Here is a 114,353-nt window from a genome sequence, read left to right as displayed (position 1 = left end):
TTCTCAAAGGGCGGCGTCGAGCTCGCCGCCTGCGGCAACACGATGAAGGCGCAGAACGTGACGCTGAGCGAGCTGCTGCCAGGCTTCGTCAACGCCGAGAACGGCGGCGTGGTGCGGCTCGCCGAGCTGCAGTCGCAGGGGTATCTGTATTTGCGGCCGTAGCGTTTCGCGGGGCGCCTCCACATTCTCCGTCATTGCGAGGAGCCCTTGCGACGAAGCAATCCAAACTGTCTCCGAGGAGGGATTCTGGATTGCTTCGCTGCGCTCGCAATGACGGCGGAGGACGTTGCGCGAGCGACAGCCATTTCCCTCCAAGTCCACTTGACTCACCCATAACTCCACAGTTATGAGTCTATCCATAACCTCCCGGTTATGGATTTTTCATGACTCCCACCCCCGACCTTCTGTTCAGGACGCTCGCCGATCCGACCCGGCGGGCGATCTTCGAGCGGCTGTGCCGTGAGGGGGAGCAGACGGTCGGGGCGCTCACGGCGCGATCCGGCGTATCGCAGCCGGCGGTGTCGAAGCATCTCGGCGCCCTGAAGCAGGCTGGGCTCGTGCGCGACCGGCACGAAGGACGGCAGACCCATTACAGCGCGCAGCCCGGTGCGCTCAATCCGCTGATCGACTGGACCGGCCAGATGGCCGGGTTCTGGCAGAAAAGGCTAGATGCCCTCGACGATCTCCTGAAGAGGATGGACCAATGAACGCCCCCGCCGAGACGCGCTCCGTCGTGATCGAGCGCGAATTTGCCTATCCCGCCGAGCGGCTCTGGCGCGCGCTGACGCAGCCGCATCTGATCGAGGAATGGCTGATGAAGAACGACTTCAAGCCGGTCGTCGGCCATCGCTTCAACCTGCGCGGCGAATGGGGCGGCGTGCTGGACTGCGAGGTGCTCACCATCGAGCCGCAGAGGACGCTGGCCTACACCTGGAATTTCTCGCATGAGGACGCCGCCTTCGACCTCAAGAGCATCGTCACCTTCACGCTGACGCCGACGAGCGCGGGCACCCATCTGCGCGTCGAGCAGGCGGGCTTCCGGCCGACGCAGAAACAGGCGTTCGGCGGCGCGCATGCCGGCTGGAAGCAATTCCTGGCCAAGCTGGACGATTTGCTGGCGCGGGCGAGCTAGCTCCACCACCCATTCCGATCATTCTCAAAGGAGGTCCCAATGAGCACGCCTATGTGGATTCGGCAGATTCATCGCTGGCTGTCGATGGCTTTCACGCTTGCCGTCATCGCCAACATCGTGGCGATGACGATGCAAGTCGAGGCCGTGTGGATCGGCTTCCTGGCGCTGGTGCCGCTGATTCCGCTGCTCGCGACCGGGCTCTATCTGTTCGCGCTGCCTTATCGCGGCCGCAGCAACGCGTGAACGAGGCCATGATGAAGAAGCCCGTGGCGGCGAAGACGAGCAGCGCGAAGCAAGCAGGTACCGCCTCGCCATCCAAGCTGATCGACGGCCGGATCAAGGAGCTCGGCGACTGGCGCGGCGAGATGCTGGGGCGGGTTCGCGCGCTGATCAAGGAGGCCGACCCTGATGTCGTCGAAGAGTGGAAATGGCGCGGTGTTCCCGTCTGGGAGCACGACGGCATCATCTGCACCGGCGAGACCTACAAGGAGGTCGTGAAGCTGACCTTCGCCAAGGGCGCCGCGCTGGCGGATCCCGCAGGTCTCTTCAATTCCAGCCTCGACGGCAATGTGCGCCGCGCGATCGATATTCGCGAGGGCGAAACGATCAACGAGAGGGCGTTGAAGGCGCTGATCCGCGCGGCGGTCGAGCTGAATGCGAGCAAGAAGAAGCCGGGAAAGCGATCAGCCTCGTAGACGCGATGGGCCGCCACAAGTGCCTTCCTTCTCCCCTTGCGGGAGAAGGTGGCGCGAAGCGCCGGATGAGGGGTCTCCATCGGCACGGGAGAGTGCGGAGAGATACCCCTCACCCCAGTGAGCTTATGTCTGCCGGCGTCGCTGCCCTCTCCCGCAAGGGGCGAGGGCACATCAATGCGCATCTCGCGTGGTGCCCCATGTAGGCAGTCCCCGTCACGCCACCGCCGCCGCGATCGGGCGGGGGCTGACGACGTATTCGCGCAGCACCTTGTCGTTGGCATCGACCTCGATCAGTGCGACGTCGTAGGTCCAGAGATCGGCCAGGTGCTGGAGCACGCGCTTGGCGTCGGTCTCGTTGAGCTGCGAGCCCTTGATGACGTGGTGATGCAGGATCAGGCGGCGGTCGCCGGAGAGATCGACGTCGACCACCTCGATATTGGCGTCGATGAAGCCGACATCGTGCTGCCGCGCCAGCTCGCGGCGGACGCGGCGGAAGCCGCGCTCGTCGTGGATGGCGTCGACCCGGATGCCGGCGCGCTCTTCGGGATCGTCGTGCAGGTGGAACATGCGGAAGTGCCGCATCAACTTCGGGCTCAGGAACTGCCCGATGAAGCTTTCATCGCGGTAATTGGCCCAGACGTCGCGCAGCACGCCCATGACGTCGCCCTTGCCGGCGATGTCGGGAAACCACTCGCGGTCCTCGTCTTCCGGATTGGCGACGATGCGCTCGATGTCCTGCATCACGGCAAAACCGAGTGCGTAAGGATTGAAGCCCGAGAAGCGCGGGTCGTCGAATTCGGGCTGGAACACCACATTGGTGTGCGACCCCAGAAATTCGAGGAAGTTGCCGTCGCTGATGCGACCCTGCTCGTGCAGCTTGGTCATGATGCGATAATGGACGTAGGTCGCCGTCCCCTCGTTCATGACCTTGGTCTGGCTCTGCGGATAGAAATATTGCGCGATGTGGCGAACGATGCGGAGCAGCTCGCGCTGCCAGGGCGCCAGCCGCGGCGCGCTCTTCTCCAGGAAATAGAGCAAATTCTCCTGCGGCAGGCCGAGCAGCTTGCGGCGGCGCTCGATGCTGAGCGTGGAGCGGCTCTTGGCGGCGCCCTTCGGCACGGTGCGCCAGAGATCGTTGAAGACCTCCTCCTCGTGCTGGCGGCGACGCCCTGCCCGCTTCTCCTCGGCGCGCAGATCGAGCTTCTTCTTGCCGGGATAACGGTCGATGCCGTGCGACATCAGCGCGTGCGCGGCGTCGAGCGTGCGCTCGACCTCGATGCGGCCGTAGCGATCCTCGCACTGCATGACGTAGTTCTTGGCGAAGTCGAGATAGTCCAGGATGCCGTCGGCATCGGTCCACTGCTTGAACAGATAATTGTTCTTGAAGAAATGGTTGTGGCCGAAGGCGGCGTGCGCGATCACCAGCGTCTGCATCGTCGCCGTGTTCTCCTCCATCAGATAGGAGATGCAGGGCGAGGAGTTGATGACGATCTCGTAGGCCAGCCCCATCAGGCCCTTGCGGTAGGACGCCTCATGGAACGCGAAGTGCTTGCCGAACGACCAGTGCTTGTAGAACAGGGGCATGCCGACCGACGAATAGGCGTCCAGCATCTGCTCGGCGGTGATGACCTCGATCTGGTTCGGATAGACGTCGAGGCCGAGATCCTTCAGCGCCACCTCCTCGCAGGCATCGGTGATGCGCTGCAAGGTGTGGAAATCCCAATCGGCGCCTTCGAACAAACGTTCCTTCATGGAGCGGCCTTCTCCTGGGCAGTGTCGCGGCGCTGGAACAGATCGTGGAATACCGGGAAGATCTCGCTGCGCTCCGAGACCTTGCGCATCGAGAGCGGGGCGCCGCTGTTGCGCAGGCGTTCGTAGAGGCTCCAGAGCGAGGAGTCGGAGAGATCGAAGGCGCTGCCGCCGGCCTCGCCGACCTCGAGATAGGCGAAGAACTGGCAGACCGGCAGGATCTTCTCGGTCAAGAGGAGCCCCGTGAGCTCGCCGTCGGAATAGGAATTGTCGCCGTCGGAAGCCTGCGCGGCGTAGATGTTCCAATCCGACGGGTTGAAGCGCTCGCGCACGATCTCGTGCATCGCCTGCAGCGCACTGGAGACCAGCGTGCCGCCCGAGGCCGGACCGTAGAAGAAGGTCTGCTCATCGACCTCCTCGGCGCGGTCGGTGTGGCGGATGAAGACGATCTCGACGTGCTTGTAGCGCCGCTTCAGGAACACGTAGAGCAGCATGTAGAAGCGTTTCGCCAGGTCCTTCATGTGCTCGGACATCGAGCCGGAGACGTCCATCAGGCAGAACATCACGGCCTGCGCGACGGGCTTGGGCACCGTCTCGAAGCGCCGGTAGCGGATGTCGAGCGGATCGATGAAGGGGATGCGCTTGGACTTCGCCTTCAACGTTTCGAGCCGGGCCACGAGAGCCGCACGCTCGTCCTCGTCCGTGCATGCTTCGATCGCGGCTTCCAGCTCCTCGATCTCGTCCTTGCGCGGACGCTTGAGCGCGATGCGGCGGGCGAGCGCGAGCTTCACCGTCCGGCTCACCGAAATGTTGGCGGGCGAGCCGGTCATGGTGTAGCCGGCGCGCTGGATGCCTTCGCTCTCGGTCTGCGCGATCTTGCGCTTGGCGAGATCCGGAAGCTCGAGGTCGTCGAGGAATAGATCGACGAACTCGTCGCGGCTCAGCACGAAGCGGAAGGCGTCCTCGCTGTCGCCTTCGCCGGGACCGGAATCCTTGGCGCTGCCCTGGCCGGAGCGCTGGAGATAGTCGCCTTCAATGAACTTCTTGTTGCCGGGCAGGACCATGTCGCGCGTCCCGCCTTCACGGCGGAAACGCGGCTCGTGCATGCCGTCGAGTGGAATCGTGACCTCACCACCCTCCAGGACGTCCTTGATGTCGCGTTCCTGCGAGGTCTTCTTGACGGCGCCCTGCACCAGGGATTTGGCCCGACGCAAGAACCGCTGGCGGTTCTCAAGACTCTTGCCGCCTGGATTCAGGCGCCTGTCAATAATGTGAATGGGCACTTTACCATTCGCCTCCCATCCGCCTCAACCGGCCTGCTTCACGCGCATGTACCATTCGACGAGCCGGCGAACCTGACGTTCGGTATAGCCGCGCTCCACCATGCGTGCGACGAACTCGCCGTGCTTCTTCTCCGTCTCGCCGTCCTTCTTCGACCCGAAGGAGATGACCGGAAGCAGGTCCTCGACTTGGGAGAATATCCGCTTTTCGATCACATCGCGAATCTTCTCGTAGGAGGTCCAGGTCGGGTTTTTGCCGCCGTTCTGGGCCCGGGAGCGTAACGAGAATTTGACGACCTCGTTGCGGAAATCCTTGGGGTTGGCGATGCCCGCCGGCTTCTCGATTTTCGTCAGCTCCTGGTTCAAAAGCTCGCGATCGAGCAGCTGGCCGGTATCGGGATCCTTGAAGTCCTGGTCCTCGATCCAGGCGTCGGCATAGTCGACGTAGCGATCGAACAGGTTCTGCCCGTAATCCGAGTAGGATTCGAGATAGGCCTTCTGGATCTCGTTGCCGATGAACTCGGCGTAGCGCGGTGCGAGCTCGGCCTTGATGAACTCGAGATAGCGTTTCTCGGTCTCCTCAGGCAGCTGCTCGCGGCGGATCGCCTGCTCCAGCGCGTACATCAGATGCACGGCGTCGGCAGCCACCTCCTGCGGATCGTGGTTGAACGTCGCAGCCAGGATCTTGAAGGCGAATCGGGTCGAGGCGCCATCCATGCCCTCGTCGACACCGGCGGCGTCGCGATATTCCTGGACGCTGCGCGCCTTCGGATCGGATTCCTTCAGGCTCTCGCCGTCGTAGACCCGCATCTTGGCGAACAGGGTGGAGTTCTCGTGCTTGCGCAGGCGCGACATCACCGAGAACCGCGCCAGCGTCTCCAGCGTCGACGGCGCGCAAGGAGCCGAGGCGAGCTCGGAGCCCTGGATCAGCTTCTCGTAGATCTTCTGCTCCTCGGTGACCCTGAGGCAGTAGGGCACCTTGATGACGCAGATGCGGTCGATGAAGGCTTCGTTGTTCTTGTTGGCCTTGAAGCTGGCCCACTCGGCTTCGTTCGAGTGCGCCAGGATGATGCCGGTGAACGGGATCGCGCCGATATTCTCGGTGCCGATATAGTTGCCTTCCTGGGTTGCGGTCAGCAACGGGTGCAGCATCTTGATCGGCGCCTTGAACATCTCGACGAACTCGAGCACGCCCTGGTTGGCGCGGTTGAGACCGCCGGAATAGCTGTAGGCGTCGGGATCGTTCTGGGCGTAGGTCTCGAGCTTGCGGATGTCGACCTTGCCGACCAGCGAGGAGATGTCCTGGTTGTTCTCGTCACCGGGCTCGGTCTTGGCGATCGCGATCTGGCGCAGCCGCGAGGGCTGGATCTTGGCGACCCGGAATTGCGAGATGTCGCCGCCGAAGGCTTCGAGCCGCTTGTAGCACCACGGGCTCATCAGGCCGGTGAGGCGACGGCGCGGAATGCCGTACTTCTCCTCCAGCATCGGACCGAGCTGATCGGGATCGAACAGGCTGAGCGGGCTCTCGAACACCGGCGAGAGCTCGTCGCCGGCCTTGAGCACGTAGATCGGCTGCACTTCCATCAGCGACTTGAGCCGCTCGGCGAGCGAGGACTTGCCGCCGCCGACCGGGCCGAGCAAATAGAGGATCTGCTTGCGCTCTTCGAGACCTTGCGCCGCATGGCGGAAGAAACCGACGATGCGCTCGATGGTTTCCTCCATGCCGTAGAAGCCGGCGAAGGCTGGATAGGTGCGGATGGTGCGGTTCAAAAAAATACGGCCAAGGCGTGGGTCCTTGGCCGTGTCAATCGTCTGAGGCTCACCGATCGCCGCTAGCAGTCGTTCAGCCGCGTTCGCGTATTTCATGGGATCGCTTCGACACGATTCCAGATATTCCGCCATCGACATGTCGTGCTGGCTTCTCGCCTCGAACGACCGAGCGAAAGCGTTGAATAGAGAATCGTTGTACATGATCCCTCTCCGCGTGAGTTCCGCTACAAGCTGAAACGAAAGCAGTTACCGGACCGTTCCTCAGGCCGTTTCGAATCAGCGTGAGCACATGACAGTCATTGGACACCCGGGTGCCGACTCGACGCAACGCACAACGTAGGCACTCCATGAGTTACGAACAGGCACCTGCCTGTAATTTGTGCGAATCTCTGTCTATTCTGGCTCATTTCCAGAAAATGTCACTCGGTCGCCACATCCGGGCGTTCCCGGGGATGGTCCCATCCGGCAATGCAGCATAGCGATCGGGGAGCGGCGATCTTATGACGCTTGTACGGCGAAGCCTTGCGGTCCCCGTTCATCTTCCTGCTGCAATGCGGTGTGCTGGCAGCCTGTACGTCGCGGCAACGCGCAGCACCGTGTCACAGTCGCTGCCAGGCCAGGCCCACCCCGACGGATGACAACGCGATCGTTCTGTGCGTAACGGCCAGCTTGGGATGCTGCGGAGCTCTTCGCATGTCCGGCGTCGGCCTCAGCACGATCATTTCGTGACCGCGGCAATCTTCGAGCAAGATCTCCGCTGTCGAACCCCGTGGCAGAAATTCATTGTCGATACGGAGAGCGCGGATGCGTAGGAGTGGATGACGACGACATGCCCGCTGGACAGCGAGGCGCTAAGATCGGCCGGATGGTGAACGACCTTTACGCAACAGCAAGCTGCCCGTCTGGATCGCCATGATCGCGACGGAGTTACACTGGAGGGTATGACTCCCGCACCCTTGATTGGTTCCCTCCCGGGTGCATGTAGGCTAGAGGATAGCGCGTCAGACCTTCGCGAAAACCCCTCGTCCGCAGGCTTGGAGATAATAAGCATCATGAATCCCGTCAAAGAACTGGAAAAGCACGGACAGGCGGTCTGGCTCGACTTCCTGGCCCGCGGCTTCATCGCCAAGGGCGACCTGAAGCGGCTGATCGACACCGACGGCGTCAAGGGCGTCACCTCCAACCCGTCGATTTTCGAAAAGGCGATCGGCAGCTCGGACGAATATGACGCCCCGATCGGCAAGGCGCTGAAGCGCGGCGACCGCAATGTGGCCGACCTGTTCGAGGCCGTCGCGATCGAGGACATCCAGAACGCCGCCGACGTGCTGCGCCCGGTCTACGACCGCCTCAAGGGCGGTGACGGCTATGTCAGCCTGGAGGTCTCGCCCTATCTCGCCATGGACACATCGGGCACGATCGCGGAGGCGCGGCGGCTCTGGAAGGACGTCGGTCGCAAGAACCTGATGGTGAAGGTGCCGGCGACGCCGGAGGGCCTGCCGGCGATCGAGCAGCTGATCAGCGAGGGCATCAGCATCAACATCACGCTACTGTTCTCCAAGGCCGTCTATCTCGAGGTGGCCGAGGCCTACATCGCCGGTCTGGAGACCTACGTCGCCGGCGGCGGCGATCCGTCGCATGTGGCCAGCGTCGCCAGCTTCTTCGTCAGCCGGATCGATTCGGTGGTCGACAAGCAGCTGGACGAGAAGATCGCCCGCGCCAACGATCCGTCCGAGAAGGAACGTCTCGCCGCGCTCAAGGGCAAGGTGGCGATCGCCAACGCCAAGCTCGCCTATCAGGACTACAAGCGCCTGTTCGCAGGCCCGCGCTGGGAGAAGCTCGCCGGCAAGGGCGCCAAGCCGCAGCGCATGCTGTGGGCCTCCACCGGCACCAAGAACAAGGATTACAGCGACGTCCTCTATGTCGAGGAGCTGATCGGCCCAGACACCATCAACACCGTGCCGCCTGCAACGCTGGATGCGTTCCGCGACCACGGCAAGCCGCGCGACAGCCTGGAGGAGAACGTCGAGGACGCGAAGCGCGTGCTGGACGAGCTGGAGCGCTCCGGCATCTCGCTCGATGCGATTGCCGAGGAGCTGGTCAAGGACGGCGTCAAGCTGTTTGCGGATGCCGCCGACAAGCTCTACGGCGCCGTCGCCCACAAGCGCGCCGTCGTGCTCGGGCCCGCACTCGACCGCCAGCAGCTTTCGCTCGGCGACGGGCTCGGCAAGGCGCTGGCCAAGACCACCGAAGAGTGGCGGGCGTCGGCCAAGATCCGCAGGCTGTGGCAGCGCGACAAGTCGGTCTGGACCGGTGCGGACGAGGACAAATGGCTGGGCTGGCTCGACAGTCCAGCCAAGGCCGACATTGCCGATTACGAGGACTATGCGGGCCGCGTGAAGGGCCAGAAATTCTCCGACGCCGTCGTGCTCGGCATGGGCGGCTCCAGCCTCGGCCCCGAGGTGCTGGCGGAGACCTTCGGCAAGAAGGCCGGCTTCCCCAAGCTGCACGTGCTCGACTCCACCGATCCGGCGCAGGTGCGGGCGATGGAGGCGAAGATCGACATCGCGAACACCGTCTTCATCGTCTCCAGCAAGTCCGGCGGCACCACCGAGCCGAACGCGATGAAGGACTATTTCCACGAGCAGGTTGCCAAGGCGGTGGGGCCGAAGGTGAAGACCGGGCATCGCTTCATCGCGGTGACCGATCCCGGCTCGTCGCTGGAGAAGGCGGCGAAGAGCCTTCATTACGCCCGCATCTTCCATGGCGAGCCCTCGATCGGCGGACGCTATTCGGTGCTCTCGCCCTTCGGCTTGGTGCCGGCGGCAACCGCGGGCATCGACGTCAAGAGCTTCGTCAAGCATGCGCTGGCGATGGCCCGCTCCTGTGGCCCCGATGTGCCGCCGTCCGAAAACCCGGGTGTGCAGCTCGGCCTTGCCATGGGTCTCGCCGGGCTCGAAGGCCGCGACAAGGTGACGATCCTGGCGTCGAAGAAGATCGCCGATTTCGGCGCCTGGGCCGAGCAGCTGATCGCGGAATCGACCGGCAAGGAGGGCAAGGGCCTGATCCCGATCGAGGGCGAGCCGCTGGGCGATCCCTCCGTCTACGGCAACGACCGCTTCTTCATCGACATCCGCGTTGAAGGCGAGGCGGATGCCGCACACGATTCCCAGCTTGCCGCGATCGAGGCGGCGGGCCACCCCGTGGTGCGCATCGTCATGAAGTCGATCGAGCATCTCGGCCAGGAGTTCTTCCGCTTCGAGATGGCAACCGCCGTGGCCGGCAGCATTCTCGGCATCAACCCGTTCGACCAGCCGGACGTCGAAGCGGCCAAGATCAAGACCCGCGAGCTCACCGCTGCGTTCGAGAAGACCGGCAAGCTGCCGGCGGAAGAGCCGGTGGTCAGCACCAAGGAAGCCGATCTCTACACCGACGAGGCCAATGCCACGGCGCTACGCGCCGCCGGCGCCAATGGCGATCTCGGCTCCTGGCTGAAGGCGCATCTGTCGCGATCCAGCGACGGAGACTACGTCGCCCTGCTCGGCTACATCGCGCGCGACAAGGCCACGATCGACGCGCTTCAGGCCATGCGCCTCGAGGTGCGCGAGAAGCGGCATGTCGCAACCTGCGCCGAGTTCGGCCCGCGCTTCCTGCATTCGACGGGACAGGCCTACAAGGGCGGGCCCGACAGCGGCGTCTTCCTCCAGATCACCGCCGATGACGCCAAGGACCTGCCTGTGCCGGGCCAGAAGGCGAGCTTCGGCGTGATCAAGGCGGCGCAGGCCCGCGGCGATTTCGACGTGCTGACGGAACGCGGCCGGCGTGCGCTGCGGGTGCACCTGAAGGGCGGGCTCAAGAAAGGCCTTGCCGCGCTCAATGCAGCGCTCAACGACGCGCTGAACTAAAGGAATAATGCAGATGCAACTCGGCATGATCGGCCTCGGCCGAATGGGCGGCAACATCGTTCGCCGCCTGATGCGCCACGGGCATTCGACGGTGGTCTACGACAAGGACGCCAAGGCCGTCGCGGGCCTTGCCGCCGACGGCGCGGTCGGCTCGGCGACGCTGGAAGAGTTCGTCGCCAAGCTGGAGCGGCCGCGCACGGCCTGGGTGATGCTGCCGGCAGGACGCATCACCGAGACCACGATCGAGACGATCGCCGGCGTGATGCAGGAAGGCGACGTCATCATCGACGGCGGCAACACCTTCTGGCAGGACGACGTCCGCCGCGGCAAGGCGCTGAAGGCGCGCGGCATCCATTACGTCGATGTCGGCACTTCCGGCGGCGTCTGGGGGCTCGACCGCGGCTATTGCATGATGATCGGCGGTGAGAAGCAGGTGGTCGACCGGCTCGATCCGATCTTCGCGGCGCTCGCGCCGGGCGCCGGCGACATTCCGCGCACCCCGGGGCGCGAGGGCCGCGATCCCCGCGTCGAGCAAGGCTACATCCACGCCGGGCCCGTCGGCGCCGGCCATTTCGTCAAGATGATCCACAACGGCATCGAATACGGCCTGATGCAGGCCTATGCCGAAGGTTTCGACATCCTCAGGAATGCCAATATCGAGGCTTTGCCGGCGGATCATCGCTACGATTTCGATCTCGCCGACATCGCTGAAGTGTGGCGGCGTGGCAGCGTGATTCCGTCCTGGCTGCTCGACCTCACCTCGACCGCCCTCGCCGACAGTCCGCAACTGTCGGAATATTCCGGCTTCGTGGAGGATTCCGGCGAAGGCCGCTGGACCGTGAATGCGGCGGTCGACGAGGCCGTGCCGGCCGAGGTTTTGACCGCGGCGCTCTACACACGTTTCCGTTCCCGCCGGGAACACACCTTCGCTGAAAAAATTCTCTCGGCGATGCGCGCAGGGTTCGGCGGACACAAGGAGCCGAAGCAGCCGGGCGCGGCGAAGCCGAAGTAACGAGTAAACCAAGCGAAGGCCGACCATTCGTGACAAAAGACTCGCAGCCAAAGCGCAAGCCGGAAAATTGCGCCTTCGTCATCTTCGGCGTCACCGGCGATCTCACCCATCGCCTGGTGATGCCCTCGCTCTACAACCTGGCCGCCGAGCATCTTCTGCCGGAGAAATTCTGCGTCGTCGGCGTCGCCCGCAGGGGCCAGTCGGATGAGGAGCTGCGCGACAGCCTGCTGAAGGGCTTGCGGCAATTCGCGACGCGCCCGGTGGACGACGACATCGCGACGAGGCTTTTGGAATGCGTGACCTTCGTCGAGGCCGACGCAAAGGATCCGCCCTCCTTCGACCGCCTGCGCCAGCATCTGGATTCGCTGGAATGCGCGCAGGACACCGGCGGCAACCGGCTGTTCTATCTGGCAACGCCGCCGGCCGCGTTCGCGCCGACCGCGCGGGAGCTCGGCCGCACCGGCATGATGAGGGAGAACGGCGCCTGGCGGCGGCTCGTGATCGAAAAGCCGTTCGGCACCGATCTGGCCTCGGCCCGCGCGCTGAATGCCGAACTCTTGAAGATCATGGACGAGCACCAGATCTACCGGATTGATCATTATCTCGGCAAGGAAACGGTGCAGAACATCCTGGTGCTGCGCTTTGCCAACGGCATGTTCGAGCCCATCTGGAATCGCAACCACATCGACCACATCCAGATCACCGTGGAAGAGAAGCTCGGGGTCGGCCACCGCGGCGGCTTCTATGATGCCACCGGCGCGCTGCGCGACATGGTGCCGAACCACCTGTTCCAGCTGATGTCGCTGGTCGCGATGGAGCCTCCCGCCCGCTTCGACGCACATTCCGTACGCTCCGAGAAGGCGGACGTGCTGACATCGATCCAGCTGCCCAGCCGGGAGGACGCACTGAAGAATTCGGTGCGCGCGCAATATCTCGCGGGCCGCAGCGGCGACGACGAGATCACGGACTATCGCAAGACCGCGGACGTCAAGCCCGACAGCACCACCGAGACCTTTGTCGCGCTCAAGCTGATGATCGACAATTGGCGCTGGGCCGGCGTGCCGTTCTACTTGCGCACCGGCAAGGCGCTCGGCCACAAGCGCACCGAAGTCGCGATCAAGTTCAAGCAGGCGCCGCTGTCGATGTTCTCAGGGACGGACGTCGACCGGCTGTCGCAGAACTTCCTCACCATCGGCATCGCGCCGACTGAGACCATCGAGCTGCAGTTCAACGCCAAGATCCCGGGGCCGAGCATCACCATAGACGGCGTCGAGATGAAGTTCCGCTATGGCGACTATTTCCGCGCCGATCCCTCGACCGGCTATGAGACGCTGATCTACGACTGCATGATCGGCGACAACATCCTGTTCCAGCGCGCCGACGGCATCGAGGCCGGCTGGCAGGCCGTGCAGCCATTCCTAGACGCCTGGAAGAGCGCGGGCAGCAACGGCATCGAAACCTATGAAGCCGGCAGCGACGGCCCTGCCTGCGCCGACGAGCTGCTCCGGCGCGACGGCCGAAGCTGGCGGAAGTACTCGTGATGGCTCCGGCCGAGCAGCCGAAGCTGATCATCGAGGCCGATGCCGAAGCTCTCGCCCGCGCCGCGGCCGAACGGGTGATGGCGCGGATCGCGGCCAATGCCGGCCGCATCGCGATCTGCCTCACCGGCGGCTCCAGCCCGAGGACGCTGTATCAGTTGCTCGGCAGCGAGGCCTGGCGCGGCAGGATTCCGTGGGAGCGCGTGCACTGGTTCATCGGCGACGAGCGCTTCGTGCCCGAAAGCGATCCCCTCAACAACATGGCGGTCGCCCGCGCGACCTTTCTCGATCGCCACGCGCCCGCCGGCCATATTCACCCGATCCCGACCACAGCCGACAATCCCGATGCCGCTGCGGAAGCCTATGCGCGTGAGCTGCAGGCCTTCTATGGCGGAGACCAGCTCGATCCCGCACGTCCGCTGTTCGATCTCGTCCTGATGGGCGCAGGACCGGACGGCCACACCGCCTCGCTGTTTCCCGGTTACCCCGAGATCGAGGAGACCCGACGCTGGGTCGTCGGCGTTCCCAAGGCGAACGTTGCGCCGTTCGTGCCGCGGGTCTCGCTCACCCTGCCCGCTTTGGCCTCCTGCCGCGAGATGCTGTTCGAGATTGCCGGGCACGACAAGCGGCCGATCTTGACGCGCCTCTGCAATGGCGAGAATCTGCCGGCCTTACGCGCGCGCTCGAACGGCGAGACCGTCTGGCTGGTCGACAGGGCCGCGCTTCCGGAGGACATTCGTGGGCCGCGCTGAAGCACCTTGTGCATTGATCGTGATGGGCGTGTCGGGCTCGGGCAAGAGCACGGTTGCGAAGGCGCTCGGCGAGCGCCTCGGCTGGCGTTTCGAGGACGGCGACAGCTTCCATCCCGCCAGCAATGTCGAGAAGATGCGGGCCGGCCATCCCCTCACCGACGAAGACCGCTGGCCCTGGCTGAATGCCATCGCCGACGAAATCGCGCGGGTCTGCGGCCGCGGCGAGCACGTCATCATCGCCTGCTCGGCGCTGAAGCACGCCTATCGCGACGTGCTGCTGCGCGGACGCGATGACGTCCGCTTCGTGTTCCTGAAGGGCACGAAGGAGCTGATCGCCGAGCGGCTCGCGCAGCGCAAGGGGCACTTCATGCCGCCCGGACTGCTCGCCAGCCAGTTCGAGACGCTGGAGCCTCCGGAGCCGGGCGAGCACGTCATTACCGTCTCGATCGACGAGACCGTCGAGGCGATCGTAGACGGCATCGTGCGGCAGCTCAAAGTGGGCGGCGCAACACCCAAGGTTCTGCCATGACCCAAATCTCACTCGTGGTCTCCGACGTCGACGGCACGCTGCTGACCAAGGACAAGACGCTGACGGAGCGCGCGAAGAACGCCGTGCAGCGGCTGCACCAGGCTGGCATCGGTTTCACCATCACCTCCAGCCGTCCGGCGATCGGCATGCGCTTCTTGATCGAGCCGCTGGCGCTGTGGCTGCCGGTTGGGCCGTTCAACGGCTCCTCGATCGTCGATCCCGAGATGCGGCCGGTCGAGCAGCACCTGATTCCAGCGCGCGCGGCCGAGCGCACCTTGCAGATCCTCCGCGACTACGGCGCCGACGTCTGGCTGTTCACCACCGACAAATGGCTGATCGACAATCCCAGCGGCAGCTACGTCGCGCACGAGCGGCACACGATCCGCTCCGATCCGACGATCGTGACTGACTTCACGCCCTACCTTGCCAGCGCCTGCAAGATCGTCGGCGCCAGCGCCGACGCGGCCCGGCTCGAGGCGTGCGAGAAGGTGATGCAGGAAGCCCTCGGCAGCGCGGCGACCGCGGTGCGCTCGCAGACCTATTATCTCGACATCACCCCGCCGGGCTTCAACAAGGGCACATTCGTGCAAGCGATGGCCAGGCGCCTCGGCATCTCCACCGACGCGGTCGCCACCATCGGCGACATGCAGAACGACCTCGCCATGTTCCGCGTCAGCGGCACCTCGATCGCCATGGGCAACGCCGCCGACAACGTCAAGGACGAGGCGACGCACGTCACTGCGACCAACGAGCAGGACGGCTTTGCCGAGGCGATGGAGATGATCTTGACGCGGAATGGGGTGGGCTAAAGCGGAATGGCTTAGATTGACTCGATTGCCACGGGCTCGGTGCAACCTCTCCCGCTTGCGGGAGAGGTCGCGCCGAAGGCGCGGGTGAGGGCTTTCTCCTCTAGGGGGCTATCCCATTGCGGAGACACCCTCTCCCCAACCCTCTCCCGCAAGCGGGAGAGGGAGTGCACCGTGCTCGTGGCGGCAAAAGCGCCTGACGGCGCTTCCTACTACTTCGACCGCTGCACTGCCGGCTTCTCGCTGCCCTGCCTTGCCGCCGATAAATTGTGCGCCGTGTTGATCAGCGCGATGTGGGTCAGCGCCTGCGGGAAATTGCCGGTCTGGCGGCGGGCCACGGAATCGTATTCTTCGGCCAGTAGCCCGACGTCGTTGGCGATGCCGACCACGCGGTCAAGCAGAACTTGCGCCTTGTCGAGATCGCCCGACAGCACGTAGGCATCGGCGAGCCATAGCGTGCACGCCAGGAAGGCGCCTTCGAGCGGCGGCTGGTCCGGGGGCAGCTCGCGCGGGTCGTGCCGCAGCACGAAACCGTCGCGCATCAGGCATTTTTCGGCCGCGGCGATGGTGCCGCGGATGCGCGGGTCGTCCGCCGGCAGGAACCCGACGGCGGGCAGCAGCAGCACGCTGGCGTCGAGCATCTTCGAGCCGTAGGACTCGACGAACGAATTCTCCTCCGCATCGAATCCCCTGTTGCAGACATCGCGATGGATGGCTTCGCGTAGCGCACGCCAGTGCAGCAGCGGCGCCTTGAAGCCGAAGGTCTCGGCGCTCTTGATGCCGCGGTCGAAGGCGACCCAGGTCATCACCTTGGAGAAGACGTAGTGCTTGGGCTGGCCGCGCCGCTCCCAGATGCCGTGGTCGGGCCGGTCCCAGACTTCGGCCAGATGATTGAGCACGGCGCATTCCAGCGCCCAGGTCGTCTCGTCGTCGAGCTTGAGCCTCGCCATGCGCGACTGGTGGAAGGCGTCGATCAATTCGCCGTAAACATCGAGCTGGAGCTGCGCGTGGGCGGCATTGCCGACGCGCACCGGCTGCGCACCCTCATAACCGTCGAGCCAGCCCGCCTCCCATTCCAGGAGGCGCCTCTGGCCCCAGATGCCGTACATGATCTGCATGTTCGCCGGGGAGCCGGCGGCCGCGCGCAGCAGCCAATTGTGCCAGGCCAGGGCTTCCTCGGTGTAGCCCGAGTTCATCAGCGCCAGCAGCGTGAAGGTGGCATCGCGCAGCCAGCAGAAGCGATAGTCCCAGTTCCTGCTGCCTCCGAGCTTCTCCGGCAAGGAGGTGGTGGGTGCCGCGACGATGCCGCCGGTCGGCGCGAAGGTCAGCGCCTTCAGCGTGATCAGCGAACGCAGGACCAGCTCCTGATAGTCGCCGTCACGGGTGCAATGGCCGCACCAGTCCTCCCAGAATTTTTCGGTCTCCTGAAGCGCCAGCTCCGCATCGATCGGCGCAGGCGGGGCGAGATGCGAGGGACCGTAAGTCAGCACGAATGGCACGGTCTCGCCTTCCTTCACCTCGAAATCCGAGACGGTGGTCAGATCCTCGCCGCGGGTCTCGACCGGAGTGCGCAGCACCGTCATGTCCTGGCCGGCGATGGCCATCAAGGAATGGTCGATCCGCCGCACCCAGGGAATATCCGCGCCGAAGCCGAAGCGGATGACGAGCTCCATCCGCATCTTCACGGTGCCACGGATGCCGCGGACCAGCCGCACGATGTCGGACGCCTTGCCGCGTAGCGGCATGAAATCGATCAGCGCGACGGTGCCGTTCTTCGTCTCGAACCGCGTTTCGAGGATGAGGGTGTTGCCGAGATAGCGCCGCGAGATGGAGGTTGCGGCCTCGCTCGGCGCGACCAGCCAGCGGCCGTTTTTGTGGGTACCGAGGATGGCGGCAAAGCATGCGTCGGAATCGAAGGCCGGCCAGCACAGCCAGTCGATCGAGCCGTTGCGCCCGACCAGCGCCGCGGTCTCGCAATCGCCGATCAGCGCATAGTCCTCGATCCTCTGAGCCAATGTCGTGCGAGCCTGGCAAGTCCCGGCGGCTCAATTCCCGCCGGGCAATGAACGTTCCCGTGTCGCAGCCTTCAAAGCAGCGAGATCGATCTTGGACGCGATCTTGTCGAGCGCGACCGGCAGGCGCTGGCGCCAGTTCGGATGCTCGTCGATCGTGCCGGGAATGTTGGGCTGGTCGATCACGCCGAGCAGATCCTCCATCGACACCGCGAGCAGCCGTGACGGCGTGCGCGACAGGAAGGCCAGCACAGAGTAGAGATCATTGGCGCTGATGCCGTTCTGGCGCAGGATCTCGTCGAGCCCGCCGAGCGCATCCCAGCGCGCCTGGTCGTTCTCGCCGGGATCGAGCCCGAGCGAGCGCTTCATCTTGAGATCGCTGAAAGAGCGCCAGCCGGCATAGGTCGACAGGTCATGCGTATTCAGCGTCACCAGCGCATTGGGCCGGTAATGGTCGACATTGCGGAAATGGCCGGCATCGTCGCGCTCGAACATCATGACGAGATAGGACCAGATGCCGAAATCCTGCATCATCTCGCGGAAACCTTCCGGCACGGTGCCGAGATCCTCGCCGATCACGATGCATTTATGGGCTGCGCTCTCGCGCGCTACGGCGGCCAGCAGTGCCTCGAACGGCATCTGCACATAGGCGCCGTTGTCGGGCTTGAAGCCGCGCGGCACCAGATAAAGCCGTTTCAGGCCGAGCACGTGATCGAGCCGGATGGCGCCGGCATGGCGCATCGACGCCGCGAGCATGTCGGCGAACGGGACGAAGGATTGCGCTTCCAGCCCGCCGGCATTGAAGCCGGCAAGGCCCCAATCCTGGCCGATCGTGTTGAGCACGTCGGGCGGCGCGCCGACCGCGAGATGACGCGAGATCGCCGTCTGCTCGTTCCAGGCATCGAAGCCGTTGGACTGCACGCCGACGGCGACGTCGAGATAGAGCCCGACCCGCATGCCGAGCTGGCTGGCCAGCTCCTTGGCCGCATGCAGCTGGCTGTCGGCCGTCCATTGCGCGAATTCGACGAACTCGACCTCGCGCTTGTCGGGGCTGTTGCGCAGCTCGGCGCATTTCGCCTCGTCCGGCTGCTGCCATTCTTGCGGCCATTCCCACCAGGGTCCGGTGAAACGATGCCGCAGCACCTCGAAACAGGCAAAGCGGGACAACAGCGGCGCGCGCTCCGCACGGAAGGCGTCAAACGCCCTGCGACGCGCCTCGCTCGCGCTTGTCACGAAGCTGTTAAAGGCGGCGCGCAGGCCCAGCCATTTCAGCGCCGCCATGTCGGTATAAGGGACGCGGTCGCCCTCGCGCAGACGGGCGGCGGTTGCGGCCGCGTCGGGCACGAGGTCGGCCGAGAATTCAGGGATCGCCTCGACGTCGATATAGAGCGGGTTGAGGAAAAGCCGGCTGTTCGGCGAATAGGGGCTGCAATCGGCCGGGTGATCGTCGAACAGGACATGCAGCGGATTGAGCCCGACGCCGTCGGCACCGAGCTGCTTGGCGAGCCGGACCAGGCCCGCGAGATCGGTGAAATCACCGATGCCCCAATTGCGGTCGGAGCGGACGCTGTAGAGCTGCACGGCGAGCAGCCAGCCGCGGTCGAAATCGCCGCCGAAACAGCGCTCGGGCGCCACGATCATCGGCACGTCTTCGCTCGCACCTTCGGCATCGGTCAGCGTCAGGCGGTGATACCCGAGCGCCAGGCCCGCGGGCCAGGCGATCACGGGCTCCCGCGTCTCGCCTGCCGCGATCACATTGCCGTTGTCGGCGATTTTCCATCGCAGCGGCGGCGCGCCGACCGACGCCAATTCCGTGCGCGGGCGTCCGAGCGCACGGACCACGACCGGCCCGCTGACGAAGCGATAGACCCGCTTCTCCGGCAGGGCATCGAGGATGGATTTGAGGGCCTCGGGCGCGGTGACCCGCAGCTTGCCGAGGGCATCGATGAATTCGGATTGAACGCCCTTGATCCGGGCTTGAGCTAAAAGATCCATTCGGCACGCAGCTTGCAGGCCATTGTTTGGCCAGGGGCATCGAGAATAACGAGATCGCGGAAGAGGTTAGTCAGGAGTAACTCGCAAACTGCGCTTGCCGTTCCCAAGGGAACCAATGACACACAAGCGGCTTTCTATCATGGTACCAAGCGTGGGTTCCCGATAAGGGAAACGGGCTCCTGCTTTCTTGTCAATGGCATCACCGTGAACAAGACAATTCAAACTGTCGAGAGTGCCGCGGCCGGCAGCGCTTTCCTGATCGAGGACGTCTATCCCGCGATCGACGGCGGCCGTTTCGCCGTGAAGCGGATCGCGGGCGAGCCGGTCGAGGTCTGGGCCGACATCTACCGCGATGGCGAGGCCGTGATCTCAGCCGCGCTGATCTGGCGAGGAGAGCAGGAGCGCGAATGGCGGAGCGAGCCGATGACCCATCACGGCAATGACCGCTGGTCCGGCGCGTTCACGCCCCCCGAGCCCGGCCAATATGTCTACGCGATCGAAGCCTGGACCGACGAGTTCGCTACATGGTCGCACGCCGCCGCGCGAAAGCGGCGCACCGGGGCCGATGTCAGCCTAGATGCGATCGAGGGCGCCGGGCTTTTGACCAAGGCGCATGGCGCGCGGCAGGACGCCGCAGCGATCATCATCAGACAGTGCGAAGATTACCTGAGGAACGGCGACATCACCTCGCTGCTCGCGACCGAGCTCGGCGAAGCCATGGCCGAGAGCCAGTCGCGGCCGGACCTGACGCGTTCGCCATTCTTCCCGCTGACTGCCGACCGCGACAAGTCGCGCTTCAGCACCTGGTATCAGATGATGCCGCGCAGCCAGAGCGCATTGCCAGGCCGGCATGGCACGCTGCGCGACTGCATCGCGCGCGTGCCTGACATCGCCGCGATGGGCTTCGACGTGCTCTACTTCACGCCGATCCACCCGATCGGCAAGACCAGCCGCAAGGGCCGCAACAATGCGCCGGTGGCCCGTGAAGGCGATCCCGGCTCGCCCTATGCGATCGGCTCGGCCGAGGGCGGCCACGATGCGCTGCATCCGGAGCTCGGCACGATCGAGGACTTCCGCGCGTTGGTCGCCACATGTCTTGAATACGGGCTCGAGCTTGCGCTGGACTTCGCGGTGCAGTGCTCGCCGGATCATCCCTGGCTGACGCAGCATCCGGAATGGTTCAAATGGCGGCCCGACCGCTCGGTGAAGACGGCGGACGGCCCCTATTCCGACATCGTTATCCCCGACTTCAATTCGGTCGATCGCGTCGGGCTGTGGAATGCGTTTCGCGACGCCATGCTGTTCTGGATCGACAAGGGTGTAACCATCTTCGCCATCGACAATCACGACACCGCGCCGCTCGCGTTCTGGGAGTGGCTGATCCGCGATATAAGCCGCCGTCATACCGACGTGATCCTGTTCTCCAAGACCTATGCACGGCCAAAGCTGATGAAGGGCCTCGCCAAGCTCGGCTTCGCGCAGTCCTTCACCTATTTCCCCTGGCGCACGGAAAAATGGGAGCTGGAGCAATATCTCGGCGAGCTGACGCGCTATCCCGAACGCGATTTCTATCGTCCGAACATGTTCGTCAACACGCCTGACCTGTTGCCCTTTCACCTGCAGAGCGGAGAGGCCTGGGCCTTCAAGTCGCGCATCGCATTGGCGGCAACGCTGTCAGGCAACTACGGCATCTACAGCGGATTCGAGCTGCTGGAGCACGACGCCATTCCCGGCCGCGAAGAATATCTGGATTCCGAGAAGTACCAGATCAGGCAGCGGGACTGGGATCGTCCCGGCAACATCAAATCGTACATCGCCGCGCTCAACCGCATCCGCAACGAGAACGCGGCGCTCCAGCAGACCGCGAATTTGCGCTTTCTCGCCATCGAGGACGGCCAGACGATCGCCTTCGCCAAGGAGGCGGCCGATCCGGCCAACATTGTCGTCGTCGTGATCGCGCTGTCGCGCCACGTGCGGGAATGCTGGCTGCCGCTCGGCGATCTCACAGTTGACGCCGGAGGACGGCGTCACCATGTGACGACACTCGAAAACCTCCTCACCGGCGAACAGTCTCGCATCGAATGGGGCGGCATCAAGTTGCGTATCGATCCCGACCGCGATCCGGCACTTCTGTTCCGCTGCCTGGCGTAAGGGGTCACGCCATGAATGTTCTGTCTTCCGTCGATACCAAGAAGGCTGAGGCTGCCGAGGTCGTAGATGAGCTCTGGTACAAGGACGCCATCATCTACCAGCTCCACGTCAAAGCCTTCGCCGACAGCAACAATGACGGCATCGGCGACTTCGCCGGGCTGACCGAGCGACTGCCCTATCTGCAGGAGCTCGGCGTCACCGCGCTGTGGCTGCTGCCGTTCTACCCGTCGCCCGGCCGCGACGACGGCTACGACATCGCCGATTACGGCGCTGTCAATCCCGATTTCGGGACGATGAAGGATTTCAAGCGCTTCATCCAGGAAGCGCAGAAGCGCGGCTTGCGCGTCATCACCGAGCTCGTCGTCAACCACACCTCGGACCAGCACAAATGGTTCAAGCGCGCGCGCCGCAGCCATCCGGGCTCGAGCGCGCGCAACTGGTACGTCTGGAGCGACACGGACCAGAAGTACCAGGGCACGCGCATCATCTTCACCGACACGGAGAAGTCGAACTGGACCTGGGATCCGGAGGCCGGCGCATTCTACTGGCACCGCTTCTTCTCGCACCAGCCCGACCTCAATTTCGACAATCCGCGCGTTGTCAGCGCCATCATCCAGGTGATGAAGCGCTGGCTCGATGCCGGTGTCGACGGCTTCCGCCTCGATGCCATTCCCTATCTGTGCGAGCGCGAGGGCACCTCGAACGAGAACCTGCCCGAGACGCATGCGATCATCAAGCGCCTGCGCCAGGAGCTGGACGCGTATTCCAAGGGCAAGCTGCTGCTGGCCGAGGCCAATCAATGGCCGGAGGACGTGCAGGAATATTTCGGCCGTGGCGACGAGTGCCACATGGCCTATCACTTCCCGCTGATGCCGCGCATCTACATGGCGATCGCCCAGGAAGACCGCTTCCCGATCACCGACATCCTGCGCCAGACGCCGGATATCCCGGCGAGCTGCCAATGGGCGCTGTTCCTGCGCAATCACGACGAGCTCACGCTGGAGATGGTCACCGACGTCGAGCGCGACTATCTCTGGACCACCTACGCCAACGATCCCCGCGCGCGCATCAATGTCGGCATCCGCCGGCGCCTTGCGCCGCTGATGGACAACGACCGGCGCAAGATCGAGCTGATGAACTCGCTGCTGCTGTCGTTCCCGGGCACGCCGATCATCTATTACGGCGACGAGATCGGGATGGGCGACAACATCTATCTCGGCGACCGCAACGGCGTCCGCACGCCGATGCAATGGAGCCCGGACCGCAACGGCGGCTTCTCGCGCTGCGACCCCGCCCGCCTCTACGCGCCGCTGATCATGGATCCCGTTTACGGCTATGAATCCGTCAACGTGGAGGCGCAGTCGCGCAGCCTGTCCTCGCTGCTCAGCGCCACCAAGCGGCTGATCTCGGTGCGGAAGTCGACGCTCGCCTTCGGCCGCGGCAGCATGACCTTCATCCGCCCGGCCAACCGCGCCGTGCTCGCCTATGTCCGCCAATACCGCGACGAGGTGATCCTCTGCGTCGCCAATCTGTCGCGCGCCGCGCAGGCGACCGAGCTCGACCTGTCGCCGTGGAAGGACCGCATCCCGCAGGAGATGCTCGGCCGCACGCGCTTTCCCGCGATCGGCGAATTGCCCTACATGATCACGCTGGGGCCCTACGGCTTCTACTGGTTCCAGCTTCAGGAGCGCGACAAGTCCGAGCCGGTTGTGCCGCGCGCGGTGCCGGAATTCGAGACGCTGGTCGTGCCGGTGAACTCGAATTGGGTCTCGCTCGCCCGCGAGCGCGGCGTGTTCGAGCGCGACGTGCTGCCGGGCTTCCTGTCACGGACGCGCTGGTATCCCGAGAACAATCCCAAGCACATCCGGACCACGCTGACCTCGGCGGTGCCGTTCAGCGACATCGGCGACAACAGACCCTGGATCGCGTTCTTCGAGACGACGCGGGACGAGGTGACGACGCGGTACGTGATGCCCATGCAGATCGAATGGGTGCGTTTCGACCGCGAGCGCTTCAACCCGAAGGCGCTCGCCGCCGTCCGCCAGGGCGCACGCGAAGGCACGCTCCTCGACGTCGCGACCGAGCAGATCTTCATCGGTCTGTTCTTACGAGGGCTGTCGCAAAACCTGGTGGTGGACGAGAACAATCTGCGGCTCGAGTTCAAGGCGACCAGCCGTTTCGCCGACTACACCATCAAGGAGCCCGAACGCATCCGCGCCATCGAACAGTCGAACAGTACCGCGCTGGTCGACAACAAGTACGTTGCCAAGATTTATCGGCGGCTGGAGAGCGGCATCAGCCCCGAGATCGAGATCGGCTACTATCTCACCGAGGTCGCCCGCTTTGCCAATACGCCGGCGCTGCTCGGCAGCGTCGAGCTGGTCGACGGCAACCAGCGCAGCGCGCTCGGCGTGCTGCATGCCTATGTCGAGAACCAGGGCGACGGCTGGACCGTGACGACCGGATATCTCGACCGCTATATCGACGAGCAGCGCGTGGCGCCCGCCGATGAGATGCCGCGCGAAACCCAGGAGCAGGCGCCCTATCTGCATTTCATCGCGCAGATCGGCCGGCGGCTCGCCGAGCTGCATGTCGCTCTCACCGCGGCAGAGCCCGCCGATCTCGCCCCGGAGCCGATCGACTCCGCCCAGATCAAGGCTGCGCTCTCCGACCTCAAGGCGCGTGCCGAGCGGATTCTCGAGCTGCTTGCCGACAGCCGCGACGGGCTGCGGGAGATGGACCGGCCCCTGATCGACCGGCTCATCGCTGCACGCGCGGACCTGTTCGACCGCCTCAATGCGCTCTTGCCATCCGAGATCGGCGGGTTGAACATCCGTCATCATGGCGACTTCCGGCTCGGGCAAACTCTGATCGTGAAGGACGATATCTTCATCATCGACTTCGACGGCGATCCGCGTGTGCCGCTGGCCAACAAGCGCCGCAAGGCGCCGGCCGCGCGCGACGTCGCCGGCCTGATCCATTCCATCGACCTTTCTGTGAACGTGGCGCTGAGCCGCGCGCTCACGGGTGCTTCCGACGAGCAGGACCGGCTCGCGGCCGCCCTCGACGAATGGCGCGAGCGCGCCACCGCGACCTTCCTGTCCGCCTACCGCGAAGCCATGACCGATCGGAGGCTGTGGCCGGACGATCGGTCCTGCGCGGAAGGCCTGTTGAGATTTTTCCTCCTGGATCGAGCGTTCCACGACGTAGAGTACGAGCTGTCCCGCCGGCCTGAGGGGCTGCATGCGCCGCTGACCGGACTGCTTCGCATTCTGTCAAGTGCCGAGAGCGAAGCCCATGCCTAAACTGCCTGCAGAAGCCTACGCGATCATCGAAGGCCGCCACTCCGACCCCTTCCACTATCTCGGGCTGCATCCCGAGGGCGGAAAGAGCGTTGTCCGCGCGTTTCTGCCCGAGGCCACCAATGTCGAGGCGGTCGGCGACCACGGCGAGGTCGCGCCGCTCGATCGCGTCCACGATTCCGGCCTGTTCATCGGCGCCCTGCCCAACGGCTCGAAGCACTACCAGCTGCGCGCGAAGTTCGGCAACGACGTGGTCGAGTTCGAGGATGCCTACCGTTTTCCGCCGATCCTGACCGATTTCGACCTCTATTTGCTCGGCGAAGGCACCCATCAGCGCCTCTACGACAAGCTCGGCGCGCATCCGATGCGGCTCGAAGGCGTCGACGGCATCGGCTTCGTGGTGCTGGCGCCGAATGCGCGGCGCGTCTCCGTCGTCGGCGACTTCAACTTCTGGGACGGGCGGCGCCATCCGATGCGGGTGCGCGGCAACGGCTATTGGGAATTGTTCATCCCGCATGCGAAGGCCGGCGATCACTACAAGTTTGAAATCGTCGGACCGCATGGTCATCTGCTGCCGCTGAAATCCGATCCGATGGCATTTGCCAGCGAGCTGCGGCCGAAGACGGCCTCGATCGTGTTCGACGAAGCGCGCCTGCCGCGACCGCGCCCGGCGCCTGAAGGCATCAACGCATTGTCGGCGCCGATGTCGATCTACGAGGTGCATCTCGGCTCGTGGCGGCGCAAGGACAACAATGAATGGCTGACCTATCGCGAGCTGGCCGAGCAGCTGCCGGCCTATGCCCGCGACATGGGCTTCACCCATCTCGAATTCCTGCCCGTGAACGAGCATCCGTTCGATGGCTCCTGGGGCTATCAGCCGACCGGCCTCTATGCGCCGACCAGCCGTTTCGGCGGCCCCGAGGATTTTGCCGCCCTGATCGATGCCTGCCACCGCGAAGGCATCGGCGTGCTGCTCGACTGGGTGCCGGGTCACTTCCCCGACGATCCGCACGGGCTCGGCCATTTCGACGGCACCGCGCTCTACGAGCACGCCAACCCGCTCCAGGGCCGCCACCTCGACTGGGGCACGCTGATCTACAATTACGGCCGCACCGAAGTGACGAACTTCCTGGTGTCGAATGCGCTGTTCTGGATGGAGCGTTACGCCATCGACGGCCTGCGCGTCGATGCGGTCGCGTCCATGCTCTATCTCGACTACAGCCGGCCGCCCGACGCCTGGATCCCGAACCAATATGGCGGGCGGGAGAACATCGAGGCGATCAACTTCCTGCGCCGCTTCAACACGGAAGTGTTCGCCCGCTTCCCGCAGGCAACCACCGCCGCCGAGGAGTCCACCGCCTGGCCCCAAGTCTCGCGCCCGGTCGAGTTCGGCGGGCTCGGCTTCGGCTACAAGTGGAACATGGGCTGGATGCACGACACGCTGAACTACATCAGCAAGGATCCGATCCACCGCAAGCATCACCACGGCGAGATCCTGTTCGGCCTGCACTATGCGTTCTCGGAGAACTTCATCCTGCCGCTGTCGCACGATGAGGTCGTGCACGGCAAGCGCTCGATCCTCGGCCGCATGCCCGGCGACGAGTGGCAGCGCTTTGCCAATTTGCGCGCCTACTACAGCTTCATGTTCGGCCACCCCGGCAAGAAGCTCTTGTTCATGGGCGCCGAGATCGCGCAGAGCCGCGAATGGAATCACGACCAGTCGCTCGACTGGCATCTGCTCGAATACAAGGTCCATTCCGGCGTCCAGGCCTTGATCCGCGACCTCAACCGGCTCTATCGCGCGGTTCCGGCGCTGCACCAGATGGATTGCGAGCAGGCCGGCTTCGAATGGCTGATCACCGATGATGCCAACCGCAACGTCTTCGCCTGGCTGCGCAAGGGATTCGACGAGCACGCGCGGTGTGTCGTCATCATCAACTTCTCGCCTAACGTCTACCAGAACTATCGCGTTCGCGTGCCCTTCGGCGGCAAGTGGAAGGAAGTTCTCAACTCCGATTCCGCCCATTACGGCGGCAGCAATGTCGGCAATGTCGGCGAGGTCCATGCCGAGGGCGGCGAGCTGCGCCTCACCATTCCGCCGCTGGCTGCGATCTTTCTTGTTCCGGAAAGCTGATCGATGCGCCTGACTGCCGGATCGCCCGCACGGCTCGGCGCAAGCTGGGACGGACGCGGCACCAATTTCGCGCTGTTCTCCGCCAACGCGCAGAAGGTCGAGCTCTGCCTGTTCGACACCCAAGGCCGCCGCGAGCTCGAGCGCATCGAGCTGCCCGAGAAGACGGAGGATGTCTGGCACGGCTATCTCAACGACGTCTCGCCGGGCCAGCTTTACGGCTATCGAGTGCACGGCCCCTACGAGCCCGAGCACGGCCATCGCTTCAACGCCAACAAGCTGCTGCTCGACCCCTACGCCAAGCGGCTTGCCGGGCGTCTGGTCTGGAGCGATGCGCATTTCGCCTACCGCACCGGAAGCCCGCGCGAGGACCTGTCGTTCGACCGGCGCGACAATGCGCGCGGCATGCCCAAGGCCGTCGTGGTCGACGAGACCTTCAACTGGGGCCGCCGCGAGATCCGGCCGAATATTCCCTGGGAAGACACGATCATCTACGAGGCCCACGTCAAGGGCCTGACCCAGAAGCGCGAGGACGTGCCGCCGAATCTGCGCGGCACCTATGGCGGCTTGTCTTCACCGGCAATGATCGATCACCTCAAGAAGCTCGGCGTCACCACGGTCGAGCTGCTGCCGGTGCACAGCTTCGTCGACGACCGCATCCTGGTGGAAAAGAAGCTCGCCAATTACTGGGGCTACAACACGCTGTCGTTCTTTGCGCCCGAGCCACGCTACGCCCAGGACAACGCGCTCGATTCCTTCCGCACTACGGTGGCGCGGCTGCACGATGCCGGCATCGAAGTGATGCTCGACGTCGTCTACAACCACACCGCCGAGGGAAATCATCTCGGTCCGACGCTGTGCTATCGCGGCATCGACAACGCCTCCTATTATTGGTTGAACCGCGAGAACCCGCGCTATTACGACGACTTCACCGGATGCGGCTCGTCGGTGAACCTCGCCCATCCGCGCGTGCTGCAGATGGTGATGGATTCCCTGCGCTACTGGGTCGAGGTCTGCCATGTCGACGGCTTCCGCTTCGACCTCGCCACCACGCTGGCGCGCGGGCCGAACGGTTTTGACCGCGGCAGCTCGTTCCTCACCGCGATCCGGCAGGATCCGGTGCTGGCTGCCGTCAAGCTCGTCGCCGAGCCGTGGGACCTCGGCCTCGGCGGCTACCAGGTCGGAGCCTTTCCCTCGCAATGGTCGGAATGGAACGACCGCTATCGCAGCGCCATGCGCCGCTACTGGAGCGGTGAAGGCAGCCTGATCGGCGACATCTCCAGCCGAATGACCGCATCCTCCGACTTGTTCAACCACGACGGACGGCGGCCGCGCGCCAGCATCAACCACATCACCGTCCACGACGGCTTCACGCTCGCCGACCTCTTCAGCTACAACGAGAAGCACAACGAGGCCAACGGCGAGGACAATCGCGACGGCTCCAACGACAATCACAGCAACAATTGCGGCGTCGAGGGCCCGACCGATGATCCTGGCATCATCAACCTGCGCCGCCAGCTGCGCAAGAACGTGCTGGCCTGCCTGATGCTGGCCCAGGGCGTTCCGCTGATCCTCGCCGGCGACGAGGTCGGCAACTCGCAATCTGGCAACAACAACGCCTATTGCCAGGACAACGAGGTCGGCTGGGTCGGCTGGGACAATCTCGGCAAGGACGGCGACGACATGATCGACTTCGTTGCCCATCTCGCCGACATCCGCCGCCGTTTCTCACAGTTGCGCAGCCATCGCTGGCTCGACGGCCGCCCCAAGGACGGCGTCTCCTACGGCGCATTGTGGCTGACGCCCGCCGGCAACGAGATGACGGAGAGTGACTGGACATTCCCGGATGGGCGGTTTCTCTCCTATGTGATGGGCCCGATGGAACCGGGTGGGGCTGCGATCTTTATCGTACTGAACGCCGCTCCCGAAGAGATCGCATTCAAATTGCCCAAAATGACCGAATACAAGAGCTGGCAGCAGCTGCTGAACACGACCGATGCCAAGCTGAATACGATCGACTTCCTGCCCGGGAGCGACAGCAAGGCGCCGCCACGCTCCGTGCTCGCCTTCGCAGGCGCGCTATGAGGCCATCCTTCGGGGCGAGGCCGACCAAGGACGGCGTGTCGTTCCGGCTGTGGGCGCCGGCCGCGCGCCGCGTCGATCTCCTGCTCGACCGCAGGCACGCGATGCAGCGCCGGCAGGATGGCTGGTTCGTCGCCGAGATCGCCGGCTTGTCATCTAGCAGCAAGTACAAGTTCAGGATCGACGACGACATCGACGTGCCGGATCCCGCTTCGGCCTTCCAGCCCGACGACGTGTTCGGCCCGAGCGAGGTGATCGATCACGATGCCTTCGTCTGGCGCGCACGCGATTGGCGCGGCCGTCCCTGGGAAGAGACGGTGCTGGTCGAGACCCATGTCGGCACCTTCACGTCCGAAGGCAGCTATCGCGCCATGATCGACAAGCTCGATCACCTCGCCGCGACCGGCATCAATGCGCTGGAATTGATGCCGCTCGCCGATTTCGCAGGCCGCCGCGGCTGGGGCTATGACGGCGTGCTGTGGTACGCGCCGGACAGCGCCTATGGCCGGCCCGAAGACCTGAAGACGCTGATCGACGAGGCGCATCTGCGCGGGCTGATGGTGTTCCTCGACGTCGTCTACAATCATTTCGGACCGGAAGGAAACTACCTTGGCCGTTACGCGCCGACCTTCTTCACCGATGCGCACACGCCGTGGGGCAGCGCGATCGATTATCGCGTGCCGCAGGTGCGAGCCTTCGCCGTGGAGAACGCGCTGTCCTGGCTCGGTGACTACCGCTTCGACGGCCTCAGGCTCGACGCCGCCAACCACATCATGGCTGTCCCGGGCGAGCAGTCCATGCTGCAGGACCTCAGCGTTGCCACCGGCGAGCTCGCCAAGGCCACGGGACGTCACATCCATCTCGTGCTGGAGAACGGCGACAACCTCGCCAGCCTGCTCGATGCCGCGCAGGATCCGCCGAACGGCAAATATCGCGGGCAGTGGAACGACGACTATCATCACGTCTGGCACGTGATGCTGACCGGCGAGCATGCCGGCTACTATGGCGATTACCAGACGCCGCGCATGGATCTGGCGCGCGCGCTCGCCTCCGGCTTCGTCTATCAGGGCGAGATCTCGGAATTCTGGGGCAAGAAGCCGCGCGGCGAGCCGAGCGGCCAGCTGCCGCCGGCGACCTTCGTCAATTTCCTGCAGAATCACGACCAGATCGGCAATCGCCCGCTGGGCGAGCGGCTGGAAAGCCTGGCATCGCCACAGCAGATCGAGGCCGCGCTCGCGGTCACCCTGCTCGCGCCGATGGTGCCGATGCTGTTTCAGGGCGAGGAATGGGGCTCGAAGGTCCCCTTCCCGTTCTTCTGCGATTTCCAGGGCGGGTTAGCCGATGCCGTGCGCAAGGGACGCAAGCGCGAATATGCATGGGCTTACGAGAAATACGGCGACGAGGTGCCCGACCCGCTCGATCCGGCAACACTGCAATCGGCCGTGCTCGACTGGACCGGCCGCACGCCGCAACAGGAAGCGCGGCTCGCGCTGGTGCGGGAGTTGCTCAGCGTCCGTCACAAGCAGATCGTGCCGCGGCTGAAGGGCGCAAGCTTCGGTGATGCCGAGGCGGCCGACAACGGCCTCGTCACCGCACATTGGCGCATGGGCGACGGCACCACGTTGCGTCTTGTCGCCAACCTGTCGGATCACGAGATCACCTCCAGCGTCAGCGCGGGCACGCCGATCTGGGGCGGCGGCGCCGGCGAGCGGCTCACGCCCTGGTCGGTGGTTTGGCGCCTCGGAGGTTAGAATGCCTCCCGCCATTCCGCTCGCGACCTACCGGCTCCAGCTCACCGCGGATTTCGATTTCGACAAGGCCGCCGCGGTCGTTCCCTATCTCAAGGCGCTGGGCATTACGCATCTCTACGCCTCGCCGGTGATGAAGGCCCGCAAAGGCTCGACCCATGGCTACGACACCGTCGATCACGGCCAGTTCAATCCCGAGCTCGGCGGCGAAGCCGGCTTTACGCGGCTGAGCCAAGCGCTTCAGCAGCACGATCTCGGGCTCATCATCGATTTCGTCCCCAACCATGTCGGCGTGCATTTTGCCGACAATCCGTGGTGGCTCGACGTGCTGGAATGGGGCCAGGCCTCGCCGCACGCGGCGTCCTTCGACATCGACTGGGACCAGCTGGCCTACCGCGCCCGCGGCGGCGTGCTGCTGCCGATCCTCGGCGCGTCCTACGGCGAGGCGCTGGAGCGCGGCGATATCGAGCTGCGCTACGACCCGGACGAAGGGACTTTTTCCGCCTGGTATTTCGAGCACCGCTTACCGATCGCGCCGGAGCGCTATGGCGAGATGCTGCGGATTGTCGTCAAGGAGGCGGACGCGGCGGAAACGGAGCCCGGCAAGCGCCTGCTCTCGCTCGCGACCCGCACCACGGGGCTGCGGCGCCCCAATCGCAAGGAAGCTCCCGGCTTCAAGGCCGAGCTCAAGGAGATCGCAGGCGCCGCCGACATCATCAAGCGCGGCCTTGCCGCCTATCGCGCCGGCAAGGACCGCCCGGCACAGACACTGACGCTGCATCACCTCCTGGAGCGCCAGCACTACAAGCTCGGGCACTGGCGGCTTGCTTCCAGCGACATCAATTATCGCCGCTTCTTCGACGTCAACGGCCTCGCCGGCCTGCGCGTCGAGGACGCGAGCACGTTTGCCGCTACGCACCGGCTGGTGAAGCAGCTCATCGCCGACGGCAAATTGCAGGGAATCCGGCTCGATCACATCGACGGCCTCCGCGACCCCGCGCAATATTGCCAACGATTGCGCCGCCTGGTGCGCGACGCGCAGGGCAACGCAAAGCCCTTCTACACCGTGATCGAAAAAATCCTGTGCGAGCACGAGCGCCTGCCGCATTTCGCCGGCGTCCAGGGCACCACGGGCTATGAATGGATGAACGTCATCACCCACGTGCTGATCGATCCCAAGGGACTGGAGGCGCTGGACGAGACCTGGCGGCAGATCAGCAACCGGCCGCCGCGGCTTGTGCCTTACGTCAAGGACGCCAAGCGGCGGGTGCTGGAGACGCTGCTCACCAGCGAGTTCACCGTGCTGACGCGCCTGCTCGCGCGCATCGCCAACGGCCATTATTCGACGCGCGACTTCTCGGCCGACAGCCTGCGGCAGGCGCTCGAGCTCTATGTGTTGCATTTCCCGGTCTATCGCACCTACCTGACGCATAGTGGCCCGACCGCAGCGGACCGCAAGCTGATCGACGACACCATTGCGCGCGCCCGCCGCGACTGGTTCGCCGCCGACGAAGGCATTTTCGACTTCCTGCGCGATGCCTTGACCATGGACCTGCTCAAGCCGGGCCGTCCGCCGCACAGCGCCCCGCGCGTGCGCCGCTTCGCGCTGAAGGTGCAGCAATTCACCGGCCCGATGATGGCAAAGTCGCTGGAGGACACCGCGTTCTATCAATTCCACCGGCTGCTGGCGCTGAACGAGGTCGGCGGCGACCCCGCCAGCACCGGCCTCAGCATTCCCGCCTTCCACCAGGCCATGCAGGCCCGCGCCAGGGAATGGCCGCAAGGCATGACGGCAACCGCCACCCACGACACCAAGCGTGGTGAGGATGCGCGCACGCGCATCGCATCGCTCAGCGAGATTCCCGGTGAATGGACCAGCGCAGTGGCGCGCTGGAAGGTGCTGAACGCGCCGCACCTCACGCTGCACGGCAATTTCCGCGCGCCGTCGGCAACGTTTGAATACATGCTCTACCAGACCCTGCTCGGCGCCTGGCCGCTTCAAGCGCCGGCCGATGCCGCCTTCATCGAGCGCATCCAGGCCTATGCCCTCAAGGCCGCGCGCGAGGGCAAGGAGGAGACGAGCTGGCTCAACCCTCATGAAGCGTATGAGAACGGGATCCGCGATTTCATCGCGAAGATCCTCGACCCCGACCAGTCCGCGGAATTCCTTCAGGCCTTGCAGACGCTGGCGCGCCGCGTCGCGCTGCTCGGCACGTTGAACTCGCTGAGCCAGCTCACGCTCAAGGCGACGCTTCCGGGCGTGCCGGACTTCTATCAAGGCACCGAATTCTGGGACCTGTCGCTGGTCGATCCCGACAACCGCCGCCCGGTCGACTTCGCCGCGCGCCACGCGGCGCTGCCATCACTGGAAGCGCCGGACTGGAGCGGCCTGATCAAGAGCTGGCCGGACGGCAAGCTCAAGCTGGCCTGGACGCGGCATCTGCTCAAGCTACGGAACGAGCTGGCCGACGTCTTCGCGCAGGGCGACTACCAGCCGCTGGAGGTACGAGGCGCCCATGCCGACCATGTCATCGCCTTCGCGCGTCGTCAGGGCCGCGCCGCCGCGATCGTCGTCGTCGGCCGTCATTTCACGCCGTTCACCCAAGCCGGCCGGGAATGGCCCGCACTCGAAGCTATCGACGCCACCATCGACATCACGGGCTATGCCGTGCCCGGCCTTGCCGGCAACGACTTGCCGCTCGCGCAGGCCTTCCGTGACTGTCCTGCCTTGGTCATCGCGGCCCGAACGGCGAACGCCGTCAGGGCGCCGCGGCAACGCGTGCGCGCCTGAAGTTACTTCTCCCCGTCCTTGGTCAGCAGCAATTGGCCGCGCTTCCTGATCGTGGCCTGCGCCATCTCGGCGAACCGCTGCAGCAGCCAGGGCAGCACCACCTCGACCCGGACCTGATCGTCGCCGACATCGACCTGCCCCGTCGCGACCTGGCCGAGCGCGCGGATGCGGAAGGCCATAGTGTCGCCGCTCCAGCGTTCCTCCTCGACCTGCATCACCGGAATGCTCGCCGCGGCGCGGCCAAGCCCCATCTTGAGCCGGCGCACCGCCTCCTCACGGCCGAGACGATGCGGAATCGAGACGACGAGCGGTGCTGACATGGGTCCTGCCTTTCTGACTGACGTCACATAGTCATGTCGCGTCCACCAACAAAGGTTCCATGCAAGTTGATCCCCCGGCCGTGTTTCAAAGCCGGAACTTTACAACCTGCGGCAAGTTGCTCCCGCACAACGGGACAGGTTGCAATGACCCTTCTTACGAAGGGCTGGAGGAGATTCGCATGTCAATCGGCACGATCATTCTGATCATCTTGATCATCGCCCTGCTCGGCGGCTTCAGCGGCATCGGCGGCGGGCCGTTCTATGGCACCGGCTATTACGGCGGCGGCGGCCTCGGGCTTGTCATCGTCATTCTGCTGATCCTGATCCTGATGGGAAGGATCTAGTACTGGCTCCGTAGGGTGGGCTAAGGCGCAACGCGCCGAGCCCACCACTTCGCTCGAACGAAACAAGGTGGTGGGCACGCTCCGCTTTGCCCACCCTACGACACCCGCCTTCCCCGCAACAGCGGCAGACCTACTTCACCTTCCCCGCCAGCTTCTTCATCGCGGCCTTGATCGACACGGCTGCATCCTCATACCCCTCCCATGCCTTCGATCGCGCCAGCAGGGCCGGCACGGTGCGCAGCGTATAGCGCTTGGGATCGAGGTCGCTCTTCACCTGCGCCCAGGTCACCGGCATCGAGACCGTGGCCCCGGCGCGCGCTCGGGGCGACAACGGGGCCACCGCCGTCGACATGCGGTCGTTGCGCAGATAATCCAGGAAGATCTTTCCCTTGCGCAGCTTCTTCGACATGTTGAGCAGATAGCGCTCGGGATCGTCGTCCGCCATCCACTGGCAGACGCCTTGGGCAAACGCCTTGGCCTCCTTCCAGCTCACCTTGTCGCGCGCGCCATGGAGCAGCGGCACCACGACGTGAAGGCCCTTGCCGCCGGTGGTCTTGCAGAAGCTGTCCATGCCGATATCGACGAGCCGCTGCCGCATCTCCTTCGCCGCCTCGACGACGTCGGCAAAGTCGACGTCGGGCGCGGGATCGAGATCGAACACCAGGCGGCCCGGGGTATCATAGGCATAGGGCGCGCAGTTCCAGGGATGCAGCTCGACGCCGCCGATCTGCGCCACCGCGGCGAGCCCTTCGATCCGGTCGATCTGAAGATACGGCTTGCGGTCACCGGAGACCCGCGCGAGCTCAAGAAGGTTCGACGTTCCCTGCATCGCATGGCGCTGGAAGAAGCATTCGCCCTTGATTCCGTCGGGCGCGCGGATCAGCGAACAGGGCCGGCCCTTGAGATGCACGATCATCCATTCGCCGACGGCTTCGAGGTAGCGGGCAAGATCCAGCTTGGTGACGGCACCACCATCGCCGTCATCCGGCCAGAGCTCCTTGTCCGGCTTGGAGATGACGACACCCATGACCTCGGCATTTTGAGCGGCCTGCTTCGAGCGCCCGCCCGCCTTGGTGCGCGCCGCCTTCCTGGCCCGGGGCTCGGCGAGCTCGGTGTCGACGGGCGTCTCGGCCTCGACCTCCTCCGCCGCCTTGTCCTGCCGCAAGCCCTTGAAGGCCGCCTGGCGAATATTGCCGTCGGCCGTGAAGCCCGCGAACTCGATTTCGGCGACGAGCTCCGGCTTCAGCCAATGCACGTCCCGCGTCTTCTTCGGCGCGTTCTTGCCGCCGAACGGGCTTTCCTTGCTCTCAACCGCCTTCAGCGCCGGCATGATGCGCTTGACTTTATCAGCGCCAAAGCCGGTACCGACCATGCCGACGAAGGCGAGATGATCGCCGCGCTGCACGCCTGCCATCAGCGAGCGGAATTTGCCGTTGGTGGTCTTGTAGCCGCCGATCACCACCTCGTGGCCGGCGCGGCATTTCGACTTGACCCAGCTCTCGGTGCGCCCCGAACGATACGGCGCGTTCAGCTTCTTCGACACCACCCCTTCGAGCTCGAGCTTGCAGGCCGATTGCAGCACCGCATCGCCGCCGCTCTCGAAATGCTCGACATAGCGGATCTGAGTCGATTTCCGCTTGCGCGCTTCCAGCAGCTTCTTGAGCTGCGCCTTGCGCTCCCCAAGCGGCAGCCGACGGTAGTCCTGCCCTTCCGCGAAGAGCAGATCGAAGGCGAAGAAGATCAGGTCGTCAGTCTTGCCATCGGACAGCGCAGCTTGCAGCGAGGAGAAGTTCGGCGCGCCGTTATGGTCGAGCGCGACGATCTCGCCGTCGATCATCACGTCCGGCAGCGCGGCGGCTTCCTCGGCGATGGAGGCGAACTTGCTGGTCCAGTCGAGACCCTTGCGCGTCTTCAGCGTCGCCTCGCCGTCCTCGACCCGGAGCTGGACGCGATAGCCGTCGAACTTGATTTCGTGGCACCAGCCCTCGTCTCCGGGCGGCCGCTCGACCAGCGTGCAGAGCTGCGGCGCAACGAAATCCGGCATCTCAGACACCGTCTTGGCCCTCGTCGCGGTCGCGGCAGTTTTCTTCGCCGCTTTGCCGCCCTTCAACGCGGTGCGCGGCGACGGCTTCACCGTCCGCCCTTTCGTCTCTTCCGCGCGGTTGGACTGCCAGACCGCGTCGGCCTTGCCCTTGGTCCCCTTCGCCAGCATGAACGGCTTCGGCGCGCGGCCCTTTCCCTCCGCGATCTGTTCCATCGCCCGGCCCGAGGCGACGGACTTGTCCTGCTCGAGAATATCGTTGTCCGCGCCTTCGCGGACATACTCGTCACGATGCTTGATCAAGAGCCAGTTGGTCCGCTTCTCGCCGCCGCGGTTGCGCATCCGCACCAAGACCCAGCTTCCCTGCAGCTTGTCGCCATGGAGCGTGAACTTCAGGTCGCCTTTCTTGAAGCCGGCTTCCGGATCGTCCGATTCCCAGGTGCCGCGGTCCCACAACATCACGGTGCCGCCGCCGTACTGGCCTTCCGGAATCGTGCCTTCGAAATCGCCGTAATCGAGCGGATGGTCCTCGACTTCGACGGCCAGCCGCTTGTCGTGGGGATCAAGCGAAGGCCCCTTCGTCACCGCCCAGGACTTGAACACGCCGTCGAATTCGAGCCGGAGGTCGTAGTGCAGCCGGGTCGCATCATGCTTCTGGATGACGAAGCGCCGCTGTTTCGATGGCGCCACGGCGGTCTTGCCCGAAGGCTCCGGCGTCTTCTCGAAGTCCCGCTTCTGTCGGTAGGTGGAGAGTTTCTGCAGCACGTCCAGTCCCGCTTCTCGTTCGGCACTTGAAGCCTATCACGGCGAAAGTCCCGCCCGGAACCAAAACCCGATGGGACGGTTGGGGTTCCAAAACGCCTTGAAAACGCTGGAGAATGGAATGGCCCCGCGCGCCTACTGGAAGGGAACGTTGAAGCTGTCGCTGGTCAGTTGCCCGGTCGTGCTCTATCCGGCGACCACCGCGGCCGAGAAGACGCGGTTTCACCTGATCAACCGCGAGACCGGGAACCGGCTCAAGCAGCAGATGATCGATTCCGAGACCGGCGACGTCGTCGAGAGCGACCAGAAGGGCCGCGGCTACGAAGTGCGCAAGGGCAAATACGTCGAGATCGAACCGGAGGAGCTCGAGGCAGTCCAGATCGAGAGCAATCACACCATCGACATCGAGAGCTTCGTGCCGCGCGAGGAGATCGACCAGCGCTTCCTCAACCACCCCTACTACATCGCCCCCGACGGCAAGGCCGCGGTCGACGCCTTCGCGGTGATCCGCGACGCCATGAAGGACCAGGAGCGCGTGGCGCTCGCTAAGATCGTTCTGACCAATCGCGAGCACGTCATGGCGATCGAGCCGCGCGGCAAGGGCCTGCTCGGCACCACGCTGCGCTTCCCTTACGAGCTGCGCGAGGAGGACCAGTTCTTCGACGACATCAAGAGCCCGAAGATCACCAAGGACATGGTCGAGCTCGCCGGCCACATCCTGCAGACCAAGGCGGCGCATTTCGATCCCAGCAAGTTCAAGGACGAATACGAGGATGCGCTGAAGGCCCTGGTGAAGCGCAAGGCCAGCGGCAAGAAGATCGAGCTGCCCGAGCCCGAGGAGCGGCCGAGCAACGTCGTCAGCCTGATGGACGCACTGAAGCAGAGCCTGAAGGGACGCGGCGGGAAGAAGACGGCGGCGAAGTCGCACGCGCGCCGCGCGACGGGACGGCACCGAAGTGCGAAGAAGGCGCACCGTTCGACGGCAAGGCACAGGAAGGCGGGTTAGTTCGTCATTCCGGGGCGATGCGAAGCATCGAGCCCGGAATCCATCGTGCCAAGCGCGACGGGCAGAGAAATGGATTCCGGGCCCGCGCCAACGGGCGCGTCCCGGAATGACAGCCGGGGTCTATTCCCCCGCCTTCAGCCGATACCCGATCCCCGTCTCCGTCAGCACGTATTGCGGCTGCTCCGGATCGGCTTCGATCTTCTGGCGAAGCTGGCGGACATAGACGCGCAGATATTGCGCGTCGGTCAATTCGTCCCACAGCTCCTTCAGCAGGAAGCGGTGGGTGAGCACCTTGCCGGCGTGCTGCACCAGCACGCGCAACAGGTCATATTCCTTCGGCGAGAGCTTCACCTCGCGATCCCCGACCTTGACGATGCGGCGAACGAGATCCACCGAGAGATCGCCGGTGCGGAACACCGGACGCTCGCCCTTGACCTGAAGCTGGTGACGCAGCGCGGCGCGCAGGCGCGCCAGCAGCTCCTCCATGCCGAACGGCTTGGTGAGATAATCGTCGGCGCCGAGATCGAGCGCCTGGACCTTGCCGGCTTCGTCGCCGCGGCTCGACAGCACCACGATCGGCACGCCGTCGTTGCGGGCGCGGATGGTGCGGAGCAGCTCATGGCCTTGAACGTCGGGCAGGCCGAGATCGAGAATGATCAGCGCAGGCTCCTCGCCAAGTTTCTCCAGCGCCGTCTTGCCGTTCGGCGCTTCCAGGATTTCGTAGCCCTGGGTCGTCAGCCCCATTCGCAGCAATTTGCGGATCGGCGGCTCGTCGTCGATGACCAGGACCTTGATCGGAGCAGCGCTCATGCGGCGGTATCCAATGCGTGGCTCTCTGCCGGAACCGGCAGGCGAATGGTGAGGACCGCGCCGCTCCGCTCGCTGCGATTGGCGGCGGAGATCGTGCCGCGCATCGCCTCGACGAAGCCGCGCGAGATGGCAAGCCCGAGCCCGGTGCCGGGACGGACGTGATCGCCCTTCTGCACGCGATAGAACTTGTCGAATACGCTCTCGAGCTCGTCCGGTGGAATGCCGGCGCCCTCGTCGACGACCTCGAGCACGACATGAGCGCTGTCGCGCCGGCCGCGGATCGAGATCGTGGTTTCGGGGGGCGCGTATTTCGCGGCATTGTCAAGCAGGTTGAACAGCACCTGCTCGAACAGCACGGCGTCGAGCTGGAGCATCGGCAGATCGGCGGCCAGCACCAGCTCGACCTTGTGGCGGCTGAGGATCTTGCTGGCGCGCCGGAGCGCGCTGCCGACGATCTCGCTGAGATCGTGCAGCGCTGTGTTGGGCACGATGGCGCCGGATTCGAGCTTGGTCATGTCGAGCAGATTGGCGATGAAGCGGTTGAGCCGCTCGGATTCGTCGATCACGGTGGCGAGCAAATCGCGCTTCTCGGTGTCCGAGAGCGCACCGGCGAGATCGCGCATGGTGGAGGCCGCCCCTAACACCGAGGCGAGCGGCGTCTTCAGATCGTGCGAGATCGAGGTCAACAGCGCCGAGCGCAGCCGCTCGGATTCGACGGTGCGCTTGACGCGGTCCATGTCCTCGACCAGCAGCACACGCTCGATCGCGAGCGCGCCCTGGTCGACCAGCGCATCGAGCAGCCGCCGCTGGTCCGGCGTCAGCAGCGGGCCGGTACGATCGTTGTCGATGCCAATCACACCGATCGGGCCCCGCCCGGTGCGCATCGGCAGAAACAGCCGCTTGGCGCCCGGCAAGGTATCCGAGCCGCGGCCGGCGGGACGATCGTTGCTCCAGGCCCAGTTGGCGGCGGCAAGATCGGCCTGGTCAAGCTCGTCCTCGGGCGGATAGCCTGATTTCACCGTCAGCAGGCCTTCATCCGGCAACAGCAGCACCACGCGGACCTTGAGCATCAATGCGGTCTGGTAGGCACTGGCCCACAAGACATCGTCCAGCGTGGCAGTACCGGCGAGCTTGCGGCTGAAGGCATAGAGCTGCTCGGTCATCCTGATCCGGCCGATCGCGGTGTCGGCCTGGATGCGCACGCGCGCCGCGACATTGGAGACGATCATCGCCACCACCATGAACAGCACGAAAGCGGCGACATTGGTCGGGTCGGTGATCGTGAAGGTGTAGATCGGCGGGATGAAGAAGAAATTGTAGCAGAGCGAAGCCGCCACCGTGGCCAGCAGCGAGGGCCACAGGCCGTAGCGCACGGCAACCGCGACGACCGAGGTCAGCAGCACGAGATCGACGTTCTCGATGCCGAAATAGGGCTGGATCAGCTTGGCAGCGCCGAGACCCACAAGCACGATCCCAAGCGCCTTGAAAAAAGGCAAAGGATCGAACGGCTCGGATCGTGCGGCGGTCTGCACCGCCATCTTGGGCGCGGCCTCTCCGGAAAGCTCGCTGCCGGGGATGACGTGAACGCTGATATTGCCCGCACGCCGTACCAGGTCGTGCACGACCGAGCCGCGCGTCATCTCGAACCAGCGCGAGCGCGTCGACTTGCCGATCACGATCTGGGTGACGTTGTTGCCGTGCGCGAAACCGATGAGATCGTCAGCGATGCGGCGGCCGACGGCGGGAATGGTCAAGGCTTCGCCGCCGAGCGATTCCGCGAGCCGCAGCGTATCGGCCAGTCGATCCCGCTCCTCGTCGGACAATTGCAGCGATCGCCGCGTCTCGATCGAAATCGCGGTGAACGGCGCATGCAGCCGGTCGGCCAATCGCTTGGTGTAGCGCACGAGGCCGGCCGCGCGCGGGTCCTCGCTGACGCAGACCAGGATGCGCTCACCCGCGGCCCAGGGCCCCGGAATCGCATTCGCCTGCATGTGGTTGAGCAGCTGCTCGTCGACCCGCTCGGCGGTGCGCCGCAGTGCGAGCTCGCGCAGCGCCGTGAGATTGCCTGGCGAGAAATAATGCTCCAGCGCCCGCTCGGCCTGCTTGGGCACATAGACCTTGCCCTCCTTCAGGCGCTGGATCAGGTCGTCGGGCGTGAGGTCGATCAGCTCGATCGCGTCGGCGCGGTCGAACACCGAATCCGGCACGGTCTCGCGCACCCGGACATGGGTGATCTGGGCAACGACGTCGTTCAGGCTCTCGATGTGCTGGATGTTGACGGCGGTATAGACGTCGATGCCGTGCGAGAGCAGCTCCTCGACGTCGAGATAGCGCTTGGGATGGCGGCTTCCGGACGCATTGGTGTGGGCGAGCTCGTCGACCAGCGCGATCTGCGGCCGCCGCGCGATCACCGCGTCGAGGTCCATCTCCTCGACGATCTGGCCGCGGTAGTCCAGCCTCTTGCGCGGGACCACTTCGAGGCCGCGCACCAGCGCCTCGGTCTCGGCGCGGCCATGAGTCTCGACGAAGCCGACCACGACATCGATGCCGGCCTTGCGCTTGGCCTGGGCGCTTTGCAGCATCTCGTAGGTCTTGCCGACGCCGGGAGCGGCGCCGACGAAGATCTTCAGCCTGCCGCTCGCACCCTCCTCCCGGCGCGCCGCTTCCAGCAAGGCCTCCGGGGACGGACGTTGTTCGGGATCGCGGCGCTCTCGGACCATCTTGCCAGTATAATCACCCCTACACTGCGAGCCTAGACGGCTACTTCGCGGCCATGCGATCGAGCGCGAGATTCAGCGCCAGAACGTTAACCCTGGGTTCGCCGAGCAGGCCGAGCAGGCGGCCTTCGGTGCTGGCGGTCACGAGCTGCTTGACCTGATCCTCGGGCAGATTGCGCGCCTTCGCCACGCGCGGCACCTGGAATTGCGCCGCTTCCGGCGAGATGTTCGGATCGAGGCCGCTGGCCGACGTCGTCACCAGGTCGACCGGCACCGAGGCGTTCGGGTTTTCGTTCCTGAGCTTGTCCACATCGTCCTTCAACCGGTCGGCCAGCGCCTTGCTGGTCGGACCGAGATTGGAGCCACCAGAATTGGCGGCGTTGTAGGGCGCGGGCACCGTCTTGGTCGAATCGTTCGGGTCCGGCGCCAGCGTCGCCGACGGGCGGCCATGGAAATATTTGTCGTCCTTGAACTCCTGTCCGATCAGGGCGGAGCCGATCACCTTGCCGTCCTTCTCGATCAGGCTGCCTTGCGCCTGCACGGGAAACAGCGCGCCGGCAATACCGGTCATGGCGAGCGGATAGGCAAGTCCCGTGATGGCGGTGAGCGCCAGCAACAGGACGATGGCGGGGCGGATTTCTCTGAGCATGTTCGGTCTCCTGTGTCTTCCGTCATTGCGAGCGAAGCGAAGCAATCCAGGGTCTTTCCGCGGAGGCAGTCTGGATTGCTTCGTCGCTTCGCTCCTCGCAATGACGGGGTTAAGCCAAGTGCAAGGCGGTCACCGCGAGATCGATCGCCTTGATGCCGATGAAGGGAATGACGATGCCGCCGAGCCCGTAGATCAGGAGATTGCGGCGGAGCAGCGCGCCGGCGCCGACGGCGCGATAGGCGACGCCCTTCAGCGCCAGCGGGATCAGTGCGATGATGACCAGCGCGTTGAAGATGATCGCCGACAGGATGGCGCTCTGCGGGCTCGACAGGTTCATGACGTTGAGCACGCCAAGCTGCGGGTAAAACGCCAGGAACATCGCCGGGATGATCGCAAAATACTTGGCGACATCGTTGGCGATCGAGAACGTGGTCAGCGCACCACGCGTCATCAGGAGCTGCTTGCCGATCTCGACCACCTCGATCAGCTTGGTCGGGTTGGAGTCGAGGTCGACCATGTTGCCGGCCTCGCGGGCGGCTTGCGTGCCGGTGTTCATGGCGACGCCGACATCGGCCTGGGCGAGTGCCGGCGCGTCGTTGGTGCCGTCGCCGCACATCGCCACCAGCTTGCCCTTGGCCTGCTCGTCGCGGATCAGCTTGAGCTTGTCCTCGGGCGTTGCCTGCGCCAGGAAATCATCGACGCCGGCTTCTGCCGCGATGGCGGCGGCGGTCATCGGGTTATCGCCGGTGATCATGATGGTGCGGATGCCCATGCGGCGCAGCTCGGCAAAACGCTCGCGGATGCCGCCCTTGACGATGTCCTTGAGCTGGATGACGCCGAGCAGCTTGCCGTCCTTGGCAACCGCAAGCGGAGTACCGCCGGCCTTGGAGATCTCGTCCGCAATGGCCTGGATTTCGCGGCCGACCTCGGAAAGTGCGGCAGGCTGAAGCGCCCGCGCGGCGTTGCCCGAGGCAACCGCCAGCGGTGCACCGCCGCCGACATAGTTCAGCATGGCATCGACCGCGCCCTTGCGCACCGACGAGCCGCCGGCGTCGACTCCGCTCATGCGGGTCTGCGCCGTGAACGGCACGAAGGTCGCGCCGAGCTCGGCCATGTCGCGGCCGCGGATGCCATACTTCTCCTTGGCCAGCACGACGATGGAGCGGCCTTCCGGCGTCTCGTCCGCCAGCGAGGCGAGCTGGGCGGCATCCGCCAGTTCCTGCTCGGTGACGCCGCGCACGGGGCGGAAGGCGGTCGCCTGCCGGTTGCCGAGCGTGATGGTGCCGGTCTTGTCGAGCAGCAGCGTGTCGACATCGCCGGCGGCCTCGACCGCGCGGCCCGACATCGCCAGCACGTTGAAGCGCACCAGGCGGTCCATGCCGGCGATGCCGATGGCCGACAGCAGCGCACCGATCGTGGTCGGGATCAGCGTCACGAACAGAGCCACCAGCACGACCACCGAAATCGAGCCGCCGGCATAGGCGGCGTAGCTCGGGATCGTCACGGTGGCGAACACGAAGATGATGGTGAGGCCGGCGAGCAGAATGTTGAGCGCGATCTCGTTCGGCGTCTTCTGCCGTTCGGCGCCCTCGACCAGCTTGATCATGCGGTCGATGAAGGTCGATCCCTGCGCTGCGGTGATGCGCACGCGGATCCAGTCGGACAGCACCTGCGTGCCGCCCGTCACCGCCGAACGGTCGCCGCCGGATTCGCGGATCACGGGTGCGGACTCGCCGGTGATGGCGGCCTCGTTGACGGAGGCGACACCCTCGATCACTTCGCCGTCGGAAGGAATGGTGTCGCCGGCCTCGACCAGCACGAGATCGCCGACCTTCAGGCTCGTGCCCGGGACCAGCTTGAAGGCCTGGCCGGCGCCGCTCAGGAGCTTGGCCTGGCTCTCGGTGCGGGTCTTGCGCAGCGTCTCGGCCTGCGCCTTGCCGCGGCCTTCGGCCACCGCTTCGGCGAAGTTGGCGAACAGCACCGTGAACCAGAGCCAGAGGATGATCTGGAAGGTGAAGCCGAGGCCCGCGCCGCCCGTGACGACATCGCGGAGGAAGATCACCGTGGTGAGCGCGGCCACGATCTCGACCACGAACATCACTGGGTTCTTCACCATCAGCCGCGGGTCGAGCTTGGTGAACGAGGCCCGGATCGCGGGGACCACGATCCTGGGATCGAGCATCGCCGACATCGGGGGGCGCTTTTGCAGTTTCATCGTATCCATGGAGGTCACTCCAACAACCAGATTCAGAACACTTGGCCGGCGTTCATCGCGAGATGCTCGACGATGGGACCGAGTGCGAGCGCCGGGAAGAAGGTCAGGCCACCGATGATCAGGATCACGCCGACCACGAGGCCGACGAACAGCCCGCCGGTGGTCGGGAAGGTGCCCGCCGACGGCGGTACCGACTTCTTGGCCGCGAGCGAGCCCGCAATCGCCATCGCCGGAACGATCATGAAGAAGCGGCCGACGAACATCGCGCTGGCGAGCGTGAGGTTGTAGAAGAACGTGTTGCCGGTGAGGCCTGCGAAGGCCGAGCCGTTGTTGCCGGTGGCCGACGTGAAGGCGTAGAGCACCTCGGTGAAGCCGTGCGGGCCGGCATTCGCCATCGAGGCGACCGCCGCCGGATAGACCACGCCGACCGCGGTCCAGCCGAGATACATCAGCGGCAGGATCAGGATCGCGAGCATCGCCATCTTGACCTCGCGGGCCTCGATCTTCTTGCCGACATATTCCGGCGTACGGCCGACCATCAGGCCTGCGACGAAGATCGCGAGAACGACGAACAGCAGCATGCCGTATAGGCCGGCGCCGACGCCGCCGACGATGATCTCCCCTAACTCCATGTTGATCAGCGGGACCATGCCGCCGAGCGTGGTGAAGCTGTCGTGCATGGCGTTCACGGCACCGCAGGACGCGGCGGTGGTGATCACGGCGAAGAGCGAGGACGCGACGATGCCGAAGCGGACTTCCTTGCCCTCCATGTTGCCGCCGGTCAGGCCGAGTGCATGCAGGGTCGTGGTGCCGCTGGCTTCAGCCCAATAGCAAACGGCGACGCCTGCGACGAACAGCACGCCCATCACGGCGAGAATCGCCCAGCCCTGGCGCTGGTTGCCGACCATGCGGCCGAACACGTTGGTGAGCGCCGCGCCGAGCACGAAGATCGACAGCATCTGCACGAAATTCGACAGCGCGGTCGGGTTCTCGAAGGGGTGAGCGGCATTGGCATTGAAGAAGCCGCCGCCATTGGTCCCGAGCATCTTGATCGCGACCTGCGAGGCGACGGGGCCGACTGCGATGGTCTGCTTGGCGCCCTCGAGCGTGGTCGCTTCGACGTAGTCGCCAAGTGTTTGCGGGATGCCCTGCCAGACCAGGAACAGCGTGAACACGACACAGATCGGCAGCAGGATGTAGAGCGTGCAGCGGGTCACATCGACCCAGAAGTTGCCGATTGTGCGCATCGACGCGCGGGCAAAGCCGCGGATCAGGGCAACCGCGAGCACGATGCCGGTGGCCGCTGACAGGAAATTCTGGTGCGTCAGGCCGACCATCTGGGTCAGATAGGAAAGCGTGCTCTCGCCGCCGTAGTTCTGCCAGTTGGTATTGGTGATGAAGGAGATCGCGGTGTTGAAGGACAGATCCTCGGCGACCGCGGATTGGCCGGCTGGATTGAACGGCAGCACGGCCTGCAGCCGCATCAGGCCGTAGATGATGAGGAAGCCGCCGACATGAAACAGCAGCATCGCGACCGTGTAGGTCAGCCAGTGCTGCTCGCGCTTCTCGTCGACGCCGGATATCCAGTAGATGCCGGCCTCGATCGGGCGCAGGACGGGCGACAGGAAGGTGCGCTCGCCGTTGAACACGCGCGTCATGTACCAGCCGAGCGGCTTGGTCAGCGCGACCACGATCGCGCAATAAAGAATGATCTGGAACCAACCGATCGCAGTCATGGCATTAACCCTTCAGGCTTTTGGTCCGGCGCAAAAGCGGCAGGAGCAGCGCGAGCAGGCCCGCGACGAGCGCAGCCTCGGCCAGCAGCAATTTTGCGAGCAGCAGCACGGCGTCAGAACCGCTCGGGCCGCAGCAGTGCATAGGTGAGATAGATCAGGAGGCCGAACGAGACGGCGCCGGCGAGCGCATAATCGAAGATCATGGTCCGCTCCCTCACAGCCGTTCGCAGGCGTAGGTGTAGCCGATCGCGAGGGCAAAGAAGAGGAAGCCCAGCGCCAGCATCAAAAGGTCCATCATGGCGATACTCCTTAGGAGAGACGATGTCCGGCATAGCCCGTCTCTGGATCCCGGCGGGCCGCTTGCTGCGATCGAGCGCGGCACGGGCGGGAACTTCACCGCGCTGAAGTGCCACCGCGCCCATAGGTTTTCGAGATGAGACCTATGGCGACGTTATAGGAATCTCATAAAGGCCGGCCCGTCCCGGCGCAGGGCTCGCGCCTGAGAGCTTTCCCCGCAGCCATCCTTCGAGACGCCCGCTTGGGGCGGGCTCCTGAGGATGAGGGCGGAGTGCGCGGCCATAGTTTCAGCGGGCACTGACGCCGATGAGCCTCATCCTGAGGAGGCCGCTTATGGAATCCTTATATCTCTCACCCGAACCCTCTCTCGTTTTCAAATGCCCTCCAGGCCATCTTGGCGAGGCCGGCCGACTGACCGACGCCAATTCCAGGAGGCCTGATATGACCGCTCTCCACCCGCTCGATCTCCCCTCGCTCGCCGAGCAGCTGCGCAAGGCCCATTCAATGACGCGGCCGCTGATGCTCGACATCATCGGTCGCGCCTGCCGACGCTTGCCGTCGCTGGGCCGGAGCGAACGCGCAGCCCGCGTCGTGGGCCTGATCGATGCGGAAGCCTGGGCCGATGCGGCGCTGGCGCTGCTGGAGCTCGAGCTGCCGATGTGGCAGGTCCGCCGCATCGCCTACGATGACGGCGAGTGGCATTGCGCGCTGTCGCGCGAGCGCGAGCTGCCGGACTGGCTGGATTCCGCGGTCGATGCGCGCCATGCCGACCTCGCGCTCTCTCTGTTGTCGGCCTTCGTCGAAGTCCGAACGCTGGCCATCGAAGTGTCGCGGCCGAGCGTTCCGTCGGTGCGCCCTATGCTGGATCCGCTTTACGAGCCGGTCGCCTGCCACAATTCCCGCTAGACGCATCTGAAAGGACACGAGAAATGCCGACGCCGATTCTCGGCTTTGAGCGACCCCGTCTGAGGGCTGAACAGCAGTTGCCCATATCGAAGCTGCGCAAAGCTCGACTCGAGCGTATCGCCCTGCATGGGTTGGCCATGCTGTCGATGGGCAGCGTGCTCACCGCGCTGATCGCGCTGAGGACCGCAATCCATATCTGGCATCTCCAGGCCTGACCGGCATTGCGGACGTGATGATCTTTCGCGGCCTCGGCGGCTAGCTCCTCACCTCCGCCTCGATCAGTCGCGCCAGCTCCGACGCGGTGACCTCGATCGGCCGGCCGCTGCGCTCGACGCGGGCCTGGATCAGCGCGCCCTGGAGCGCCGACGTGCAGAGCACCGCCAGCGCCTCCGCCCGCGGCCTGGCAAACCCGTCGGCGACGAGCTTGTCACGCAGGATCGATAGCCGTGCCGAATAGGCCTTGCGACCGGCCTCCGACACGGCGCGCTCGCGCGGCGCCAGCTCGAGCAGCACGGTCGTGATCGGGCAGCCGTTGCGGAAGCCGGAGCCCTGCATCCAGCCTGCCAGCAGTCTGGCGTGCGCGCGCAAGAGCTCGCCGGTCGAGCCGCACTCTGCCGCGAGCTCGGCGACCGTCGCCGCGACGCGGCGGCCCGCCTCCTCCACCGCCGCCACCGCGATCGAGGATTTTCCGTCCGGAAAGTAGTGATAGAGCGACCCCTTCGGCGCGTCGCTGACGTCGACGATGTCGTTGAGGCCGGTGCGGGCAAATCCCTGGCGGCGGAATAGCGTCACCGCGGCATTGATGATGGGCTGACGGTGCTTCGGCACGGCCGGCATGGCACTCTCCGCTCGAAAATTATATTGATTGGTCTACATCAGCCTCCGACAGTCAAGGCATGACAATGACGGAGAGAGGCAGATGCCTGAGAGAGTGATCTATGAACTGAACGACGGCGTGGCGCGGATCGGGCTCGACGACGGCAAGGTCAACGTGATGTCGGCCGCGATGCTGGGCGAGATCGGCGCCGCCTTCGACCGCGCCGAGACGGAGGCAGAGATCGTGGTGCTGCGCTCGGGCCGGCCCGGCATCTTTTCCGCGGGCTTCGATCTGAAAGTGTTCGCCTCGGGCGATGCCGCCAAGAGCCTCGAGATGGTCCGGGCCGGCGCCGAGCTTGCGCTGCGGCTGATGTCGTTTCCGCATCCGACCATCGGCGTGATGGAGGGCCATGCTTACCCGATGGGAACGTTCCTGCTGCTCGCCTGCGACGTCAGGCTGGGCGCGCGCGGACCGCACCGCATGGGGCTGAACGAGGTGGCGATCGGCATCGCGCCTCCCAGCTTTGCCATCGAGCTCGCGCGCAGCCGGCTGCATCCGGCCTGGCTCAGCCGTACCGTCACGCTTGGCGAGATGTACGAACCCGGGGAGGCGCAGACGGCCGGCTTTCTCGATCGCGTGGATACACCTGAGATGGTCGACGCCACGATCGAGACGATCATCACCGGCCTGCGCGCCATCCACAAGCCGTCGCATGCCACGGCAAAGCGGCGCCTGCGCCGGGGAGCCATGGACGCCATGCGCGCGGCGATCGATCGCGAGCTGACCATGGCTGCCTATGAGGCAAGCAACCGCGCGCGCAGCGCAGTCGCGCTGCCCGGTTGAGGTCGGCTATCCCGCGGAAAAGGCGTTGCCTAAAACTACCTGGCCGATCTGGCGCAGTTTCACGGAACCGTGTAGAGCGGTTTCATGAGCACAGGCAATGTCAACGTCGTCGCCCACCCCCTGGTCCAGCACAAGCTCTCCCTGATGCGGGAGAAGGACCGCTCGACCAAGAGCTTTCGCGAGATCCTGAACGAGATCGGGATGCTGCTGGCCTACGAGGTGACGCGCGACCTGCCGCTGGAGCTGGTGGACATCGAGACGCCGATCGCGCCGATGCAGGCACCCAAGATCGCCGGCAAGAAGCTCACGCTGGCGCCGATCCTGCGCGCCGGCGTCGGCTTTCTCGACGGCATGCTCGCCCTGATGCCGTCGGCGCGCATCGCCCATATAGGGCTCTACCGCGACCCCGAGACGTTGCAGGCCGTGGAATATTACTTCAAGGCGCCGCAGGACCTGTCCGACCGCACCGTGATCCTGATGGATCCGATGCTGGCGACCGGCAATTCCGCCTGCGCCGGCGCGTCCCTGCTCAAGGCTCGCGGCGCCCGCGACATCCGCTTCGTCTGCCTCCTGGCCGCGCCCGAGGGCATCGCCAAGTTCCAGAGCGAGCATCCCGACGTGCCGATCTGGACCGCCGCGATCGACGAGCGGCTCAACGACCACGGCTATATCGTGCCAGGCCTGGGCGACGCCGGCGACCGGATGTTCGGCACCAAGTAGACAGGTTTGCACGACCGGGTTAGTCCGATGGCCATGAGTGCCAACGATTTTTCGCTGCAATCGCTGCTCCGGATCAAGACCGCCGCCGACCCTGCCCTGGTATTCGACGGCAAGGCCGTCTCTCGCGCGGAATTCTCGGCGAAGATCGAGCAGAGCGCCGCCTGGCTAGCCGCGCAAGGCATCGGCAAGGGCGACGTCGTCGCAGTCTGGCTGGTCAACCGGGTCGAATGGCTCGCGCTGCTGTTCGCCGCGGCGCGGCTCGGCGCGGTCATCGCCGCCGTCAATACGCGCTATCGCAGCGCAGAAGTCGCGCACCTGCTCAAACTATCAGGCGCGAAGCTCATGGTGGTCGAGGCGGCATTCCGCGCGATCGACTTTGCCACCATCCTCGCCGACGTCGCCGAGGCCGAGGTGCCCGCGCTCCAACGGCTGGCCGTGGTCGGCGCGGATGCGATCCCCGCACGCTGGCCCTGCGTGCGGTTCGATGCGTTCGAGACGCCTTACCCGCCCCCTCCGCTGCCCCAGGATGATGTCGACCTGCCCGTGCTGCTCTACACCACGTCGGGCACGACCAAGGGGCCGAAGCTGGTCGCGCATTCGCAGCGGACGCTGGCGACGCACGCCGCCTCCGTCGCCCACGCGCTCCAGCTCGATCCCCACCGTCATTCGTTGCTGGCGATGCTGCCGTTCTGCGGCACGTTCGGCATGACGAGCCTGCTCGGTTTCCTCGCGAGCGGTGCGACCATTCATGTGCTCGATGCCTTCGACGCAGCGCCGGCGCTGCAGATCCTCAGCACGGAGCGCATCACGCATTCCTTCGGTTCGGACGAGATGTTCCGGCGCATCCTCGCCCTCACCGATGCGCCACGCCCGTTTCCGCATCTCGAAGTCTGCGGCTTCGCCGCGTTCCAACCCGGCTGGCGCGAGCTGGCTGTGGAAGCCGAAGCGCGCGGCATGAAGCTGTTCGGCCTCTACGGTTCGAGCGAGGTGCAGGCGCTGTTCTCGATCGGCCGCCCCAGTGATGCCTTTGCCGATCGGATCGAGGGCGGCGGCTGGCCGATGTCGCCGGAGGCGAAAGTCCGCGTGCGCGATGTCGAGACCGGCGAGCTCGCCGGAAGCCGCGTCTCCGGCGAGATCGAGATCAGCGCGCCCTCGCGCTTCCTCGGCTACTTCAACAACCCGGAGGCGACGCGCGAGGCGATCACCGCCGACGGCTTCTTCCGGACCGGCGACATCGGCCGGCTGCGCGGCGACGGGTCGTTCGTCTACGAGACCCGCGCCGGCGATGCGATGCGGCTCGGCGGCTTCCTGGTCGCGCCCGGTGAGATCGAGGACGAGCTCAAATCCTGCACCGGTGTCGCCGACGCCCAGGTCGTCGCCATCGATCTCAAGGGGCAGGCGCGCTGCGTCGCCTTCGTGATCCCGACAACGGAGCCGCCCATCCAGGAGACGCTGATCGCGCGTCTGCGCGAGCGGCTCGCCGGCTACAAGGTGCCGGCGCGGATCTATGTCGTGGACGCCTTCCCGGTGACCGACAGTGCCAATGGCGTGAAGATCCAGCGCGCCAGGCTTCGCGCCATGGCGATGGAGCGGATCGCCGCCGAATAGATTCGCTCAGTACGACTTGTTCAGTACGACTTGGCGAGCCCCAGCACCTTTTCCGCGATGAAGCTGAGCGCGAGCTGCGGGCTGACCGGCGCGATGCGCGGGATCAGCACCTCGCGCAAATAGCGCTCGACGTGGAATTCCTTGGCGTAGCCGAAGCCGCCATGGGTCATCACCGCCTGCTCGCAGGCCGAGAAGCCCGCTTCGCCCGCGAGATATTTCGCCGCATTGGCCGCGGCGCCGCAGGGCATGCCCTTGTCGTATTGCCAGGCCGCCGACATCACCATCAGCCAGGCCGCTTCCAATTCGACCCAGTTCACCGCGAGCGGATGCTGGATGCCTTGATTCTTGCCGATCGGACGATTGAACACGATTCGCGTCTTGGCGTATTCGGTCGCGCGCGACAGCGCGAGCTTGCCGAGACCGACCGCCTCGGCCGCGATGAGAATGCGCTCCGGATTCATGCCTTCGAGGATGTACTCGAAGCCTTTGCCTTCCTCGCCGATGCGGTCCTCCATCGGAATCTCGAAATCCTCGAAGAACAGCTCGTTGGAATCGACGATCTTGCGGCCCATCTTCTCGATCTCGTGGACCTTGATCCTGTTGCGGTCGAAATCGGTGTAGAACAGGCTGAGACCGTGGGTGGGCGAGCGCACTTCCTCCAGCGGCGTAGTGCGCGCCAGCAGCAAAATCTTGTGCGCGACCTGCGCGGTCGAGATCCACACCTTCTGGCCATTGACGATGTAGCGGTCGTTCTTGGCGACCGCGCGGGTCTTGAGCTGGGTGGTGTTGAGGCCGGTGTTCGGCTCGGTGACGGCGAAGCACGCCTTCTCGCGGCCCTCGACCATCGGCGGCAGCATGCGCCTGCGCTGCTCCTCGGTGCCGAATACGACGACGGGGTTGAGCCCGAACACGTTGATATGCACCGCCGAGGCACCGGACATGCCGGCGCCCGACTCGGCGATGGTGCGCATCATGATCGCAGCTTCCGTGATGCCGAGCCCGGAGCCGCCATATTCCTCGGGCACGCAGATGCCGAGCCAGCCCGCGTCCGCCAGCGCCTTGTGGAAGTCGTGCGGGAAACCGCCGTCGTGGTCCTTCTTCAGCCAATAGGCGTCGGGAAAGCCTTCGCAGATCTTGGCGATGGCGTCGCGAATGGCTTCCTGCTGATCGGTGAGCGCGAAATCCATGGTCTTGATCTCCCTTCGCCAAGCGTTCTTTAGCTCGAAAAACTGCATGCAGATACGTGAATTTGCCCGCGAAGTGTGTCTACCATGCATGGGGTCATGCGGCGCGACGCTGCGCGCGCGCCGTTATTTCGCAGGGAGGAAACCGCGATGGCCGGACTATATTTCGAGGACTTTTCCGTGGGCCAGGAGTTCAGGCATCCGCTGACCCGGACCGTCACGGAGATGGACAACACCATGTTCAGCCTGCTGACGCTCAACCCGCAGCCGCTGCACATCGACGCGCATTTCGCCGAGAAGACCGAGTTCGGCCAGCGCATTTTCAACAGCCTATACACCCTCGGCATCATGATCGGCATGACGGTGTATGATACGACCTTAGGGACTACCGTCGCCAATCTCGGCATGACCGACGTCACCTTTCCGAAGCCGGTCTTCCATGGCGACACGTTGCGGGCCACGACAAAGGTGCTCTCTGTGCGGGAATCCAGATCGCGGCCCAAGGCCGGTATCGTCGAGTTCGAGCATCATGCCCTGAACCAGAACGACGAGATTGTCGGCAAATGCCGCCGCATGGCGATGATGCACAAGAGGCCGGTCTGATGCGTTCGATGCTGTTCGTGCCGGGCGATTCCCGGCGCAAATTCGAGAAGGCGAGCGAAGGCAAGGCCGACGCGCTGATCATCGATCTCGAGGATTCCGTCGTCACCGAGAAGAAGGCGGAGGCGCGTGAGCTGACGCTCTCGATGCTGAAGAGCCGCCCCGGCCCGCATCAGCTCTATGTCCGCGTCAACGCGCTCGACACCGGCATGACGCTGGCCGATCTCGCCGCGATCATGCCGGGCAGGCCTGATGGCATCGTGCTGCCGAAATCGCAAGGCGGCGACGACGTGCGTCAGGTCGCGACCTGGCTCGAAGCTTTGGAAGCCGCCTCCGGCATCGCGATCGGCGCGACCCGCATCGTCTGCGTCGCGACGGAGACCGCCGGCTCGATCTTCGGGCTCGGCAGCTACAAGGGCAGCTCCCCTCGCCTCGCCGGACTGATGTGGGGCGCGGAAGATCTCTCCGCCTCGCTCGGCGCTACCGAGAAGGCGAGCGGCGGCGTGTTCCACAGCCCCTATCGCCTGGCGCGGGATCTCTGCCTGATCGCGGCGGCAGCCGCCGAGGTCGCGCCGATCGACACTGTTTACACCGACATCGACAATCTCGCCGGCCTCGAGCAGGAGACGCGTGCCGCGCGGCGCGACGGTTTTTCGGCCAAGGCGCTGATCCACCCCAAGCATGTCGACATCGTCAACGCGGCCTTCGCGCCGACGGAGGCCGAGCGCGCCTGGGCGGAGAAGGTGATCGCGGCGTTCGCGAGCAATCCCAATTCCGGCACGTTGCGGCTCGACGGTCAGATGATCGACAAGCCGCACCTTCGCGCGGCGATGAAGATTCTCGGCCAGTCCTAGAGCGGGACGCAAGCCGGGCCGGCTGCCGGCCTCAGTCGAACCCCTGAACGGGCGGTGCCGAGGAATGCGCCGGCGCGGCAGGCGCGGCTTGAACCGGCGGAGCCTGGACCGGCGGGGCCGGATTGCCGGCAGCTCTCATCTGGCCGTTGGCGGCCATCGCCTCGCGCGTGCGCGACGGGCTGCCGGTCGCGGCGGCGCGACGCGGCGGCGGCTGCCGGTGCCTGGCCGACTGCGAGCCTCTCAGGCCCCAGGACCGGGCGATCGAAGGTCCGGCCGTGTAGCCGATCAAGGCGCCGGCGACCGCACCCACCGGCCCAAGCACGACCGCACCCGAGACCGCGCCGAGCGCCGCATCGCCCGCGCGCTCCTGCGCGAGCGCGCCCACGGGCACGCAGGCCAGCATTGCGACAGCAGTGATCAGTGCCTTGTTCATCGGAGCGCCTCCCTCGCGACAGATCACTCCTGCTCAAATATGGCCACACGAGGTTCGCTTGCCGGCCAACAGAAGGCAATCGCGCCCGGAACCCGGGCGTCCGGACAGCTCGATTGGCCGACCATCGATCTCCAGGAGCCAGCGACAAGGACAGGCGCGCCAACATCTTGACACCGCTCACCCGCTGAATATTTTTTCGCCGAGAAGAGATCTTCTCATCCTCGCAAACCAAAGGATCTAACGCGACCGTCTGGAGAGACGACGATGCTCGATGAGAATTTGGCCCGCATTCGTGCGCACCGCAACAACATCCACCGCTACCGGCGCCTGCTGAAGACCAGGCTGTCGCAGCTCGAGCGCCAATTCATCGAGAGGCGACTTGCGGAAGAGCGATCGGCGCTCGATGGCCTGACCGCCACCACCTTTCCCGTCGGCTTCCGCGCCGCCGAAGCGCCGGCGAACGCGTTGGGGATGGCGCAATGAACAGCCAACGCGACCTGCTCATCCGCGGCAGCGAGAAGGTCATCGGCCATTACGAGCTGCTTCTTGCCAGCGCCAAGAGCGAGCATGAGCGCCAGCTTTATCGCCAGCGCATCGAACGCGAGCGGCGGCTGATCCGGGACCTGCAAGGCGAATGGGATCACCGCGCGGCCTGAGCTGGGAGATCACGCCTCCCGGGCTATCGCACATGAGATGTGGCTATGTGCACCGACTGTCTCCACAGCGTCATGGCCGGGCTTGTCCCGGCCATCCATGCCTTTCCACGCAGCACAAAGAACGTGGATGCCCGGGCCTTCGCCGCGCCGAAGCGGCTTCGGCCGCGCAGGCGGGACAAGCCCGGGCGTGACGACCTCCGCAAAATTCAAATGCCATAGCCCTGCCATCACAGGACGAACCGCTAGCGCGGTTCGTCCTGCGCATTCGTTTCAGCGGACGAGGCGATTGGGGCCTGCGAGTGCGCTGCTCGTGCCGGCTGCGGGCGCCACTCTCACCGTGGCGGTGAACGGCGCACCGTTGCGCAGCAGCGTGAGCTTCACGTCCTCGCCGATCCGCGCCAGGCCGATCGTGTTGCGGAGCTGGGCGGCAGTGCGGATCGGGCGGTCGTCGGCGCCGGTCACGACATCGCCCTTGCGCAGGCCGGCCTTCTCTGCGGGCGAATCCGCCGCGATCTCGGCGATGACGGCGCCCTGATTCAATCCCTTGTTGACCGACGGATGCAGGTCCTTCAGCGAAATGCCGATGCGGCCGCGCTCGACCCGGCCGCTCACGATGATCTGCTCCATCACCTTGCGCGCCATGTTGACCGGAATGGCAAAGCCGATGCCGACGTTGCCGCCCGCGGGCGAGATGATCGCCGAGTTGATGCCGACGAGCTCGCCACGCAGGCTGACCAGCGCGCCGCCGGAATTGCCGGGATTGATCGCCGCGTCGGTCTGGATGAAATCCTCATAGCCCTGCTTGCCGAGGCCGGTGCGGCCCAGCGCGCTGACGAGCCCCGAGGTCACGGTCTGGCCGAGGCCGAAGGGATTGCCGATCGCGAGGACGAAATCGCCGACATCGAGCCCGTCGCTGTCGCCGAAGGCAAGCGCCTTGAGCCCGACCGGGTTCTGAACCTGGAGCACCGCGACATCCGTGGGCGGATCACGGCCGATCACCTTGGCGGAGAACTGCCGGCCGTCCTTGGTCGTGATCTGAACGGCGGATGTGCCCTCGACCACGTGATTGTTGGTCAGCACATAGCCGCGCTGGGCGTCGACGATGACCCCGGAGCCGGTCGCATTGACCTCCTTCTCGATCTGCCGGGGAACGTCGAAGAACTCGCGAAACAGCGGATCGCGATAGAGCGGATTGTCCTCGCGCACGCGGCCGTGCACGGAGATGTTGACCACGGCGGGCGTCACCTGGCGCACCAGCGGCGCCAGGGTCGGCACCGGGCCGCCGGTCTTCACATCCGGGATCTGGCCGGCGGCAGGCTGCGACGCCGTGAGCGTCAGCATCAGCAAGGCCAGGAACAGCAGACGCACAGCATTCATCATCGTCACCCTGCCGCTTGTGTTGTGGGGAGTTTCGAAACCTTCGTGGCTTCAGCCTTCGTCGCCTGACGCGACGATCCAGCCTTGCAGGGCCAGAAGCGGGACAGTCCAGGCTGCCGCGGCCTGACCGAGCAGCACGAGAGTGAGGACGGTGGGCGTGACTATCATGCCGCCTGCCCTTCTGCGGCGGCCCATGGCCGCCGCAGCCGCATCGGCACGCCGCCGCCCCGCGGCGGATCATCATTGTCATTGTCGCCGTCGAGCTTGCGCAAGGCGGCCAGAATGTCGGCGAGCCGGACCGTGTGGCTCATGCCGGGAATCTCGCGCAAGGCGGGACAGGATTCGACCGCATACATGTCCGATGCCCAGGACGACAGGATGACGCGCTTCTCGGGCGACGAGAGCTCCTCCGCATTCAGGACGTCGGCAGGCGAGTCGTAATGGGCGGCAGGATGAAACAGCGGATTGAGAGTGCCGGAACTGGTATTCACGTTGGTCATCGATGGGTCTCCCACATGCTCCTTTCCAGGGGGACGGCTTGTTGACGATGAGACGGCGGCGCCACATCGCCGTCGTCTCACCTGACTTTAATGCGTATTGATCGCGATGCGCTTGACGCCTTCGCGCGCCTTCTCCGATTTCGGCAGCGACACGGTCAGGACGCCGTTCTTGAACGATGCCTCGGCCTTGTCCTCCTCGACACCCTCCAGCGGAATCTGCCGCTCGAAGGCGCCGTAATAGCGCTCGGTGAAGAACTTGCCTTCGCCGTTGCGCTCCGCCTTCTTCTCGCCGCGGACGGTCAGCACGCCATTGGCGATCTCGACCTGAACGTCCTTCTCCGTCAGGCCGGGAAGCTCCGCCGAGACGGTCAGCGTCTTGTCGGTCTCGCTGAGCTCGACCTTCGGCCAGCCGAAACGGCCCTCCATCAGCGGCGACAGGCTGGTCGCCCCGAAGCCGCGGAAGACATCGTCGAACAGACGGTTCATCTCGCGGTGAAGCGTCAGGAACGGATCGAAATTGTCGCGCGCCGGCGCAAGCTCCTGGTTCTTCGACCAGGGAATGAGATCACGAAAAGCCATGGTACCCTCCTTCATGCATCGGAAAGCGCGGCCCGCGCACGCGCGCGCCGCGTTCCGCTACCTGTTCGATCGAGCGATCAGGCTGCTTTCTTCTGCTCGATCTGCGTTGCCGCAGGAGCGCCGCCCGCGATCGGAATGCGGCGCGGCTTCATGGCTTCCGGAACCTCGCGGACGAGATCGATAATCAGGAGCCCGTCCTGGAACGAGGCCTGCTTCACCTGGACGTAATCGGCGAGGTTGAACACGCGCCGGAACGGACGCGCGGCGATGCCTTGGTACAGATATTCGCGCGCGGCGGTCTCGGGCTTTCTGCCCTCGATGGTGAGCGCGTTTTGTTCGGCCGTCACGGTGATGTCGCTCGCGCCGAAGCCTGCCACCGCAAGGCTGATCCGGTAGTGGTCTTCGCCGGAACGCTCGATGTTATAGGGGGGATAATTATCCTCGGTCGCCTGGCGCAGCGTGCTGTCGACGAGGTCGGCCAGGTGGTCGAAGCCGATGGTGGAGCGCCACAGCGGCGCGAAGTCAAAGCTGGTCCTCATAACCAAGTCCTCCAAAGAGCAAGATGGATACGAAGGAGCGCAAGGCGGGATTTCAGACGGGTCCGAAAGACCAACCCGGCGCCCGTGCCGGACCCGGTTGGCATCCGACACACCGCTCTCGCGGCGAAAAACGACTTAGAAAACCGCAAACCGGTTTCAAGAGGGGCCAACGGATTTTTTTTCGACCCCATTGATGGTCAGCCGAGCCCGGACGCTCTCGGCGGCAACGGCAAGGTAAAATAGGGGTAAAATGGGCGGGTCGAGGGTAAGGCCGGGTTGCCTCCGCGCATCTGGCCCCGGGCAACGCGCATGACGAACCAGGCGGCAGCACACCGCAGACCAGGGACCCGACCGCGTCCGGCCGGTCGCACGGCCGGCGCGATTGCCCTGCTGGCCGCCGCAACCGCCTTTGCGGCGCAGGCCGATGACATCGCCATCTCGCCTGCCGGACTAAAGACGCTCGGAACGATCGATGCGCGCTTTCAATCCTACAACATCGAGATGGTGGAGGTGACCGGCGGACGGTTCTGGAAGCCTTATCCGCGAACCGCACGTGCCTTCGACGAACGGGATCGTTACAGCGCGCGGCCGCCGATCGATCTTGCCAATGCGCGACTGCGCCTGCTCGCCGCGGCGTTGTCGCCGGCCAATCTGCGCGTGAGCGGCACCTGGGCCAATGCGACGTTCTTTGCCGAGGCGCCGGGAGAGCCACCGCCGGGATTCAATTCGGTGCTCAGCCGAGCGCAGTGGCGCGGCGTCGTGGAGTTCGCGCATGCGGTCGATGCGGAGATCGTCACCTCCTTTGCGATCAGTCCCGGCAGCCGCGATGACCACGGCATATGGAAGCCGGATCAGGCGCAGCAGCTGGTCGACACCACGCGCGCTCTGGGTGGGCGCATCGCCGCCGCCGAATTCATGAACGAGCCGACGCTCGCAGCGACGGGCGGTGCACCGGCGGGCTATGACGCGGCCGCCTATGGCCGCGACTTCAAGGTCTTTCGCGAGTGGATGCGGCGCGCCGCACCGGAGACGCTGATCCTCGGTCCCGGCTCGGTCGGCGATGCACCATCGCCGTCCGGAGCGGGGCTCACCACGCGGGACCTGCTTGCCGCATCCGGTCCCGGCGTCGATCGGTTCTCTTATCACCATTACAACACGATCTCACCGCGATGCGGCGGGCACGACGATCCGGCGCAGGCCCTCTCGGAGCAATGGCTGGGCCGCACGGATACGACACTCCGGACCTACCAGGCGCTGCGCGACGCATTCGAGCCGGGCAAGCCGATCTGGCTGACCGAGACGGCTGATGCCGCCTGCGGCGGCGGCTTATGGGACCGGACTTTTCTGGACACGTTCCGCTATCTCGACCAGCTCGGACGCCTGGCGAGGGCCGGCGTCCAAGTGGTGATGCACAACACGCTGGCTGCCAGCGATTACGGCCTGCTCGACGAAACAACGTTCCGGCCGCGGCCGAGCTATTGGGCCGCGCTGCTCTGGCGCCGGCTGATGGGAACGATCGTGCTCGACGCAGGCAAACCTGCTGCGCGCGATCTCCATCTTTACGCGCATTGCCACCCAGCCACGACAGGCGCGGTGTCGCTGCTCGCAATCAACACGTCGCGCGGCACATCGCGCACGCTATCGCTGCCGGATTCCGCCGAGCGGTACACGCTGCACGCAGCGCAGTTGCAGGGTACGATTGTGCAGTTGAACGGCAAGAGGCTCACGCTGACCCCTGAGGGCCAGCTGCCCCGGCTCGAGGCACGCGCAGCACCGCCGGGAACGGTCAGACTTGCGCCAACGACCATCACCTTCCTGGTGTTTCCGAACGCTGCAAATCCGGCTTGCTTGTCCCGACGCTCAGGATCTTAGCGCTCCCCGCGCCGTCTCCGGCGCCAGCAGCGTCGCGACGATCGTGATGACCGACAGCGCGACGATGTAGACCGACACCGCCCAGTACGATCCGGCCCAGGCCAGCAGCGCAGCCGCGATCAGCGGCGAGAAGCCGCCGCTCAAGGCCGCCGCGACGTTGGCGCCGAGCGAGGCGCCGCTGTAGCGCACCTGGGTGCGGAACAGCTCCGGCATGAACGCGGCCTTCGGCCCGAACAGCAGCGCATGGGTGAGCGTCATCGTGACGACGAGCGCAAGCGTGATCAGCGCCGGCTCCCTGGTATCGAGGAACCAGAACAGCGGAAACGCCAACGCCACCGAGAAGACGCCGCCGGCCAGATACAGCGCCTTGCGTCCGAAGATGTCGGACAGCCAGCCGGCAAGCGGCAGCGTCGCGAACTCGACGATCGCAGCATAGACCACCGCATCCAGGACCACCTGCCGGGGCAGGCCGAGTTTGGTCGTCGCGTAAACCACCGTGAACACGGTGAGGAGATAAGCGAGCCCGACCTCCGACACCGTGATGCCGATCGCGAGCAGAAAGCTGCGCCAGTCGCGGCGCAGCACTTCGAGGGCCGGCTGCGCCAGCACCTCCTTGCGCTCGACGATCTCCTTGAAGTGAGGCGTCTCGGCGAGCTTGAGCCGCACGATGAAGCCGACGCCGACCAGCAGAATGCTGATCAGGAACGGCACGCGCCAGCCCCAGCTGAGGAAGTCCGCCTCGGGCAGCTTCGTCATCAGGGCGAAGATGCCGGTGGAGGCGGCGACGCCGACGGGGAAGCCGACCTGCACCAGACTGCCGTAGAAGCCGCGGCGATTGCCGGCGTGCTCGATCACCATCACGACCGCGCCGCTCCACTCGCCCCCGAGCCCGATGCCCTGAACGAAACGAAGGATCACGAGCAGGATCGGGGCCCAGACGCCGATCTGATCGTAGGTCGGCAGGCAGCCGATCAGGAAGGTGCCGAGCCCCATCGCGATCATGGTCGCAACCAGCATGGTCTTGCGGCCGAGCCGGTCGCCGTAATGCCCGATGATGGCGCCGCCGATCGGCCGCGCGACGAAACCGACCGCATAGGCCGAGAATGCCGCGAGCGTGCCGACGAAGGGATCGAAGCTCGGGAAGAACAGCTTGTTGAAGACCAGCGCCGCCGCCGTGCCGTAGATCAGGAAATCGTACCACTCGATCGCGGTGCCGAGCGCACTCGCCCACACCACATGCGCCGTCGTCGATCGCTCCGCGGAAGCGGAGACCCCCGTTGCTGTCGTCATGCCCTGCCCCAAAGGATTCCAGTGGGCATCATGGCCAAACGTTGTGACGGTTGCAATCTGTGGAGGTGTTGCCTCCTCACTGGAAAGCGGCGCGGGATTTTGTGCGCAGGTGGCGCAACACCCGTCATTGCGAGGAGCCCTTGCGACGAAGCAATCCAGACCGCCTCCGCGGAAACACTCTGGATTGCTTCGCTTCGCTCGCAATGACGGGTGTTGAGGCAGGAGCGCTCCTTACGCGGCATCACCCGGCCATCGTGGAACCAGCCGATAGCCGTTGTTCGCCATTGACAAACTGATTTGCCATTATCTAATTTGCCTCCACAACGACCCTGCCGCACCAAGCGGCCAAAAAGAGAGGAAACGATAATGAGAGGGCTTCTGGCCTGCGCCGTGCTCGCGGCCATGACTTCGGCTGCCATGACCACAGGTGCCAGCGCGCAAGTGTCCGACGACGCGGTGCGGATCGGCGTGCTGACGGATTTGTCGAGCTGGGGCCGCGACAACTCTGGGCCGGGCTCGGTCGAGGCCGCCAAGATGGCCGTGGAGGAATTCGGGCCGACCGTGCTCGGCAAGCCGATCGAGATCATCAGCGCCGACCACCAGATGAAGACCGATGTCGGCGTTCAGATCGTCCGCGGCTGGTTCGACAACGGCAAGGTCGACGCCGTCGTCGACATCCCCAATTCCGGCATCGCCATCGCCGTGCACAACATGGTGCGCGAGCGCGGCAAGGTCGCCCTGCTCTCCGGCCCCGGCGCGAGCTCGCTGACCGACGAGCTGTGCAGCCCGAACACCGTGCACTTCACCTACGACACCTATGCGCTGTCGAAGGTGACGGCTTCCGCTGTGATCAAGGAAGGCGGCAAGTCCTGGTACTTCATCACGGCCGATTATGCCTTCGGCCACCAGCTCGAGAAGGACGCCACGCGCTTCATCAACGAGATGGGCGGCAAGGTGCTCGGCGGCGTCAAGCATCCGACCAACACCGCCGACTTCTCCTCCTTCGCGCTGCAGGCGCAGAGCTCGAAATCCGACGTGGTCGCCTTCGCCAATGCCGGCCAGGACACCGACAACGCCATCAAGCAATCCGGCGAATTCGGCCTGGTCCAGGGCGGCCAGAAGCTGGTCGGCCTCTTGATGTTCGACACCGACGTGCACGCCATCGGCCTGAAGGCCGCGCAGGGCACCTATATGACCACGGCGTCCTACTGGGCCATGGACGAGGCGACCCGCGCCTGGTCGAAAAAGTTCTACGAGCGCACCAAGGTGATGCCGACCATGATCCAGACCGGCGTCTATGGCGCGGTGCTGCACTATCTCAAGGCGATCAAGGCGGCCGGCACCGACGATTCCGCCAAGGTGATGGCCAGGATGCGCGAACTGCCGATCGAGGATATCTTCGTCCACGGCGGCAAGTTGCGCGAGGACGGCCGCGTCATCCGCGACATGTATCTCGCCAAGGTGAAGTCGCCCGCGCAGTCCAAGGAGCCGTGGGATTATCTGGACATCGTCAAGACCGTGAAGGGCGATGACGCCTTCCGTCCGGTCTCCGAGTCCAAATGTCCGCTCCTGAAGAAGTGAGGTGAGCAATGACCGGCAACGAGCATGGCACCATGGAGACGTACGAGTGCGACGTGCTCGTCGCCGGATCGGGTTGCTCCGGCATGTCGGCCGCGATCACCGCGCGTCATCGCGGGCTCGACGTGCTGATCGTCGAGAAGGAGCCGCGCTTCGGCGGCACCACGGCCCGCTCCGGCGGCTGGCTCTGGATTCCCGGCACCTCGCTGGCAAAGGCATATGGCATCGAGGAAACGCCGGAGCAGGCCCGCACGTATTTGCGGCATGAGGCGGGCAACAATTACGACGCAGCACGCGTCGATGCCTTTCTGAGCGCCGGCCCCGAGGCGGTCGATTTCTTCACCACCAAGACGGCGCTGCGCTTCGACATGCCGCTGGTGTTTCCCGATTATCACGCGGAAGCGCCCGGCGGTGCCCAGGGCGGCCGCTCCATGGTGACGCGCCCGTTCGACGGCCGCGAGCTCGGCAATCTCATCAAATCGCTCGGCATGCCGCTGCCCGAGCTCACCGTGTTCGGCATGATGTTGGGAAGCGGCAAGGAGATCATCCACTTCATGCGGGTGACGAAGTCGCTGACCTCGGCGGTCTATGTCGCGAAGCGCCTGACGCGGCATTTCATGGACGTGCTGCGCTATGGCCGCGGCATGACGCTCACCAACGGCAATGCGCTCGCAGGCCGCCTCGCAAAGTCAGCGCTCGACCTGAAGATTCCGATGTGGCTGTCCTCGCCGGTGCGCGAGCTGACGGTCGAGAACGGCGCCGTGACCGGCGCCATCGTCTCGCGCGAGGGACGCGAGGTGCGCGTTCGCGCCCGACAAGGCGTCGTGCTCGCCTGCGGCGGTTTTCCGCATGACGTCGAGCGGCGCAGGAAGATGTTCCCGCATGCGCCGACCGGCATTGAGCATTATTCGCCCGGGCCTACGGGCAATACCGGCGACGGCTTGCGCCTTGCAGAAGGCGCCGGCGGCCGCATCGAGGATCGCCTGCCGAACGCGGCGGCCTGGGTGCCGGTGTCGCTGACCACGCGCAAGGACGGCTCCAAGGGCGTGATGCCGCACTTCATCGATCGCGCCAAGCCCGGCGTGATCGCGGTGATGCGCGACGGCAGGCGTTTCGCCAATGAAGGCAATTCCTATCACGACTTCGTCCAGGCCATGATCAAGGCGGCCAAGCCCGGCGAGGAGATCGCCGCCTTCCTGGTCTGCGATCACAGGACCTTGCGGAAATACGGCCTCGGCTGCGTGCCGCCCTTCCCGATGCCGCTGGGTCATCATTTGAAGACCGGCTATCTCATGCGCGGCGACACGCTTGAAGCGCTGGCGGCGAAAGCCGGGATCGATGCCAAGGCGTTAGCCGAGACCGTCAAGCAGTTCAATGCGACGGCGCCGCTGGGACAGGACGCCGCCTTCGGCAAGGGCTCGAAGGCCTATAACCGCTACCAGGGCGATGCGCTGCACGGCCCCAACCCCTGCGTCGCGCCGATCGAGAATGGTCCGTTCTATGCCATCAAGATGGTGATCGGCGATCTCGGCACCTATGCCGGCATCGTCACCGACGCGAACGCGCGGGCGCTCGATGCCGAGGGCCGGGTGATTCCCGGCCTCTATGCCGCCGGCAACGACATGGCGAGCATCATGGGCGGCAATTATCCCGGCGCCGGCATCACGCTTGGGCCGGCGCTGACCTTCGGCTACATTGCCGGCCGACATCTTGCCGACAGCGCTGCCAAGCGCGACGCGGCGTAGAGCATGATCCGGAAAAGTGTGCAGCGGTTTTCCGAAGAGATCATGCCCTCAAACAGTGACTGAGGCCCATCGGAGGCGCATGAAGAGAGAGAGCCGCGGCATCCAGTCGATCGAGGTCGGCGGCGAATTGCTCCGCGCGCTCGCCCGCAGCGGCGAGCCGATGATGCTGCGCGATCTCGCCCGCGAGGCCGGCATGACGCCGGCCAAGGCGCATCCTTATCTCGCCAGCTTTTCCCGCATCGGCCTGATCGAGCAGGACGAGAGCACCGGCCGCTACGAGATCGGCGCACTGGCGCTGGAGCTCGGCCTGATCAGCCTGCGCCGCCTCTCCGGCGTACGCATCGCGCGTCCCAGGATCGCGGGCCTTGCGAGCCAGATCGGCCACCCCGTCTCGCTCGCGGTCTGGGGCACGCACGGCCCCACCGTTGTGCAGCTCGAAGAGCCGGCCCAGCCGGTGCACATCGTGATGCGCGTCGGTTCGGTGATGGCGCTCTTGGAGACCGCGACGGGCCGCGCGTTTGCCGCGTTCCTGCCGGAGAAGACCATCAGCGCCGCGCTCGACAGCGGCCTCGACCGCCACGGCGTCGGCTACAACCCGAAGCGCGCTGTGAAAGGCACGAAGGTCGCCGAGATGCTGACCGAGGTGCGCAAGCACGGCCTCGCCCGTGCGCTCGGCGATCCCCTGCCTGGCGTCAACGCGTTCTCCGCGCCGGTGTTCGATCATTCCGGCCACGTCGCGCTGGTCATCACCGCGATGGGGCCGGAAGGCACGTTTGATGCCCGCTGGGACAGCCCTATCGCGCACGCGCTGTGCGACTGCGCGGGGGCCATTTCGAAGCGGCTGGGTTACGGGATCACCGTTGCGGCGGAGTGAGGGCAGACTGCCCGCCTCACGACGACTGTCATTCCCCGCGAAGGCGGGGAATCCAGTACGCCGCGGCCCATCGATTCAATCACGACCGCCTCGGAATACTGGATCGCCCGGTCAAGCCGGGCGATGACAGCGAGAGTGGGGCGACAACGCCCCTACTTCTCCTTCACCGGCACCGTGTAGTTCAGAACCAGCCGGCCGCCATCCGGATAGATCGTCTGCCCGGTGATGTAGGACGCATCGTCGCTGGCAAGGAACGCCACGACGGAGGCCACCTCGCTCGGCTCGCCGCCGCGGCCGGCCGGCGTGCGTGACATCACCGTCTTGCGGGCGTCGGCCGAGGTGTAGATCGACGACTTCACCATGTCCGTCAGGATCGTGCCCGGTCCGACCGCGACGACGCGGATGTTGTGCGGAGCGAGTGCGACGGCGGCAACCGATGTCAGCTGCTTCATGCCGCCCTTGGACATCGCATAGGTCGCGAGCGCCGGGATCGCCAGCAGCGCGTTCACCGAGGACATGTTGACGATGACCCCGCCGCTGCCTTGCGCGATCATTTGCCTTGCCGCCGCCTGCACGCCGAAGAACGCGCCCTTCAGATTGATGCCGATGATCTCGTCGAACTCCTCCTCGGTGATGTCGAGGATGTCGCGGTTGCGGGCGACGCCGGCATTGTTGACCATGATGTCGAGCCGGCCGAACTCCTTCACCGCGGTCGCGACCAGCTGATCGACATCAGCACGCTTGGCGACGTTGCCGACGATGGCGCGCAGGGAATCCGGCCGCCCAAGCTCGGCGGCCGTGGCCGCCAAGCCCTCGGCATCGACGTCGGAGATGACGACCTTGACGCCGTCGTCCAAAAATCTCTTCGCGCAGGCCTTGCCGATGCCGCGCGCCGCGCCGGTGATAGCGGCGACCTTGCCGGATAGTTTCATGGGTTCACTCCTGGACTTGAGACAATCTCACGCAAAGACGCGCGGGCGCAGCCCGGCATGAAACCAGGTAATCATGGAATAGATGTCGTAGACCGGCAGCCCCACCTCGGCCTGAAGTGCTGCGGCATAAGGCGGCATGTTGGTGCATTCGAGCACGATGGCGCCGACATCCGGATGCTTGGCAACGAGCTCCTTGCCGGCCTCGACCACGTCGCGCTCGGCTTGCGCGATGTCCATGTCGTCCTTCTCGGCCTTGATCAGGACGCGGAAGAACTCCTTGCCGCTCTCGGTGCCGACCAGCGGCGTGTCGAGCGGCACGCCGGCGCCTTCGAGATGGGCCGGTGTCAAGGTCGAGCCCGACACCGTGACGAGGCCGACGCGCTTGCCGGGCGGCAGGGTCGCCTGCACCCACGGCACCTGCATCAGCGAGGAAGTCGCGACGGGAACGCCGACGGCCGCCGCGATCTCCTTCTGGAACAGCGAGAGGAAGCCGCAATTGGTGGTGATGGCCTCCGCTCCCAGCCGCACCAGATCCTTGGCCGCATCGATGAAGTCGGGCAAGAGGCCGGCCGCGCCCTTCAGCACCACCTTTTCCGGCGAGGCGCCGCTCACCACGCGATAGAGCACCGGGAATGGCCATGTCGTGCCGTTGCCCATGTCGCCGGGAATGCGGGGAAAGCGCGCTTCCAGCATCAGGATGCCGAGCGGCGCGCCGTAGATGGCCTTGCCGCCACGGGCGATACGGGAGGAGTTGCCGGGATCGGTCATGGTGCGCTCTCAGAGGAAACGATCGGGCGCGAACGGCGCGAGCGGAATCTCCGGCGCCTTGCCGCTCACGAGCTGGGCGACCAGACGGCCGGTGCGGGCCGAGCCGACCAGGCCGACATGGCCGTGGCCGAAAGCATAGACGATGTCGCGCGAGGCGCGCGCATAGCCGATGCAGGGACGTCCGTCCGGCATGCTCGGGCGATGGCCGAACCAGGTCTTGACGCGCGAGGCCGGAATGTCCTTCGGCAGTTTCGGGAACATGCTGACGAGGTGGTTGCGCAGAATCTCGGCGCGCTTCCAGTTCGGCGCGGCCTCGAGGCCGGCGATCTCGACCGTGCCGGCGGCGCGCAGGCCCTTGTTGGTCCAGTTCACCACCAGCTTGGCGTCGGAGGCCATGATCGAGCTGCGCGGGCCGACTTCCGGATTCTCGATCACGACATGATAGCCGCGCTCGGTCTCGAGCGGGAGGGGATCGCCGACCGACGCGGTGAGCTGCTTCGAGCGGGCACCGGCCGCGACCACCGCGGCGTCACAGGCGATCTCGCCGGTCTCGGTGACCACAGCGACGAGCTTGCCGCCCTTGAGCTTCAGCCCGGTCGCCTTGGCGCGTACGTGCTTCGCGCCGCTGGCAATCGCATGATTGGCAAGGGCTGCAACATAAGCGCCGGGATCGCGGCAGCGCCCGGCTTCCTCCACCACGACGCCAAAGGTGTAGCGCGGATGCAGATCCGGCTCACGCTGGCGCATTTCGTCGGCATTGAGCTCCAGCCATTCGACGCCAACCTTCCTGCGCAGGCGCCAGCCGAGATCATTGTCGAAATTGCCGCGCGATGTGAACACGTGCATCACGCCGTTGCGCTCGATCAGCTCGGGGACGCCGGCTTCTTCCGCGAGCTTCCTGTGCAGCAGCGGCGCGTCCTTCAGGAGATCGCGCAGCGCGAACGCCGTGGTCTCGACCCGCGCCGCGGTCCAGCCCGAGAGCAGATACTTGATCAGCCAGGGCAGCGCCTTCGGCAAGTAAGACCAGCGGATCGCGAGCGGGCCGAGCGGGTCCAGGAGATAGCCCGGCACCTTCTTCCAGACGCCGGGCTCGGCCGGCGGGATCACCGAATGCGACGACAGCCAGCCGGCATTGCCGTAGCTCGCCGCCTGCTCGCCGCCGGGCTCGCCCGGATCGATCAGCGTCACGCGATGTCCCTCGCGCAGCGCCTCGATAGCGCTGATCACGCCGATCGCGCCGGCTCCGATGATGGCGACGTGGCGGCCGTCAGGCATCGCTCTAGGCTTTCACCGCCGGCGTGAAATCCTTGCCGACCGAGATCGCCCTGGGATCGATGATGCAATGGAGGATCGACGGCTTGCCCGAGGCGAGCGCGCGCTCGAACGCCGGTGCGAACTCTTCGGTGCGCTCGACGCGCTCGCCATGCCCGCCGAACGCCTTCGCATACATCGCAAAGTCCGGGTTCTTCAGCTGCGTCCCGACGACGCGGCCGGGATAGTCGCGCTCCTGGTGCATGCGGATGGTGCCGTATTGCGAATTGTCGATGATAATGACGACGAGCGGCGCGTCGTACTGCACGGCGGTGGCGAATTCCTGGCCGTTCATCAGGAAGCAGCCGTCGCCCGCAAACGCGACGACGACGCGATCCGGATATTGCCGCTTGGCCAGCACGCCCGCCGGCACGCCATAGCCCATCGAGCCCGAGGTCGGCGCGAGCTGGGCGGCGAAGCTGTGGAAGCGGTGATGGCGATGGATCCAGCCGGCGTAATTGCCGGCGCCGTTGCAGACGATCGCGTCGTTCGGCAGGCGGTCGCGCAGCCAGGTCATCACCTCGCCGTACTGGAACCTGCCCGGCAGCTCGCGCGCCTTCTCGGTCCAGGCCAGATAATCGGCATGCGCCTTCGCGGCCTCGCCCTTCCATGCCACCGCACCTGACGGCTTCAACGTCTCGACGGCGGCGGCGAAGGCGGCCGGCGTCGCCTGGATCGCCAGTTCAGGCTGATAGATGCGGCCGAGCTCTTCGGAGCCCGGATGCACATGGATCAGCTTCTGCTTCGGATTGGGAATGTCGAGCAGCGTATAGGACGACGATGGCATCTCCGACATGCGGCCGCCGATCAGCAGGACGACGTCGGCATTGTCGATGCGCGCCTTCAGGCCGGGGCTCGGCCCGATGCCGAGGTCGCCGGCATAATGCGAATGGTCGGCGTCGATCAGCGCGGCCCGGCGGAACGAGGTCGCGACCGGCAGGTCGAACCGCTCGGCGAACCGCGCGATGCTCTTGGCCGCCTCGTCGGTCCAGCGCGAGCCGCCGAGAATGACGAGCGGCGCCCTTGCGCCGGCCAGCATGGCGCCGAGCTTTTCGATATCGGCAGGCGCCGGCCAGCTCACGGCGGGCTCGATGCGCATGGCATCGGCAACGGCCGCGGTCTCGGTCAGCATGTTCTCCGGCAGCGCGATCACCACGGGACCAGGGCGGCCCTGCATGGCGACGCGGAAGGCGCGCGCGACCAGCTCCGGAATGCGGTCGGGACGGTCGATCTCGACCGCCCATTTCGCCATCGAGCCGAACACCGCCTTGTAGTCGAGCTCCTGGAACGCCTCGCGCTCGCGCATGCCGGTGTCGACCTGGCCGACGAACAGGATCATCGGGGTCGAATCCTGCATCGCGATGTGGACGCCGTGGCTGGCATTGGTGGCACCGGGGCCGCGGGTGACGAAGCAGACGCCCGGCCGCCCCGTGAGCTTGCCATAGGCTTCCGCCATCATCGCCGCGCCGCCTTCGGCGCGGCAGATCACGACGTCGATCGGGCTGTCATGCAGCGCATCGAGCGCCGCCAGATAGCTCTCGCCCGGCACGCAGGTGACGCGCTCGACGCCCTGGGCGACGAGCTGATCGATCAGGATCTGGCCCCCGGTGCGGGTGTTGCGAATGGTCATGTCGGCTCCCTCAAGACTTCGGCGATACGCACGTGTTCGGGAACTGGCCTAAGACAGGCCGAGAGCGTGCGCAAGGTCGAAAGGCTTCTCGCAGCCTGCGCAGGCGTCATGCCCGTCCCTGCCGTTTGCACTACAGGCCCTGCCGCGGCCATGATGGCGAGCTTCGGCATCTTCGTCTACGATCCCTCTGAATCACTGTTCGGGAGCACCGGAATGCAAACCATTGGCCTGATCGGAGGCATGAGCTGGGAGAGCACCGCGCTTTACTACAAGCTCATCAACGAGCGGGTCCGCGACCGCATCGGCAAGCTGCATTCGGCCCCGCTTCTGATGTACTCCTACGATTTCGAGGAGATCAAGCAGATACAATATGCTGGCCGCTGGCAGGAGGCGGCGGCGAGCCTGGCGGAGGTCGCGCGGCTGCTCGAAAGTGCCGGCGCGCGGGCGATCGTGCTGTGCACCAACACGATGCATAAATTGGCGCCGGAGATCATCTCCAGCGTCAACGTTCCGTTCATCCACATCGGCGATGCGACGGCCGAGCGGATCCGGGGCAAGGGATATCGGCGGGTCGGGTTGCTCGGCACCAGGTTCACGATGGAGGAAGACTTCTACATCGACCGATTGCGCGCGCACGGTCTCGACGTCAGGGTCCCTCCCGCGGACGAGCGCGCCGAGGTCAACCGCATCATCTACGACGAGCTGTGCCTCGGCAACGTCGCCGCGCCCTCGCCGCCGCTACCAGGAGGTGATGGCGGCCCTCGTCGCCGGCGGCGCCGAGTGCATCATCCTCGGCTGCACCGAGATCACCATGCTGGTCGGTCCTAATGACACGTCGGTCGAGACATTCGACACCACGGCCATTCACGCCGAGACGGCCGCCGATTTCGCGATCGGGTGAATTGATCTCGTCAATTTCAGCCCCGCTATCCTCACCCGCTCCGCTTCTGTCGCGCGCTCGCCAGCAGCACCAGCATGAATGAGGCCGCCGTCATCAAGGTCGAGATCGCGGCGATGGTCGGATCGATCTCGTCGCGCAGCGCGGTGAACATGCGCTTGGTCAACGGCTGATACTGGCCGCCGGAAATGAACAGCGCGACGATGGTCTCGTCCATCGCCGAGATGAAGGCGAAGATTCCGCCCGCAACCACGCTGGACTTGATCTGCGGCAGCGTCACCGCGAAGAAGCTGCGCAGGCGGTTCATGCCGAGGCTGCGCGCCACCATCTCCTGCGCCGGATCGAAACTCTGCAGGCCCGCGAGCACCGAGATGACGACATAGGGCAGGCCCAGCATCACGTTCGCCAGCACGAGGCCGGGCATGGTCGCGACCAGACCGACTTTGGCATAGACGAAGAAGATGCCGACGGCGGTGATGATGATCGGCACCACCAGCGGCAACAGAAGCGCCAAGTGGATCAGCCTCATGATGCGCAGCTTCGACTGGCTGATGGCATAGGCAGCGGCCACCCCGAACGGGGTCGCGATCACGACGGTGAGGAGGGCGACCGTCAGCGTCACCCGCGTCGCCTGCATCCAGGCGGGATTTGAGAAATACTGCTGGTACCAGCGCAGCGAAAAGGACGGTGGCGGAAAGGTGAGAAAGCGCGCGCTGGAGAACGAGATCGGCGCGATAATCAGAACGGGGAGGATCAGATAGACCAGCACCAGCGCGCTGACCACGAAGAGGGCGATCCGTGCGGGCGAGGCGCGCATCATTTCTGCCCCAACACGCGGTCGAGCGAGATGAAGCGGCTGACGACGAAGAAGATCACGAGCACACTGATGAGCAGCACCACCGCGACCGCGCTCGCCGCCCCGAACTGGTTGTAGAGCTCGACATTGCGGCTCACCAGCATCGACACCATCACGGTGCGGCCGCCGCCGAGTAGCTCCGGCGTGATGTAGAAGCCGAGGCAGAGCACGAACACCATGGTGCAGCCGGCGAGCACGCCCGGCAGCGACAGCGGCAGGAACACGCGCATGAAGGTGAGCGACGGGCTCGCGCCCAGGCTGGCGCCGGCCTGCATGAGATCGTTGGGAATCTTCTGCATGGTGGCGTAGAGCGGCAACACCATGAAGGGCAGCAGGATGTGCACGGTCGCAACCACCGTGCCAAAGGTGTTGTGGACCAGCGCGAGCGGCTCGGAGATCACATCGAGATAGCGCATGAACTGGTTGATCACGCCAGTGCGCTGCAGCAGCGCCAGCCAGGCATAGGCGCGGACCAGCACGCTGGTCCAGAACGGCAGCACGACCAGCGAGAGGATGACGATGCTCCACCCTTTCGGCACCGAATTGGCAAGGTAGGCCACGGGATAGCCGAGCAGCAGCGCGATTGCCGTGACCGCGAGGCTGATCTCGAAGGTCAGCGCGAAGCTGCGCCAGTAGACGTCTTCGGTGAAGACGCGGCGATAATTCTCCAGCGTGAAGCCGTCATGGTAGATCGACTGCCAGGCCAGCCAGCCCACCGGCAGCACGATCAGAGCCAGGATCACCAGCAGCGCCGGCGAGACCAGTGCCAGCATCAGGCCGTGCTCACGGCGCTGATGTTTTTGGGAGGGATCTGGCACTGAAGTCGTCAACGTTGCCTCGCTCACTTCTGCATGAAGGACGCCCAGCGCTTCTCGGCGGCTTCGCCCGCCGGCGAGGACCACCAGGCGTAGGACATCAGCGCCTGCTTGGCCGCATTGGCCGGCTCGCTCGGCAATTGCGCGGCGCGCTCGGGCTTGATCACGCCCGTCTCGAATGCCTTGGGATTGCCTGGACCATAGTCGATGTGGAGCGGCAGGTTGGCCTGGTGCACGGGATCGACGGCCTCGTTGAGGAATTTTATCGCGGTGGCGAGATTCGGCGCGCCCTTGAGGATGCAGAGCGAGGTACTCTGCAGGATGCCCTGGTTGTAGGTAAAGGCGACCTTCGCGCCTTCCTTGGCGACGGCACTGACGCGGCCATTCCAGGCCATCTCCATGTCGACCTCGCCGTCATTGAGCAACTGCGCCGACTGCGCGCCCGAGGTCCACCAAACCGTGATGTGCGGTTTGATCTCTTCCAGCTTCTTGAAGGCGCGGTCGACGTCGAGCGGATAAAGCTTGTCCGGTGCGACGCCGTCGGCCATCAGCGCCGCCTCTAACGTTGCAAACGGATGGTTGCGCAGCGCGCGGCGGCCGGGGAATTTCTTCACGTCCCAGAAATCGGCCCAGCTGTTCGGCGCGTCCTTCGGGAATTTCTTCTGGCTGTAGGCAAGTACGCTCGAATAGAACTCGTAGGACACTGAATAGGGGCTGCGATAGGCCTCCGGCATCGCCGCGCCGTTTGGAATCTTCGAGAAGTCGAGCTTCTCCATCAGCCCCTGTTCGCCGCCGCGCAGGCAGTTACCGGTCGGGGTGTCGACGACGTCCCAGATCGGCTTGCCGCTGCCGACCTGCGTCTTGATCGCGGGCCAGGCATCGGGAATGGAGTCCTGGTTGATGGTGATGCCGAGCTTCTTGGCGGAGGGATCGAGGATCGCCACCGTCTGCGCCTGCTGATAGGCGCCGCCCTGCGAGACGAAGGTGATCTGCTCGGCGGCATCAGCCGCGCTGGTCAGTCCGATTGCGCCCAGCAGCGCGCAGCCCAATCCAAATTTCTGCTTCATCGTCATCCTCACCTCCTCCAAATGATCCTACTTGCCGATCGCATCGAGAAACTGGTACCAGCCGGCGACCACGCGCACGGCGGGCTCCCGCAGCGGATAGAACGGAATCGCCTTCATGCGCCGGGCGTCGAGCAGGCCGACGTCGGGCGCCTCGCCGCGCACGAAGGCGGCGAGATAGCTGCCCATCAGGCTCGACATCGCAACGCCTGCGCCGTTGTAGCCGACCGAGAAGAGCGTGCGGTCATCGAGCCGGCCGATATGTGGGACCGAGTCCAGCGTCATCGCGACGAGGCCCGACCATTTGTATGCGAGCGGGACATCGGCGAGATCGGGGAAGATGCCGACCATCGCCTTGCGCAAGGCGTCGAATGCGGCCTGCGAATCCTGCTTGCCGAAGGCGCCGCGGCCGCCGAAGATGACGCGGTTGTCGACCATGCGGAACCAGCGCATCATGCGCTTGGTCTCGGTGTAGGTGCGCCCGGTCGGCATCAGTTTTCCCGCGAGATTGCCGGGAAGCCGCTCGGTTGCGACCATGGCGCTGCGGAAGGGAATCAGCGTGCGCTGCAGATGCGCGGTGGCACCGGTCAGATCCGAATAGCTGTTGGTGGCAATGATCGCCTGCCTGGCGCGCACCGCGCCTTGCGGTGTCTCGGCAACGATGCCGTCCTTCTCGCGCCGGAGCTTGACGACCGGCGACTCCTGGAAAATCGGAACGCCGCGGCTTGCAACGCCATTTGCGAGGCCGCGCAGATAGTTCAGCGGATGGATCCCGCCCGAGCCGGGATTGAGCACACCGCCGACAAAGATCTCGGAGCCGGTCTCCTCGCGCACCTGTCCCTTGTCGAGGATGCGGACCGCGGCGGAGCCCATTTCGCGCGTCATCCAGTTGGCCTCGTCGATCGCGGCCTTGAGCGTCGTCTCATTGTGCGCGGCCTTGACCTGGCCGGTGCGCACAAGGTTCGCGCTGGTGATGCCGAATTCGGAGACGAGTTCCTCGACCATGTCGGTCGATTCATGCGCGATCTCGTACATGCGCCGCGCCATGGCGCGACCATGCGCGGCGTCGATCTCGCGGAACGAGAGACGGAATTTTGCGGTGATCACGCCGCCATTGCGCCCGCTCGCGCCCCAGCCGGGACGGTTGGCCTCGAGCACGACGGGGCTGAGCCCGCTCCTGGCAATGTGGTGCGCGGCGGAGAGGCCAGTGTAGCCGGCACCGATGATCACCACATCGGCTTGGCTCTCGCCCGACAGCACGGGAAACGCGCGCGCCGGCTCCGCCGTGGCTTCCCACAGCGAATTGACCGATGGCAGCGCGCGCCAGTCCCGTGTCATGCCACAACTCTCCGTTACGCCGCCGGCCCGATGGCCGCGTCGGCAAGCGCCTTCAACGTCGGATAATGGAAGTCCGGCTTGGTCAGCGTCTCCACCGCCGGCGTGCCGCCGAAGCCGGCGATGCCCTGACGGCGCTCGATCCAGCACACCTTATAGCCAAGCTTCCGCGCGATCCCGATGTCGTGATACTGGCTCTGCGCGACGTGCAGGATGTCGGATTGCTTGTAGCCGAAGGCCGACTGGCGGCCCTTGTTGTAGGCGAAGAATTCCGGATCAGGCTTGGCAACGCCGGTGTCGTCGGCACAGACGGTGTCATCGAAGGGATTGCCGAGCGCATGCGCGTAGCACGACAGCGCGACGCGGTCGGCATTGGTCATCGCAACCAGCCGGAATCTTGTGCGCAGCCGCTTGAGCGCCTCAACGGAATCGGAGAACGGGCCCCAGCGCAGCACGGCGAGCTGGAACACGTCGCATGAGGCATCGTCCGCCGGGAGCCCGAGCTCGTTGGCGAGATGGCGGTAGACGTAGAACATCACCTCGCTGGAGCGCTCATAATGCTTGTCACGCCCGCGCTTGTAGGATTCGAAAATCTGTTCGTCGCTGAGCTCGGCCGCCTTGTTGCCTCCGATCTTGCGCACCGCTTCGAGCACGCCGGTCTCGAAATCGATCAGGGTGCCGACGACGTCGAAGGTGAGGACCTTGAAATTGCTGAACGCGGCTTGGGTCGACATGTCAGTTTCTTCTCTCGGGTTGGATGAGGCTTGAGTTCAGTCCCTCACCCTGGGCACGACGATGGTGTCCTCGGGATGGAGGGTGACGGTGAGGCTGCCGCCGAGCGGCGGAATGCGGTGATAGGCCTGATGGTAGCTCGGCTGGCGCAGGCTGAGCGCGATGCCGCCTTCGAGCGCGAGGAAAATGCGCAGGCTCTCGCCCTGATAGACGATGTCGGTGACGGTCCCGGTCAGCCGGTTGCAGGCGGCATCCTGCGCGCCGTCATCGATCAGCAGCTTTTCGCTGTGCACGGCCAGCATCAGGGCATCGCCATCGGGAATGGCGCGCGCGCTGCGCAGCAAGGCGTTGCCGAGCGCGACGCTCGAAGCGTCGACGCGACGAACGGGGAGCATCGTCGCTTCGCCGATGAAGCTGGCGACGAAGGAATCGACGGGATGGTCGTGCAGCCGGGCCGGCTCGTCGATCTGGACCAGCCGGCCGTCCTTCATGACGGCGACGCGGTCGCTCATGGTCAGCGCCTCGCGCTGGTCATGGGTGACGTAGATGATGGTCGCCTGGATGCGCTTGTGCAGCGCGCGCAGCTCGATCTGCATGGATTCGCGGAGCTGCTTGTCGAGCGCCGAGAGCGGCTCGTCCATCAGGATCAGGCGCGGCTCGAAGATCATGGCGCGCGCCAGCGCCACGCGCTGGCGCTGGCCGCCGGAGAGCTGCGCGATACCGCGCTCTTCATAGCCGGCAAGCCCGACCATGCTGAGCGCTGCGCGCACCTTGTCCGGCCAGAAGGATTTCGGCAGGCGCCGGGCGCGCAGGGGAAAGGCGACGTTCTCGCCGACGCTCATGTGCGGAAACAGCGCGTAATTCTGGAACACCACGCCGATGTCGCGCTTGTGCGGCGGCATGTAGGTGACGTCGCGGCCGCCGAACAGAATGGTGCCTGAGGTCGGCAGGATGAAGCCGCCCAGAATGCCGAGCAGCGTGGTCTTGCCGGAGCCGGACGGGCCGAGCAGCGAGACGAATTCACCGGCGCCGACATTGAGCGAAACGTCGTCGAGGGCGCGAACGGCGCCATAGGCCTTGCTGGCGGACCTGATCTCGACGCTTTCCGCTCGCTTGTCCAACGATCGACCTCGCGATGTCCCTCAGCCGGCGTGCCTCACTGCGCGCCATAAGCCTGCTTTATAGACAGGGGTTTGGAGCACTCACCGCCGAAGCGTGCGCTGCACCAAATCCTCTCTCGAAGGGCCTGTCTTTAGCCTGTCATGCTGATGACACCAGACTGGGCAAAATCCGGCAATTGCCAAATTCTCACCGCGTCCATAACATGACGTTATGCCCGAGCTCCGCCGCATGCTGCCGTCCAGCAACGCCCTGTTCGTCTTCGACGCGGCGGCGCGCAATGGCAGCTTCACGGCTGCGGCGGCTGAGCTGAACGTGACGCAGCCGGCGGTGAGCCGGATGCTCGGACAGTTCGAGGAGCATCTCGGCGTTCGCCTGTTCGATCGCAAGGCGGGCCGCGCGGTGCTCACCGAGGAAGGTGAGCTGCTCTATCGCCGCGTGCTCGAAGGCTTCCGCAGCATCGAGAGCGGGCTCGTCGAGATCGAGCGGCGGCGCAAGGGCACCGAGACGGTGACGCTGTCGGTCTCCTCCGCCTTCACCACGCACTGGCTGATGCCGCGCATCGACAAGCTGCAGAAACAGTTTCCGCAAGTGGATCTGCGCTTCCAGCTGATCTCCGGCGCGCTGCGCGGGCCGGTGGAGAATGTCGATCTCGGCATGCGCTTCCGCGACCGCGACGAGCCGCCCTCCGGCGGCACGCTGGTGATGAAGGAAGTGATGCTGCCGATGTGCAGCCCCGGCTATCTCGGCGAGACTGATCCTGCCGAGGGCAACACCATCATCCGCCTCGCCGAGACGCCGGGCGACTGGGCCGCGGATTACGCTTCGCTCCTCACCGGGCGCCGCGGCGCGGCCAAGGCGCTGAGCTTCACCGACTATGCCGTCGTGGTGCAGGCCGCGCTGCTCGGCCAGGGCATCGCGCTCGGCTGGCTGACGGTCGCCTCGCACTGGCTGCTCACCGGCGCGCTGGTGCCGGCCTCCGACCGGCTCACCACCACGCGCCGCATCTGCGAATTCCTGCCGCCGCGCAACCGCCCGATGCGCCCGATCGCCGCCGAGATCCGCGACTGGATCATCGCGCAGATGAAAAGCGAGATCGCCGCGATCGACCGGCTCTATCCGAAGCTCGGCGCCATGGCGGCGTGCTATTGAGCCTGGAGCGAGCTTCACAAGAAGCCGTCATGCCCGGGCTTGTCCCGGGCATCCACGTTCGCCGTGCCACGTGGTAAGGCGTGGATGGCCGGGACAAGCCCGGCCATGACGCTGTGGAGGCGTCGCCCCCCTCCCTCCACGTCATTGCGAGCGCAGCGAAGCAATCCAGAGTCTTTCCGCGGAGGGATTCTGGATTGCTTCGTCGCAAGAGCTCCTCGCAATGACAGTGTGGAGAGAGGCTTGCCCGCTACCGATGCTCGATCGCCCTGATCGCACCGCGCAACTCTGCGAGGCCGCGCAGGCGGCCGATGGCGGTGTAGCCGGGATTGGTGCGCTTGGTGGCGGCGAGATCGTCGAGCATGCGGTGGCCGTGATCGGGACGGAACACGATTCTCTTCTCCGGTGCGCGCCGCGCGTTCTCCTTCAACAGCGCCTTGAGCACCGCGATCATGTCGACGTCACCGTCGAGATGGTCGGACTCGTAGAACGACAGGACGTCCGCCTCGCGCTTGGTCGCGCGCAGATGGGCGAACGCGATGCGCGGGCCGAAGCGCTCGGCCATATCAGGGAGATTGTTCTCCGCGCGCACGCCGAGCGAGCCGGTGCAGAAGCAGATGCCGTTGGCCTTGGACGGCACGGCATCGAACAGCGCCTGATAATCGTCGGCGCTGGAAGCAATGCGCGGCAGGCCGAACAGCGGCCGCGGCGGGTCGTCCGGGTGCAGCGTCAGGGACACGCCGAGCTGCTCGGCCACCGGCGTCACGCGCGCGAGAAATTCCACGAGATGCTGCCGCAAGATCTCAGGCGTGATGTCGCGGTAGGTGTCCAGCCGATCGCGGAATTGCGGGATCGTCATCGGCTCGGTGGTCGAGCCCGGCAGCGCGCTGGCAATGACCATGACGAGATAGTCGATATCCGCCTGGCTCATCTGCTCGAACAGCTTTTTAGCGCGCGCCTGCTGCTCGGGGGTATACTCTTGAGCAGCCGCCGGGCGCTTCAGGATGTGCAGCTCGAATGCCGCAAAGCGGTCCTGGTCGAAGCGCATGGCACGGGCGCCGTTCGGCAGCTCCCATTCCAGATCGGTGCGGCACCAGTCCACCACGGGCATGAAGTTATAGCAGATGATCTTGATGCCGGACGCGGCGACCGCCTCCAGGCTCGCGATCCACGCCTCGATCGACTTGGTCGCTTTTCCGCCGAGGCGCTTGACGTCGTCAGGGATCGGAATCGATTCCACCACCGACCAGGTCAGCTGCGAGCGACCGGGCTGGCCGTTCTCGATGAAGTTCTTGCGCTCCTCGACCGCCTTGCGCGTCCAGGCCTCTCCGATCGGCACCTGATGCAGCGCCGAGACGATCTGGCTCGCCCCGGCCTGCCTGACATCATCGAGCGAGACCGGATCATCCGGCCCGTACCAGCGCCATCCCTCCAGCATCATGTGCTGCCTCCCAAAGCGTTTTCGAGCGAAGTGGGTACCGGTTCGCGTGAAGAAAACGCGTCAAAACAAAAGTCAATTCGCGGTCAACACGACCTTGACGCTCTGCGAGCGGTCGAGCGCCAGCCGCAGCGCGTCGGGCGCGGTCGAGAGCGGCCGCTCGGCGGTGACCAGCGACAGCACATCGACGCTGCCGGATGAGATCAGTTCCACCGCATTCATGAACTCGAAGCCGAAGCGGAACGAGCCGCGCAGGTCGATCTCCTTGGCCATCACCGCATTCGACGGCGTCGGGATCTGGCCGCCCGGCAGATTGCCGATCTGCACCACGACGCCGCCGCGCCTGACGATGCCGATCGCGCTGGCAAGGCCCGCGGCGGTGCCCGAGACCTCGAAGGCGACGTCATAGGGGCGCAACGCGGCCTGCGCCTTCAGCCCTTCCTCGCCGGCCGAGACATTCTCGACATGGGAGGCGCCGAGCTTGGTCGCAAAGGTCAGCGGCGCCGGCGCGATGTCGGCGACGGTGATGTCGGCCATGCCGGCGCGGTGCGCCGCGAGCATGGTCAGGAGCCCGATCGGGCCGGCGCCGAAGATGATGCCGCGCTTGCCCTCGATCTTGCCGGCGCGCGCCACCGCGTGCAGGCACACGGCGAGCGGCTCGGCCAGCGCCGCGGCCTGGTAGGACACGTGATCGGGAATCTTCACGCACTGCGCAGGGATCGCATCGAAGTAGTTGGCGAAGCCGCCCTGCATGTGCGGCGTCTTCGAAGCCGAGCCCATGAAATAGATGTTCTCGCACAGGTTCGGCCGGCCCTCGCGGCAGGCGACGCAATGGCCGCACCAGCGCGACGGGTTGACCGCGACGCGATCGCCGACCTTCAGGTTCGCAGCCGCGCCGGATATCTCGACGACCTCGCCGGAGATCTCATGGCCCAGCACCAGCGGCGACTTCACCACGAAGTCTCCGGTGCGGGCATGACGGAAATAGTGCATGTCCGAGCCGCAGATGCCGCCGGCGCCGAAGCGGATGCGCACCATGCCGTCAGCGAGCTTGTCGAGCGGATGCTCGATCATGCGCAGGTCTTCGGGGCCGAACAGGGTCGCGGCGAGAGCAGTCGAGGTCATTTGGAGAGTCCCATGTATTTTGGCAGCCAGAGGGTCAGGTCGGGAATGAAGGTGATCGCGATCAGCGCCAGCATCAGAGGCACCAGCCAGGGCAGGATCGCCACCGTCGTACGCTCGACGGAGAGCTTGGCGACGCGGGCGAGCACGAACAGCACCATGCCGAGCGGCGGATGCAGCAGGCCGATCATCAGGTTCAGCGTCATGATCAGGCCGAAATGAATGGGGTCGATGCCGAGCTTGAGCACGATCGGGAGCAGGATCGGCACCAAAATGGTGATTGCCGCCGTGGTGTCGATGAAGCAGCCGACAAACAGGATCAGCACGTTGGCGAGCGCCAGGAACACCCATTTGTTCTGGGTGATGCTGAGCATCCAGTCCGAGAGCATCTGCGCCGCCTGCGACACCGTCAGCAGCCAGGCGAAGATCGACGCCGCCGTGACGATGAACAGCACCGAGGCCGTGGTCTCGATGGTATCGAAGGTCGCCTTGGCGACGGTCTGGAACGTCATGGTGCGGTAGCGGACGAGGCCGAGGAACAGCGACCAGATCACCGCGGCGACGGCGGCTTCCGTCGGCGTGAACCAGCCCAGCGTCATGCCGCCGATCAGGATCACCGGCGCCATCAACGCCATCACCGCCGAGAAGTCGAAATACCAGTCGATCAGGAGCAGCGTGCCGAGGCCGATGACGACGGCCATGTTGACCGAGAGGCCGGCGAGGACCATCAGCCAGATCGCCATCGGGAACGACAGCACGATCAATATCTCGAGCCCGGCCGAGCCGAGCTGCGGCCAAGAGAACGGCGTGTCGCTGCCCCATTTGTTCTTGTGCGCGAAATAGGTGACCGTCACCATCATGAACAGCGTCAGCACGACGCCGGGAATGACGCCGCCCAGGAACAGCGCGCCGATCGAGACGTTCGCCATCATGCCGTAGATCACGAACGGCAGCGACGGCGGAATGATCGGTCCGAGCGTTGCGGAGGCCGCGGTGACGCCGACCGAGAACTCGGTGGAGTAACCGTGGTCCTTCATCGCCTTGATCTCGATGGTGCCGAGGCCGGCGGCATCCGCAATCGCGGTGCCCGACATGCCGGAGAAGATCACCGAGCCGATGATGTTGACGTGGCCGAGGCCGCCGCGCATCCACCCCACCAGCGCGACGGCGAATTTGTAAATGCGCCCGGTGACGCCGGCGATGTTCATGAGATTGCCGGCCAGGATGAAGAACGGCACGGCGAGCAGCGGGAAGCTCTCGACGCCGGCGATCATGCGCTGCGCCAGCGTGACGTCGGGCGTCACGCCGCTGACCAGGATATAGAGCAGCGACGACACCGCCATGGCGATCGCCACGGGAACGCCGAGCAGCATGAGAACGAGAAAGCCTCCGAGCAACAGCAGCATGGTTTTATCCTTCCGATCCGTCGTAGGCACCGGGACGTTCGAGGACCGAGTAACCCTGCCGCCAGTTCTGGATTGCCACCTGCACGGAGCGTGCGAACATCAGCACGAACCCGAGCAGCACGGCGTAATAGACATAGTCCTTGGGAAGATTGATGGTGGTCATCTGCTCGTCGCCGATGATCCTGATGTAGACCCAGACCAGCTTGATGGCGTAGCCGAAGAAGGCGATCCGGATCAGGTCGATCGCGGTCGACAGCACGCGCCCTACGGCATGCGGCAGGTAGCGATAGACGAGGTCGACCTGGATATGCCGCGACAGCCGTACGCACATCGACGAGCCGATGAAGACCACCCCGATCAGGCAATAGGTCGCGATCTCTTCGGTCCAGGCGTAGCTGTCGTTGAGCACGTAACGGGTGAAGAACTGCAGGAAGACGGCGAGCGCCATCACCCAGAAAATCGCCAGCGCCACCCAGTCCTCGAAGGCGTAGACGCCGAGATCGACCTTCGGCGTCGCCTCCTCCTCGAAGGTGTGCGCGATCTCGTCGGCGGTGATCTGCCGGTGGATTTCGGCGGTGGACATGGGGGCTCCTCAAACTCGCTACGTCGTTCCGGGATGGTGCGTTAGCACCAGACCCGGAACCTCGAGATCCCGGGCTCGGTCTGCGGACCGCCCCGGGATGACGGCTACGTCGTCACTTCACCGCCTGGATCTTCTCCCAATCCGCCTTGCGGTAGCCGAAAGTCTCGAACGCGACGTTCTTCAGCACGGTGTCGCGGAACTCGTTCTTGTCGACCTCGGTCACGGTCAGCCCCTTGTCCTTGAAGAAGGCGACCAGCTTGGCCTCGTTCTGCTTGATCTCGCCCGTTGCCTTGGCAGCGGCCTCCTGCGCCACGTCGGTGAAGATCTTCTTGTCCTCGTCGCTGAGCTTCTTCCACAGCGCGCCGGCGATCACGGTGTTGAGGTGATCGACGATGTGGCCGGTCAGCACGATGTGCTTCTGCACCTCGTAGAACTTCTTGGCCTCGATCGTCGTCAGCGGATTTTCCTGCGCCTCGACGGTGCCGTTCTGGAGCGCGAGATAGACCTCGGCGAACGCGATCGGCGCGGTGTTGGCGCCGCAGGCCCGCGGCATCGCCAGATAGGCCGGAACGTCGGGCACGCGGATCTTCAGGCCCTTCATGTCCGCGCAGGTCTTGATCGGCTTGTTGGACGAGGTCTGGCGCACGCCGTAATAGGTCACCGCGACGATGTGGTGGCCGCTCTTGTCCTCATAGCCCTTGGCGAGCTCCTTGAAGATGTCGCTCTTGGTGTAGGCGAGCAGATGATCGGCATCGCGGAAGGTGTAGGGATAATAGGTCACGCCGATCGGCGCGAAGCTCTTGGCCGCGAAGCTCGATCCGGAGATGATGATGTCGACCGAACCGAGCGAGAGGCCCTGGTTGATGTCGGTCTCCTTGCCGAGCTGCGAGGCCGGATAGACCTCGATCTGGTAGCGCCCGTTGGTGCGCTTATTGATCTCCTGCGCGGCCCAGACCGACGCCGTGTGGAACGGCTCCGAGGGCTCGTAAACATGGGCCCATTTGAGCTTGGTCTGCGCCATGCTGGCGCTGGTCGCCGCCAACAGCGTGGCGGCGGAAATCGCTGCTGCAATCGTCATCTTCTTTAACATCGACTTTTCCTCCATCGTTCAAGTCTGCTTCTTGTTCGCCCGCCCCGGCATGGATGCGGGCCGCCCAATCTCATCGCCGCCGCGAGCTGCCGCTCTTGGCCCGTTCTTTGGCCCGCTTCTTCGGTGATCGCTTTGGTGTCGTCGGCTTCGCCAGGGGTCGCGCGGTCCGGCTTCGCCCCGAGGCCGCTGCTGCGGCGTTCTCGGCGCCAAAGTTCTGTGCAAAGCGCTCCTGGGATCGCGCCAGATGAACGCGCATGGCTTCGCGCGCCGCCTCGGGATCACGCGCCGCGATCGCGTCGCGAACGGCGCGATGCTCGTCGAGTGCCGTGCGCCACGTGCCCGGGTTCTCGAAATAATGCGCGAGCTGCGCGAAATAGGGATTGAGCCGCTGGTCGAACAGCTCGCCGACCACGCGCACCAGCACGGCGTTGCCGAGGCTTCCGGCGATGGCGACGTGGAACGCACGGTCGTGCACCATCGAGGCTTCGCCGGGATGCTCGACATTCTCCATCGCGACCAGGGAGGCGTCGATGCGGGCGACGTCACCCTTCGTCGCCACGCGCGCGGCCTGTTCGGAGATGGCGCTCTCCAGGAATTCGCGGGCGCGCAACAGCTCGAACGGGCCTTCGATGACGGCAGCTTGTGTGGGCGCGGCCACGGCGGCGGGCTCGATCACATAGATGCCGGATCCGACGCGGATGCGCAGGCGCCCTTCGACCTCGAGCGCAATCAAGGCTTCGCGCACCGTGGGCCTCGACACCTTGAGCTGTTCCGCGAGGTCGCGCTCGGTCGGCAAGCGGCTGCCGACCGCGTACTCGCCGCTGTCGATCAGGCTTCGCAATTGATCGGCGACCTGGCGATAGAGCCGTCTCGCCTCCACAGCTTCCAGCGGCACGCTGGTCCTCCCGAAAAGGTCTCGCGCGGCGCCTCCGGCGCCCGCGACCCGCCAATTTTGGAAAATTGGTCTTACCAATTGACCGGAGCATTGACCTGATACGGACGCCATGTCAAGCAGCGGCAAAGCAAGGGGAGACGTCCATGCGCCAGAGCTCGATGCGCCTTGGTCGCGCCAATCTCGACCGCCTGGCACCTGCCATCCGGCGGCCGGCCTATGACCGATCGCGCGTCACGCCCGGCATCGTGCATCTCGGGCTCGGGGCGTTTCATCGTGCCCATCAGGCCGTCGTCATCGACGATTGCCTTGCTAGGGGCAGCATGTCCTGGGGCATCATCGGCGCGAGCCTGCGCAGCCCGGATACGCGCGACGCCCTCGCCCCGCAGGACCATCTCTACACCGTCGCTGTCCGCGCCGCCGAAGGTACCGAGCACCGCGTGATCGGCGCCCTGCTCGACAGCGTCGTCGCGCGCGAGAAGCCGGCAACCCTGGTCGAGCGGATGGCCGATCCCGCCATCCGCATCGTCTCGCTCACGGTGACCGAGAAGGGCTATTGCCATACGCCGCAGACCGGCGATCTCGACGAGCGGCATCCTGATGTCGTGCACGACCTCAATAATTTCGACGCGCCGCGCTCGGCGCCGGGCTTCATCGTCGCCGCGCTGGCACGCCGGCGGGCGCAGGGTCTTTCGCCCTTCACCGTGCTGTGCTGCGACAACCTCGCCGCCAACGGCCACACCGTGCAGCGGATCGTCACGCAGTTCGCCGCGCTGCGTTCTAGGGAACTCGGCAAGTGGATCGCCGACACGGTTGCGTTCCCCTCGACTATGGTCGACCGCATCGTGCCGGAGACGACGGATGCCGACCGCGATGCGGTCGCATCCGCGCTGGGCATGCGCGACGCCTGGCCTGTCATGACCGAGCCGTTCACGCAATGGGTGGTCGAGGACCGCTTCACCGCGGGCCGGCCGGACCTTGCCGCAGCGGGTGTCGAGCTCGTCGGCGACGTCAAGCCGTTCGAGCTGATGAAGCTGCGGCTGCTCAACGCCAGCCATTCCGCGCTGGCCTATCTCGGCTATCTCTCCGGCTACGAGACCATCGCCGACACGATGCAGGATCCGCATTTTGCGCGCCTCGCCGCGCAGGTGATGGAAGAGGCCGCGGTGACGCTGACCATGCCATCAGGCACGGATCTCGCCGCCTATCGCGCCTCGCTGCTCAAGCGCTTCGCCAATCCGGCGCTGCACCATCGCACTTGGCAGATTGCCATGGACGGCTCGCAAAAGCTGCCGCAGCGGCTGCTCGGCGCGATGCAGGATCGCCTTGCCAGAGGCCTGCCCATCGCAACGCATGCGCTGGCGGTGGCCGGCTGGATCCGCTACGTCAGCGGCGTCGACGAGCAGGGACGGCCGATCGACGTGCGCGATCCATTCGCCGCCGAGTTCGCCGCGCTGGCGCGCGAGGCAGGACCCGTTGCCGAGCGCCTCGCGCCGGCACTGCTCGGGGTGGCGAAGGTGTTCGGGCCGCTCGGCGCCGAGCCGCGCCTGCGCGAGGCTGTCACCGCGGCGCTCGGCCGCCTCTATGCCGACGGCGCGCGGCGGGCCGTGGCAACGCACGTTTCAGCGTGACCACGACGCGGGCAGCATCCTGAATGCTGCACTGCGGCCAAAGTCGACGGAAAGTCGCGCTTGATTTTTGCCTGTCCTTGCCCCACCCGAGAGCGATGGGAAACGACACCAAGGTCATTGCCGCCAACGCGGCCTTTTACGCGGCATTCTCGACCGGCGACTTCGCCGGCATGGAACGGATGTGGGCGGATGACGACGGCATCTCCTGCATCCATCCCGGCTGGCCGGCCATCATCGGCCGCGCCACCGTGATCGGAAGCTGGCGCGACATCCTGCAAAACCCGCAGCGGCCGCAGATCGTCTGCGCCGAGCCGCAGGCCATCGTCGACGGCGACAGCGCCCGCGTGCTCTGCATCGAGATCGTCGACGGCACCGCGCTGGCTGCGGCGAACCATTTTCGCCGCGTCGGCGACGACTGGCGCCTGGTGCATCATCAGTCCAGTCCGATCGCACAGATTGTCGAGCAGGCCGAGGACGATAGAGCCAGTCACCGCGTCCACTGAGCACGGCGATCACGGCGCCGTGATCTACTGTGCATGGGGTTGTTTTTCAGCTTTTGTTTGGCGGGCCAAAAGTTCCGACAGATCGTCGAGCACGATATGCGCGCCGGTGAAGTCGTCGTCCCCGAAGAAGATGCTGCGGGTGATCAGAACCGGGACGCCGGCGCGCGAGGCCGCGATCAGACCGTTGGCGGAATCCTCAATCGCAACGCAATCGGATGCCTCGAGCTTCAGCCGCGCCAGAATCTCGAGATAGACGTCGGGCGCCGGCTTCTTGTGCCTGACGTCGTCGCCGGCGACGATCGCATCGAAATCCGCGGCCCAGCGTTTGCCCAGCGCCTGCGACAGCAGCGCATCGATATTGCCGTGCGATGTGGTGGTCGCAATCGCAAGCCGCTGGCCGCGCGCCTTCGCGGCCCTGAGCAAATCCGTCACGCCTGGCCGCAAGGGACAGCGGCCGGTCTCGACCAATTCGGCATAATGCGCGGTCTTGATGCGGTGAAGTTCTGCGATGTCCCCGTCCGACAAGGGCGGAGCGGTCACTAGCCTCTCGTGGTAGGCGCGCATGCGCTCCTTGCCGCCCGTCACCCGCAACAGGTCCTTGTAGACGGCGCGGTCCCACTGCCAGTCGAGACCGAGGCGGGCGAAGGCCAGATTGAAGGCCTGCCGATGCAGCTCCTCGGTTTCGGCCAAGGTGCCGTCGACGTCGAAGATCAGCGCGGCCGCGCCCCGGATCAGTTCGGCGGCGTCTGCTGGCGCCTGAACCAACGCTTCGGCCTGCATGATCGATGCCTCCCTTCCGGCGCTGCGTAAAGCGATCATCGGCCGAGCCGGAGGGCGAGACAAATCGCAATATCTTTTGCCGGACCCAAAAATCTCTTATGAGCGAACGGTGCGCGACGGCGCGAACGGGAACTTTCGACCTGCACGGGAGACGCATGCGGCTCTTCATCCTCGGCCTCGGCTACAGCGCGCGGCATTTCGTCCGCAAGCACGGCGGCAGCTTCTCGCATGTCGCCGGCACCGTGCGCGATCGCGCGCAGCGGAATGACCTTGCCGGGATCGAGGTGCATCCGTTTTCCGGCAGCCTTCCGTCGCCCGAGACGGTTGAACGGGTTCGCGACGCCGACGTCCTCCTGGTGTCGATCCCGCCCGGCAGCACCGGCGATCCCGCGATCGCGGCGTTTGGCGGCGTGCTGCAGGGAAGCCGCCGCAAGGTCGTCTATCTCTCCACCATCGGGGTGTACGGTGATCACGGCGGAGCGTGGGTCGACGAGAGCACGCCGCCGCAGGCCATCCTCGACCGCACGCGGATGCGGATCGCGGCGGAGCAAGCCTGGACGGATGCGGCGGGCGGCGATGCCGCGATCCTGCGGCTTGCGGGCATCTACGGTCCCGGCCGCAACGCGCTGGCGACACTGCGCGCGGGAACGGCGAGGCGCATCATCAAGCCGGGACAGGTGTTCAACCGCATCCACGTCGATGACATCGCGAGCGCGATCATCGCCGCTATTCATCACCAGGGCGGCGGCGTTTGGAACGTCTGCGACGATGAGCCGGCGCCGCCGCAGGACGTGATCGGCTATGCCGCGCAGCTGATGGGCGTGGCGCCGCCGCCGGAAGAAGCGTTCGCCACCGCCGAGATGTCGGCGATGGCGCGCAGCTTCTATGCCAGCAGCGCCCGCGTCTCCAACGAGAAACTGAAGCGCGAGCTCGGCGTCACGCTGGCCTGCCCCACCTATCGGCACGGCCTCGACGCTCTCTGGCGCGCAGGCGAAGGACGTTAGGGTTCCTGCCGATGCGCCCCAGACATGCCGCCCCCGCGCTTGACTTCGTCCCTGTGCGGTCATGATCTAGGCATCGAGCGAGCCACCGTACAACGAGTTCGCGTCTTGGGAGAATGCAATGAACAAGACGATCGCCATGATCGCGGCAACGATTGCTGTCGTCACGCTCGGCGCCGCGCGCGCTGCGCCGCTGCCCGAAGCCAATCCCGACGATGTCGGATTTTCGAAGCAAGGCCTTGCACGCCTCGATAATTTCTTCGCGCGCGAGATCGCGGCCAAGCGCGTTCCCGGCGCAGTGGTCGCCATCGCGCGCGACGGCAAGCTCGTCCACTACAAGGCCTATGGCCTGCTCGATCCGGCCAAGGGCACGCCGATGCCGCTCGATGCGATCTTCGCGCTGGCCTCGATGACCAAGCCGATGGCAGCGGTCGCCGGCCTGACGCTGATGGAGCAGGGACGGCTGCCGCTCCGGGCCAAGCTGTCCGAATACTACCCGGGCTTCGCCGACATGAAGGTCGGCGTGCCTCAGGCGGACGGATCACTCAAGCTCGAACCGCAGGCCTCGCCGATCTTCATCCACGATCTCTACCGGCATACGTCGGGGTTGATGTATGGCGGCCGCCCCGACTCATCGAGCCCGGTGGCGCGGCAATATCCCGATGGCATTGCGCCGGCGATCGAAGGCGACACCCAGGCTTTCATCGATCGCATCACCAAGCTGCCGCTGGCGCAGCAGCCCTCGACCGCGTTCGAATACGGCTTTTCGATCGATGTACTCGGCGCTGTCGTCGAGAAGGTGAGCGAGCAGAAGCTTGGCGACTATCTCGCTGCCAATGTCTGGCAGCCGCTCGGCATGAAGGATGCGACCTTCCATCCGACCGAGGCGCAGCGCCCGCGCCTCGCCCGCCCCTTCCCGAACGATCCGCTGACGGGCAAGCCGCAGGCCATCAAGCTCCTGGACACCCCAACCAAGTTCGATTGCGGCGGCGCCTGCTCCTTCGCGACGGTCGGCGACTACATCCGCTTCGGACAGATGTTGCTCAACGGCGGCGAGCTCGACGGCCAGCGCATCCTCGGTCCGAAGACCGTCCGTCACATGACGGCGAACCATCTCGGACCCGAGATCAAGAACAACGTCGCCAATGTCGAGCCGCATCGCGGCGGCTTCGGCTTCGGCCTTTCGCTGGCGGTCCGGACCAGCGAAGGATTGTCGTCGGTCCCCGGCAATCCGGGCGAGTTCACCTGGAACGGAGCCTACGGGACGCAGTTCTTCTGCGATCCCAAGGAGCGTCTCGTCGTCGTGGTGGGAACGGCGGCACCGGGTGAGCTCAGGAAGTATTATCGCGAGCAGGTCCAGGACATCGTCTACGGCGCGATGACGAAGTGAGACCGTCACATGAAAGAGAAAGGGCGGCCACTTGGGCCGCCCTCTTGATTGACCGTCAGCTCAACACGCCGTATTTCCTGAACCAGGCCTCTGCCTGCTTCCAGGCATCTTCCGCGGCGTCCTTGCGGTAGCTGCCGCGATAGTCGGCATGGAAGCCGTGCAGCGCTTCGGGGTAGATCTTGAAGTCGGCCGTCTTCTTGCTCTGCTCGAGCGCGGCCTTCATCTGCTCGACCTGCGCGACGGGAATGCCGGTATCGGCGCCACCATAGAGGCCGAGCACCGGCGCCTTCATCTCGGGCGCGAGCTGCAGCGGGCTCTTCGGCCATAACGGGTTGGCTGGATCGACCAAGGTCCCGTAGAAGGCAACGCCCGCCTTGAGCGCACCGCTGTGGGCGGCATACTCCCAGACCGTGCGGCCACCCCGGCAGAAGCCGATGATGCCGAGCTTCGTCGTGTCGCCGCCTTTCGATCCTGCCCAGGCGACCGTCGCGTCCAGATCCGACAACAGCTCTGCGTCCGGCTTCGCATTCACCACCGGCAGCAGCTCCTTGATATCCGTGACCTTGGTCAGGTCGATGCCCTTGCGGAAATAATAGTCGGGCGCCACTGCGAACGCGCCGAGCTTGGCAAGGCGGCGCGTCACGTCCCGGATGTATTCGTGCAGCCCAAAGATTTCCATCGCCACGATGACCACCGGCGCCTTGGCGTTGCCGGCCGGGCGGGCGAAATAGGCGGGCATTTCCTCAGAGCCGACCTTGATCTTGGCATCGCCGGCCTGGAGGCCGCTGGTATCCGTCGTGATGATGTCGGCCCGGACCGGACCGGCCGCGAGCGTGTAGCCAGCGGCGACGGCAGCGGTGGCGCTCATGAATCCGCGGCGCGAGAGCGGGGCAACTTTCGTCAGTCCAACGACGTCGGATGTCATGGTGGTTTCAAAGCTCATCGATCTTCCCATTCCTGATTCCCATGCTGATGCTCCTCGGGCGCCGCATTCGCCAGTAATTGCCGGATAAACGCAAGTCACCAGCCTGCGAGCACGCGGCTCACCACTTCATCCCTTCGTTAGCGAGCGCCGGTGTCCGCTGCCCGCCGGAGCGTGGGCCGTGTACCGGACTTAACCGCCTGGCTGCACTGCACCGCAACATCCATTAACCGAAAGGAATGGTTCTTTGCCTGCCGGCCAGGCCGCTTGGCGCTGCGCAGAATGCGCCTGAGCGCAGACCCGACAGGCTCTGCCGCAACAAATAGCAATCGCAGCGACGATGGTGACACATCATGTTGCTTACGCATCGCTCATCATCACCAAATCACGTGCGAACCGCCGTCATTTGATTGAAATTTTCGGAGGATCTTGGCCGCGCGATTTACCCGGTCTTTCTTTGTGACACCCTAGTTCCACGGCCGGAAGTTCCATCTTCGAAAACATAGAGGCTTCTTCCCGCGACGCGCGATGCTCGCCCGCAACGGACGGCGGAGCGCGAGCGGGTCTCATTCTCGTCCGCCCCGATTGCGCTACCCGAGGCCCAATTGAATAAACGTTTATGCGACCTGGAACTGAAATGAATTTGGCTCGTGAATCGATTGAACTGTTGGAGCAGGCCGCACGCATCCTGTGGTTCGAAGGCACCAAGCACGGTTTGCGCGACCGCGAATGGATGGCGCTGCGCTTCCTCTCCCGCGCCAACCGATTTTCCCGAACCCCCTCGGCGCTGGCGAGCTACGTCGGCACCACGCGCGGCACCGCCTCGTTCATCATCGGCGAGCTCGAGCGGCTCGGTTATCTCGAGCGGAAGCGCTCGGCCACGGACAAGCGTTCGGTGACGTTGAGCGTGACCCAGCAGGGCAAGAAGTTCCTGGTGCGCGATCCCGTCAACGTCCTCATCGAAGCGATTGGCGTTCTGGACGACGAGGTCAAGATCCGCTTCCGCGACACGTTCCGGCACGTGCTGGACCACTCCGATGCCGCCGAGCAGCGGCACCACACCGACGTCTGCAAGCGGTGCATCTTCCTGCGGGAGGATCGCGCCAATACCGACAGCAAGACGACGGCCGAGTTCAGCTGCCGCCTGTTTCGCGCACCGATCGCCGAAGCGGAGGTCGATCTGCTGTGCACCAGCTTCGAGCATCACCGCCAATAAAAGGCGGCTCGTTCAGGGCGTTGCCTTGCGCGACGAATAGATGACGCCGCCGCTTGATTCCACCACCAGGCGCCCGTTCTCGTTCCTGATCTCCTCGATGCGGCCAAGACCGGGCACCTGTTGTCCCAGCACGGCTTCGATGACACCGTTCGGGCCCTGCAGGATCGCAATTCCCTCATAGGCCTGGCGGACCGACCAGCCCTTGAACGCCTTGCGCGGCGCCAATGCACGCTCGGGTGCAGGCACCGATCCCGTGAATTCGGGCGCGGCGACCGCGGCCATCATCGGCCCTTGCGCTGACACCGGCTGCGTCTGCACCGTCGCCGGCGCGGGAGCTTGGGCTTGGGCTTGCACCTGAGCGAGCTTGTCGAGCTTCACCGTAGAGGACGAGCTCACCCGCTCGATCCGGTCGAGATTCTCGGCAAACCGGCCGAAGCGATCGTTCGTGACCTTGCTGGATTGATCGACCGCGGTCCGCAAGCTATCGAGGTTTTCAGACACGCCCGACACTTGCTTGCGCAGTTGCGCGACGGTCTCGCGCAGAATCCTGATCTCTGCATTGGCCGCAACGTTGTTTGGCGCGGGCTGGGTGGTGAGATAGGCGATCACGCCGGTGCAGGCGCAGACCACCAGCATGGCAGCGACCGCCAGAGTTGCGAGCGGCGCGACCCAGGTCGGACGGGGTGGCGGCGGCTTCGCCACGATCACGGCCGGCTTGATCACGACCGGCGCCGGCTTCGGGATCGCCATCTTGTCGAGGCGGGCCTTGGCACGAATCCGCTTCAAGCCGTCGAGTGCCTCCTTTGCGAGAGCCTCGTCGCTCGCCGTCGCCGATACGCGCTTTGCACTCGCGGCAGGCTTGGTCGTCCGCGCCGCGTTGTCCATTGAATCGCTCGCCTCTGGCGCTGGCTTCGCCGCCGCGGAAGCGTCCGCGGTCGCGTTGGGACGAGCTTGTCCATCGGACAACATATGAAAATGCTCCGTTCGGTTCGGTCTGTCGAGCGACGACGTTATCTGTCGAAGCTTGCCTGAAACGTGCGGGTCGAAAGCCGTTCATCGCGCGTGATGCGACGTCGCATGAGTCGATTGCGCCATACACGTGGCGATAGTGCGACTCGAAAGACACACACTCGCCAAGATTTCATCAAGCTGGAGGCGCGGCGCAGACGTGAGTCGAACTTCCGCATGCGGAAAAGCGAGTTCCAGAGTCAATCCGGGGTTGAAAACCCATCAACGTGCGTGCCTCGGAGCACCACCCGAAATAGCTGTAATTGTACGGGGATGCGGAACTATACAACCATCGCAATGCAAAACTAGTTCAGTATCAAAATCAACTGATACGTTTGGATGCATCAAGAAACAACCCGAAACAAATCAACAGCATCAAGTGCGTGTAGCAATCGCTTTCTTTCGCACGCTTGATCGGGAATCGGCAATCGCTACGGTTCTACTCAAGTGATTCTCGCCAGTTGGCGAGGAGATCGACATGGTTCAGCAGTGTTCGGACGCGATGAGCAACTTGGCGCAACTGTTCTAGGTCGTTTCTCAATCTGCTCCGCGAGGTGATCAGTAAGACACCCGCCGAGCCTCACGCAGTAAGCGTTTCAGTATCGAGTTGAAGTAACAGGCCTGCGAGACGCAGGCACTGAACGCGTAGGGCTGCCCGCGAATATCGAAACCACAACAACGGTTCGCGGGATGGAATGTCGTCAAACAGCATCGTTGCCGAGCCGGAGCATCACAACAACCAACCGGCCGCAACAAGTGCGAAACAGGGGCGAAAGACTGATGTATATTATCGTTGATGATCGTGAGAGCGTCGCGAACAGCTATGTCGGAGGGCTCGTTCGCGAAGGCGTATCGTCGATCGGGTTCTCCTCCGGAGAATTCTGGGACTGGCTGCAATCTGCGAGCGAGTCCGATCTGGCGGCGGTGGACGCTTTTCTCCTCGGCGATTGCGATGCCCGCGGAAGCCTGCCGCGGGCGATGCGCAAGCGCTCCTCGGCTCCCATCATTGCCATGAGCGGCCAGAAGATGCTCAAGAACACGCTGGAGCTGTTCGAATCGGGGGTGGACGACGTCGTGCACGTGCCGATCCATCTGCGCGAGATCCTGGCACGAACGGCCGCGATCGCGCGCCGCCGGGTGGGCGAGCTGCCGAGGCCCTGCGAGAGCAGGATCCAGGTCTTCTTCAACGGCCGTGATCCCGAAATCGCGGGCCACGCCCTCACCCTGCCCCGCCGCGAACTGCGCATTCTCGAATATATGGTGGCCAACCACGGCAAGTGGATCACCAAGACGCAGATCTTCAATGCGGTCTACGGCATCTTCGAGTCCACTTTCGACGAGAGCGTGATCGAGAGCCACGTCAGCAAGCTGCGCAAGAAGCTCCGCGACCGCCTCGGCTTCGACGCGATCGTGGCAAGGCGTTACGTCGGCTACCGCCTCAACATCCCGGCGGGCGAAACTCTCGACGAGCCGGTGCAGGAGCTCGAGGACGTCGGCATCCTCTTGAACCGGGCGCAGGCCGCCCCCGCGGCATACCCGGCCGGCAACTGACACGGCAGGACAGCGCCACGAACCGGCAACGGCCTCTGCGAAGCAGCTTCGCGGAGGCCGTTACACTTTTGGCGGCGAGCTGAGCGCACGCCTCGTGCTTCGAGACGGCGCTGACGCGCCTCCTCAGGATGAGGCTAATCGGCCGCGGTGCGCGCTGAGACTGGCGCCGCGCATTCCGTCCTCATCCTGAGGAGCCGCGTAGCGGCCTCTCGAAGGATGGCCGCAGAAATGAGCTACGGCTTCTGCTGGAATTCTTCCTTGGAGACGTAGTTGAAGTCCTCGACCAGGACGTCCTGGACAATGTCACCCTGCATCCGTTCGTTGACGCGCTGCTTGATGGCCGTCGTCAGGATGGCGAGGTCGTAACGGGCGAGCTTCCTGAAGTCGAGACGATCGTCGGCGTAGATCCTGCGGAAGGCCTCGTCGACGACGAACGGCTCCGGCGGGACGTTCAGCTGGTGCATGGTCCGCGCCTCCATGGTGTAGACGAAGCGCGCGACGATGTAGCCCTGGACATTGCCGTTCTCGACCATCGGCACGCTCAGCGCCCGCGTCTTGTGATATTGCAACCCTTCGAGATATTCGTCCTTCGCCGGCAGCAGGCTGCCCTTCTCCTTCCAATAGGCGACGGCATAGCTCGTGCCCGCCGTGAGGATGCATACCCAGAGCCCGGCCAGCACCAGCCTGATCATTTTCCGTCCTGCGCTGTGCGACCGGTATAGGTGCCGTCGGACTCGGCGTCCTTGACCGCCTTGACGATGATGCTCGCGACTTCGCGGACCGCGTCGTAGTGCATCTCCAGAATGGACCGATTCCGCTCGAGCTTCTCGCGCAGCCGCTGAATCTCCTCGGTGATCTCGACCTCGCCGCCGAGGTGCATCCGCGCGCGCATCAGGCGGACGAACTCGAGCATGCTCCGGCTCTTCCGCGCGCTGAAATCGTCGAAATCGATCTTTTGGCCGGTCGCGAGCGCTGTCGTCTCCTCCTCGACGATACCTGCGAGCCGGCGGATTGCGGCCAGCAGGCCACGCATCTCGTCCGATCTCACCCTGTCCGCGGCGTCGATCCTTGCCTCGTCACCCCCGATCGGCAGCAGCACGGGCAGCAGCGCATCGCTCGCTGCGGCTTCCGTCGTCACCATCTCGGTGTCCGCGACCGCCTGGTCCATCGCCACGGCCACCGCGCCTTCTTGTGCCTGCATTGGAAATTCACCTCTCAACTTCTGTCACCCGTTCGCGGATCATGATTTGGCCTTCGCAGCGTCCGGTCCAGCCGGATGCGCGGCGGCGAGCTGCCGGGCGATGCCGACACCGTTGCCCTTTGCCAGCTGACTGCCGAGCTGCTCTGCAAGCATCGACTTCCAGACGCCGCCAGCCGTGCCCTTGCCAAAGACCTCCTCCGACTCCTTCGGCAACATCGTCTCGACGAAGGTCTGGAGGATGAAGGCCTCGAACTTCCGGTAAATCTCGCCGGATGCCGGCGCCTTGATCACCTGCACCGGCGCGCCATTCACGGCACCCGACTGCGCTTCCGCGTCTTTCGCCGCGGCTTGATCGGCGGCCGCCGCTTTGGCCTTGCCGACTTCCGCCTCCATCGTGGCGGCGAAATCGGCGTCCGACGATTTCAGCGCGTCGAGCTTCGCGGTCGCGGCGCGCTGCGTCGCGGGGTCCGCGGCTTCGAGGACGTCGAGGACGAGGTCGGGCGTCGCTGTCACGATCATGTCTTGTTCCGGTTGGCTGGCTGTGGCGTCCAGGCGTGCACGGTAAGGCTCGTTCCCGTCATGTCCTCGAGCGAGCGCTTCTCGGCATCGCGGAGCTTGTCTGCGAGTGCGGCCTTGGCGACCTCCTCCAGCTGTTTCACGCGGCGGGTCTCCCGGCGAACTTGGTCGAGCTGCTGCGCGGCCTGCGCCTGCACCGCACGGGCGCCGACGCTCGCCCTGTTGAGACGCCGCGCGATCGATTCGTTCGACGATCCCGCCGGCGGCTTTCCATCGTTCAAGGCTCCGACCAGCCATTCCTGCTCGTCCTGCAGGCTGCGCTCCTGCTGCCGCAATTGCGCGAGCTGCCACTCGGAGAGCCGGAGCTGCAGCTTCACCAGCGAGACCATCCGGCCGAGCTTGTCCGCGCGCGATGTCATGACCCGGTCACTCCGCCAGCCACGACGACACGCCCAGCATGAACTGCGTCAGCAGCTCGTCGCTGGTGAGGTAGAGCAGCAGGAAGCCGCCGAACAGCACGAAGGGCACCGAGATGAAATAGACCGGAATGGCCGGCGTCAGCTTGTTGATCAGGCCGACCGCCAGGTTGACGATGACCGAATAGACGATGAAAGGGCTCGAGATCCGCAGCGTCAGCACGAACGCTTCCGAAAGGCGGCCGACGAGCAGCTCGAGCGCGACGCTGCCGCCCAGCCTGCTGCCGGGCTTCCAGACGTCGTAGGAGTTCATCAGCCCCCGTAGCACCTGCCAGTGCTGGTCGGTCATGAAGAACAGCGTGGTGACGGCCGCCATGATCAGCGGCACCAGGGCCGGCGCCGGATCGGTGTCGGCGATCGGTGTGCCCGGGATGTTGCTCAGCCCGATCGCGCTCGCCATCATGGTCGCCATGGTCTGGAGGGCGAGGAAGAACACGCGGCCGCCGAGCCCGATGACGCTGCCGACCACGAGCTCGGAGCAGATCAGGAGCGCGAGCGTCAGGGGAGCCGCGTTGTCCGTGAGCGGCTTCAGGACGGCAATCAGGATCGGCGTCAGTGCAAACGTCGTGACCAGTGCGACGAACAGGCGCACCTGGGGCGGAACGTTGACGCTGGAATAGCCGGGCACCAGCATCAGGCAGGCGCCGATGCGGCAAAACACGATGAACGTCACCAGCACGCTGTCGGCGAGCCCTGAGATCACGATATGGCTCCGAGCGCCCTGATCTCGGCGCTGCGCGCGACTTCGACATGCGACAGGATCGGCAAAGTCGGGAACACCCGCTCCAGGATCATCCGGACATAGGGGCGCGCTTCCGGCGTCACTGCCAGCACCACGCTGGTGCCGCTCTCGGTGAATTTCCGGATCGCGGCGCTGGCTTCGGTCGCGAACTGCTCGATCAGGCGCGGGTCTGCGTCGAACTCGACGACGTCCCCCTTGGCATCGCGCTTCAGGCTCTGGCGGAAAGCGAGGTCCCAGCGGTTACCGAGACGAACCACGTTGAGCACGCCATTGTCGAAGAGATCGCCGCAGATCTGCTGGGCGAGCCGGGTCCGAACGTGCTCCGCCACCTGCTCGGAGCGCCGCACATGGGGCGCGATCTCGGCGATCGCCTCGAGGATCAGGTGAAGATTGCGAATGGAGACTCGCTCGGCAAGCAGGATCTTCAGGATCGCCAGCAGGCCCGAATAGGAGATCTGCGACGGGCAGAGATCCTCGACCAGGCGCTTGTATTCGGGATCGAGCCGGTCGAGCAGGGCACGCATGTCCTTGTAGGACAGCAGCTGGGCAAGGTTCGCCCTGATCACTTCGCTCAAATGCGTGAGCAGCACCGACAGATTGTCGACCGGCTTGCAGCCCTGCCGCTTGACTTCGTCGGTGAAGGCTTCCGTCACCCACAGCGCCTTCATGCCGAACGCAGGCTCGATCACCTCGTCGCCCGGCACGTCGGGCTTGCCGTCCTTGTCGACCAGCACCAGCACCTCGCCGAGCCTGAGCTCGCCATGGGCAACGCGCGTGTCGTGAATCCTTATCTGGTAGCTCTTAGGATCGATCGACAGATTGTCCGTGAGCTTGATCTCGGGAATGACGAAGCCGTACTGCTTGGCGAATTTCTTGCGGATCTTGGCCACGCGGTGGGCAAGCTCGGTGCGCGAGCCCAACAGATGGATTGAAAGGTGGCCGCCGAGCGCCAGCTCGATCTCGGCGGTCTTGAGCTGCTCCTTGACGGACTCCTTGGCCTCAGCCTGGGCGCGCTCGTCGGCCTTGCGGGCCTCCTCCTTCTGCTTCAGCGCAGCCTGCCGCTTCGGCAACGAATAGCCGACGAAGGCCATGACACCCCCAAGCAGCACAAACGGCGCCATCGGCAGCCCCGGCATCAAAGCGAGCACGAACATCATCAGCGCGGCGGCCGACACCGCGCGCGGATAGCCGCCGAGCTGCCGCAGCACCGCCTGCTCCGCCGAGCCCGTGGTGCCGCCCTTGGAGACCAGGAGGCCCGCCGACAGCGACACGATCAGCGCCGGCATCTGCGACACCAGACCATCGCCGACGGAGAGCTTGGTGTAGACGTCGGCCGCGCGGGACAGAGTCAATCCGTGATGGGTGACGCCGATGACGATGCCGCCGAAGATGTTGATCGCGGTGATGATGAGACCGGCAATGGCGTCGCCACGGACGAATTTCGAGGCGCCGTCCATGGCGCCGAAGAACGCGCTCTCCTCTTCGAGCTCGCGGCGCCGTCGCTGCGCTTCCTTGTCGTCGATCAAGCCGGCGGACAGGTCCGCATCGATCGCCATCTGCTTGCCCGGGATGGCGTCCAGGGTGAAACGGGCGCCGACTTCGGCGATACGCGTCGCGCCCTTGGTGATCACGACGAAATTCACCGTCACCAGGATCGCGAAGATGATGAGACCGATCACGAAGTCGCCGCCCATGACGAACTTCGAGAAGCCTGCAACGACATGGCCCGCCGCATGTTCACCCTCCCCGCCCCGTGACAGGATCAGGCGCGTCGTCGCGATGTTCAGCGCCAGGCGCAGGATCGTCGCGATCAGCAGAACGGTCGGGAAAGCAGAGAAGTCGAGCGGGCGCTGAATCCACAGCGCCACCATCAGGATCAGGGCCGAAAGCGCGATCGAGAACGCGAGGCCGAGGTCGATCAGGATCGGAGGAATCGGCAGGAACAGGATCGTGAGCATGGTCACGATGCCGGCGGCGAAAAAGGCATCCGTTCCGAGGCGGCGCTGATTGGGCGGGCTAGCAGCTAACGTATCGGCCATGGGGTCACCGGCAGAGGGGTCCGCCCGCAATCTGCCGCGCAAAGCTTACGCGGGGATGGTGCCGGGCCGTCCGGATCAGAAGCCGCGCTCGATCCTGGAATAGACCATCTCAGTGAAGGTCGACAGATGCGCGCCGATGAAGGAGCCGGAGACGGCAACGACCAGGAGAATGACGATGATCTTCGGAACAAAGGTCAGCGTCACCTCCTGGATCTGGGTCAGCGCCTGGATCAGCGCGATGACGGTGCCGACCAGCATGGCTGCGCCGACCGCAGGCCCGGAGGCGACGATGATGGTCCAGATCGCCGCCTGGACGATATCGAGGGCGTCCCGCTCGTTCATGACTGGCTGATCGTGAGGCCCGGTCCGACCGCGACCTTGGTGCCGTCCTGAAGCGTCGCGATGGAGCCGTCGCTGTTGATGGAGACCGAGACGACCTTGCCGCTGAAGGTCGCGCCGGTCGAGTCGGTGAAGCTGACCGTCTTCCCGATCAGCCCGTTGGCCTGCGACAAGGACTGCGAGGACAGCAGCGCGTCCAGCTTCGCATTCGTCTGCATCGCCTGCTCGACCGTCGAGAGCTGGGCGAACTGGCTCATATACTGCGCGGTGTCCATGGGATTGGTCGGATCCTGGTTCTTCATCTGGGCGATGAGGAGCTGGAGAAACGTGTTGTAGTCCACGCTGTTGCTCGACGTCGTCGAGTTGGTGTCGGTCGAACTGGATCTGCTGGTGCTGTCGGTCGCGCTGGTGACGTTCATCTTGTCTCTCCGCTGTCAGGCAGCTTCGACTGGGGAAACGGCGGCGGCGCCGGCCAGGATGGCCTGCTCCACCGGAAACAACGCGCGAATCCGCTTGAGCGCCTCGAAATAGCGGGTCGCCCCAACCAGTTCGTGGATCGCGCCGAGCCCATCGAGCATCTCGCGGTTCTCGCAAACGGCACACAGGGCCGCGTGATGCTGGGCGTAGAGCGCCGCAGCGTCGCGAACGTCGGTCGGGTTCATCAGCATGAGCTGGACGATGAAATAGAGCTGCCGCAGCGCCGTGGTGGCGTCGGACGCCTGCATGACCTGCCCTTCGAGCAGGAACATCACGTCGTTGACGAGCTCGACGGAGACCTTGCGGTCGACGCGGAGCACCGCGCCGTTGATGTAGACCCGTTCGCCCGCGCGCAAGGAGATCTTCATTAAAGCGCGTCTCGGATCAGGCGGTTGATTTCGATGAGCTGCACCACGTCGCTGGACCGCTGCTCGCGGAGACGATCGGCTTCCTTGACCACCCACAGGCCGATCGAGATGATGTCGGCACGCAGCTTGTCCGGCAGGCCGTTGTCCGGGTGCGCGAGATCCTCGATGAAGATCGTCCACAGCCGCCGCACATAGAGCAGGCTCTCGACCTGATCCTCGGGGCTGAAACGTCCCTTCTGGATCCGCTCGAGCCGGTCGATGCCAAGGCTGAGTGCCTGCCGCTCACGGCTGCGCGCCTCATAGCCACTATCGTCAACGACCGCTTCATAGGCTTCAAACGTCATCAGGACCACTCTTCGCAGAAAACCGAACAACTGGACAAAGGTTACGAGCCTGACAGCGCAGCCTTGGCTCAGAGATAATTGATGAGGCTGATCTTCTGGAGCTGCGAGGTGAGCGCCAGCGCGGTCTGGATCTGTGTCTGCAGCGTATTGACGCGGACCGAGGCTTCGGTCGGGTCGACCGCTTCCATTCCGACGATCTGATTGTTCAGAATGTCCTGCTGCGTCTTGAGCTTGGCGGTTGCGGTGGTGACCCGTTGCTGAACCGTGCCGACGCTGCCGCCGAGCGCAGCGAGATCGTTGATGGCGTTGCCGACCAGCCCGATGGCCTTGTCCACGACGACCTGGAACGTCTCCTGGCTCAGCTTCACGTTGCCGAGATCGGCCATCATGGTGTAGGCCTCGGCGAGCCTGCGGAAGCCGATCTCGTTGGCGCTCACTGACGTGTCCGCGATCTCGGTGGTGGAGATTCGGCTTTGCATGGTCTGGTCCGTCGCCGAGGACCAGTTGGTGTTCCAGGCCGGGCTCGCGAACCCGGCATCGAAGGTGGTGTCCAGGAAGGTCTGCATCTGGGCCGGCGTAATGGTGGCCACGGCGGGCGAGGATTGCGGGAAGCCGAAGGCCGCGAGAAAATCGGCATCGACCTGGTTCTTGCTGGCCGAGCCCGCGGCGTACGGCGTGATGGGCGCGTTCTGCGTGTTGATGCCCGAGAACAGCGACGAGCCGTTATAGGAGACATTCAACGCGCCGATCAGGTCCTGGAGATTGGAGGATGCAGGCGGCAGGATGACCCGCCCGCCGCCGTCGGTGCTGCGGGCCGCGATCAGATCCTTGAGGAAGTCGGTCGCGGTCTTGTTGAGCTGGGTGATCCTGTTCTGCGTCACGTCCAGGCGTCCCGAGACGAGACCGTTGGTGTCGACGAGCTGGTCGGCAAAGCTCCAGTCCGCCCGCAGCGTGAGGTCGCTTCCCGTCGTCGCACCGAGTTCCAGACCAACGTCGTAGAAGCGGCCGGTGGTCGCTTCGGTCGAGGCCTTGCTCAGCGCCGCCTGGTTGTTCGTGATCGAATACCTCAACGACGAGGACAGCATCAGGGTGGAAACGTAATTCGCGCTCATCATGGCTCAGTTCCCCACGGCGGCCAGCAGGCTCTGCAGCATTTCATCGACGGTCGAGATGATCTTCGACGAGGCCGAATAGGTTCGCTCGACCTGGAGCATCAAGGCCATTTCGTCGTCCATGTTGACGCCGTTGACGTTTGACAACGCCGTGATGCTGCGGTTGAGCAATGTGCTCTGGTACTCGGAGTTGGCGTCGGCGGTCTTGCGCTGGTTTTCGATCCAGCTCGCCGATGATGATGCGAAGTCGATCAGGCTGCCGCTCGGCTTGCCTTGCGTCGTTGCATCGAACGGCTGCGCGGCATCCATGCCGCCGATGAGCTGCTGCAGTCGGGCCGAATAGCCGCCGTTGCCGGCGGTGTTGTATTGGTAGGCGGGGTTGCCGCTGATCGCGCCGTCGCGTAGCAAATTCGGGTTGCCGCCCAGGCTCGGATCGACCGAGGCCGCGACCGAGATCGTGCCGGCGAGGCCCACCGAGACGGTCGCGCTCGCCGGCATCGCCGGCGCGCCCGGATAGGTGAAGAGACCGGGAACGTCGGGCAGCGCCGCGGCGGTTTGATCGCTTTCCCTGAACGTATTGATCAGGCCGCGCGCGATTTCGTCGAGCTGGCCCTGATAGGTGACGGTGTCCTGGTCGCGCAGCTGGGCGAGGCCTGCGAGCTTGCCCGACTTCAGCGGCATCACCGAATTGGCGCCGGTCACCGGGACCCCGTCGATGTAGACGGCGTTGCCCGTGGTGCCGGCGGTGTAGGCATTCGTCGGCGCAAAGCTCACCGTCCGCGCCGTCTTGTCGAACAGCACCACGCCGCTATCGGCGTAGAGCGCCGCGTCGCCGTTGGGGCGGATCGACATGTTGACGCCGACCTCCTGCGACAGCTGCGAGACGATGCTGTCGCGCTGATCGAGATAGTCGGTGATGTCGTCGCCGGAGATCGTGCCTTTCACGATCGCGGTGTTCACGGTCTCGAACCGGGAGAGCAACTGGTTGATATTCTGAACCGACGTCTTCATGTCGGCATCGGCGCTTTCGCGGACCGACTGCACGGTCCGGGTCGCCTGGTTGAGCGCGGTCGCCATGTCCTTGGCGGACGCGACGGCCGCCTGCGCCAGGGTGGCGTTGTCAGGGGCGTTGGCATATTTCTGCAACGCCTGCTTCAGCGCGTTGAGCTGCGCCGTCGGCGACTGGTCGAGCTCCGGATCGTCCACCGTCGCGGTGGCGATCTTCTGCAGGCCGTCATAGATCGCGGTCTGCTTGGCGGACGACGAGGTCGCGATCAGGACGTTGTTGTAGAGGCCCGAGCTGGCGGCGCGCTGGATCGCCGCGACATAGACACCGGCGCCGGGCAGATTGTCCAGCACGGTGAGCTTGCGCGAATAGCCGGTGGCGCTGGCACCGGCGATGTTGCGCGAGATGACCGACGACTGAACGCTCGACGCCATGAGCGAGGAGCGAGCCGAGTTGAGAGCGGCGGTAAGCGACATGGCGTGCTCTTGCCCGAAACGAGCGCCGAGGAATTCAGCGCTTCAAGTTGACGACGACATCCAGCAGATCCGAGCCGGTCTGGAACGATTTCGAGTTCGCCGTGAAACCGCGCTGGGCCTCGATCATGCCGGTGAGTTCGTCCGCAAGGTCGACGTTGGAGTCCTCCAGGGCACTGGACTGGATCGTGCCGAGCCCACCCGTGCCGGCATTTCCGACCTGCGCGTTGCCGGAATTCATGTTGGTCGAATAGACGTTGCCGGGCTCGGGCGTCAGATTGTCGGGGCTCGCGACGTCGGCGAGCATGATGGTGTAGAGCGTCAGCTGCTGCCCGTTCTTGAGGATCGCCGTCACATGGCCGGCATCGTCGATATCGACCTTGTCGATCGCCGAGGGAACGCTGCCATTGACAGTGGCCTTGAAGCTGAAGTCGGTGCCGACCTGGGTCAAGTTCGACAGGTCAAAGGTCATCGCCGCACCTCCGGGAACGGTGAAGGCGAGACCGGTCGGGCTCGCCGCGGCGAGCGCGCCCCTGCCGGCCGCCGTGGTGTCGAAGGTGAAAGTGGTGGCGGCGCCGAGCGAGGTGCCCGTCGCGGAGTCGTAGACCCCGATCTGCCAGGTATCCGAGCCGGCAGCCGTCGCCGTGTGGGACATATAGACGTCGAGCGTAACGGCCTGGCCGATATTGTTGTAGGCCACGATCGAGCTCTTCGATGAATATGACGCCGGGCCGGGCGGGCCAGCAATGACAGCCGCTTTCGGATCCAAATTGCCGGTCGTGAGCGTTCCCGCCGTTGACGGCACCGGCACCTGCGAGACCTGGGCGATGTTGACGATCTGCATCCCGGACAGGCTGTTCTGCGAGAAGTTGGTCACGTTGCCGGGCTGGCCGAGAAGATAAAAGCCGGCCCCGTTGACCAGATTGCCCTGGCTGTCGGGCACGAACGAGCCGGCCCGCGTCAGATATTGCTGCGTGTTGTTGGCGTTCGACACGACGAAGAAGCCATTGCCCTGGACGCGGAGGTCCGTGGTCGACGTGGTATACTGCGTATTGCCCCCGTCGCTGATGGCATAGCGGACCTTGGTTTCGACAGCGCCGGAATCGTAATTGCCGGAGCCGCTCTTCAGGATCAGCGAGGAGAACTCCGTCGAAGCCCGCTTGTAGCCCGTCGTGTTGACGTTGGCGATGTTGTCCGAGACCGTCGACAGCTTGTTGGACTGCGCGTTCATCCCGGAAACGCCGGTGCGCATAACACCATACAGGCTCATGAATTGGGCTCCTTTGGTAGGTTGCAGCTACAATGGGGGTTCTTGCTTGCGCGGGGCTGATGATTGGGCGCGATGCACAACTTGTCGTGGTCCGGTCAGCTCTGCTTCAGCTCGTCTTGGGCTGGCAGAACGAGCGCGCCTTGTCCGTCCACGCGCCGAAACCGCTCGAGACGAGATGCGCAACGATGTGACAGACATAGCGCTTCTGCGCCGGCTGATTGTTGGGACCCGCGTTGTAGCGCGCGACAGCCATGGTCCAGCTGCCCTCGCGCTGCTTCAACTCCTTCAGGAACCGCGCGGCGTATTCGACGTTCCCCGCGGGATCGAACATCGCCCGGACCGAAGCGAACTTGTCGCCGTGATAATAATGGTTGATCTGCATGCAGCCGAGATCGATCAGCTTGATGCCTTTGCTGCGCATCGCCTCGAAATTCGCGATTGCATCGTTGATGTCCTTGGCGAACACGGTCTGGCCGTCGGCCCCGAGCGCGTAAGGATGGAGCGCGCCGCGCCGGCCGGTCTCGGTGAGGCCCACCGCATAGAGAATGCCGAGCGGAATCCCATGCTGCCGGGCCGCGCGCGTCATCTCGCGCTCGCAGGGGCGCGCAGTCTCGGCGGCGGCTTCCGAAGCGCTCGCGTTACAGATAAACAGGGCCGCGACGGTGATGCGGCGCCACGTCCTGCTCATGACGCGTCTCCTGGTTGAACTGGCGCTCCTGGCGAGCCTGTTTCGCGCCGCCGTCGGATTGCCCCGACGACGTGCCGGCACCGCCGAACGCGCCTTGCGACTGCGGCGAGGATTGTTGCTGGCCCGAGAGCTGGGGCTGGGACTGGCCGGAGCCGCTCTGGAATCCGTCCAGCGAGCCGTGCTGGACCGGCGCGACGTCGGCGACGTAGCCGGCCGACTGCATGAGCTCGCGGATCTGGTCGCGCTGCTGGTCGAGCATCTGGCTCGTGTCCTTGCGCTCGGCCGCGAGCTGGACGGACACTTCGGTGCCGACGAGACGCAGGCGCACCGTGACGTTGCCGAGGGCGGGCGGTTCGAGATTGACCGTCAGGATCCTGAGCGGCTGATCCGGTGCGTTGGTCTGGGATGCGGCGAGATCGGGTGCCGCGGACGCAGCCGGTGCCGAGGACTCCTTCAGCTCGGCGACGACTGCATTGGCAACCTGCTGCGGGGCGTTGAACTGCGCCGGTGGCAGATGGGTTTCCTGCTGGACCACGGTGACCTTGGTTGTCTCGGGTAGCGCGGCGCGCGCCGAAGCCTTGGCAGCGCGCTCGACATCGGCCGTAACCGCCTCGAAGCCGGGTGATGTCGGCCTTGCGCTCGAGGCTTCCGCACCTTGCGTCAGCGCAGATTGCGACGCCGCCATCGCTTGCGAAGCCGCCGCCTGCGAGCGCGCGCCGGCCGGGGCAGGACTGGATGGACTGGCATCGCCGGTCGCCGCCTTCACCGCGCCCGGTGCCTCGTGCTTCGCCGAGGGCGACCGCTCGTCACGCGCGGGCGCGTCCTTGTCTGCGGAGGGCACTTGCATCTGCGGTTTCACGGCAGACACAGCAGCGATCTCCTGCCCGACCATCACAGCGATGCCGGATTGATCCTGGCGATCTGTCCCGGTGAGATGATCGACCGGACGGGGTTGCTCCGCCAGCTTGTCGGACTTGGTGTCGGAGGTCTCGTCCATGGACTTTGGATCAGCAATGGTCGCGACGCGTTCGCGCAGCGCCGCCTCCTTCGGCTGCTCCTGCTCGGCCGGATGGATCGAACGCGTGCGCAGCGTTCCGGTCTTCGCGGCCGCCTCGCTGCCGTCTTCGCTCAACGCCTGCTTGGCGAGATTCGAGACGGTGTGGAGCAGATCGTTGAAGGACGAGTTCGCCTGTGGTTTGGTCGCGGCACCCTTTGCCGCGCGCGACCCGCGCATGTTGAGACTCTCGGCGAGACCGTTGAAGAGCTGTCCGGAGGTTCCGCTGAGCTTGGTCATGGCCGGCGATCCTTGGTCAGGAGTTCGAGCTCCCCGAGCTGCTTCTGCGCGCGTGCGAGCGTCGCGGTCGATGACGCCAGATCGAGTCGCGCCGGCGTTGCCGGGGGCTTATCCGCCGCCGCGGCGGATCCGCCCGCGAACGGCTTGCGGACGTCGAGCGCGAGCTGCACCGTGGCATTGAGAAGGGGGACGTCGCGTTCGGGCAGCTTCGACCGGTCGAGCGCCTTCAGTTCGGCGAGACCGCCGTCATATTCGTCGGTGAGCACGCGCGAGGCGCCGCGGAGGAAATGGGCGCGCTCGCGTTCCGCCGATGTATCCGCGCTGAGGGTCAATGCCCGCTCGCCGGCCAGCCGGGTCACGGTCAGCCGTCCGCGCACCATCGCGGCGCGCGCCATCATGAGATAGAGCTTGAGGCGGCTGGCGCGATCGATCTGCTCGAGCAAGGCTGAGATCCGCGCAAAGCGGCGCTCGTCGAGTGCCAGGCTCGATTGCGTCAGCCCCGCGGAGAAGCGCTGCCAGAAATCGCCCGCATAGATCGAGTTGCGGTAATGGCGGATATAGGCCAGCGTCAGGAACTCGAACTTCTCGAAATCCTCCGCCTGCCCCACCAGCAGGATCTCGCGCCGCAGGGCCGCCTCCTCGACCAGCGTGCCGGGCAACAGCAGGCGCGCATCGTCCAGGCGCTCGATCGCGAGCGAGGCCTCGGCGCGCGCGAACAGCGCGCCCTGAACCAGCGCGACCTGTCCGCCCAGTCCCGAAGGAATCGTCCGCGGCTTGATCTCCTTGAGCAGCTCCCGTGCTTCCTCTTGGCGACCCTCGACATAGGCGAGCGCACCGTTGAACAGCCGCTCGTCGACGTTCAACTTGTCGCGCGGCAGTTTGCGGACGATTTGCGGCGCACCGCCGCTGAGCAGGTAGATAACGACCGCCTGGCCGTTCCGCGGATTGCTCCACACCGCGGGATCGGCCGCGAGAAACTTCTCGCCGATTTGCCGGATCAGCGCGATATGACTGCCATGTGCGGCGGTGTCGCCATTGGCGATGCCGTCCTGCACCGCTTGCAGCGCGCGGACGAGCTCATAGGGTTCGCTGCCCTGGGGTGCAGGCTGGGCAAGAGCATTTGCCGCGATGAACGGCAGCAGCAAGACGGCGCGGCGCAGCAGCCTGATCAAGGTCGCTTCTCCCGGATCAGGATTTCGATCCGGCGGTTCTGGGCGGCCGCCGGATCGTTCGGGAGCTTCGGCCGCCGATCGGCGTAACCTTCGATATGCTCGATCCGCCGCGCATCGACGCCGGAACGGACCAACATGTAATAGGCCATCTGCGCACGCGCGGTCGACAGCCTCCAATTGTCGTAGGTTTCCGATCGATACGGCCGATTGTCGGTATGCCCGCGGACGATGATCATGCCCTGGCGCTTCATCAGCAGCGGCCCGATCTTGTCGATCACGCGGATCAGCTCGGGCCGCGGCTCCGCCGAGCCGACCGCGAACATGCCGAAGCTCGCATCGTCGGTGAGGCTGACCAGGAGCCCTTCCTCGACCTGACGCACCTCGGCCGCCGGCCCCGCCCCTGCTTTGATGTCCGACAGCGCCTCCGCGACCGCGGACTGAAGCTGCTTGAGGGTGGGCTGCTGTGTTTGCGCCGCGTCGCGCGCCTCCGGCTCCTTCGCCGCATCGTTGGGACGAGCCTGCGGGGCGGTGCTCACCTGGACGCCAGCTTGGGCGCTGCCCTCGCGCGGCGACTGCGTCGGTGCGGCGCCCGGCGGCATCAGCGGCGACAGGCTTGCGGACGAGCTCTCCGGGCCCGGAGCCACGTTGCCGCCGGCATCATCCGTCCTGCTCCGGCGCGCCTGCACCTCGCCCGGATTTGCTCCGGCTGCGCCGTCTCGCGCGGAGGCATTCGGCTTCGGCTCGCTCTCGATGAAGCGATCGGCGTCCTTGGACGCCTGTGGCGCCAGCTTCCAATAGCCCGGATCGAATGGATCGCGATAGGCATCGCCTCCCTTGAGGCCGTCCTCTTCAGCGGAGGTCAGAGCGCCGGCGCGCCGCTGGCCCGTCGACTGGTTCGCGCTGTTGGCGATCTCGGCGAGCGTCGCATAGGGGTCACGGAACAGGACCTTCTCCTCGAAAGAGGCCGGCTTCTCAGCCGTCGGAGAATCGCCGCGCCTTTCCTCGTTCGTACCGGCCGGCTGACGCTTGCCGTCCTGGCCTTCGAACGACGACGGCTCCTTGTTGGAGAGATCCTTGAGGCCCTTTGGGGCAGGTGAGTTCTCAGCGAGCTTGATCGGATTGAAATAGCTCGCGACGACCTGCTTCTGGTCCTGGTTGAGCGCGTTGAGCAGCCACATGACCAAAAAGAACGCCATCATCGCGGTCATGAAGTCCGCATAGGCGATCTTCCAGACGCCGCCGTGATGCGCCTCCTCGGCGAAGGCGCTGCGGCGGCGGACGATCACGATCTCATGCTTGACCTCCTCCATGGCGGACTACCGGCGCGCTTCCTTGAGGCGTTCACTCCAGGCGGAGATCTGCGTCTCGATCACGGTCTGGTCGGCCACGACGCGCACCTCGAGCGTCTCGGCGGCCACGTATGCGATGCCCGTTCGCCTGGACGCCTCGAGCTGCGTCTTCACGAGGTCCAGCAGCTCGCTCGGGCCGGTGACCTTGAAGGCGGGCGCCGACGAGCTGCCGGTCAGCGCCGCGATCTGCTCGACCAGCGATCCGATCGCCTTGTCGCGCACCGCATCGGCGAGGAACGGCAGCAGGATCCGCGCCACGGAGCTTGCGATGTTGGTCTCGATCTCGCGGCAGGCCGCCTCGAAGCCGCTGACGATCGCGACCGCCTGCTGGTCGGACCATTTGGCCCGCTCTTCGCCGAGCCGGATCGCACTGCGGACGCGCTCCTCGGCCAATTTGGCGTCGCCTTCCGCGACGCCCGCGGCATGGCCGCGCCGATAGGCATCGTCCAGGAGATTGACCGGCGGCGCTTCCGTCGCGGGCGCAGGGGACTGAGCCTGAAGCTGCGTGTGGGCCTGCGACTGCGATTGAGGCTGCGGATCGCGCCTCGCCTCCTTTGGCCTGGTCAGCACGTCCTGGATTTTCGGAGGCGGGGGCGGCGGCGACGACTTGACCCGGCCGTTCGCATCGAACTGCGTCAGGAGTTTTCCGATTGCCGCGTTCATGCCGCCTCCTCGCGTCGCATCCAGTCTTTAAGGATCGCCGCCGCCTGCGTCTGATCGAGCCGGACGATCTGCTCGAGCCGCTTCTGCGGCGTTCGCTGCATCTTGCCTTCGAGGTCTTCGACGAGGTTGAGCTCGGCCTCCTCGCCGTCGGGCAGCGCAAGGGCCGCCGAGGCCTCGAGCTGGGCGGCCTCGGCCGCCTCGGCCTGCTCCTGCTCCGCGCGATGGGTCAGGATGCCGTTGACCGCCGGCCGCAGCCCGAACCAGACCAGCATCGAAGCCACGGCCAGGATCGTGATCGCGTTGATGACGCTGCCGAGCTGCTTGTTGATCATCTCGACGAAGCTGATCGGCGGCACCGGCGCCAGCTCACGCGAGCCCTCGATGAAATCGACGGCCGTCACCTGGATCTGATCGCCGCGCGCCTTGTCCAATCCGCCCGCGGTCGCCGCGAGCTGGCTGATCTCGGCGAGCTTGCTGTCGATGATGGCCTGGTTGCTCTTGTCGCCGAGATCGGCAACCAGCCGAGCGCGATTCACCAGGACGGCGATGAACAGCTTCTTGACCGAATAGCCGTCGCTGACCGTCGTTGTGGTCTTGGAGGAGACCTCGAAATTGGTGACGTCCTCGCGGCGGGTCTTGTCCTCGCTGGAGTTCTTGCCGCCGCCCGCATTCACCTGCTGGTCGGGGAGATTCTGCTGCACCGTGGTCGGCGACGAGCGGTCGGCGTTCTGCGAGGATTCCTTCTCGCGTACGGCCCGCACCGAGCGCTCGGCGCGGTTCTCGGGATCGTAGACCGTCTCGTTGATCTGCCGCTTGTCGGTGGACAGCTGCGGAGCGACGCTCACCTCGAAGTTGTCGAGGCCCAGATACGGCGTCAGCGCCTTGCGAATGCTCTCCTGCACCATGCCGCTGACCGTCTTCTGCAGGCTCGCCATCTTGGTTGGCGCGGCGCTGGCCTCGTCCTCTTCGGCGAGCAGCATCGAGCCGTCGGCATCGAGCACCGTCACCTTGTCGCGGCTCATGCCGGGAATGGCGGCGGCGACGAGATGCCGGATCGACTGTGCCGTGCGCGCCTCGATCGCGCCGTCGGTGCGCAGCACGACCGATGCCGAAGGCGGCTGCTGCGTGGCGCGGAACGAGCCGCGCACCGGCAGCACGATATGCACGCGCGCCGCCTTCACGCCCTTCATCAGCTGGACGGTGCGGGCGATCTCGCCTTCGAGCGCGCGCAGCTTGGTGACCTCCTGCATGAACGAGGTCAGCCCGAGCGAGCCGATCTTGTCGAACAGCTCGTAACCGGAATTGGCGCTGGTCGGCAGCCCCTTCTCGGCGAGCAGCATCCGCGCCTGCATGGTCTGGCTTGGACGCACCGAGACCGCATCGCCGGCGGAATTGACGTCGAAGGTGATGTTCTGCTCGCGCAGTGCCGCGCCGATGCGCGTCACGTCTTCGCGGGTGAGGCCGGTGTAGAGCGTTTCGAACTCGGGGCGGCTGAGATAATAGGCGCCGCCGACGACGGTGACGAGAACCGCAAAACCGATCAGTCCCAAGGCCATCAGGCGTCGCGGCCCAAGCTCCAGCAGATTGTTGAGCAGTTGCTGTACCTGCGCACGACTGAGCATATGACCTCGTACCAATGCGAATGGTGACGACACTCAGCTGCCAACCTTGTCTGAAGGTTGCGCGAGGCGCGAATGTTCGGGTTCGCTGGCGAGGCGTTGCAAATATGCAAGACGGGGCGACGCAATCGGTTTGGCAGGCGCGAGCAAGCGCTCGCGCGCAGGGCAGCCCGACCGGCTGCGGCATGTCGCAAGACGTATGACGAAGGTTCGATTGCCGGCATATCGCGTGTCGGCGCCCACCATCACGGCGGGGACCGTGCTCCCTGAGGGAGCACGGTCGTTTTCGAAAGCGCCGCTTAGCCGCGGAACAGCGACAGGATGCTCTGGCTGTTCTGGTTGGCGATCGAGAGCGCCTGAACGCCGAGCTGCTGCTGGGTCTGCAGAGCCTGCAGGCGGGTCGATTCCGCATTCATGTCGGCGTCGACGAGCTGGCCGACGCCGCGATCCACGGAGTCCATCAGGGTCTTGACGAATTCCGTGTTGGTCGAGATGCGGTTCTTGACCGCGCCGAGATCGGCAGCGGCCGAGGCCACCGAGTTGATCGCCGCCGTGACCTGCGCGATGTAGCCATCGAGCGTGGTCTGATCGGCCGCCGAGTCGGTCAGCGCGGCGATGTTGATCGTGTCGACCGAGGCGCTGCCGGCCACGGTGTCCAGAATGCCGGTCTGCGTGGTCGAGTAGAGCGTGTAATTGGCGGTCGTCACCGTGATCGAGCCGATGGTGGGCGTGCCGCCGACACGCGAGTAGGACGAGACGAGGTTGAAGCTCGTCGGGGTGGTGCCCGTCGTGGTGCTCAGCCAGTTGATGCCGTTGAAGGTGGCCGAATTGGCCTTCAGCTTCATGTCCTGCTGGATCTGGGTGATGTCGGCCTGGATCTTGGTGCGGTCGATACCGGCGGTCTTGGCTTCGACCAGCAGCGCCTGGAGCTTGGTCAGACCCGAGTCCTTGTCGCCGATCACCGAGGTCAGAGCGGTGTATTCGGTGTCGACGGTCGCAGCCGACAGGCCGAGCGAGTCGGAGACCGCGGACAGCGCGGCGTTGTCGGAGCGCATCGAGGTCGCAATCGACCAATAGGCAGCGTTGTCCGAGGCGGTGGACACGCGCTGCCCGGTGGAAATCCGGTTCTGCGTGGTGGCGAGTTGCGTGCTGACAGACCGCAGGGTCTGCAGCGCGGTCATGGCGGAGGAGTTGGTGAGAAGACTAGAACCCATTTTGATGTCCCTTTGAAGATTGACTTGAGTTGGGGACATACCGGGCTTGCACCGGTACGACAGGGCGGCGTCATGCCTTTGGGCGTGCCGCAAACGCGGGTTCAAGGCCCAATCTGTCGTAGCGGCGAGGTTAGCGAGCGAAGCTTGTGCGGGGCTTGTGGCCCTGTGTTCCGGCCGCAACAGTCGGCCGGACTTGGGCGCGTGGCCATGCCCAAACGAAAGGGCCGCGCTTCGCGAGAAGCGCGGCCCTCCCCAGATGACTTCCGCCTTAGCGGAACAGCGACAGGATGCTCTGGCTGCTGTTGTTGGCGATCGAGAGCGCCTGCACGCCGAGCTGCTGCTGGACCTGAAGGGCGGCCAGGCGGGTGGATTCCGCGTTCATGTCGGCGTCGACGAGCTGACCGACACCGCGGTCAACCGAGTCCATCAGCGACTTCACGAAGTTCGTGTTGGTCGAGATACGGTTCTTGACGGCACCGAGATTGGCGGCGGCCGAGGCCACCGAGTTGATCGCAGTCGTGACCTGCGCGATGTAGGCATCGAGCGTGGTCTGGTCGGCGGCCGAGTCGGTCAGCGCGGCGATGTTGATCGTGTCGACCGACGCACTGCCGGCCACGGTGTCCAGAATGCCGGTCTGCGTGGTCGAGTAGAGCGTGTAGTTGGCCGTCGTCACCGTGATCGAGCCGATGGTGGGTGTGCCGCCGACGCGCGAGTAGGACGACACCAGGCTGAAGCTCGTCGGGGTCGTACCCGTCGTGGTGCTCAGCCAGTTGATGCCGTTGAAGGTCGCCGAGTTGGCCTTCAGCTTCATGTCCTGCTGGATCTGGGTGATGTCCGCCTGGATTTTGGTGCGGTCGATACCTGCAGTCTTGGACTGCACCAGCAGCGCCTGGAGCTTGGTCAGACCCGAGTCCTTGTCGCCGATCACCGAGGTCAGAGCGGTGTATTCGGTGTCGACGGTCGCGGCAGACAGGCCGAGCGAGTCGGACACCGCCGAGAGCGCGGCGTTGTCGGAGCGCATCGACGTTGCGATCGACCAATAGGCGGCGTTGTCCGACGCGGTGGCGACGCGCTGGCCGGTCGAGATCCGGTTCTGCGTGGTGGAGAGTTGCGAACCCACAGACCGCAGGGTCTGGAGTGCGGTCATGGCAGTCGAGTTCGTAAGCAGGCTTGACATTGCGAATGTCCCTTTATGTACGCGTTTACATTTTCACGAGGGGACATACCGGGCTTTCACCGGTACGGAAGGGCGGCATCATGCCTTTGGACCGATCTGTGTGGGTCCAACCCGCCGTATCGTGTTGCTAGCACGCCGAATCTTGCTTCCGCATTAAGACGAGCTTGAATTCCGCAGCAAAATCATATGGTTAAAATTACGCGCCGCTAACCATATCCAGCGCGTTTCGTTTAACCATAATCGGCCGGCGGGCGCTCGCGGCGCTCACGAGAACGAGCGGACCAGCCCGGAGGCCAGCAGATTCCAGCCGTCGATCAGCACGAAGAACAGCATCTTGAACGGCAGCGCGAGGATCGTCGGCGGCATCATCATCATGCCCATCGACATGGTCAGCGTCGCCACGATCATGTCGATCACCAGGAA

At 65.1% G+C, this 114,353-nt stretch carries 101 protein-coding genes and 1 pseudogene (2 of these 102 running past the window's edge); 40 read left to right on the top strand and 62 right to left on the bottom strand.

The genetic code is table 11. The features are described 5' to 3' along the window. The 5 genes from I6F12_RS01050 to I6F12_RS01030 form a co-directional block, all read left to right on the top strand. Positions 1-162 carry the final stretch of a DsrE family protein gene (locus I6F12_RS01050; RefSeq protein WP_225155299.1) on the top strand. 288 nt of this gene lie to the left of the window's left edge, so 162 of the gene's 450 nt are visible here — the last part of the coding sequence; the start codon falls outside the window, past its left edge; its stop codon occupies positions 160-162. Between the two features lie 221 nt (positions 163-383). Further along, the gene (locus I6F12_RS01045) at positions 384-707 is read left to right on the top strand and encodes a metalloregulator ArsR/SmtB family transcription factor (RefSeq protein ID WP_036027285.1); all 324 of its coding nucleotides are present in this window, start codon (positions 384-386) and stop codon (positions 705-707) included. Then, positions 704-1,132 carry an SRPBCC domain-containing protein gene (locus I6F12_RS01040; protein ID WP_036007293.1) on the top strand — a complete coding sequence of 143 codons (429 nt, stop codon included), beginning with the start codon at positions 704-706 and terminating at the stop codon, positions 1,130-1,132. Before I6F12_RS01045 ends, I6F12_RS01040 begins: the two co-directional genes overlap by 4 nt. A gap of 39 nt (positions 1,133-1,171) precedes the next feature. Next, positions 1,172-1,375, top strand: a complete 204-nt coding sequence (locus I6F12_RS01035) for a hypothetical protein (protein WP_036007290.1) — start codon at positions 1,172-1,174, stop codon at positions 1,373-1,375. A gap of 11 nt (positions 1,376-1,386) precedes the next feature. Then, positions 1,387-1,827 (top strand): DUF1801 domain-containing protein, encoded by a 441-nt coding sequence (locus tag I6F12_RS01030; RefSeq protein WP_225155730.1) that lies wholly within the window; start codon positions 1,387-1,389, stop codon positions 1,825-1,827. Between the two features lie 213 nt (positions 1,828-2,040). Here I6F12_RS01030 and I6F12_RS01025 read toward each other — a convergent pair whose 3' ends face one another. The 3 genes from I6F12_RS01025 to I6F12_RS01015 are packed head-to-tail and all read right to left on the bottom strand — an operon-like array spanning position 2,041 to position 6,827. Further along, on the bottom strand, positions 2,041-3,579 hold the full coding sequence (locus tag I6F12_RS01025; protein WP_225112114.1) for a SpoVR family protein: 1,539 nt from the start codon (positions 3,577-3,579) through the stop codon (positions 2,041-2,043). Beyond that, positions 3,576-4,853 carry a YeaH/YhbH family protein gene (locus I6F12_RS01020; RefSeq protein ID WP_193374965.1) on the bottom strand — a complete coding sequence of 426 codons (1,278 nt, stop codon included), beginning with the start codon at positions 4,851-4,853 and terminating at the stop codon, positions 3,576-3,578. Before I6F12_RS01020 ends, I6F12_RS01025 begins: the two co-directional genes overlap by 4 nt. Positions 4,854-4,883: 30 nt before the next feature. Then, the gene (locus I6F12_RS01015; protein ID WP_036007284.1) at positions 4,884-6,827 is read right to left on the bottom strand and encodes a PrkA family serine protein kinase; all 1,944 of its coding nucleotides are present in this window, start codon (positions 6,825-6,827) and stop codon (positions 4,884-4,886) included. Positions 6,828-7,678: 851 nt separating this feature from the next. Between I6F12_RS01015 and I6F12_RS01010 the strand changes: the two genes are divergently transcribed. From I6F12_RS01010 to I6F12_RS00985, 6 genes are read left to right on the top strand one after another with little or no spacing between them, the layout of a single operon-like run. After that, positions 7,679-10,528, top strand: coding sequence for a bifunctional transaldolase/phosoglucose isomerase (locus tag I6F12_RS01010; protein WP_225155298.1), 2,850 nt, complete (start codon positions 7,679-7,681; stop codon positions 10,526-10,528). Between the two features lie 13 nt (positions 10,529-10,541). Next, complete coding sequence (gene gnd, locus I6F12_RS01005) at positions 10,542-11,540, top strand: phosphogluconate dehydrogenase (NAD(+)-dependent, decarboxylating) (protein ID WP_225112112.1); 999 nt, start codon at positions 10,542-10,544, stop codon at positions 11,538-11,540. 29 nt (positions 11,541-11,569) lie between these two features. Next, positions 11,570-13,081, top strand: coding sequence for a glucose-6-phosphate dehydrogenase (zwf, locus tag I6F12_RS01000; RefSeq protein WP_225155297.1), 1,512 nt, complete (start codon positions 11,570-11,572; stop codon positions 13,079-13,081). Continuing rightward, entirely contained in the window at positions 13,081-13,830 is a 750-nt protein-coding gene (gene pgl / locus I6F12_RS00995) for a 6-phosphogluconolactonase (RefSeq protein WP_225155729.1), read from the top strand. The genes zwf and pgl overlap by 1 nt, the downstream gene beginning before the upstream one ends. Then, positions 13,817-14,359, top strand: coding sequence for a gluconokinase (locus I6F12_RS00990; protein WP_225155296.1), 543 nt, complete (start codon positions 13,817-13,819; stop codon positions 14,357-14,359). Before pgl ends, I6F12_RS00990 begins: the two co-directional genes overlap by 14 nt. Further along, on the top strand, positions 14,356-15,168 hold the full coding sequence (locus I6F12_RS00985; RefSeq protein WP_225112109.1) for an HAD family hydrolase: 813 nt from the start codon (positions 14,356-14,358) through the stop codon (positions 15,166-15,168). Before I6F12_RS00990 ends, I6F12_RS00985 begins: the two co-directional genes overlap by 4 nt. Before the next feature lie 209 nt (positions 15,169-15,377). Here the strand turns inward: I6F12_RS00985 and I6F12_RS00980 are convergent, their stop codons facing one another. After that, entirely contained in the window at positions 15,378-17,180 is a 1,803-nt protein-coding gene (locus I6F12_RS00980) for a glycoside hydrolase family 15 protein (protein WP_225149133.1), read from the bottom strand. A gap of 30 nt (positions 17,181-17,210) precedes the next feature. Further along, positions 17,211-19,172: a 4-alpha-glucanotransferase gene (malQ, locus tag I6F12_RS00975; RefSeq protein WP_225155295.1), complete on the bottom strand. Its 1,962-nt coding sequence runs from the start codon at positions 19,170-19,172 to the stop codon at positions 17,211-17,213. 204 nt (positions 19,173-19,376) lie between these two features. Here malQ and I6F12_RS00970 point away from each other — a divergent pair, with 204 nt between their 5' ends. From I6F12_RS00970 to treY, 6 genes are read left to right on the top strand one after another with little or no spacing between them, the layout of a single operon-like run. Further along, positions 19,377-21,323, top strand: a complete 1,947-nt coding sequence (locus I6F12_RS00970; RefSeq protein WP_225155294.1) for a maltotransferase domain-containing protein — start codon at positions 19,377-19,379, stop codon at positions 21,321-21,323. A gap of 11 nt (positions 21,324-21,334) precedes the next feature. After that, positions 21,335-24,628 carry a maltose alpha-D-glucosyltransferase gene (gene treS / locus I6F12_RS00965; protein ID WP_225155293.1) on the top strand — a complete coding sequence of 1,098 codons (3,294 nt, stop codon included), beginning with the start codon at positions 21,335-21,337 and terminating at the stop codon, positions 24,626-24,628. Further along, entirely contained in the window at positions 24,621-26,759 is a 2,139-nt protein-coding gene (gene glgB / locus I6F12_RS00960) for a 1,4-alpha-glucan branching protein GlgB (protein WP_225155292.1), read from the top strand. Before treS ends, glgB begins: the two co-directional genes overlap by 8 nt. Positions 26,760-26,762: 3 nt before the next feature. Continuing rightward, positions 26,763-28,841 carry a glycogen debranching protein GlgX gene (gene glgX / locus I6F12_RS00955; RefSeq protein ID WP_225155291.1) on the top strand — a complete coding sequence of 693 codons (2,079 nt, stop codon included), beginning with the start codon at positions 26,763-26,765 and terminating at the stop codon, positions 28,839-28,841. Continuing rightward, entirely contained in the window at positions 28,838-30,589 is a 1,752-nt protein-coding gene (treZ, locus tag I6F12_RS00950) for a malto-oligosyltrehalose trehalohydrolase (RefSeq protein WP_225155290.1), read from the top strand. The genes glgX and treZ overlap by 4 nt, the downstream gene beginning before the upstream one ends. Position 30,590: 1 nt before the next feature. After that, positions 30,591-33,377, top strand: a complete 2,787-nt coding sequence (treY, locus tag I6F12_RS00945) for a malto-oligosyltrehalose synthase (protein ID WP_225155289.1) — start codon at positions 30,591-30,593, stop codon at positions 33,375-33,377. Positions 33,378-33,379: 2 nt separating this feature from the next. On the opposite strand, the gene I6F12_RS00940 is transcribed toward treY, so the two are convergent. After that, entirely contained in the window at positions 33,380-33,697 is a 318-nt protein-coding gene (locus tag I6F12_RS00940) for a polyhydroxyalkanoic acid system family protein (protein WP_225155288.1), read from the bottom strand. Between the two features lie 179 nt (positions 33,698-33,876). Between I6F12_RS00940 and I6F12_RS00935 the strand changes: the two genes are divergently transcribed. Beyond that, positions 33,877-34,041 (top strand): DUF3309 family protein, encoded by a 165-nt coding sequence (locus I6F12_RS00935; RefSeq protein WP_009798696.1) that lies wholly within the window; start codon positions 33,877-33,879, stop codon positions 34,039-34,041. A 130-nt stretch (positions 34,042-34,171) separates the two neighbouring features. Here I6F12_RS00935 and ligD read toward each other — a convergent pair whose 3' ends face one another. After that, positions 34,172-36,847, bottom strand: a complete 2,676-nt coding sequence (gene ligD, locus I6F12_RS00930) for a DNA ligase D (protein WP_225155287.1) — start codon at positions 36,845-36,847, stop codon at positions 34,172-34,174. 118 nt (positions 36,848-36,965) lie between these two features. Here ligD and I6F12_RS00925 point away from each other — a divergent pair, with 118 nt between their 5' ends. After that, positions 36,966-37,850, top strand: a complete 885-nt coding sequence (locus I6F12_RS00925; RefSeq protein WP_225155286.1) for a Ku protein — start codon at positions 36,966-36,968, stop codon at positions 37,848-37,850. A 120-nt stretch (positions 37,851-37,970) separates the two neighbouring features. On the opposite strand, the gene I6F12_RS00920 is transcribed toward I6F12_RS00925, so the two are convergent. The 6 genes from I6F12_RS00920 to I6F12_RS00895 all read right to left on the bottom strand — a co-directional run bounded on the left by I6F12_RS00920 (position 37,971) and on the right by I6F12_RS00895 (position 46,180). Further along, the gene (locus tag I6F12_RS00920) at positions 37,971-38,660 is read right to left on the bottom strand and encodes a response regulator transcription factor (RefSeq protein WP_036027320.1); all 690 of its coding nucleotides are present in this window, start codon (positions 38,658-38,660) and stop codon (positions 37,971-37,973) included. After that, positions 38,657-41,380 carry a sensor histidine kinase KdpD gene (locus I6F12_RS00915; RefSeq protein ID WP_225155285.1) on the bottom strand — a complete coding sequence of 908 codons (2,724 nt, stop codon included), beginning with the start codon at positions 41,378-41,380 and terminating at the stop codon, positions 38,657-38,659. The genes I6F12_RS00920 and I6F12_RS00915 overlap by 4 nt, the downstream gene beginning before the upstream one ends. A 40-nt stretch (positions 41,381-41,420) precedes the next feature. After that, complete coding sequence (locus tag I6F12_RS00910) at positions 41,421-42,026, bottom strand: K(+)-transporting ATPase subunit C (protein ID WP_225155284.1); 606 nt, start codon at positions 42,024-42,026, stop codon at positions 41,421-41,423. 109 nt (positions 42,027-42,135) lie between these two features. After that, on the bottom strand, positions 42,136-44,250 hold the full coding sequence (kdpB, locus tag I6F12_RS00905; RefSeq protein WP_225155283.1) for a potassium-transporting ATPase subunit KdpB: 2,115 nt from the start codon (positions 44,248-44,250) through the stop codon (positions 42,136-42,138). Between the two features lie 23 nt (positions 44,251-44,273). Continuing rightward, entirely contained in the window at positions 44,274-45,977 is a 1,704-nt protein-coding gene (kdpA, locus tag I6F12_RS00900) for a potassium-transporting ATPase subunit KdpA (RefSeq protein ID WP_225155282.1), read from the bottom strand. A gap of 113 nt (positions 45,978-46,090) precedes the next feature. Continuing rightward, on the bottom strand, positions 46,091-46,180 hold the full coding sequence (locus I6F12_RS00895) for a K(+)-transporting ATPase subunit F (protein ID WP_035698142.1): 90 nt from the start codon (positions 46,178-46,180) through the stop codon (positions 46,091-46,093). A gap of 535 nt (positions 46,181-46,715) precedes the next feature. Here I6F12_RS00895 and I6F12_RS00890 point away from each other — a divergent pair. After that, positions 46,716-47,180 (top strand): hypothetical protein, encoded by a 465-nt coding sequence (locus I6F12_RS00890; protein ID WP_225146845.1) that lies wholly within the window; start codon positions 46,716-46,718, stop codon positions 47,178-47,180. Positions 47,181-47,203: 23 nt separating this feature from the next. Beyond that, positions 47,204-47,395 (top strand): hypothetical protein, encoded by a 192-nt coding sequence (locus tag I6F12_RS00885; protein ID WP_036007210.1) that lies wholly within the window; start codon positions 47,204-47,206, stop codon positions 47,393-47,395. Between the two features lie 40 nt (positions 47,396-47,435). Here the strand turns inward: I6F12_RS00885 and I6F12_RS00880 are convergent, their stop codons facing one another. Beyond that, complete coding sequence (locus I6F12_RS00880; protein ID WP_225155281.1) at positions 47,436-48,017, bottom strand: TetR/AcrR family transcriptional regulator; 582 nt, start codon at positions 48,015-48,017, stop codon at positions 47,436-47,438. Positions 48,018-48,099: 82 nt separating this feature from the next. On the opposite strand from I6F12_RS00880, the gene I6F12_RS00875 reads away from it, so the two are divergent. The 3 genes from I6F12_RS00875 to I6F12_RS00865 all read left to right on the top strand — a co-directional run bounded on the left by I6F12_RS00875 (position 48,100) and on the right by I6F12_RS00865 (position 51,168). Further along, positions 48,100-48,840, top strand: coding sequence for a crotonase/enoyl-CoA hydratase family protein (locus I6F12_RS00875; protein WP_225155280.1), 741 nt, complete (start codon positions 48,100-48,102; stop codon positions 48,838-48,840). 84 nt (positions 48,841-48,924) lie between these two features. Next, complete coding sequence (gene upp, locus I6F12_RS00870; protein ID WP_036007202.1) at positions 48,925-49,560, top strand: uracil phosphoribosyltransferase; 636 nt, start codon at positions 48,925-48,927, stop codon at positions 49,558-49,560. 33 nt (positions 49,561-49,593) lie between these two features. Then, the gene (locus I6F12_RS00865) at positions 49,594-51,168 is read left to right on the top strand and encodes an AMP-binding protein (protein ID WP_225155728.1); all 1,575 of its coding nucleotides are present in this window, start codon (positions 49,594-49,596) and stop codon (positions 51,166-51,168) included. 20 nt (positions 51,169-51,188) lie between these two features. Here the strand turns inward: I6F12_RS00865 and I6F12_RS00860 are convergent, their stop codons facing one another. Then, entirely contained in the window at positions 51,189-52,355 is a 1,167-nt protein-coding gene (locus tag I6F12_RS00860; protein ID WP_036007218.1) for an acyl-CoA dehydrogenase family protein, read from the bottom strand. A gap of 96 nt (positions 52,356-52,451) precedes the next feature. Here I6F12_RS00860 and I6F12_RS00855 point away from each other — a divergent pair, with 96 nt between their 5' ends. Further along, complete coding sequence (locus tag I6F12_RS00855) at positions 52,452-52,955, top strand: MaoC family dehydratase (RefSeq protein WP_333919378.1); 504 nt, start codon at positions 52,452-52,454, stop codon at positions 52,953-52,955. Further along, a complete protein-coding gene (locus I6F12_RS00850) occupies positions 52,955-53,806 on the top strand; it encodes a CoA ester lyase (RefSeq protein ID WP_225126117.1) in 852 nt (283 codons plus the stop codon). The genes I6F12_RS00855 and I6F12_RS00850 overlap by 1 nt, the downstream gene beginning before the upstream one ends. A 31-nt stretch (positions 53,807-53,837) precedes the next feature. Here the strand turns inward: I6F12_RS00850 and I6F12_RS00845 are convergent, their stop codons facing one another. Next, entirely contained in the window at positions 53,838-54,239 is a 402-nt protein-coding gene (locus I6F12_RS00845) for a hypothetical protein (RefSeq protein ID WP_225155279.1), read from the bottom strand. Positions 54,240-54,503: 264 nt separating this feature from the next. Here I6F12_RS00845 and I6F12_RS00840 point away from each other — a divergent pair, with 264 nt between their 5' ends. Both I6F12_RS00840 and I6F12_RS00835 read left to right on the top strand, forming a co-directional pair. Continuing rightward, complete coding sequence (locus I6F12_RS00840) at positions 54,504-54,722, top strand: hypothetical protein (RefSeq protein WP_225123961.1); 219 nt, start codon at positions 54,504-54,506, stop codon at positions 54,720-54,722. Continuing rightward, positions 54,719-54,895: a hypothetical protein gene (locus I6F12_RS00835; protein WP_225112092.1), complete on the top strand. Its 177-nt coding sequence runs from the start codon at positions 54,719-54,721 to the stop codon at positions 54,893-54,895. The genes I6F12_RS00840 and I6F12_RS00835 overlap by 4 nt, the downstream gene beginning before the upstream one ends. 270 nt (positions 54,896-55,165) lie before the next feature. On the opposite strand, the gene I6F12_RS00830 is transcribed toward I6F12_RS00835, so the two are convergent. The 4 genes from I6F12_RS00830 to I6F12_RS00815 form a co-directional block, all read right to left on the bottom strand. Beyond that, positions 55,166-56,272 carry a trypsin-like peptidase domain-containing protein gene (locus I6F12_RS00830; protein WP_109145920.1) on the bottom strand — a complete coding sequence of 369 codons (1,107 nt, stop codon included), beginning with the start codon at positions 56,270-56,272 and terminating at the stop codon, positions 55,166-55,168. A gap of 164 nt (positions 56,273-56,436) precedes the next feature. Further along, on the bottom strand, positions 56,437-56,772 hold the full coding sequence (locus I6F12_RS00825; RefSeq protein WP_074447551.1) for a hypothetical protein: 336 nt from the start codon (positions 56,770-56,772) through the stop codon (positions 56,437-56,439). Between the two features lie 87 nt (positions 56,773-56,859). Continuing rightward, a complete protein-coding gene (locus tag I6F12_RS00820) occupies positions 56,860-57,351 on the bottom strand; it encodes an Hsp20/alpha crystallin family protein (RefSeq protein WP_225126118.1) in 492 nt (163 codons plus the stop codon). A gap of 77 nt (positions 57,352-57,428) precedes the next feature. Then, complete coding sequence (locus I6F12_RS00815; RefSeq protein ID WP_025034360.1) at positions 57,429-57,890, bottom strand: Hsp20 family protein; 462 nt, start codon at positions 57,888-57,890, stop codon at positions 57,429-57,431. Between the two features lie 309 nt (positions 57,891-58,199). On the opposite strand from I6F12_RS00815, the gene I6F12_RS00810 reads away from it, so the two are divergent. Then, positions 58,200-59,762, top strand: coding sequence for a hypothetical protein (locus I6F12_RS00810; protein ID WP_225155278.1), 1,563 nt, complete (start codon positions 58,200-58,202; stop codon positions 59,760-59,762). Here the strand turns inward: I6F12_RS00810 and I6F12_RS00805 are convergent. Then, positions 59,751-61,052 carry an MFS transporter gene (locus tag I6F12_RS00805; RefSeq protein ID WP_225155277.1) on the bottom strand — a complete coding sequence of 434 codons (1,302 nt, stop codon included), beginning with the start codon at positions 61,050-61,052 and terminating at the stop codon, positions 59,751-59,753. The genes I6F12_RS00810 and I6F12_RS00805 overlap by 12 nt on opposite strands. Before the next feature lie 366 nt (positions 61,053-61,418). Between I6F12_RS00805 and I6F12_RS00800 the strand changes: the two genes are divergently transcribed. The 3 genes from I6F12_RS00800 (at position 61,419) to I6F12_RS00790 (ending at position 65,249) form a co-directional block, all read left to right on the top strand. Further along, positions 61,419-62,633, top strand: a complete 1,215-nt coding sequence (locus I6F12_RS00800; protein WP_225139170.1) for an ABC transporter substrate-binding protein — start codon at positions 61,419-61,421, stop codon at positions 62,631-62,633. 8 nt (positions 62,634-62,641) lie between these two features. After that, a complete protein-coding gene (locus I6F12_RS00795; protein ID WP_225155276.1) occupies positions 62,642-64,375 on the top strand; it encodes an FAD-dependent oxidoreductase in 1,734 nt (577 codons plus the stop codon). Between the two features lie 79 nt (positions 64,376-64,454). Then, positions 64,455-65,249: an IclR family transcriptional regulator gene (locus I6F12_RS00790; RefSeq protein WP_225155275.1), complete on the top strand. Its 795-nt coding sequence runs from the start codon at positions 64,455-64,457 to the stop codon at positions 65,247-65,249. 152 nt (positions 65,250-65,401) lie between these two features. Here the strand turns inward: I6F12_RS00790 and I6F12_RS00785 are convergent, their stop codons facing one another. From I6F12_RS00785 to I6F12_RS00770, 4 genes are read right to left on the bottom strand one after another with little or no spacing between them, the layout of a single operon-like run. Then, positions 65,402-66,181, bottom strand: a complete 780-nt coding sequence (locus tag I6F12_RS00785; RefSeq protein WP_225155274.1) for an SDR family oxidoreductase — start codon at positions 66,179-66,181, stop codon at positions 65,402-65,404. A gap of 27 nt (positions 66,182-66,208) precedes the next feature. Next, positions 66,209-66,949: an aspartate/glutamate racemase family protein gene (locus I6F12_RS00780; RefSeq protein ID WP_225155273.1), complete on the bottom strand. Its 741-nt coding sequence runs from the start codon at positions 66,947-66,949 to the stop codon at positions 66,209-66,211. 9 nt (positions 66,950-66,958) lie between these two features. Continuing rightward, positions 66,959-68,224 carry an FAD-binding oxidoreductase gene (locus I6F12_RS00775; protein ID WP_225155272.1) on the bottom strand — a complete coding sequence of 422 codons (1,266 nt, stop codon included), beginning with the start codon at positions 68,222-68,224 and terminating at the stop codon, positions 66,959-66,961. Positions 68,225-68,228: 4 nt separating this feature from the next. Continuing rightward, positions 68,229-69,890 (bottom strand): thiamine pyrophosphate-binding protein, encoded by a 1,662-nt coding sequence (locus I6F12_RS00770; protein WP_225155271.1) that lies wholly within the window; start codon positions 69,888-69,890, stop codon positions 68,229-68,231. A 213-nt stretch (positions 69,891-70,103) separates the two neighbouring features. Between I6F12_RS00770 and I6F12_RS00765 the strand changes: the two are divergent. After that, positions 70,104-70,791, top strand: a pseudogene (locus I6F12_RS00765) (aspartate/glutamate racemase family protein). 31 nt (positions 70,792-70,822) lie between these two features. Here I6F12_RS00765 and I6F12_RS00760 read toward each other — a convergent pair. The 6 genes from I6F12_RS00760 to I6F12_RS00735 all read right to left on the bottom strand — a co-directional run bounded on the left by I6F12_RS00760 (position 70,823) and on the right by I6F12_RS00735 (position 76,711). After that, the gene (locus I6F12_RS00760; protein ID WP_225155270.1) at positions 70,823-71,608 is read right to left on the bottom strand and encodes an ABC transporter permease; all 786 of its coding nucleotides are present in this window, start codon (positions 71,606-71,608) and stop codon (positions 70,823-70,825) included. Further along, on the bottom strand, positions 71,605-72,417 hold the full coding sequence (locus I6F12_RS00755; protein ID WP_225155269.1) for an ABC transporter permease: 813 nt from the start codon (positions 72,415-72,417) through the stop codon (positions 71,605-71,607). The genes I6F12_RS00760 and I6F12_RS00755 overlap by 4 nt, the downstream gene beginning before the upstream one ends. Positions 72,418-72,485: 68 nt before the next feature. Beyond that, positions 72,486-73,532, bottom strand: a complete 1,047-nt coding sequence (locus tag I6F12_RS00750; RefSeq protein ID WP_225126135.1) for an ABC transporter substrate-binding protein — start codon at positions 73,530-73,532, stop codon at positions 72,486-72,488. Positions 73,533-73,553: 21 nt separating this feature from the next. After that, entirely contained in the window at positions 73,554-74,861 is a 1,308-nt protein-coding gene (locus I6F12_RS00745; protein WP_225155268.1) for an FAD-binding oxidoreductase, read from the bottom strand. A 14-nt stretch (positions 74,862-74,875) separates the two neighbouring features. Then, on the bottom strand, positions 74,876-75,592 hold the full coding sequence (locus I6F12_RS00740) for an HAD family hydrolase (protein WP_225155267.1): 717 nt from the start codon (positions 75,590-75,592) through the stop codon (positions 74,876-74,878). A 36-nt stretch (positions 75,593-75,628) separates the two neighbouring features. Continuing rightward, positions 75,629-76,711: an ABC transporter ATP-binding protein gene (locus I6F12_RS00735; RefSeq protein WP_225155266.1), complete on the bottom strand. Its 1,083-nt coding sequence runs from the start codon at positions 76,709-76,711 to the stop codon at positions 75,629-75,631. 211 nt (positions 76,712-76,922) lie between these two features. Here I6F12_RS00735 and I6F12_RS00730 point away from each other — a divergent pair, with 211 nt between their 5' ends. Next, positions 76,923-77,861: a LysR family transcriptional regulator gene (locus I6F12_RS00730; RefSeq protein WP_225155265.1), complete on the top strand. Its 939-nt coding sequence runs from the start codon at positions 76,923-76,925 to the stop codon at positions 77,859-77,861. A 247-nt stretch (positions 77,862-78,108) separates the two neighbouring features. Here the strand turns inward: I6F12_RS00730 and uxuA are convergent, their stop codons facing one another. From uxuA to I6F12_RS00700, 6 genes are all read right to left on the bottom strand, one after another. Next, a complete protein-coding gene (uxuA, locus tag I6F12_RS00725) occupies positions 78,109-79,299 on the bottom strand; it encodes a mannonate dehydratase (protein WP_225155264.1) in 1,191 nt (396 codons plus the stop codon). A 72-nt stretch (positions 79,300-79,371) separates the two neighbouring features. Further along, positions 79,372-80,421, bottom strand: a complete 1,050-nt coding sequence (locus I6F12_RS00720) for an L-idonate 5-dehydrogenase (protein WP_225126141.1) — start codon at positions 80,419-80,421, stop codon at positions 79,372-79,374. Continuing rightward, positions 80,418-81,824, bottom strand: a complete 1,407-nt coding sequence (locus I6F12_RS00715) for a TRAP transporter large permease (RefSeq protein ID WP_225126143.1) — start codon at positions 81,822-81,824, stop codon at positions 80,418-80,420. The genes I6F12_RS00720 and I6F12_RS00715 overlap by 4 nt, the downstream gene beginning before the upstream one ends. Positions 81,825-81,828: 4 nt before the next feature. Then, complete coding sequence (locus I6F12_RS00710; protein ID WP_036007120.1) at positions 81,829-82,407, bottom strand: TRAP transporter small permease; 579 nt, start codon at positions 82,405-82,407, stop codon at positions 81,829-81,831. A gap of 112 nt (positions 82,408-82,519) precedes the next feature. Then, on the bottom strand, positions 82,520-83,497 hold the full coding sequence (locus I6F12_RS00705) for a sialic acid TRAP transporter substrate-binding protein SiaP (RefSeq protein ID WP_036007140.1): 978 nt from the start codon (positions 83,495-83,497) through the stop codon (positions 82,520-82,522). A gap of 70 nt (positions 83,498-83,567) precedes the next feature. Next, the gene (locus I6F12_RS00700) at positions 83,568-84,392 is read right to left on the bottom strand and encodes a FadR/GntR family transcriptional regulator (RefSeq protein ID WP_225126145.1); all 825 of its coding nucleotides are present in this window, start codon (positions 84,390-84,392) and stop codon (positions 83,568-83,570) included. A gap of 143 nt (positions 84,393-84,535) precedes the next feature. On the opposite strand from I6F12_RS00700, the gene I6F12_RS00695 reads away from it, so the two are divergent. Next, on the top strand, positions 84,536-86,020 hold the full coding sequence (locus I6F12_RS00695; RefSeq protein WP_225142136.1) for a mannitol dehydrogenase family protein: 1,485 nt from the start codon (positions 84,536-84,538) through the stop codon (positions 86,018-86,020). Positions 86,021-86,115: 95 nt separating this feature from the next. Then, positions 86,116-86,523: a nuclear transport factor 2 family protein gene (locus I6F12_RS00690; protein WP_036007097.1), complete on the top strand. Its 408-nt coding sequence runs from the start codon at positions 86,116-86,118 to the stop codon at positions 86,521-86,523. A gap of 24 nt (positions 86,524-86,547) precedes the next feature. Here I6F12_RS00690 and I6F12_RS00685 read toward each other — a convergent pair whose 3' ends face one another. Next, the gene (locus tag I6F12_RS00685) at positions 86,548-87,303 is read right to left on the bottom strand and encodes an HAD family hydrolase (protein WP_225155263.1); all 756 of its coding nucleotides are present in this window, start codon (positions 87,301-87,303) and stop codon (positions 86,548-86,550) included. 155 nt (positions 87,304-87,458) lie between these two features. Between I6F12_RS00685 and I6F12_RS00680 the strand changes: the two genes are divergently transcribed. Further along, positions 87,459-88,307, top strand: coding sequence for an SDR family oxidoreductase (locus tag I6F12_RS00680; protein WP_225155262.1), 849 nt, complete (start codon positions 87,459-87,461; stop codon positions 88,305-88,307). Positions 88,308-88,425: 118 nt separating this feature from the next. Beyond that, positions 88,426-89,694: a serine hydrolase domain-containing protein gene (locus I6F12_RS00675; RefSeq protein WP_225155261.1), complete on the top strand. Its 1,269-nt coding sequence runs from the start codon at positions 88,426-88,428 to the stop codon at positions 89,692-89,694. A 55-nt stretch (positions 89,695-89,749) separates the two neighbouring features. On the opposite strand, the gene I6F12_RS00670 is transcribed toward I6F12_RS00675, so the two are convergent. After that, the gene (locus tag I6F12_RS00670; protein ID WP_225155260.1) at positions 89,750-90,637 is read right to left on the bottom strand and encodes a dienelactone hydrolase family protein; all 888 of its coding nucleotides are present in this window, start codon (positions 90,635-90,637) and stop codon (positions 89,750-89,752) included. Between the two features lie 616 nt (positions 90,638-91,253). Here I6F12_RS00670 and I6F12_RS00665 point away from each other — a divergent pair. After that, entirely contained in the window at positions 91,254-91,832 is a 579-nt protein-coding gene (locus I6F12_RS00665; RefSeq protein ID WP_036007089.1) for a MarR family transcriptional regulator, read from the top strand. Between the two features lie 12 nt (positions 91,833-91,844). On the opposite strand, the gene I6F12_RS00660 is transcribed toward I6F12_RS00665, so the two are convergent. Beyond that, positions 91,845-92,801, bottom strand: a complete 957-nt coding sequence (locus tag I6F12_RS00660; protein ID WP_036007086.1) for a hypothetical protein — start codon at positions 92,799-92,801, stop codon at positions 91,845-91,847. An 819-nt stretch (positions 92,802-93,620) separates the two neighbouring features. Between I6F12_RS00660 and I6F12_RS00655 the strand changes: the two genes are divergently transcribed. Beyond that, a complete protein-coding gene (locus tag I6F12_RS00655; RefSeq protein WP_192893304.1) occupies positions 93,621-94,391 on the top strand; it encodes a response regulator transcription factor in 771 nt (256 codons plus the stop codon). A gap of 233 nt (positions 94,392-94,624) precedes the next feature. Here the strand turns inward: I6F12_RS00655 and I6F12_RS00650 are convergent, their stop codons facing one another. The 22 genes from I6F12_RS00650 to fliP form a co-directional block, all read right to left on the bottom strand. After that, on the bottom strand, positions 94,625-95,083 hold the full coding sequence (locus I6F12_RS00650; RefSeq protein WP_036007081.1) for a hypothetical protein: 459 nt from the start codon (positions 95,081-95,083) through the stop codon (positions 94,625-94,627). Beyond that, positions 95,080-95,592, bottom strand: a complete 513-nt coding sequence (locus I6F12_RS00645; protein WP_036007078.1) for a hypothetical protein — start codon at positions 95,590-95,592, stop codon at positions 95,080-95,082. Before I6F12_RS00645 ends, I6F12_RS00650 begins: the two co-directional genes overlap by 4 nt. A gap of 39 nt (positions 95,593-95,631) precedes the next feature. Further along, positions 95,632-96,111, bottom strand: a complete 480-nt coding sequence (locus I6F12_RS00640) for a rod-binding protein (protein ID WP_225155259.1) — start codon at positions 96,109-96,111, stop codon at positions 95,632-95,634. Next, a complete protein-coding gene (locus I6F12_RS00635; RefSeq protein ID WP_036007058.1) occupies positions 96,108-96,527 on the bottom strand; it encodes a hypothetical protein in 420 nt (139 codons plus the stop codon). Before I6F12_RS00635 ends, I6F12_RS00640 begins: the two co-directional genes overlap by 4 nt. 7 nt (positions 96,528-96,534) lie before the next feature. Then, positions 96,535-97,287, bottom strand: a complete 753-nt coding sequence (fliR, locus tag I6F12_RS00630) for a flagellar biosynthesis protein FliR (RefSeq protein WP_036007054.1) — start codon at positions 97,285-97,287, stop codon at positions 96,535-96,537. Further along, positions 97,284-99,365 carry a flagellar biosynthesis protein FlhA gene (flhA, locus tag I6F12_RS00625; RefSeq protein WP_225155258.1) on the bottom strand — a complete coding sequence of 694 codons (2,082 nt, stop codon included), beginning with the start codon at positions 99,363-99,365 and terminating at the stop codon, positions 97,284-97,286. Before flhA ends, fliR begins: the two co-directional genes overlap by 4 nt. Positions 99,366-99,440: 75 nt before the next feature. Beyond that, entirely contained in the window at positions 99,441-99,707 is a 267-nt protein-coding gene (gene fliQ / locus I6F12_RS00620) for a flagellar biosynthesis protein FliQ (protein WP_025034323.1), read from the bottom strand. Beyond that, positions 99,704-100,123, bottom strand: coding sequence for a flagellar hook assembly protein FlgD (gene flgD / locus I6F12_RS00615; RefSeq protein WP_036007048.1), 420 nt, complete (start codon positions 100,121-100,123; stop codon positions 99,704-99,706). The genes fliQ and flgD overlap by 4 nt, the downstream gene beginning before the upstream one ends. A gap of 15 nt (positions 100,124-100,138) precedes the next feature. Continuing rightward, a complete protein-coding gene (flbT, locus tag I6F12_RS00610) occupies positions 100,139-100,549 on the bottom strand; it encodes a flagellar biosynthesis repressor FlbT (RefSeq protein ID WP_036007045.1) in 411 nt (136 codons plus the stop codon). Next, complete coding sequence (gene flaF, locus I6F12_RS00605; protein ID WP_036007043.1) at positions 100,549-100,893, bottom strand: flagellar biosynthesis regulator FlaF; 345 nt, start codon at positions 100,891-100,893, stop codon at positions 100,549-100,551. The genes flbT and flaF overlap by 1 nt, the downstream gene beginning before the upstream one ends. Positions 100,894-100,961: 68 nt before the next feature. Continuing rightward, the gene (locus I6F12_RS00600) at positions 100,962-102,008 is read right to left on the bottom strand and encodes a flagellar hook-associated family protein (RefSeq protein ID WP_057030132.1); all 1,047 of its coding nucleotides are present in this window, start codon (positions 102,006-102,008) and stop codon (positions 100,962-100,964) included. Between the two features lie 3 nt (positions 102,009-102,011). Beyond that, positions 102,012-103,487 carry a flagellar hook-associated protein FlgK gene (flgK, locus tag I6F12_RS00595; protein ID WP_057030131.1) on the bottom strand — a complete coding sequence of 492 codons (1,476 nt, stop codon included), beginning with the start codon at positions 103,485-103,487 and terminating at the stop codon, positions 102,012-102,014. Positions 103,488-103,521: 34 nt separating this feature from the next. Then, positions 103,522-104,754, bottom strand: coding sequence for a flagellar hook protein FlgE (locus tag I6F12_RS00590; RefSeq protein WP_025034317.1), 1,233 nt, complete (start codon positions 104,752-104,754; stop codon positions 103,522-103,524). Between the two features lie 106 nt (positions 104,755-104,860). Next, complete coding sequence (locus I6F12_RS00585; protein ID WP_057030130.1) at positions 104,861-105,442, bottom strand: transglycosylase SLT domain-containing protein; 582 nt, start codon at positions 105,440-105,442, stop codon at positions 104,861-104,863. After that, a complete protein-coding gene (locus tag I6F12_RS00580) occupies positions 105,393-106,736 on the bottom strand; it encodes a flagellar hook-length control protein FliK (RefSeq protein WP_225155257.1) in 1,344 nt (447 codons plus the stop codon). Before I6F12_RS00580 ends, I6F12_RS00585 begins: the two co-directional genes overlap by 50 nt. Further along, positions 106,733-107,908, bottom strand: coding sequence for a chemotaxis protein (locus I6F12_RS00575; RefSeq protein WP_036007028.1), 1,176 nt, complete (start codon positions 107,906-107,908; stop codon positions 106,733-106,735). Before I6F12_RS00575 ends, I6F12_RS00580 begins: the two co-directional genes overlap by 4 nt. Then, a complete protein-coding gene (locus I6F12_RS00570) occupies positions 107,905-109,218 on the bottom strand; it encodes a MotB family protein (protein WP_036007025.1) in 1,314 nt (437 codons plus the stop codon). The genes I6F12_RS00575 and I6F12_RS00570 overlap by 4 nt, the downstream gene beginning before the upstream one ends. Before the next feature lie 6 nt (positions 109,219-109,224). Next, positions 109,225-109,920, bottom strand: coding sequence for a hypothetical protein (locus I6F12_RS00565; protein WP_225155256.1), 696 nt, complete (start codon positions 109,918-109,920; stop codon positions 109,225-109,227). Further along, the gene (gene fliF, locus I6F12_RS00560; RefSeq protein ID WP_036007021.1) at positions 109,917-111,542 is read right to left on the bottom strand and encodes a flagellar basal-body MS-ring/collar protein FliF; all 1,626 of its coding nucleotides are present in this window, start codon (positions 111,540-111,542) and stop codon (positions 109,917-109,919) included. Before fliF ends, I6F12_RS00565 begins: the two co-directional genes overlap by 4 nt. Positions 111,543-111,838: 296 nt before the next feature. Continuing rightward, the gene (locus I6F12_RS00555) at positions 111,839-112,753 is read right to left on the bottom strand and encodes a flagellin (RefSeq protein WP_036007019.1); all 915 of its coding nucleotides are present in this window, start codon (positions 112,751-112,753) and stop codon (positions 111,839-111,841) included. A 268-nt stretch (positions 112,754-113,021) separates the two neighbouring features. Next, the gene (locus I6F12_RS00550; RefSeq protein ID WP_225155255.1) at positions 113,022-113,930 is read right to left on the bottom strand and encodes a flagellin; all 909 of its coding nucleotides are present in this window, start codon (positions 113,928-113,930) and stop codon (positions 113,022-113,024) included. A 264-nt stretch (positions 113,931-114,194) separates the two neighbouring features. Continuing rightward, positions 114,195-114,353, bottom strand: partial view of a flagellar type III secretion system pore protein FliP gene (gene fliP, locus I6F12_RS00545; protein ID WP_036007014.1) — the final stretch only. It continues 582 nt past the right edge of the window; the window shows 159 of its 741 coding nt (coding positions 583-741); its start codon lies off the right edge, out of view — the gene reads right to left on this strand; it ends in the stop codon at positions 114,195-114,197.

The sequence above is a fragment of the Bradyrhizobium sp. IC4059 genome, from assembly GCF_020193615.1.
Classification (GTDB): Bacteria; Pseudomonadota; Alphaproteobacteria; order Rhizobiales; family Xanthobacteraceae; genus Bradyrhizobium; species Bradyrhizobium yuanmingense.
This window is presented reverse-complemented; position numbering and strand designations above follow the sequence as displayed.

Bases quoted from the DNA above. Each gene is read 5' to 3' on its own strand.
- I6F12_RS01045 (WP_036027285.1), top strand. From the start codon at position 384: ATGACTCCCACCCCCGACCTTCTGTTCAGGACGCTCGCCGATCCGACC.
- I6F12_RS01040 (WP_036007293.1), top strand. From the start codon at position 704: ATGAACGCCCCCGCCGAGACGCGCTCCGTCGTGATCGAGCGCGAATTT.
- I6F12_RS01035 (WP_036007290.1), top strand. From the start codon at position 1,172: ATGAGCACGCCTATGTGGATTCGGCAGATTCATCGCTGGCTGTCGATG.
- I6F12_RS01030 (WP_225155730.1), top strand. From the start codon at position 1,387: ATGAAGAAGCCCGTGGCGGCGAAGACGAGCAGCGCGAAGCAAGCAGGT.
- I6F12_RS01025 (WP_225112114.1), bottom strand. From the start codon at position 3,579: ATGAAGGAACGTTTGTTCGAAGGCGCCGATTGGGATTTCCACACCTTG.
- I6F12_RS01015 (WP_036007284.1), bottom strand. From the start codon at position 6,827: ATGTACAACGATTCTCTATTCAACGCTTTCGCTCGGTCGTTCGAGGCG.
- I6F12_RS01010 (WP_225155298.1), top strand. From the start codon at position 7,679: ATGAATCCCGTCAAAGAACTGGAAAAGCACGGACAGGCGGTCTGGCTC.
- gnd (WP_225112112.1), top strand. From the start codon at position 10,542: ATGCAACTCGGCATGATCGGCCTCGGCCGAATGGGCGGCAACATCGTT.
- pgl (WP_225155729.1), top strand. From the start codon at position 13,081: ATGGCTCCGGCCGAGCAGCCGAAGCTGATCATCGAGGCCGATGCCGAA.
- I6F12_RS00985 (WP_225112109.1), top strand. From the start codon at position 14,356: ATGACCCAAATCTCACTCGTGGTCTCCGACGTCGACGGCACGCTGCTG.
- malQ (WP_225155295.1), bottom strand. From the start codon at position 19,172: ATGGATCTTTTAGCTCAAGCCCGGATCAAGGGCGTTCAATCCGAATTC.
- treS (WP_225155293.1), top strand. From the start codon at position 21,335: ATGAATGTTCTGTCTTCCGTCGATACCAAGAAGGCTGAGGCTGCCGAG.
- glgB (WP_225155292.1), top strand. From the start codon at position 24,621: ATGCCTAAACTGCCTGCAGAAGCCTACGCGATCATCGAAGGCCGCCAC.
- glgX (WP_225155291.1), top strand. From the start codon at position 26,763: ATGCGCCTGACTGCCGGATCGCCCGCACGGCTCGGCGCAAGCTGGGAC.
- treZ (WP_225155290.1), top strand. From the start codon at position 28,838: ATGAGGCCATCCTTCGGGGCGAGGCCGACCAAGGACGGCGTGTCGTTC.
- treY (WP_225155289.1), top strand. From the start codon at position 30,591: ATGCCTCCCGCCATTCCGCTCGCGACCTACCGGCTCCAGCTCACCGCG.
- I6F12_RS00940 (WP_225155288.1), bottom strand. From the start codon at position 33,697: ATGTCAGCACCGCTCGTCGTCTCGATTCCGCATCGTCTCGGCCGTGAG.
- I6F12_RS00935 (WP_009798696.1), top strand. From the start codon at position 33,877: ATGTCAATCGGCACGATCATTCTGATCATCTTGATCATCGCCCTGCTC.
- I6F12_RS00925 (WP_225155286.1), top strand. From the start codon at position 36,966: ATGGCCCCGCGCGCCTACTGGAAGGGAACGTTGAAGCTGTCGCTGGTC.
- I6F12_RS00920 (WP_036027320.1), bottom strand. From the start codon at position 38,660: ATGAGCGCTGCTCCGATCAAGGTCCTGGTCATCGACGACGAGCCGCCG.
- I6F12_RS00915 (WP_225155285.1), bottom strand. From the start codon at position 41,380: ATGGTCCGAGAGCGCCGCGATCCCGAACAACGTCCGTCCCCGGAGGCC.
- I6F12_RS00910 (WP_225155284.1), bottom strand. From the start codon at position 42,026: ATGCTCAGAGAAATCCGCCCCGCCATCGTCCTGTTGCTGGCGCTCACC.
- kdpB (WP_225155283.1), bottom strand. From the start codon at position 44,250: ATGGATACGATGAAACTGCAAAAGCGCCCCCCGATGTCGGCGATGCTC.
- kdpA (WP_225155282.1), bottom strand. From the start codon at position 45,977: ATGACTGCGATCGGTTGGTTCCAGATCATTCTTTATTGCGCGATCGTG.
- I6F12_RS00895 (WP_035698142.1), bottom strand. From the start codon at position 46,180: ATGATCTTCGATTATGCGCTCGCCGGCGCCGTCTCGTTCGGCCTCCTG.
- I6F12_RS00890 (WP_225146845.1), top strand. From the start codon at position 46,716: ATGACCGCTCTCCACCCGCTCGATCTCCCCTCGCTCGCCGAGCAGCTG.
- I6F12_RS00885 (WP_036007210.1), top strand. From the start codon at position 47,204: ATGCCGACGCCGATTCTCGGCTTTGAGCGACCCCGTCTGAGGGCTGAA.
- I6F12_RS00880 (WP_225155281.1), bottom strand. From the start codon at position 48,017: ATGCCGGCCGTGCCGAAGCACCGTCAGCCCATCATCAATGCCGCGGTG.
- I6F12_RS00875 (WP_225155280.1), top strand. From the start codon at position 48,100: ATGCCTGAGAGAGTGATCTATGAACTGAACGACGGCGTGGCGCGGATC.
- upp (WP_036007202.1), top strand. From the start codon at position 48,925: ATGAGCACAGGCAATGTCAACGTCGTCGCCCACCCCCTGGTCCAGCAC.
- I6F12_RS00865 (WP_225155728.1), top strand. From the start codon at position 49,594: ATGAGTGCCAACGATTTTTCGCTGCAATCGCTGCTCCGGATCAAGACC.
- I6F12_RS00860 (WP_036007218.1), bottom strand. From the start codon at position 52,355: ATGGATTTCGCGCTCACCGATCAGCAGGAAGCCATTCGCGACGCCATC.
- I6F12_RS00855 (WP_333919378.1), top strand. From the start codon at position 52,452: ATGCGGCGCGACGCTGCGCGCGCGCCGTTATTTCGCAGGGAGGAAACC.
- I6F12_RS00850 (WP_225126117.1), top strand. From the start codon at position 52,955: ATGCGTTCGATGCTGTTCGTGCCGGGCGATTCCCGGCGCAAATTCGAG.
- I6F12_RS00845 (WP_225155279.1), bottom strand. From the start codon at position 54,239: ATGAACAAGGCACTGATCACTGCTGTCGCAATGCTGGCCTGCGTGCCC.
- I6F12_RS00840 (WP_225123961.1), top strand. From the start codon at position 54,504: ATGCTCGATGAGAATTTGGCCCGCATTCGTGCGCACCGCAACAACATC.
- I6F12_RS00835 (WP_225112092.1), top strand. From the start codon at position 54,719: ATGAACAGCCAACGCGACCTGCTCATCCGCGGCAGCGAGAAGGTCATC.
- I6F12_RS00830 (WP_109145920.1), bottom strand. From the start codon at position 56,272: ATGAATGCTGTGCGTCTGCTGTTCCTGGCCTTGCTGATGCTGACGCTC.
- I6F12_RS00825 (WP_074447551.1), bottom strand. From the start codon at position 56,772: ATGACCAACGTGAATACCAGTTCCGGCACTCTCAATCCGCTGTTTCAT.
- I6F12_RS00820 (WP_225126118.1), bottom strand. From the start codon at position 57,351: ATGGCTTTTCGTGATCTCATTCCCTGGTCGAAGAACCAGGAGCTTGCG.
- I6F12_RS00815 (WP_025034360.1), bottom strand. From the start codon at position 57,890: ATGAGGACCAGCTTTGACTTCGCGCCGCTGTGGCGCTCCACCATCGGC.
- I6F12_RS00810 (WP_225155278.1), top strand. From the start codon at position 58,200: ATGACGAACCAGGCGGCAGCACACCGCAGACCAGGGACCCGACCGCGT.
- I6F12_RS00805 (WP_225155277.1), bottom strand. From the start codon at position 61,052: ATGACGACAGCAACGGGGGTCTCCGCTTCCGCGGAGCGATCGACGACG.
- I6F12_RS00800 (WP_225139170.1), top strand. From the start codon at position 61,419: ATGAGAGGGCTTCTGGCCTGCGCCGTGCTCGCGGCCATGACTTCGGCT.
- I6F12_RS00795 (WP_225155276.1), top strand. From the start codon at position 62,642: ATGACCGGCAACGAGCATGGCACCATGGAGACGTACGAGTGCGACGTG.
- I6F12_RS00790 (WP_225155275.1), top strand. From the start codon at position 64,455: ATGAAGAGAGAGAGCCGCGGCATCCAGTCGATCGAGGTCGGCGGCGAA.
- I6F12_RS00785 (WP_225155274.1), bottom strand. From the start codon at position 66,181: ATGAAACTATCCGGCAAGGTCGCCGCTATCACCGGCGCGGCGCGCGGC.
- I6F12_RS00780 (WP_225155273.1), bottom strand. From the start codon at position 66,949: ATGACCGATCCCGGCAACTCCTCCCGTATCGCCCGTGGCGGCAAGGCC.
- I6F12_RS00775 (WP_225155272.1), bottom strand. From the start codon at position 68,224: ATGCCTGACGGCCGCCACGTCGCCATCATCGGAGCCGGCGCGATCGGC.
- I6F12_RS00770 (WP_225155271.1), bottom strand. From the start codon at position 69,890: ATGACCATTCGCAACACCCGCACCGGGGGCCAGATCCTGATCGATCAG.
- I6F12_RS00760 (WP_225155270.1), bottom strand. From the start codon at position 71,608: ATGATGCGCGCCTCGCCCGCACGGATCGCCCTCTTCGTGGTCAGCGCG.
- I6F12_RS00755 (WP_225155269.1), bottom strand. From the start codon at position 72,417: ATGCTGGCACTGGTCTCGCCGGCGCTGCTGGTGATCCTGGCTCTGATC.
- I6F12_RS00750 (WP_225126135.1), bottom strand. From the start codon at position 73,532: ATGACGATGAAGCAGAAATTTGGATTGGGCTGCGCGCTGCTGGGCGCA.
- I6F12_RS00745 (WP_225155268.1), bottom strand. From the start codon at position 74,861: ATGACACGGGACTGGCGCGCGCTGCCATCGGTCAATTCGCTGTGGGAA.
- I6F12_RS00740 (WP_225155267.1), bottom strand. From the start codon at position 75,592: ATGTCGACCCAAGCCGCGTTCAGCAATTTCAAGGTCCTCACCTTCGAC.
- I6F12_RS00730 (WP_225155265.1), top strand. From the start codon at position 76,923: ATGCCCGAGCTCCGCCGCATGCTGCCGTCCAGCAACGCCCTGTTCGTC.
- uxuA (WP_225155264.1), bottom strand. From the start codon at position 79,299: ATGATGCTGGAGGGATGGCGCTGGTACGGGCCGGATGATCCGGTCTCG.
- I6F12_RS00720 (WP_225126141.1), bottom strand. From the start codon at position 80,421: ATGACCTCGACTGCTCTCGCCGCGACCCTGTTCGGCCCCGAAGACCTG.
- I6F12_RS00715 (WP_225126143.1), bottom strand. From the start codon at position 81,824: ATGCTGCTGTTGCTCGGAGGCTTTCTCGTTCTCATGCTGCTCGGCGTT.
- I6F12_RS00710 (WP_036007120.1), bottom strand. From the start codon at position 82,407: ATGTCCACCGCCGAAATCCACCGGCAGATCACCGCCGACGAGATCGCG.
- I6F12_RS00705 (WP_036007140.1), bottom strand. From the start codon at position 83,497: ATGTTAAAGAAGATGACGATTGCAGCAGCGATTTCCGCCGCCACGCTG.
- I6F12_RS00695 (WP_225142136.1), top strand. From the start codon at position 84,536: ATGCGCCAGAGCTCGATGCGCCTTGGTCGCGCCAATCTCGACCGCCTG.
- I6F12_RS00690 (WP_036007097.1), top strand. From the start codon at position 86,116: ATGGGAAACGACACCAAGGTCATTGCCGCCAACGCGGCCTTTTACGCG.
- I6F12_RS00685 (WP_225155263.1), bottom strand. From the start codon at position 87,303: ATGCAGGCCGAAGCGTTGGTTCAGGCGCCAGCAGACGCCGCCGAACTG.
- I6F12_RS00680 (WP_225155262.1), top strand. From the start codon at position 87,459: ATGCGGCTCTTCATCCTCGGCCTCGGCTACAGCGCGCGGCATTTCGTC.
- I6F12_RS00675 (WP_225155261.1), top strand. From the start codon at position 88,426: ATGAACAAGACGATCGCCATGATCGCGGCAACGATTGCTGTCGTCACG.
- I6F12_RS00670 (WP_225155260.1), bottom strand. From the start codon at position 90,637: ATGAGCTTTGAAACCACCATGACATCCGACGTCGTTGGACTGACGAAA.
- I6F12_RS00665 (WP_036007089.1), top strand. From the start codon at position 91,254: ATGAATTTGGCTCGTGAATCGATTGAACTGTTGGAGCAGGCCGCACGC.
- I6F12_RS00660 (WP_036007086.1), bottom strand. From the start codon at position 92,801: ATGTTGTCCGATGGACAAGCTCGTCCCAACGCGACCGCGGACGCTTCC.
- I6F12_RS00655 (WP_192893304.1), top strand. From the start codon at position 93,621: ATGTATATTATCGTTGATGATCGTGAGAGCGTCGCGAACAGCTATGTC.
- I6F12_RS00650 (WP_036007081.1), bottom strand. From the start codon at position 95,083: ATGATCAGGCTGGTGCTGGCCGGGCTCTGGGTATGCATCCTCACGGCG.
- I6F12_RS00645 (WP_036007078.1), bottom strand. From the start codon at position 95,592: ATGCAGGCACAAGAAGGCGCGGTGGCCGTGGCGATGGACCAGGCGGTC.
- I6F12_RS00640 (WP_225155259.1), bottom strand. From the start codon at position 96,111: ATGATCGTGACAGCGACGCCCGACCTCGTCCTCGACGTCCTCGAAGCC.
- I6F12_RS00635 (WP_036007058.1), bottom strand. From the start codon at position 96,527: ATGACATCGCGCGCGGACAAGCTCGGCCGGATGGTCTCGCTGGTGAAG.
- flhA (WP_225155258.1), bottom strand. From the start codon at position 99,365: ATGGCCGATACGTTAGCTGCTAGCCCGCCCAATCAGCGCCGCCTCGGA.
- fliQ (WP_025034323.1), bottom strand. From the start codon at position 99,707: ATGAACGAGCGGGACGCCCTCGATATCGTCCAGGCGGCGATCTGGACC.
- flgD (WP_036007048.1), bottom strand. From the start codon at position 100,123: ATGAACGTCACCAGCGCGACCGACAGCACCAGCAGATCCAGTTCGACC.
- flbT (WP_036007045.1), bottom strand. From the start codon at position 100,549: ATGAAGATCTCCTTGCGCGCGGGCGAACGGGTCTACATCAACGGCGCG.
- flaF (WP_036007043.1), bottom strand. From the start codon at position 100,893: ATGACGTTTGAAGCCTATGAAGCGGTCGTTGACGATAGTGGCTATGAG.
- I6F12_RS00600 (WP_057030132.1), bottom strand. From the start codon at position 102,008: ATGATGAGCGCGAATTACGTTTCCACCCTGATGCTGTCCTCGTCGTTG.
- flgK (WP_057030131.1), bottom strand. From the start codon at position 103,487: ATGTCGCTTACCGCCGCTCTCAACTCGGCTCGCTCCTCGCTCATGGCG.
- I6F12_RS00590 (WP_025034317.1), bottom strand. From the start codon at position 104,754: ATGAGCCTGTATGGTGTTATGCGCACCGGCGTTTCCGGGATGAACGCG.
- I6F12_RS00585 (WP_057030130.1), bottom strand. From the start codon at position 105,442: ATGAGCAGGACGTGGCGCCGCATCACCGTCGCGGCCCTGTTTATCTGT.
- I6F12_RS00580 (WP_225155257.1), bottom strand. From the start codon at position 106,736: ATGACCAAGCTCAGCGGAACCTCCGGACAGCTCTTCAACGGTCTCGCC.
- I6F12_RS00570 (WP_036007025.1), bottom strand. From the start codon at position 109,218: ATGGAGGAGGTCAAGCATGAGATCGTGATCGTCCGCCGCCGCAGCGCC.
- I6F12_RS00565 (WP_225155256.1), bottom strand. From the start codon at position 109,920: ATGAACGCGGCAATCGGAAAACTCCTGACGCAGTTCGATGCGAACGGC.
- fliF (WP_036007021.1), bottom strand. From the start codon at position 111,542: ATGCTCAGTCGTGCGCAGGTACAGCAACTGCTCAACAATCTGCTGGAG.
- I6F12_RS00555 (WP_036007019.1), bottom strand. From the start codon at position 112,753: ATGGGTTCTAGTCTTCTCACCAACTCCTCCGCCATGACCGCGCTGCAG.
- I6F12_RS00550 (WP_225155255.1), bottom strand. From the start codon at position 113,930: ATGTCAAGCCTGCTTACGAACTCGACTGCCATGACCGCACTCCAGACC.